Annotated in this window: 91 protein-coding genes and 1 tRNA gene (1 of these 92 running past the window's edge); 38 read left to right on the top strand and 54 right to left on the bottom strand. The window is 61.5% G+C overall.

The window, feature by feature from the left end:
- The 3 genes in view from ACM3N8_RS17110 to ACM3N8_RS17120 are tightly spaced (at most 53 nt apart) and all read right to left on the bottom strand, a layout consistent with a single transcriptional unit that may run on beyond the window.
- Window positions 1-731 carry the 5' portion of a transporter substrate-binding domain-containing protein gene (locus ACM3N8_RS17110; RefSeq protein WP_416016409.1) on the bottom strand. 40 nt of this gene lie to the left of the window's left edge, so the window shows 731 of its 771 coding nt (coding positions 1-731); it begins with the start codon at window positions 729-731; its stop codon lies beyond the left edge, outside the window.
- Between the two features lie 53 nt (window positions 732-784).
- Window positions 785-1,600 carry a carbon-nitrogen hydrolase family protein gene (locus ACM3N8_RS17115; RefSeq protein WP_416016410.1) on the bottom strand — a complete coding sequence of 272 codons (816 nt, stop codon included), beginning with the start codon at window positions 1,598-1,600 and terminating at the stop codon, window positions 785-787.
- A gap of 8 nt (window positions 1,601-1,608) precedes the next feature.
- Window positions 1,609-2,760 carry a methionine aminotransferase gene (locus tag ACM3N8_RS17120; RefSeq protein ID WP_416016411.1) on the bottom strand — a complete coding sequence of 384 codons (1,152 nt, stop codon included), beginning with the start codon at window positions 2,758-2,760 and terminating at the stop codon, window positions 1,609-1,611.
- Window positions 2,761-2,876: 116 nt separating this feature from the next.
- Here ACM3N8_RS17120 and ACM3N8_RS17125 point away from each other — a divergent pair, with 116 nt between their 5' ends.
- Entirely contained in the window at window positions 2,877-3,767 is an 891-nt protein-coding gene (locus tag ACM3N8_RS17125; protein ID WP_416016412.1) for a LysR family transcriptional regulator, read from the top strand.
- 123 nt (window positions 3,768-3,890) lie between these two features.
- Here ACM3N8_RS17125 and araA read toward each other — a convergent pair whose 3' ends face one another.
- The 3 genes from araA to ACM3N8_RS17140 are packed head-to-tail and all read right to left on the bottom strand — an operon-like array spanning window position 3,891 to window position 7,792.
- The gene (gene araA / locus ACM3N8_RS17130; protein WP_416016413.1) at window positions 3,891-5,390 is read right to left on the bottom strand and encodes an L-arabinose isomerase; all 1,500 of its coding nucleotides are present in this window, start codon (window positions 5,388-5,390) and stop codon (window positions 3,891-3,893) included.
- Window positions 5,391-5,405: 15 nt separating this feature from the next.
- Window positions 5,406-6,104: an L-ribulose-5-phosphate 4-epimerase gene (locus tag ACM3N8_RS17135; RefSeq protein ID WP_416016414.1), complete on the bottom strand. Its 699-nt coding sequence runs from the start codon at window positions 6,102-6,104 to the stop codon at window positions 5,406-5,408.
- Window positions 6,101-7,792, bottom strand: coding sequence for a ribulokinase (locus ACM3N8_RS17140; RefSeq protein ID WP_416016415.1), 1,692 nt, complete (start codon window positions 7,790-7,792; stop codon window positions 6,101-6,103). Before ACM3N8_RS17140 ends, ACM3N8_RS17135 begins: the two co-directional genes overlap by 4 nt.
- A gap of 361 nt (window positions 7,793-8,153) precedes the next feature.
- Between ACM3N8_RS17140 and ACM3N8_RS17145 the strand changes: the two genes are divergently transcribed.
- The 4 genes from ACM3N8_RS17145 (at window position 8,154) to araC (ending at window position 12,836) form a co-directional block, all read left to right on the top strand.
- On the top strand, window positions 8,154-9,137 hold the full coding sequence (locus ACM3N8_RS17145) for an arabinose ABC transporter substrate-binding protein (protein ID WP_416016416.1): 984 nt from the start codon (window positions 8,154-8,156) through the stop codon (window positions 9,135-9,137).
- A 74-nt stretch (window positions 9,138-9,211) separates the two neighbouring features.
- Window positions 9,212-10,708 carry an L-arabinose ABC transporter ATP-binding protein AraG gene (gene araG, locus ACM3N8_RS17150; RefSeq protein ID WP_416016417.1) on the top strand — a complete coding sequence of 499 codons (1,497 nt, stop codon included), beginning with the start codon at window positions 9,212-9,214 and terminating at the stop codon, window positions 10,706-10,708.
- Window positions 10,709-10,758: 50 nt separating this feature from the next.
- Window positions 10,759-11,760 carry an L-arabinose ABC transporter permease AraH gene (araH, locus tag ACM3N8_RS17155; RefSeq protein ID WP_416016418.1) on the top strand — a complete coding sequence of 334 codons (1,002 nt, stop codon included), beginning with the start codon at window positions 10,759-10,761 and terminating at the stop codon, window positions 11,758-11,760.
- 215 nt (window positions 11,761-11,975) lie between these two features.
- Window positions 11,976-12,836 (top strand): arabinose operon transcriptional regulator AraC, encoded by an 861-nt coding sequence (gene araC / locus ACM3N8_RS17160; RefSeq protein WP_416016446.1) that lies wholly within the window; start codon window positions 11,976-11,978, stop codon window positions 12,834-12,836.
- Between the two features lie 96 nt (window positions 12,837-12,932).
- On the opposite strand, the gene ACM3N8_RS17165 is transcribed toward araC, so the two are convergent.
- Window positions 12,933-13,838 (bottom strand): LysR family transcriptional regulator, encoded by a 906-nt coding sequence (locus ACM3N8_RS17165; protein ID WP_416016419.1) that lies wholly within the window; start codon window positions 13,836-13,838, stop codon window positions 12,933-12,935.
- A gap of 123 nt (window positions 13,839-13,961) precedes the next feature.
- Here ACM3N8_RS17165 and ACM3N8_RS17170 point away from each other — a divergent pair, with 123 nt between their 5' ends.
- On the top strand, window positions 13,962-14,828 hold the full coding sequence (locus tag ACM3N8_RS17170) for a pirin family protein (protein ID WP_416016420.1): 867 nt from the start codon (window positions 13,962-13,964) through the stop codon (window positions 14,826-14,828).
- Window positions 14,829-14,891: 63 nt separating this feature from the next.
- Here ACM3N8_RS17170 and ykgO read toward each other — a convergent pair whose 3' ends face one another.
- Together ykgO and ACM3N8_RS17180 are read right to left on the bottom strand one after the other, a co-directional pair.
- Entirely contained in the window at window positions 14,892-15,017 is a 126-nt protein-coding gene (gene ykgO, locus ACM3N8_RS17175; RefSeq protein ID WP_005300174.1) for a type B 50S ribosomal protein L36, read from the bottom strand.
- A complete protein-coding gene (locus tag ACM3N8_RS17180) occupies window positions 15,014-15,283 on the bottom strand; it encodes a type B 50S ribosomal protein L31 (protein WP_323995103.1) in 270 nt (89 codons plus the stop codon). Before ACM3N8_RS17180 ends, ykgO begins: the two co-directional genes overlap by 4 nt.
- Window positions 15,284-15,561: 278 nt before the next feature.
- On the opposite strand from ACM3N8_RS17180, the gene ACM3N8_RS17185 reads away from it, so the two are divergent.
- On the top strand, window positions 15,562-15,810 hold the full coding sequence (locus ACM3N8_RS17185; protein ID WP_021140432.1) for a DinI family protein: 249 nt from the start codon (window positions 15,562-15,564) through the stop codon (window positions 15,808-15,810).
- 151 nt (window positions 15,811-15,961) lie between these two features.
- Here the strand turns inward: ACM3N8_RS17185 and ACM3N8_RS17190 are convergent, their stop codons facing one another.
- The 5 genes from ACM3N8_RS17190 to dcuC all read right to left on the bottom strand — a co-directional run bounded on the left by ACM3N8_RS17190 (window position 15,962) and on the right by dcuC (window position 22,449).
- A complete protein-coding gene (locus ACM3N8_RS17190) occupies window positions 15,962-16,786 on the bottom strand; it encodes a DUF2927 domain-containing protein (RefSeq protein ID WP_416016421.1) in 825 nt (274 codons plus the stop codon).
- Between the two features lie 25 nt (window positions 16,787-16,811).
- Window positions 16,812-17,315 carry a M48 family metallopeptidase gene (locus tag ACM3N8_RS17195; RefSeq protein ID WP_416016422.1) on the bottom strand — a complete coding sequence of 168 codons (504 nt, stop codon included), beginning with the start codon at window positions 17,313-17,315 and terminating at the stop codon, window positions 16,812-16,814.
- 150 nt (window positions 17,316-17,465) lie between these two features.
- Window positions 17,466-19,109 carry a hypothetical protein gene (locus ACM3N8_RS17200; protein ID WP_416016423.1) on the bottom strand — a complete coding sequence of 548 codons (1,644 nt, stop codon included), beginning with the start codon at window positions 19,107-19,109 and terminating at the stop codon, window positions 17,466-17,468.
- Window positions 19,110-19,289: 180 nt separating this feature from the next.
- Window positions 19,290-20,951 (bottom strand): bifunctional metallophosphatase/5'-nucleotidase, encoded by a 1,662-nt coding sequence (locus ACM3N8_RS17205; protein WP_416016424.1) that lies wholly within the window; start codon window positions 20,949-20,951, stop codon window positions 19,290-19,292.
- Between the two features lie 145 nt (window positions 20,952-21,096).
- Window positions 21,097-22,449 carry an anaerobic C4-dicarboxylate transporter DcuC gene (gene dcuC, locus ACM3N8_RS17210; protein ID WP_416016425.1) on the bottom strand — a complete coding sequence of 451 codons (1,353 nt, stop codon included), beginning with the start codon at window positions 22,447-22,449 and terminating at the stop codon, window positions 21,097-21,099.
- A 336-nt stretch (window positions 22,450-22,785) separates the two neighbouring features.
- Here dcuC and ACM3N8_RS17215 point away from each other — a divergent pair, with 336 nt between their 5' ends.
- Entirely contained in the window at window positions 22,786-23,385 is a 600-nt protein-coding gene (locus ACM3N8_RS17215) for a DUF922 domain-containing Zn-dependent protease (protein WP_416016426.1), read from the top strand.
- Window positions 23,386-23,474: 89 nt separating this feature from the next.
- Here ACM3N8_RS17215 and mnmC read toward each other — a convergent pair whose 3' ends face one another.
- Entirely contained in the window at window positions 23,475-25,493 is a 2,019-nt protein-coding gene (mnmC, locus tag ACM3N8_RS17220; RefSeq protein WP_416016427.1) for a bifunctional tRNA (5-methylaminomethyl-2-thiouridine)(34)-methyltransferase MnmD/FAD-dependent 5-carboxymethylaminomethyl-2-thiouridine(34) oxidoreductase MnmC, read from the bottom strand.
- A gap of 90 nt (window positions 25,494-25,583) precedes the next feature.
- Here mnmC and fabB point away from each other — a divergent pair, with 90 nt between their 5' ends.
- Window positions 25,584-26,795: a beta-ketoacyl-ACP synthase I gene (fabB, locus tag ACM3N8_RS17225; RefSeq protein WP_043136178.1), complete on the top strand. Its 1,212-nt coding sequence runs from the start codon at window positions 25,584-25,586 to the stop codon at window positions 26,793-26,795.
- Window positions 26,796-26,857: 62 nt separating this feature from the next.
- Here the strand turns inward: fabB and ACM3N8_RS17230 are convergent, their stop codons facing one another.
- From ACM3N8_RS17230 to ACM3N8_RS17240, 3 genes are all read right to left on the bottom strand, one after another.
- Window positions 26,858-27,352, bottom strand: coding sequence for a GNAT family N-acetyltransferase (locus ACM3N8_RS17230; RefSeq protein WP_290065754.1), 495 nt, complete (start codon window positions 27,350-27,352; stop codon window positions 26,858-26,860).
- A gap of 119 nt (window positions 27,353-27,471) precedes the next feature.
- Window positions 27,472-27,792 carry a DUF4377 domain-containing protein gene (locus tag ACM3N8_RS17235; protein WP_290065681.1) on the bottom strand — a complete coding sequence of 107 codons (321 nt, stop codon included), beginning with the start codon at window positions 27,790-27,792 and terminating at the stop codon, window positions 27,472-27,474.
- Between the two features lie 94 nt (window positions 27,793-27,886).
- On the bottom strand, window positions 27,887-29,173 hold the full coding sequence (locus ACM3N8_RS17240; protein WP_042872295.1) for a citrate synthase: 1,287 nt from the start codon (window positions 29,171-29,173) through the stop codon (window positions 27,887-27,889).
- 424 nt (window positions 29,174-29,597) lie between these two features.
- On the opposite strand from ACM3N8_RS17240, the gene sdhC reads away from it, so the two are divergent.
- The 10 genes from sdhC (at window position 29,598) to ACM3N8_RS17290 (ending at window position 41,482) form a co-directional block, all read left to right on the top strand.
- Window positions 29,598-29,987 carry a succinate dehydrogenase cytochrome b556 subunit gene (sdhC, locus tag ACM3N8_RS17245; protein WP_011705795.1) on the top strand — a complete coding sequence of 130 codons (390 nt, stop codon included), beginning with the start codon at window positions 29,598-29,600 and terminating at the stop codon, window positions 29,985-29,987.
- Window positions 29,981-30,325, top strand: coding sequence for a succinate dehydrogenase, hydrophobic membrane anchor protein (sdhD, locus tag ACM3N8_RS17250; RefSeq protein WP_005310895.1), 345 nt, complete (start codon window positions 29,981-29,983; stop codon window positions 30,323-30,325). Before sdhC ends, sdhD begins: the two co-directional genes overlap by 7 nt.
- Window position 30,326: 1 nt before the next feature.
- Complete coding sequence (gene sdhA / locus ACM3N8_RS17255) at window positions 30,327-32,093, top strand: succinate dehydrogenase flavoprotein subunit (protein WP_043136186.1); 1,767 nt, start codon at window positions 30,327-30,329, stop codon at window positions 32,091-32,093.
- Window positions 32,094-32,227: 134 nt separating this feature from the next.
- Window positions 32,228-32,944: a succinate dehydrogenase iron-sulfur subunit gene (locus ACM3N8_RS17260; RefSeq protein ID WP_043136189.1), complete on the top strand. Its 717-nt coding sequence runs from the start codon at window positions 32,228-32,230 to the stop codon at window positions 32,942-32,944.
- Window positions 32,945-33,066: 122 nt separating this feature from the next.
- Window positions 33,067-35,877 carry a 2-oxoglutarate dehydrogenase E1 component gene (sucA, locus tag ACM3N8_RS17265; protein ID WP_416016428.1) on the top strand — a complete coding sequence of 937 codons (2,811 nt, stop codon included), beginning with the start codon at window positions 33,067-33,069 and terminating at the stop codon, window positions 35,875-35,877.
- A gap of 33 nt (window positions 35,878-35,910) precedes the next feature.
- Complete coding sequence (odhB, locus tag ACM3N8_RS17270) at window positions 35,911-37,095, top strand: 2-oxoglutarate dehydrogenase complex dihydrolipoyllysine-residue succinyltransferase (protein WP_416016429.1); 1,185 nt, start codon at window positions 35,911-35,913, stop codon at window positions 37,093-37,095.
- A 121-nt stretch (window positions 37,096-37,216) separates the two neighbouring features.
- Window positions 37,217-38,383, top strand: coding sequence for an ADP-forming succinate--CoA ligase subunit beta (gene sucC, locus ACM3N8_RS17275; protein ID WP_042872307.1), 1,167 nt, complete (start codon window positions 37,217-37,219; stop codon window positions 38,381-38,383).
- Window positions 38,383-39,255 (top strand): succinate--CoA ligase subunit alpha, encoded by an 873-nt coding sequence (sucD, locus tag ACM3N8_RS17280; RefSeq protein ID WP_139435410.1) that lies wholly within the window; start codon window positions 38,383-38,385, stop codon window positions 39,253-39,255. The genes sucC and sucD overlap by 1 nt, the downstream gene beginning before the upstream one ends.
- A gap of 265 nt (window positions 39,256-39,520) precedes the next feature.
- Window positions 39,521-40,546 carry a hypothetical protein gene (locus ACM3N8_RS17285; RefSeq protein WP_416016430.1) on the top strand — a complete coding sequence of 342 codons (1,026 nt, stop codon included), beginning with the start codon at window positions 39,521-39,523 and terminating at the stop codon, window positions 40,544-40,546.
- A gap of 498 nt (window positions 40,547-41,044) precedes the next feature.
- On the top strand, window positions 41,045-41,482 hold the full coding sequence (locus ACM3N8_RS17290; protein ID WP_043556903.1) for a YcgN family cysteine cluster protein: 438 nt from the start codon (window positions 41,045-41,047) through the stop codon (window positions 41,480-41,482).
- 400 nt (window positions 41,483-41,882) lie between these two features.
- On the opposite strand, the gene pflB is transcribed toward ACM3N8_RS17290, so the two are convergent.
- From pflB to sugE, 4 genes are all read right to left on the bottom strand, one after another.
- Window positions 41,883-44,165, bottom strand: a complete 2,283-nt coding sequence (pflB, locus tag ACM3N8_RS17295; protein ID WP_043136205.1) for a formate C-acetyltransferase — start codon at window positions 44,163-44,165, stop codon at window positions 41,883-41,885.
- Window positions 44,166-44,210: 45 nt separating this feature from the next.
- Entirely contained in the window at window positions 44,211-45,059 is an 849-nt protein-coding gene (gene focA, locus ACM3N8_RS17300) for a formate transporter FocA (RefSeq protein ID WP_043136208.1), read from the bottom strand.
- A gap of 380 nt (window positions 45,060-45,439) precedes the next feature.
- Window positions 45,440-47,200 (bottom strand): 30S ribosomal protein S12 methylthiotransferase accessory factor YcaO, encoded by a 1,761-nt coding sequence (ycaO, locus tag ACM3N8_RS17305; protein ID WP_416016431.1) that lies wholly within the window; start codon window positions 47,198-47,200, stop codon window positions 45,440-45,442.
- 128 nt (window positions 47,201-47,328) lie between these two features.
- Entirely contained in the window at window positions 47,329-47,643 is a 315-nt protein-coding gene (gene sugE / locus ACM3N8_RS17310; RefSeq protein WP_103470632.1) for a quaternary ammonium compound efflux SMR transporter SugE, read from the bottom strand.
- A gap of 337 nt (window positions 47,644-47,980) precedes the next feature.
- On the opposite strand from sugE, the gene asd reads away from it, so the two are divergent.
- Window positions 47,981-49,096 (top strand): aspartate-semialdehyde dehydrogenase, encoded by a 1,116-nt coding sequence (gene asd, locus ACM3N8_RS17315; protein ID WP_043136217.1) that lies wholly within the window; start codon window positions 47,981-47,983, stop codon window positions 49,094-49,096.
- Between the two features lie 614 nt (window positions 49,097-49,710).
- Entirely contained in the window at window positions 49,711-52,491 is a 2,781-nt protein-coding gene (locus ACM3N8_RS17320) for a M16 family metallopeptidase (protein ID WP_416016432.1), read from the top strand.
- An 88-nt stretch (window positions 52,492-52,579) separates the two neighbouring features.
- Here ACM3N8_RS17320 and ACM3N8_RS17325 read toward each other — a convergent pair whose 3' ends face one another.
- The 3 genes from ACM3N8_RS17325 to ACM3N8_RS17335 all read right to left on the bottom strand — a co-directional run bounded on the left by ACM3N8_RS17325 (window position 52,580) and on the right by ACM3N8_RS17335 (window position 55,994).
- Entirely contained in the window at window positions 52,580-53,743 is a 1,164-nt protein-coding gene (locus tag ACM3N8_RS17325) for a trans-sulfuration enzyme family protein (protein ID WP_103470634.1), read from the bottom strand.
- 96 nt (window positions 53,744-53,839) lie between these two features.
- On the bottom strand, window positions 53,840-54,910 hold the full coding sequence (locus ACM3N8_RS17330) for an isopenicillin N synthase family dioxygenase (protein ID WP_098983904.1): 1,071 nt from the start codon (window positions 54,908-54,910) through the stop codon (window positions 53,840-53,842).
- A 445-nt stretch (window positions 54,911-55,355) separates the two neighbouring features.
- A complete protein-coding gene (locus ACM3N8_RS17335) occupies window positions 55,356-55,994 on the bottom strand; it encodes an NAD(P)-dependent oxidoreductase (protein ID WP_043138908.1) in 639 nt (212 codons plus the stop codon).
- A 101-nt stretch (window positions 55,995-56,095) separates the two neighbouring features.
- Between ACM3N8_RS17335 and ACM3N8_RS17340 the strand changes: the two genes are divergently transcribed.
- Complete coding sequence (locus ACM3N8_RS17340) at window positions 56,096-57,001, top strand: LysR family transcriptional regulator (RefSeq protein WP_241325901.1); 906 nt, start codon at window positions 56,096-56,098, stop codon at window positions 56,999-57,001.
- Between the two features lie 98 nt (window positions 57,002-57,099).
- Here the strand turns inward: ACM3N8_RS17340 and ACM3N8_RS17345 are convergent, their stop codons facing one another.
- Window positions 57,100-57,840 carry an SDR family oxidoreductase gene (locus tag ACM3N8_RS17345; RefSeq protein ID WP_043557713.1) on the bottom strand — a complete coding sequence of 247 codons (741 nt, stop codon included), beginning with the start codon at window positions 57,838-57,840 and terminating at the stop codon, window positions 57,100-57,102.
- Window positions 57,841-58,129: 289 nt separating this feature from the next.
- Here ACM3N8_RS17345 and ACM3N8_RS17350 point away from each other — a divergent pair, with 289 nt between their 5' ends.
- From ACM3N8_RS17350 to ACM3N8_RS17360, 3 genes are all read left to right on the top strand, one after another.
- The gene (locus tag ACM3N8_RS17350) at window positions 58,130-59,041 is read left to right on the top strand and encodes an AraC family transcriptional regulator (RefSeq protein ID WP_241325902.1); all 912 of its coding nucleotides are present in this window, start codon (window positions 58,130-58,132) and stop codon (window positions 59,039-59,041) included.
- Between the two features lie 289 nt (window positions 59,042-59,330).
- A complete protein-coding gene (locus ACM3N8_RS17355) occupies window positions 59,331-61,475 on the top strand; it encodes a TonB-dependent siderophore receptor (RefSeq protein ID WP_290019148.1) in 2,145 nt (714 codons plus the stop codon).
- Window positions 61,476-61,543: 68 nt separating this feature from the next.
- Window positions 61,544-62,335 carry a siderophore ferric iron reductase gene (locus ACM3N8_RS17360; RefSeq protein ID WP_416016433.1) on the top strand — a complete coding sequence of 264 codons (792 nt, stop codon included), beginning with the start codon at window positions 61,544-61,546 and terminating at the stop codon, window positions 62,333-62,335.
- Window positions 62,336-62,392: 57 nt separating this feature from the next.
- On the opposite strand, the gene ACM3N8_RS17365 is transcribed toward ACM3N8_RS17360, so the two are convergent.
- Window positions 62,393-63,313, bottom strand: coding sequence for a LysR substrate-binding domain-containing protein (locus ACM3N8_RS17365; protein ID WP_290019149.1), 921 nt, complete (start codon window positions 63,311-63,313; stop codon window positions 62,393-62,395).
- Window positions 63,314-63,474: 161 nt separating this feature from the next.
- Between ACM3N8_RS17365 and metE the strand changes: the two genes are divergently transcribed.
- Window positions 63,475-65,739, top strand: coding sequence for a 5-methyltetrahydropteroyltriglutamate--homocysteine S-methyltransferase (gene metE, locus ACM3N8_RS17370; RefSeq protein WP_172955334.1), 2,265 nt, complete (start codon window positions 63,475-63,477; stop codon window positions 65,737-65,739).
- 161 nt (window positions 65,740-65,900) lie between these two features.
- Window positions 65,901-66,650, top strand: coding sequence for a substrate-binding periplasmic protein (locus tag ACM3N8_RS17375; RefSeq protein WP_416016434.1), 750 nt, complete (start codon window positions 65,901-65,903; stop codon window positions 66,648-66,650).
- Window positions 66,651-66,727: 77 nt separating this feature from the next.
- Here the strand turns inward: ACM3N8_RS17375 and ACM3N8_RS17380 are convergent, their stop codons facing one another.
- Window positions 66,728-67,849, bottom strand: coding sequence for a glycosyltransferase family 9 protein (locus tag ACM3N8_RS17380; RefSeq protein ID WP_290019150.1), 1,122 nt, complete (start codon window positions 67,847-67,849; stop codon window positions 66,728-66,730).
- 300 nt (window positions 67,850-68,149) lie between these two features.
- On the opposite strand from ACM3N8_RS17380, the gene ACM3N8_RS17385 reads away from it, so the two are divergent.
- The gene (locus tag ACM3N8_RS17385; RefSeq protein WP_416016435.1) at window positions 68,150-69,277 is read left to right on the top strand and encodes an HPP family protein; all 1,128 of its coding nucleotides are present in this window, start codon (window positions 68,150-68,152) and stop codon (window positions 69,275-69,277) included.
- Between the two features lie 48 nt (window positions 69,278-69,325).
- Here ACM3N8_RS17385 and ACM3N8_RS17390 read toward each other — a convergent pair whose 3' ends face one another.
- On the bottom strand, window positions 69,326-71,266 hold the full coding sequence (locus ACM3N8_RS17390; protein WP_416016436.1) for an amidohydrolase: 1,941 nt from the start codon (window positions 71,264-71,266) through the stop codon (window positions 69,326-69,328).
- A 177-nt stretch (window positions 71,267-71,443) separates the two neighbouring features.
- On the opposite strand from ACM3N8_RS17390, the gene ACM3N8_RS17395 reads away from it, so the two are divergent.
- Window positions 71,444-72,124: a TetR/AcrR family transcriptional regulator gene (locus ACM3N8_RS17395; RefSeq protein ID WP_290019153.1), complete on the top strand. Its 681-nt coding sequence runs from the start codon at window positions 71,444-71,446 to the stop codon at window positions 72,122-72,124.
- 85 nt (window positions 72,125-72,209) lie between these two features.
- On the opposite strand, the gene ACM3N8_RS17400 is transcribed toward ACM3N8_RS17395, so the two are convergent.
- Window positions 72,210-73,463: a D-amino acid dehydrogenase gene (locus ACM3N8_RS17400; RefSeq protein WP_043138937.1), complete on the bottom strand. Its 1,254-nt coding sequence runs from the start codon at window positions 73,461-73,463 to the stop codon at window positions 72,210-72,212.
- Between the two features lie 664 nt (window positions 73,464-74,127).
- Here ACM3N8_RS17400 and ACM3N8_RS17405 point away from each other — a divergent pair.
- On the top strand, window positions 74,128-75,513 hold the full coding sequence (locus ACM3N8_RS17405; RefSeq protein ID WP_416016437.1) for a tryptophanase: 1,386 nt from the start codon (window positions 74,128-74,130) through the stop codon (window positions 75,511-75,513).
- Between the two features lie 110 nt (window positions 75,514-75,623).
- On the opposite strand, the gene pbpG is transcribed toward ACM3N8_RS17405, so the two are convergent.
- The 13 genes from pbpG to ACM3N8_RS17470 all read right to left on the bottom strand — a co-directional run bounded on the left by pbpG (window position 75,624) and on the right by ACM3N8_RS17470 (window position 90,764).
- The gene (pbpG, locus tag ACM3N8_RS17410; protein ID WP_043138942.1) at window positions 75,624-76,544 is read right to left on the bottom strand and encodes a D-alanyl-D-alanine endopeptidase; all 921 of its coding nucleotides are present in this window, start codon (window positions 76,542-76,544) and stop codon (window positions 75,624-75,626) included.
- Window positions 76,545-76,887: 343 nt separating this feature from the next.
- Window positions 76,888-77,343, bottom strand: a complete 456-nt coding sequence (locus tag ACM3N8_RS17415; RefSeq protein ID WP_241279110.1) for an NUDIX hydrolase — start codon at window positions 77,341-77,343, stop codon at window positions 76,888-76,890.
- A 176-nt stretch (window positions 77,344-77,519) separates the two neighbouring features.
- On the bottom strand, window positions 77,520-78,647 hold the full coding sequence (gene nrfF, locus ACM3N8_RS17420; RefSeq protein WP_416016447.1) for a heme lyase NrfEFG subunit NrfF: 1,128 nt from the start codon (window positions 78,645-78,647) through the stop codon (window positions 77,520-77,522).
- Between the two features lie 56 nt (window positions 78,648-78,703).
- Window positions 78,704-79,267, bottom strand: coding sequence for a DsbE family thiol:disulfide interchange protein (locus ACM3N8_RS17425; protein WP_416016438.1), 564 nt, complete (start codon window positions 79,265-79,267; stop codon window positions 78,704-78,706).
- A complete protein-coding gene (gene nrfE, locus ACM3N8_RS17430; RefSeq protein ID WP_290065717.1) occupies window positions 79,264-81,222 on the bottom strand; it encodes a heme lyase NrfEFG subunit NrfE in 1,959 nt (652 codons plus the stop codon). The genes ACM3N8_RS17425 and nrfE overlap by 4 nt, the downstream gene beginning before the upstream one ends.
- Before the next feature lie 173 nt (window positions 81,223-81,395).
- Window positions 81,396-82,349 carry a cytochrome c nitrite reductase subunit NrfD gene (gene nrfD, locus ACM3N8_RS17435; protein WP_416016439.1) on the bottom strand — a complete coding sequence of 318 codons (954 nt, stop codon included), beginning with the start codon at window positions 82,347-82,349 and terminating at the stop codon, window positions 81,396-81,398.
- Between the two features lie 90 nt (window positions 82,350-82,439).
- Window positions 82,440-83,120, bottom strand: a complete 681-nt coding sequence (locus ACM3N8_RS17440) for a 4Fe-4S dicluster domain-containing protein (protein WP_290017975.1) — start codon at window positions 83,118-83,120, stop codon at window positions 82,440-82,442.
- Entirely contained in the window at window positions 83,117-83,737 is a 621-nt protein-coding gene (gene nrfB / locus ACM3N8_RS17445; RefSeq protein WP_290017976.1) for a cytochrome c nitrite reductase pentaheme subunit, read from the bottom strand. Before nrfB ends, ACM3N8_RS17440 begins: the two co-directional genes overlap by 4 nt.
- 51 nt (window positions 83,738-83,788) lie before the next feature.
- Complete coding sequence (gene nrfA / locus ACM3N8_RS17450; protein WP_290017977.1) at window positions 83,789-85,234, bottom strand: ammonia-forming nitrite reductase cytochrome c552 subunit; 1,446 nt, start codon at window positions 85,232-85,234, stop codon at window positions 83,789-83,791.
- A gap of 656 nt (window positions 85,235-85,890) precedes the next feature.
- Window positions 85,891-87,093, bottom strand: coding sequence for an anaerobic glycerol-3-phosphate dehydrogenase subunit GlpC (gene glpC, locus ACM3N8_RS17455; RefSeq protein ID WP_043557733.1), 1,203 nt, complete (start codon window positions 87,091-87,093; stop codon window positions 85,891-85,893).
- 51 nt (window positions 87,094-87,144) lie between these two features.
- Window positions 87,145-88,425 (bottom strand): glycerol-3-phosphate dehydrogenase subunit GlpB, encoded by a 1,281-nt coding sequence (glpB, locus tag ACM3N8_RS17460; protein ID WP_416016440.1) that lies wholly within the window; start codon window positions 88,423-88,425, stop codon window positions 87,145-87,147.
- A complete protein-coding gene (gene glpA / locus ACM3N8_RS17465; protein ID WP_416016441.1) occupies window positions 88,422-90,116 on the bottom strand; it encodes an anaerobic glycerol-3-phosphate dehydrogenase subunit A in 1,695 nt (564 codons plus the stop codon). The genes glpB and glpA overlap by 4 nt, the downstream gene beginning before the upstream one ends.
- 192 nt (window positions 90,117-90,308) lie before the next feature.
- Window positions 90,309-90,764: a YchJ family protein gene (locus ACM3N8_RS17470; protein WP_416016442.1), complete on the bottom strand. Its 456-nt coding sequence runs from the start codon at window positions 90,762-90,764 to the stop codon at window positions 90,309-90,311.
- Between the two features lie 130 nt (window positions 90,765-90,894).
- On the opposite strand from ACM3N8_RS17470, the gene ACM3N8_RS17475 reads away from it, so the two are divergent.
- From ACM3N8_RS17475 to ACM3N8_RS17490, 4 genes are all read left to right on the top strand, one after another.
- Window positions 90,895-92,562, top strand: coding sequence for a methyl-accepting chemotaxis protein (locus tag ACM3N8_RS17475; protein ID WP_378082089.1), 1,668 nt, complete (start codon window positions 90,895-90,897; stop codon window positions 92,560-92,562).
- Between the two features lie 105 nt (window positions 92,563-92,667).
- Window positions 92,668-93,879: an ROK family transcriptional regulator gene (locus tag ACM3N8_RS17480; protein ID WP_043138976.1), complete on the top strand. Its 1,212-nt coding sequence runs from the start codon at window positions 92,668-92,670 to the stop codon at window positions 93,877-93,879.
- A complete protein-coding gene (locus ACM3N8_RS17485; RefSeq protein ID WP_098983929.1) occupies window positions 93,876-95,459 on the top strand; it encodes a sensor histidine kinase in 1,584 nt (527 codons plus the stop codon). Before ACM3N8_RS17480 ends, ACM3N8_RS17485 begins: the two co-directional genes overlap by 4 nt.
- The gene (locus tag ACM3N8_RS17490) at window positions 95,460-96,125 is read left to right on the top strand and encodes a response regulator (RefSeq protein ID WP_290017982.1); all 666 of its coding nucleotides are present in this window, start codon (window positions 95,460-95,462) and stop codon (window positions 96,123-96,125) included.
- 77 nt (window positions 96,126-96,202) lie between these two features.
- Here ACM3N8_RS17490 and ACM3N8_RS17495 read toward each other — a convergent pair whose 3' ends face one another.
- The 6 genes from ACM3N8_RS17495 to ACM3N8_RS17520 all read right to left on the bottom strand — a co-directional run bounded on the left by ACM3N8_RS17495 (window position 96,203) and on the right by ACM3N8_RS17520 (window position 103,724).
- Window positions 96,203-97,735, bottom strand: coding sequence for a tripartite tricarboxylate transporter permease (locus ACM3N8_RS17495; RefSeq protein ID WP_378082095.1), 1,533 nt, complete (start codon window positions 97,733-97,735; stop codon window positions 96,203-96,205).
- A 9-nt stretch (window positions 97,736-97,744) separates the two neighbouring features.
- Window positions 97,745-98,206: a tripartite tricarboxylate transporter TctB family protein gene (locus ACM3N8_RS17500; RefSeq protein ID WP_042869974.1), complete on the bottom strand. Its 462-nt coding sequence runs from the start codon at window positions 98,204-98,206 to the stop codon at window positions 97,745-97,747.
- A 46-nt stretch (window positions 98,207-98,252) separates the two neighbouring features.
- Window positions 98,253-99,218, bottom strand: coding sequence for a tripartite tricarboxylate transporter substrate binding protein (locus ACM3N8_RS17505; protein ID WP_043557741.1), 966 nt, complete (start codon window positions 99,216-99,218; stop codon window positions 98,253-98,255).
- A 224-nt stretch (window positions 99,219-99,442) separates the two neighbouring features.
- Window positions 99,443-100,972: a lytic transglycosylase F gene (locus ACM3N8_RS17510; protein WP_290017989.1), complete on the bottom strand. Its 1,530-nt coding sequence runs from the start codon at window positions 100,970-100,972 to the stop codon at window positions 99,443-99,445.
- A 216-nt stretch (window positions 100,973-101,188) separates the two neighbouring features.
- Window positions 101,189-102,874: an aspartate:alanine antiporter gene (locus tag ACM3N8_RS17515; protein WP_042869981.1), complete on the bottom strand. Its 1,686-nt coding sequence runs from the start codon at window positions 102,872-102,874 to the stop codon at window positions 101,189-101,191.
- A 774-nt stretch (window positions 102,875-103,648) separates the two neighbouring features.
- Window positions 103,649-103,724: transfer RNA gene (locus ACM3N8_RS17520), tRNA-Asn, on the bottom strand.
- A 133-nt stretch (window positions 103,725-103,857) separates the two neighbouring features.
- On the opposite strand from ACM3N8_RS17520, the gene uvrB reads away from it, so the two are divergent.
- The 3 genes from uvrB (at window position 103,858) to ACM3N8_RS17535 (ending at window position 106,953) form a co-directional block, all read left to right on the top strand.
- Window positions 103,858-105,870 carry an excinuclease ABC subunit UvrB gene (gene uvrB, locus ACM3N8_RS17525; protein ID WP_290017992.1) on the top strand — a complete coding sequence of 671 codons (2,013 nt, stop codon included), beginning with the start codon at window positions 103,858-103,860 and terminating at the stop codon, window positions 105,868-105,870.
- Window positions 105,867-106,124, top strand: a complete 258-nt coding sequence (locus tag ACM3N8_RS17530) for a YkvA family protein (protein WP_172955337.1) — start codon at window positions 105,867-105,869, stop codon at window positions 106,122-106,124. Before uvrB ends, ACM3N8_RS17530 begins: the two co-directional genes overlap by 4 nt.
- A 175-nt stretch (window positions 106,125-106,299) precedes the next feature.
- Window positions 106,300-106,953, top strand: coding sequence for a DedA family protein (locus ACM3N8_RS17535; RefSeq protein WP_290017995.1), 654 nt, complete (start codon window positions 106,300-106,302; stop codon window positions 106,951-106,953).
- Between the two features lie 267 nt (window positions 106,954-107,220).
- Here ACM3N8_RS17535 and dsbB read toward each other — a convergent pair whose 3' ends face one another.
- Complete coding sequence (gene dsbB, locus ACM3N8_RS17540; RefSeq protein WP_241279130.1) at window positions 107,221-107,742, bottom strand: disulfide bond formation protein DsbB; 522 nt, start codon at window positions 107,740-107,742, stop codon at window positions 107,221-107,223.
- Window positions 107,743-107,827: 85 nt separating this feature from the next.
- Window positions 107,828-109,408 (bottom strand): sodium/proton antiporter NhaB, encoded by a 1,581-nt coding sequence (nhaB, locus tag ACM3N8_RS17545; protein ID WP_290017997.1) that lies wholly within the window; start codon window positions 109,406-109,408, stop codon window positions 107,828-107,830.
- Window positions 109,409-109,741: 333 nt separating this feature from the next.
- Here nhaB and fadR point away from each other — a divergent pair, with 333 nt between their 5' ends.
- Window positions 109,742-110,455 carry a fatty acid metabolism transcriptional regulator FadR gene (gene fadR / locus ACM3N8_RS17550; protein WP_042869993.1) on the top strand — a complete coding sequence of 238 codons (714 nt, stop codon included), beginning with the start codon at window positions 109,742-109,744 and terminating at the stop codon, window positions 110,453-110,455.
- A gap of 58 nt (window positions 110,456-110,513) precedes the next feature.
- Here fadR and ACM3N8_RS17555 read toward each other — a convergent pair whose 3' ends face one another.
- The 3 genes from ACM3N8_RS17555 to ACM3N8_RS17565 are packed head-to-tail and all read right to left on the bottom strand — an operon-like array spanning window position 110,514 to window position 115,261.
- Window positions 110,514-112,031: a SpoVR family protein gene (locus ACM3N8_RS17555; RefSeq protein WP_290017999.1), complete on the bottom strand. Its 1,518-nt coding sequence runs from the start codon at window positions 112,029-112,031 to the stop codon at window positions 110,514-110,516.
- Window positions 112,032-112,041: 10 nt separating this feature from the next.
- Entirely contained in the window at window positions 112,042-113,313 is a 1,272-nt protein-coding gene (locus ACM3N8_RS17560) for a YeaH/YhbH family protein (protein ID WP_043139099.1), read from the bottom strand.
- Window positions 113,314-113,338: 25 nt separating this feature from the next.
- A complete protein-coding gene (locus ACM3N8_RS17565) occupies window positions 113,339-115,261 on the bottom strand; it encodes a PrkA family serine protein kinase (RefSeq protein ID WP_042868375.1) in 1,923 nt (640 codons plus the stop codon).
- Between the last annotated feature and the right edge of the window lie 82 nt (window positions 115,262-115,343).

The following is a 115,343-nucleotide window of genomic DNA, read 5'->3' on the forward strand; positions in this document are numbered from 1 at the left end:
TCGAAGGTGCCATCGGCCTTGACGCTGTCGATGGCGGCATCGAATTGGCCCTTGAGCTTGGCGTCATTTTTGCGCAGCGCCACCGCCACCCCTTCACCCAGGCTCTTGTCCTGGGTGCCGTTGAACTGGGGGCCGACGAAGGCGAACTGCTTGCCCATCTCCTTGTCGAGGAAGCCGACTTTCAGCTGCACCATGTTGCCGAAGGTGTAATCGGCGCGGCCGGATTGCAGATCCAGCATGGGGGACTGGGCGTTGACGTAGCGCTTGATCTTGGCCACCTCACCGTAACGGGCTGTGATGAAGTTGTCCTGGGGCGTCCCCTCCTGCACCGCTATCACCTTGCCCTTGAAGTGCACCTGGTCGTCGGCGAAGGTGGCGGCCTTGTCGCTGCGACCCACGAAGCGGTTTTGCATCATGTAATAGACCTGGCTGAAGTCCACCTTCTGGCGCCGCTCGTCTGTGATGTTCATGGAGGACATGATGGCGTCGTACTTGCGCACCTGCAGACCCGGCAGCAGGGCATCCCAGGGCTGGTTGATCACCTCGCATTCGGTCTTCATGGCCGCGCACAGGGCATAGGCCAGCTCGACTTCGAAGCCGCCGAGCTTGCCGCTGCTATCGACCATCTCGAAAGGGGGATAGGTGGCGTCGGTGGCGATCACCAGGGGTTTGGCGGCGGCCTGGCCGGCGGTGGCCAGGGCCACCAGCATCATGGCGGTGTTGAGTTTCATGGTCAGTCCCTTGAAGTGTGGTGTCATACCTATGGTTCTAAATGGTGCCGGCCTCAAGGGCCGACGGCTATCTTGCGATGGGTGAGGGCCGGCAGCTGGCTGCGCACCCTGCGCTGGGCCGCCAGATCCAGGGTAGCGATGGCCAGTCCCTGACCCTCCTCTACCTGGGCCAGCACCCGGCCCCAGGGATCGATGATCATGCTGTGGCCGAAGGTGCGGCGCCCGCCGGGGTGATGGCCCCCCTGGGCGGAGGCCAGCACGAATGCCAGGTTCTCCACCGCCCGGGCCCGCAGCAGCAACTCCCAATGGGCCAAGCCCGTGGTATGGGTGAAGGCGGCGGGCAGGGCGATAAAATCGGGGGCGGGATCGAGTCGAAACAGCTCGGGGAAGCGCAGGTCGTAACAGATCCCCAAACGCAGCAGGCCCCAGGGCAGGGGATGGCTCACCACCTGCCGGCCCGGACTCATGGTCGCGGCCTCGTCATATTGCTCGCTGTCGGTGCAAAAGCCGAACAGGTGCAGCTTGTCATAACGGCTGGCGAGCTCACCCTGAGGGTCGAACAGCAGGCTGCTGTTGTGCATCTTGCCGGGCTCTTCGCTCGAAAGCGGCAGGGTCCCCGCCAGGATCCAGAGTCCAAGCTCCCGGGCCAAGCCTTGCGCCCATGCCAGCAGGGGATGCGCCTCCACGGGGGCGGCAAGGGCGACCCGCGCCCGCTCATCGACCGGCATCAGGTAGAAATATTCGGGCAGCAAGGCGAACTCGGCCCCCTCGGCCGCGGCCTGGCGCAGCAGCCCCTCGGCCTGGGTCAGGTTGCTGGCAAGATCATCGCCGGACACCATCTGCAAGACGGCAACACGCACTGAATCCATGTTGCCTCCTAGACGCCGCACAGGCGCTCTGCGCCCGCCAGCAGGGTATCGTCATCCTTGGAGAAGGAGAGGCGAATGACCCGCTGATCCGTGCCGTCGTGATAGAAGGCGGAGACGGGAATAGTGGCGACCCCGTGCTCGCGAATGAGCCGCTGCACGAACAGGCTGTCCGCCTCGTCGCTGATCCGCTCGTAGCTGGCCAGCATGAAGAAGCTGCCGGCGGAGGGTAACAGAGTGAAGCGCGAATCCCCCAGGGCCGAGACCAGCAGATCCCGCTTGCGCTGATAGAAGGCCGCCAGCCCCTGATAGTGGGCCGGTTGTTGCAACAGGTGGGCGAAGCCGTACTGCATGGGGGTATCGGCGGCGAACATGGCGAACTGGTGCACCTTGCGGATCTCCTCCATCAGGGGGCGGGGGGCCACGCAGTAACCCACCCGCCAGCCGGTGACATGGAAGGTCTTGCCGAAGGAGAAGACGGCGACGGAGCGCTCCACCAGCTCCGGATAGCGGATGACGCTCTGGTGCAGGGCGCCGTCGAACACCACGTGCTCGTACACCTCGTCCGAGAGGATGACGATGTCGGTGCCACGCACCAGACGGGCGAGGCGCTCCTGATCCCCCGCCTGCCAGACGGTGCCGGTGGGATTGTGGGGGGTGTTGAGCACTATCATGCGGGTGCGGGGCGTGATGCGGGCCGCGACCTCGTCCCAGGGGATGGCGAAGCTCGGCGCCTTGAGGGCGATCACCACGGGGGTGGCCCCTTGCAGCTGGATCATGGGGCGGTAGCTGTCAAACGCCGGCTCGAACATGATCACCTCGTCCCCTGGGTGCACCAGGGCGGTGATGGCGCAGAACAGGGCCTCGCTGGCGCTGGCGGTGATGGTGATCTCTTCGCCGGCATCATAGTGGTGGCTATAGCTGGTCGCTATCTTGGCCGCCAGCTGCTCGCGCAAGGCGGGCAGCCCCGTCATGGGGGCATACTGGTTTTCGCCGGCCAGCATGGCCTCATGGGTGACCCGGATGAGTTCGGGGTCACAGGGGAAGCTCGGAGCTCCCTGGGAGAGGTTGATGCTGGGGTGGCGGTCGGCCAGATCCCCGATGACGCTGAAGATGGTGGTACCCACCTGGGGCAGTTTGCTGACAATGCGGGGGGAGGACATGGCGCCATCACCGATGTGTGTGTGAAAGATGTCCCTTTTTAGCCTCGCGGACCCTTGCCGGACAACGGATTATTCGGCATGTTATGCATGAGTTTTTCTCAAGCATGGAGGCTTGTATGTTGTCCAGCCAACCCCGTAGCCACTTGCCTCTCTATGGCCTGCTGGTGTTCGAGTGTGCCGCCCGCCATCTGAGTTTCACCCTGGCGGCCGACGAGCTATGCGTGAGTCAGGGGGCGGTGAGCAAGCAAATAGCCCAGCTGGAGGCCCGCCTCGGTCATCTGCTGTTCGTGCGTGGCACCCGCTGCCTGAGCCTGACCCCGGCCGCCGAGCGGCTGCTGCCCTTCATCGGGGAGGGGCTGGCTCGCATGGGAGAGGGGGTCAGCGCCCTGCAAACCCTGCCCCATGAGCAGGCCATCAGCATCAAGGTGCCCTCCTGCGCCAGCCGCTGGTTGCTGCGACGGTTGCAGGACTTCGAGGGGGAGGCGGTGGAGGTGCGTGGCAGCCACAGCCACGGCATCGATTTTTCCCGCGAGCCCTTCGATCTCGCCATCGTCTATCAATCCACTCAGGCCAGATACCCCCACAGCCAGCCGCTGTTTCGGGAGCGCTTGACCCCCATCTGTGCCCCCGCCTTCGCGGCCAAGCATCGCTTGTTCGAACGCTCCCTCAAGGAGCTGCCCCTGTTGCCGCTGCTCCATGCCAGTGCGGATCGGCGGGATTGGCGCAACTGGTTCGCCGCCTTCCTCGATACTCCCTGGCAGCCTCAGGGCGGCCAGCTGTTCGATACCCTGGACTTGGCGATGAATGCGGCCCTGCAGGGCTTTGGCCTCTCCCTCGGCGATCCCACCATAGTGGCCGAGGAGCTCGGCAGCGGCGCATTGGTGGCCCCCTTTGCCCCCGTGCTCAGCACGGATCATGAGTACGCCCTGCTTGCTCGCCCCGACAGCCAGCGCCAGGGGGTGGCCTGCACCTGTCACTGGTTGCTGGAGAGCCGCGACCATCCCTGATCGCCGTCAGCGCCTCGTATGACGGGGTGAGAATCCTTGCCAGCGCATTGCTATGCCCCCTCAAAGAAACAGCCCCGCTGGCGGGGCTGTTGTCATGCTGGTGGCCGCTGGCCTAAGAAGGCGTTAGCGGCAAATCTTGTAGTAGACCTCGTTCCACTGCAGTGTCTGTTTGAGCTCGGGGATCCGGGTGTGCTCATCGATCACCACTAACTCTATGCCCATGATGTCGGCGAAGGTACGCAACTGCTCTATGTCGACCGATTGGGTGAACACAGAGTGGTGGGCGGCCCCCGCCAGGATCCAGGCCTCGGCGCTGGTTTGCAGGTCCGGCATGGGTTGCCACAGGGCGCTGGCCACCGGCAGCTTGGGCATGGCCTCTGGCAGGTCCACCACCTCCAGCTGATTGACCACCAGCCGGAAGCGGTTGCCCAGATCGATGAGGCTGGCGTTGACCGCCTTGCCGGCGGGGGCCGCGAACAGCAGGCGGGCCGGGTCGGCCTTCTTGCCTATCCCTAAATGCTGGGCATCCAGCACGGGTTTATCGGCCGCGATGGAGGGGCAGACCTCCAGCATGTGGGCGCCCAGCACCAGGTTGTTGCCCGCCTCCAGGTGGTAGGTGTAGTCCTCCATGAAGGAGGTGCCGCCCGCAAGGCCGGTTCCCATCACCTTGATGGTGCGCAGCAGGGCCGCGGTCTTCCAGTCCCCCTCCGCGCCAAAGCCGAAGCCTTGCTGCATCAGGCGCTGACAGGCGAGCCCCGGCAGCTGGTGCAGGCCGTGAAGGTCTTCAAAGGTGGTGGTGAAGGCGCCAAAGCCGCCGTCGGTGAGGAATTTCTTCATCCCCAGCTCCTGGCGCGCCGCCTCATACAAAGAGGCGCGAAGCACCCCGCCCTCCTGCACCGCCTCGGTCAGGGTGTAGGTCGCCTCAAATTCGGCCAGCAGTGCCTCGATGTCGCTTGCAGGCACGGCGTCGATGACCTTCACCAGATCGCCGACCGGGTGGTAGTTCACCTGATAGCCAAACTGGATCTGGGCCTCAATCTTGTCGCCCTCGGTGACCGCCACGTTGCGCATGTTGTCGCCAAAGCGGGCGATCTTCAGGTGGCGGCTGTCGTGAATGGCGGCGGCGACCCGCATCCAGTTGCCCAGCTTGCGGTGGGCCTCCTCATCCTGCCAATGACCGACCACCACGGTGCGCGGCAGCCGCAGGCGGGCACCCATGAAACCGAACTCACGGCCGCCGTGGGCGGTCTGGTTCAGGTTCATGAAGTCCATGTCGATCTCGCTCCACGGCAGATCCCGGTTGAACTGGGTGTGGAATTGCAACAGGGGTTTTTGCAACTGGCTGAGGGCCGGGATCCACATCTTGGCGGGGGAGAAGGTGTGCATCCACACCATGAGCCCTATGCAGCGCTCGTCGTGGTTGGCATCCCGGGCCACTGCGCTTATCTCGTCGAGGGTGGTGCCGGTGGGCTTGAGCACTATCTTGACCGGCAGGCCGGCGCGCTCGTTGAGCTGGCTGGTGATGGTGTGGGCGTGATCGGCCACCTGCTTCAGGGTGGCGGCGCCATACAGGTGCTGGCTGCCGACCAGGAACCACACTTCCAGCTGTTTCATCAATTCCATCTTGGTGTCCTCTGTTTATGCTTTTGTCTGGCCGTAATAGGCGTGTTTGCCATGTTTGCGCTGGTAGTGCTTCTCCAGCAGGTAATCGGGCAGGAGGCGGGCCGCAGGGTTGATCTGGCCGGTGAGCCAGGCCATGCGCGCCACCTCTTCCAGCACCACTGCGTTGTGCACAGCATCCTCGGCGCTCTTGCCCCAGCTGAAGGGGCCATGGTTGGCCACCAGCACCCCCGGCATGGTGAGAATGGGGGTCTGCTTGAGGGTCTCGACGATGAGGTGACCGGTCAGCCCCTCGTAGTCCTCCTCCACTTCACCCAGGGTGAGCAGGCGCGAGCAGGGGATCTCGCCATGGAAGTAGTCGGCCTGGGTGGTGCCGAAAATGGGAATGGCGCGCCCCGCCTGGGCCCAGGCGGTGGCGTGGGTGGAGTGGGTGTGCACCACGCCGCCAAGCTCCGGATAGGCGCGATAGAGCACCAGGTGGGTGGCGGTGTCGGAGGAGGGGCGCAAGGCGCCCTCCACCTGCTTGCCCGCGAGATCCAGCACCACCATGTCCTCGGCCTGCATCCGCTCGTAGCTGACGCCGCTCGGCTTTATCACCACCAGACCTTGTTCCCGGTCTATGCCGCTCACGTTGCCCCAGGTGAAAGTCACCAGCGCATGGCGCGGCAGATCCAGGTTGGCGACGAGCACCTGCTCCTTGAGCATCTTGAGGCTCATGCCGGCACCCCCCGGTTGTAGAGGGGCTCGGCGGCGGCGCCCCAGGCGAGGTAGCGCTGGTAGAGACGCTCGTACTCGGCGACCCGCTCAGGGTCAGGCTGGTGGGTGCGCTCCACGGCGCTCGCCATGTGGCGCTGGGCCTTGGCCACATCGGCGTGGATCCCGGCCGCCACGGCGGCAAAGATGGCCGCCCCCAGAGCGCAGCACTGATCCGAGGCCACCACCTGGATGGGCCTGTTCATCACGTCGGCGCAGGTCTGCATCACGGTGGCCGACTTGCGGGCGATGCCGCCAAGGGCGATCACCTGCTCCACCGGCACCTGCTGGTGGGTCAAACACTCCATGATGCTGCGGGCCCCGAAGGCGGTGGAGGCCACCAGGGCACCGAACAGGTCGGGCGCATCGGTGCCGAGGTTGAGCCCGGTGACTGTGCCCTGCAGGCGCTGGTTGGCGTAAGGGGTGCGCCGGCCGTTGAACCAGTCGAGCACCACCGGCAGGTGGGCCAGATCGCGCTGCTGCTCCCAGGCGGCGGCGAGGCTTGGCAGCAGCTCCCGCTTGTGGGCCTCGATGGCGGTGCGCAGCTCCGGATACTGGGCGGCGAGGCTCTCCAGCGGCCAGCCGAGCTGGCGCTGATACCAGGCATAGATGTCGCCGAATGCCGATTGCCCTGCCTCCAGCCCCACCATGCCCGGCACCACGCTGCCGTCCACCTGGCCGCAGATCCCGGCAATGGCCCGATCACCTATGGTGGCTTCGTCGGCGATCAGGATGTCGCAGGTGGAGGTGCCTATCACCTTGACCAGGGCATTGTTGCCGGCCCCGGCCCCCACAGCCCCCATGTGGCAGTCAAAGGCGCCGCCGGCGATCACCACCTCGCAGGAGAGATGCAGCCGCTCCGCCCACTCGGGGGTCAGGGTGCCGACCGGCAGATCGGCGGTCCAGCTGTCGGTAAAGAGCGGGTAGTCGAGATCCTCGGTCAACAGCGGATCCAGTGCGTTGAGAAACTCGACGGGGGGCAGGCCGCCCCAGCTCGGGTGCCAGAGAGACTTGTGGCCGGCGGAGCAGCGCCCGCGTCGGACGTCGGCCGGGGCCTGGGTGCCGCTCAGGATGGCGGGCACCCAGTCGCACAGCTCGACCCAGTTGCAGGCGGCGGCGCGCACCGCCGCATCACTGCGGGAAACGTGCAGTATCTTTGCCCAGAACCACTCGGAGGAGTAGACCCCGCCTATGTAGCGGCTGTAGTCGGGGAACTGGCCGCTGTGGCAAAGGGCGGTGATGGCCTCTGCCTCCTCGATGGCGGTGTGATCCTTCCACAGCACGAACATGGCGTTGGGGTTGTCGGCAAACTCCGGACGCAGGGCCAGCACACGCCCCTCCTTGTCGATGGGGGCTGGCGTCGAGCCTGTGCTGTCCACCCCGATACCGCGCACGGCGGCGCGCTGGGCCGGGGTGAGCTGGCTCACCACAGCCACCACCGCCTGCTCCATGGATTCCAGATAGTCGAGGGGGTGGTGGCGGAACTGGTTGGTGACCGGTTGGCAGTAACGACCGGCCTGCCAGCGCGGGTAATAGACGACCTGGGTTGCCAGCTCGGCGCCGTCGTGGCAGCGCACGGCGAGTGCCCTGACCGAATCGCTGCCGAAATCGAGTCCGATGGTGATCTGCTCGGACCTGGGGTGCTCAGACATAAGTGCTCCTGACCATCAATGAGGGGTGACTGGTGAGGAACCATAGGAGATGGACCGCACGGGCGGTTAGCCATTGGCTGCTGGAAATATGGATTTAAACGCTATGCCGGCAAGAGGGTGACGGCCATCTAAGATCCGCTATGTGATTATTTTGCTGAAAACATAGACAAAACGGCTGCAATTTCATGGCGTGATCCTGCTCTCCATTTTTCCATGTGAAAACGATTACAACTTGGTTCGCTCAACTAGCAACAACAATAACGTCCTGTTTAAGCATGTTTTTATATGGCTGTGACTTGATTGACTCAAGGAGCAGCACTGCGTGGATACATGGATTGATAGAACACCTGGAGACACTCGCATGAACAAAATCGTTAACAGCATGATCGCAATGGGGTTTGCCCTTGGTATGGCAAATTCTGCTTTCTCGGCCGAGGCGCTGAAGCTGGGCTATCTGGTCAAGCAGCCGGAGGAGCCCTGGTTCCAGACCGAATGGAACTTCGCCGACAAGGCGGGCAAGGATCTCGGGTTCGAGGTGATAAAGATCGCCGTCCCCGATGGCGAGAAGACCCTCAATGCCATCGACAGCCTGGCGGCCAATGGCGCCAAGGGCTTCGTCATCTGTACCCCTGACCCTAAGCTCGGGGCCGCCATCATGGCCAAGGCCAACAGCATGGATCTGAAGGTCATCACTGTGGATGACCAGTTCGTCAACGCCAAGGGCCAGCCCATGGAGCAGGTGCCGCTGGTGATGATGGCCGCCACCAAGATTGGTGAACGGCAGGGCCAGGAGCTCTACAAGGAGATGCAAAAACGTCAGTGGGACCTGAAGGCGACCGGGGTGCTGGCCATCACCGCCGACGAGCTCGATACCGCCCGTCGCCGGGTTGAAGGCTCCTTGAGCGCGCTCAAGACCGCCGGTTTCCCCGAGGGGCAGATCTACCGCTCACCCACCAAGGCCAACGACATTCCGGGGGCGCTGGATGCCGCCAACTCCATGCTGGTGCAACACCCCGAGGTGAAGAACTGGCTCATCGTCGGTATGAATGACAATACGGTGCTCGGCGGCGTGCGCGCCACCGAAGGGCAGGGCTTCAAGGCCGAGAACGTCATCGGCATCGGCATCAATGGGGTGGATGCGGTGAACGAGCTCTCCAAGTCCAGCGCCACCGGCTTCCTCGGCTCCCTGCTGCCAAGCCCGGACGTGCACGGCTACAAGAGCATCCAGATGCTCCATGACTGGGTGGTCAACGGAGCAGAGCCAGCCAAGTTCACCGAGGTGACCGATGTTGTGCTCATCACCCGCGACAACTTCAAGGTCGAGCTGCAGAAGAAAGGTCTGTGATTGACGCCATTTAAACCCTGACACCGAGACCGGCATGACGCAGTGGCGTCATGCCGGTTGGCTGGAGTGAACACATGAATCAGGTTCCTTATCTGGAGTTTTGCGGCATCAGCAAGGAGTTTCCCGGCGTCAAGGCGCTGCAGAACGTCTCCTTCTCCTGCCAGCAGGGCTCGGTGCACGCGCTGATGGGGGAGAACGGCGCGGGCAAATCCACCCTGCTCAAGATCCTTAGCGGCTTTCAGGCCCCCACCACCGGGGTGGTGAAGCTGGCCGGCCAGGAGCGGGTCTTTCAAAACACGGTCGATGCGCTGGAGAGCGGGATCGCCATCATCTATCAGGAGCTGCATCTGGTCCCCGAGATGACCATCGCCGAGAACATCTACCTTGGTCAGTTGCCGACCCGGCGCGGGGTCATCGATCGGGAGAAGCTTTATCAGGATGCGGCCAGGCAGCTGGCGCGCCTCGGCATGGATGTCTCCCCCGAGACGCCGCTCAAGTACCTGTCCCTCGGGCAATGGCAGATGGTGGAGATCGCCAAGGCGCTGACCCGGGATGCCAGCGTCATCGCCTTCGACGAGCCGACCAGCAGCCTTTCGTCCCGCGAGATAGATCAGCTGTTTAGAGTCATCCGTCAGCTGCGCGACGAGGGCAAGGTCATTCTCTACGTCTCCCACCGGATGGACGAGATCTTCGCCCTGTGCGACGCCATCACAGTCTTCAAGGACGGTCAGTTCGTGCGCACCTTCGCCTCCATGGCCGAGGTCAGCCGGGATCTGCTGGTCAAGACCATGGTGGGGCGCGAGCTGACCGACATCTATGGCTACAGCCCAAGGTCGCTTGGCGAGGCGGGCCTCAAGGTGGAGAACCTGATGGGACCTGGCCTCAAGGCGCCCATCTCGTTTGAGGTGAAACGGGGGGAGATCCTCGGCATCTTCGGGCTGGTGGGAGCCGGTCGCAGCGAGCTGATGAAGCTCATCTTCGGCGCCGAGAAGGCGCGTGGGGGCGAGATTGCCGTGTTCGGCAAGCTGGTGCCCATCCGCAACCCCATCGATGCCATTCACAGCGGCATCATGCTCTGTACCGAAGACCGCAAGGCCCTCGGCATCATCCCCATCCACTCGGTGCAGGAGAACATCAACATCAGCGCCCGCCGCCACAAGGCGTGGGGGGGCTTCTGGATCAACCAGAAATGGGAGGATGAGAACGCGAGGCTCAGGATCCGCGACATGCGGGTCAAGACCCCGTCTCCCCAGCAGGCCATCATGAACCTCTCCGGTGGCAACCAGCAGAAGGCCATTCTGGGGCGCTGGCTCTCCGAAGACATGAAGGTCATCTTGCTCGACGAGCCGACCCGCGGCATAGACGTCGGGGCAAAAAACGAGATTTACAACGTGATTTACGATCTGGCCAAGGTGGGTATCGCCGTGGTGGTGGTCTCGAGCGAGCTGCCTGAGGTGCTGGGCATCGCGGACCGGATCATGGTCATGCGGGAGGGGGAGATCGCAGGCGAGCTCTCCCACGATGAGGCCGACGAGGTCAAGGCGCTCAATCTGGCCATGCCGGCCCGTTAATCCCTCGCGACTGCAACGCGATAGCACCCGGAAACTTCAGGAGAAATACCATGACAACAACTACCTCAGTCGGTCAGGCCGCGACCGTCTCTGCGACGAGCGGCTCCCGCCTGCAACTGGCCCGGATCTGGGATCAATACGGCATGCTGGTGATCTTCGCCATCCTGTTCCTGCTGGCCTGCGTGCTGGTACCCAACTTCGCCAGCCTGATCAACATGCGCGGGCTCGGGCTCGCCGTCTCCATGTCGGGCATGGTGGCCTGCGGCATGCTGTTCTGCCTCGCCTCCGGCGAGTTCGACATGTCGGTGGGCTCTGTGGTGGCTTGCTCCGGCGTCGCCTGCGCGGTGGGCATCAACGCCACCGAGAGCATCACGGTCGGCATACTGGCCGGCATGTCGGTGGGAGTGCTGTTTGGCCTCATCAACGGCATAGTGGTGGCTAAATTCAAGATCAACGCCCTCATCACCACACTCGCCACCATGCAGATGGCGCGCGGGGTGGGCTACATCATCTCGGACGGCAAGGCGGTCGGCATAGTGGAAGAGGGCTTCTTCGAACTCGGCAACTCAGCCCTGCTCGGCATCCCGACCCCGGTCTGGCTGACGGCGCTCTGCTTCGTGCTGTTCGGCCTGCTGCTCAACAAGACCACCTTCGGCCGCAACACCCTGGCCATGGGGGGCAACGAGGAGGCGGCGCGCCTCGCCGGGGTCAACGTGGTGCGCACCAAGATCATCATCTTCACCATGACGGGGCTGATTGCCTCCATCGCGGGCATCATACTCGCGTCGCGCATGACCTCGGGCCAGCCCATGACCTCCATCGGCTTCGAGCTGGTGGTGATCTCCGCCTGCGTGCTGGGCGGGGTCTCCATGAAGGGGGGGATTGGCAAGATCTCCTACATCATCGCCGGTGTACTGATCCTGGGGCTGATGGAGAACGCCATGAACCTGCTCAACATATCCCCGTTCGCCCAGTACGTGGTGCGTGGTCTCATCCTGCTCGCCGCCGTGCTGTTCGACCGCTACAAGCAGGTACGCAAGGCGCGCATCTGATCTCCCTTCAACCGGCCCGGGCCCGCATTCTGCGGGCCTGATTGCCGATTGCCCCATGATGACCGGTGACACCATGGCGCACGGCCCATGCCATTGTGAGCCAGTTCAACAATTTCACACGGCGCCGAGCGCCGGATGGCGCGTTCCCAAGGTGAGTCTTTACAATGGCCCAAGCCGATTTTTTTACCCAAGCGCTGTTTTCCGCCATGTCCTCGATGCAAAAAGAGAAACCGAAACAACTCAACCCCCTGTTGCCGGGGTACGCCTTCGATGTTTTCCTGGTCTCGGGCATGACCCCCATAGAGCAGGGGAGTGCGCTCGACTTCATCATCGACCGCCCCCTGGGCATGAAGGGCTTCATCGTCAACCTGACCATCAGGGGCAAGGGGCAGATCTTTCAGGGGGAGCAGGCCTTCACGGTGGAGCCCGGCGACTTGCTGCTGTTCCCGCCGGCGGCCGTGCACCATTACGGCCGGGCGCCGGATGCGCGGGAGTGGTATCACCGCTGGGTCTATTTCCGGCCGAGGGCCTATTGGGCAGACTGGCTCAAGTGGCCCCAGGTCACTGAGCGGGTGGGGCGCCTGCAACTGGCGGACAGCCAGTTGCTCGCCGAGTTCGATGCCCTGTTCCTCGACATCGAAGAGACCCACCAGCAGCTGCGACCCATGTCGGAGCAGCTGGCCATGAACCTGCTGGAGCGGCTGCTCATCCGCTGCTACGAAGCCTCCTCCCTGGATGCCTATCCCGCCATCGACCACCGGGTTCACCAGGCGTGCCAGGTCCTGAGCGAGTCGCTCTGTGCCGAGATCTCGGTGGAGGCGCTGGCGGAGCAGGTGTTTTTGTCCCCCTCACGCCTCGCGCACCTGTTTCGCGAGCAGGTGGGGGTGAGCATAGTGCGTTGGCGCGAGGATCAGCGCATCATGCGGGCCAAGCTGCTGCTGCAGACCACCCCCATGTCGGTGGCCACCATAGGCCAGCAGGTGGGCTATGACGATCAGCTCTACTTCTCGCGGGTGTTTAGGAAACGGGTTGGCGTCAGCCCGACCGAATACCGCAAATGCGCCACCCCGCTATGACGGCCTTTGCTTGATGGTGCTGATCGTTTCGCCTCATGAACCACAGCCGCATAACGGTGCGGCCGTCGGGGGAATGAGGCGGTGCTTCCCGTTCCGTCACTCCTCATCGATGGCGGCGAAGCGCTCGACCAGATAGTCGATCAGCGCCCGCACCGAGGGGAGCAGGCCGCGGCGGGAGGGGAAGACGGCGTGGATGATCTCGGGCCTTGGCTCCCATTCGGGCACCACTTGCACCAGATCACCGGTGGCCAGCTGTTCCCGCACCATCAATAGCGGCAACTGGGCCACGCCGACCCCGGCCAGGGCGGCGCTGCGCAGTGCCACCATGTCTGTGGTCACGAAACGGGGCTGGTGGACGATGCTGGCATGGGCATCATCCGGCCCGAACAGCGACCAGTGATGGCTCTGCTGCAAGGTGCCCAACCCCATGCTGGGCCAGCCGTTCAGCTCGGAAGGGGCGGCGGGAAACCCATGTTGTGCCATGAGTGCCGGGCTCGCCACCAGGCATTGCCTGCGATCCGCCAGCACCCGTATCACCAGTTCGCTGTCTTGCAGCGGCGGCGGCCTGACCCGGATCGCCACATCCACTCCTTCTGCGATGAGATCCACCCGCCGGTTTGTTCCCTCCAGCTGCACGCTGACCTGCGGATGGTGCGCCATGAAATCCGCCAGCATGGGGCCGACATGGGTGTGCAGCAGGGCGATGGGGCAGCTCAGGCGGATCAGGCCGCAGGGCTCGGCGCGGGTCACCTCGATGGCGGCCTGCGCCGCCTCGGCTTCCACCAGCATCGCCTTGCAGTGCTCGTAATAGGTGCGGCCCAGCTCGGTCACCACAAACTGGCGGGTCGAGCGCTGGATCAGGCGCACGCCGAGCCGCTCTTCGAGCAGTGCGATGCGGCGGCTGAGCCGGGATTTCGGCATGCCGATGGCCCGTCCGGCGGGGGCAAAGCCGCCGTGATCCACCGCCTGGACGAAGTAGTAGAGGTCGTTCAGATCCTGCATAGGGTGCTCTCATCGTTCCAAAAATAGGACGCTGATGCTCAATTTAGCAGTCTACTCATGGATTAGTCTCGAAACTAAGCTATCTCCAACGATGAAATCCACCGGATAATTCAGGAGCTACAGATGAAAAAGATCCTCGGCGTCTACAGCGCACCCCGCCCTCACTGGGTTGGCGACGGCTTCCCCGTTCGTTCCCTCTTCTCATACAGCAGCCACGGCAAGCAGCTGAGCCCCTTTCTGCTGCTCGACTATGCCGGCCCTGCCAATTTTACGCCGACCAGCCAGCCGCGCGGCGTGGGTCAGCATCCCCATCGCGGCTTCGAGACGGTGACCATCGTCTACAAGGGGGAGGTGGCGCACCGGGATTCGACCGGCCAGGGCGGCGTGATAGGCCCGGGTGACGTGCAGTGGATGACCGCCGGTGCCGGCATCCTGCACGAGGAGTTTCACGCACCGGCCTTCAGCGAGTCGGGCGGCGAGCTCGAGATGGTGCAGCTGTGGGTGAACCTGCCCAGCCGGCACAAGATGACGCCGCCCGGCTATCAGGCCATCTTCGATCGGGATATTCCAACGGTGGCGCTGGCCAAGGGCGAAGGCACAGTGCGGGTCATCGCCGGGGAGTTTGAGGGGCACCGCGGCCCGGCCCGTACCTTCAGCCCGCTGCATGTCTGGGATCTGCGGCTGGTGCAGGGCGGCATCAGCACACTCGAGTTGCCCGAAGGCTGGACCGGCGCGCTCATCGTGCTCAAGGGAACCGTACAGGTCAACGGCAGTGCCATCGCCCGGGAGGCGCAGATGGTGGTGCTGGACAGGGCGGGGCGCCAGGTCATGATCGAGGCAAACAGCGAGGCTGTGGTGCTGCTGCTCAGCGGTGAGCCCATCGAGGAGCCCATAGTGGGTCACGGCCCCTTCGTGATGAACAGCCAGGAGGAGATAGTGCAGGCCATCGATGACTTCAACAGCGGCAGATTTGGCCTGATGCCGGAGTGATGAAGGTTAAAAAAGACCCGGGTCCTCGTGAGAGGGCCCGGGTTGTCTATGGTGCGGCAGCCTTCAGCGCTGGCGAGCCTTGAACCTGGGGTTGCTCTTGCAGATCACGAACAGCTTGCCGCGGCGGCGGACAATCTGGCAATCGGGGTGGCGCGACTTGGCCGATTTCAGGGAGGAGAGGACTTTCATGACTGCGCTTTTCCTTTGTTGAAGAACTGACCAAAACGCTGGCCGAAGCGGGCAACCTGACCTTCCTTGCTGACCTGCTTCTGCTTGCCGGTGTAGAAGGGGTGTGACGCGCTGGAGACATCCAGGGTCACATAGGGATAGGTCTTGCCGTCTTCCCACAATTTGGTGCGATCTGTCTTGAGGGTGGAACCCACCAGAAAATAGGTGTTGGCGGTCAGGTCGTGGAACAGAACCTGACGGTATTCGGGGTGTATGTCGGGACGCATGATACTCGCTCAATGAATTGGTATGTTATACTATAACAATCAAATCATGCTCCTGTTGAGAATGAATATCAACAAATTTTTGGAATGACACCTGGGGGCCGGGCCGGCATAGAGGAAAAACCGGCTGGCGTGCACCGCCAGGGAGCGGGGAAGTCCGGTTATCTGCCGCGTCGCTGCGACTTTGATTGAAGGCCTCTCTGGGGAAGCAGATAATGTCCCCCTTTACTTTTGATTTTTACTGTATAAAAATACAGGTATAAATCATGGAGACTTATCCTATGCGTCTGGAAATCATCATCGACAAGAAACATCAGATCCCTACCACCACCATGGAGGCGCTGCGTCAGGAGTTGCTCAAGCAGTTGGGCGAGAAATTCCCCGACCTGCATGTGCGGGTCGCGCCGGGCGGCGCCATGGCGATGACGGTCAGCCGTGCCAGCAAGGAAGACAAGGAGCTGGCAGAGGCAATGGTGCAGGAGGTGTGGGAGAATGCCGACAGCTGGATGCCGGAAAACGCCGCCTCCTGAGGCTCGCTGGCGGCCGAGTGAGTCGTGTATGGCGGGCGCCAGCCTGACTCAATCCGGATCAGAGAAAACGCAGCCCTGGGCTGCGTTTTTCGTTTCTGATCACTCGGGGGATTGGCCTGTTCACTGCGTGCAGGAAGGGGGAGCCCGTGCCTTACAACCCGGCCCAGCGCTTGAGGCTGTTGACCTGCACCCGCTGATCGGCCTGGGCTATCTCGCCATGGGTGCGTAGCGCCTTGATGGCGTCGGGCAGGGCGGCGCGTATCTCGGCGGCCGTCATGCCGGCCTGCAGGGCGGGGTGATAGGCGAGCTTGAGCAGCACATAGTCGAGTCCGGTCGGGAAGCTGTCGATGCTGTTGTCGTTGAAGATGGAGGGAAACACCTTGTCCGAGTCATTGGGCAGCCCCATCACCTGGGTGAGTTCCTCCACCACGCAATCGAGAAAACGCCCCTTGGCCCGGCTGTAATCCACCGGAATGATGATGGTGGCGCGGGCTATCTCATGGCGGGCATTGGTGGCGAAATTGGCCATGCACAGCCCCTCCTTGAGCGCCGTCTTGATGGAGGCATCCTGGCCCATGGTGCGGCTGGCCCAGCTCGCCATCTGCGAGCGCTGGGTCATGATCAGGGTGATGTTGGCTTTGTCGTTCACCAGCGTGATGGGACGGCCTATGATGCTGGCCAGATGCTGGCTCTGGATCTTGACCACCTCGGCCTGCAGCGGCTTGTCGCCAAATTCGTTGATGAGCCTGAGACGGATGGGTTGCTGCCAGCGGGAGAAGCGTACCCCCTGCTCGTGGCCATATTCCCGTTTCATGGCGACTTCGAAGAAGCTCTGAGTCAGATAGGCATCGCTCTGCCAGCGTTCGGCGGCGTGCAGGGGAAGCGACGGGAGCAGCATCACCAGGCTCCACACGCCCATCAAGCAGCCCTTGAGTGTGCGGGCACGGGGCAGCAGCGGATGGCGCAACGGGATCATGTTTCCTCCTTGAAACGGCAGTTGGTCAGCGTGCGGCACGCTCGAGATCGCGCCAGGTGAGCCAGAGCCTGAGATCAAACTCCAGTTGATGATAGTCCGGCTCCATGTGCTGACAGAGCTGGTAGAAGGCCTTGTTGTGATCCTTCTCCTTCAGGTGGGCCAGCTCGTGCACCACTATCATCTTCAGGAAGGCGGGGTGAGCCTCCTTGAACAGGGCGGCGATGCGGATCTCGTTCTTGGCCTTGAGCTTGCTGCCCTGCACCCGGCTGACATAGGTATGCAGGCCGAGGGCATCCTTGATCACGTTGATCTTGCCATCGAAGATCACTTTGGAGAGCGGCGCCGAGCTTTTCAGATAGCGGTTCTTCAACTCCATGGTGTAACCCAGCAGCGCCTTGTCACTCTGGATCAGGTGGCTGTCCGGGTAGCGTTTCTCCAGCATGTCGCCCAGCTTGCCGGCCGCGATCAGCTGTTGTACCTGGGCCTTGAGCGGGTCCGGGTAGCCCCCGAGATAGGTCAGTTCCACCATGGTTTGTCACTCGTCACATCAAAAAAGAGCGCCATTGTAGTCATCCTGTCTCGGCTTGGGTAGGGCTTGCTCCTTTCCCTGCGTGTGTTCGTCCAAACAAAAGGGCCGTCACTGTGATCAATGACGGCCCTGGCTGGCGATGGTGCGGGATCAGCGCCTGCGATAGAGACCCGGGTCCACCTCTTCATACTGGCTCACCAGATATTGATAGAAGGCGAGGCTGGAAGGGGAGCTCGGTTTTTTCAGCTCGTCGGCAATCCGTTCCGGCTTGGCGATGATGAACTTGGGACTCTGGCGCTTGATGTCGGCCAGCACACGTTCACGCACGTCGTAGGGCGGATTGACGTTGGCAAAGAAGAGATAGGCGGAGGCCGGCTGGCGATCGGTCCACAGATAATATTGCGGCTGTATGCCATCGACCCAGATCTTGTCGGTCGGGCCGGTTTCGGCCTTGATCCGATCGACCCGTACCTGGGCCGGCGGGTTGAACGGCCTGCCCTTCAGGCTGCCTTCCCAGGCGTTGTTGAGCAGCAGGGCCAGCATGGCCAGCGAGGCGAGCCAGGGGGTGGCACTGCGCACATCCCAGGCGCGCCACAGGGGCACCAGGATCAGCACGGGCAGGGCCCACAGCAGGCTGTTGCCGAGCACTTCCCGCACCCGTTCCAGCGACCACTCCTTGGTGCTCCAGCCGTAACCGAGCTGCTGGGCCAGCAGCCAGCTGGCGGTCAGTACCACCAGCGAGATGCAGAGCAGGCCGAGGCCATCGGCCTGCTGTTCGCTGCGATCCAGCAGGCAGGCGAGCGGCAGCAGGGCCAGCGGCAGATAGAGCACGTCGTAGTGATCGAACACATGGCCGGAGACGGAGTTGGCGACCAAGGTAAACACCACGCCGAACAGGGTGGCGCACAGAGCGGGCAGATACCACTCCTGCCGCCGGCCCATCATGAGTGCGATGAAGGCGGGCAGCAGCATGATGAGGCCGGTACGCAGCAGGCCGACGCTGCCCACATCCGGCGAGAAGCCGTTGCCGTAGCTGCCCTCGAAGAAGATGTCGAAGGCGTAATATTTGAATTCGGCCAGCAGGCTGTGGTGCTGGAAGTAGGCGAGCAGGGGGCCGCCTATCAGGGCCAGACCCAGCAGGCTGGAGAAGAGCAGGGCGAAGGCGCAGCGCCACTGCTCGCGCAGGCACCAGTGGCAGAACAGCACCAGATACCAGGCGCCCCAGAAAGCGCCGTTGTTGGTGCGCATCCAGGCCACGATGGCGAAGGTCAGCGCCGCCACCAGAGCCGGTCCCCAGCTGAAGCGCTTGTCCAGCAGCATGGTGATGAAGGCCCACTGGGCGAGGAGGGCCAGATGGAAGGTCCAGTCCTCGGTCATGTTGCCGTAGTAATAACGGGTGCTGTAGAGCGCCAGCACCGCCAGCATGGTGCCGAGGCGGGTGCGCAGGGAGAGGCCGAGCTGGCCGAATGCCTGCCAGCTGGCCAGCAGACCGAGCCAGCAGAGCGCCCACTCCAGCAGCCAGATCCCGAAGAAGCCAGCCAGGTTGTAGCCGAGTGCATCGAGGGCGAAGATCATGGGGCCCTTGATGTCGATCATGTCCCGATAGAGCACGCCCCCCTCACTCCACATCTTGCCCATCACAGCGAACAAGGACGCATCGAAGCCGGGAGCCATGCCATGAAACAGCGGGTTGCGCAGGCAGAACAGCAAGGCCAGCAGGCCGGTGAGCAGGATCACCAAGGGCCGCAGGCCCGGATTGACACGAGGAGGGGTAAAACGGATGGCATGATTCATGGGTGACCTGTTCCTGCTGGGAAGTCTCGAAAGCGGGCCTATCTTGCCGAGCCTGACTGCGCTATGCAATGGGCGAGGGAGATGTGCTTGAAATAATTTGCAAAAGTGCCGCCTTCTGGCAAGAAAGCGGCACTTTTTCATGACTAACGTGGCAGACGCTGTGGCCTGAGTCCCCAGGGGTCAAGACACGACGCCAGGGCCCTGATACGCCAGCAGCGGCGGCATGACACTCAGCTCGGGCAGAGAGCGGGCCCAGCGGATGAAGGCATCCGCCAGCGTGATGCCGAGCTCCTGATTGTGCTGGGTCAGGGTGCGGGCCAGCGCCGTGTAGCCCTCCTTGCCGGAGGCGGTATAGGCGCTTGAGACGCCACGATAGATGGCATCTGCCTCGACCGGCTGCCACTGACCTGGGCTCGCCTCCCACTCCAGCCGGGTGATCCTGGCCCCCTTGGGCTTGTCTGCCTGGTAGCTGAAACGGACCCCGGCAGTATAAGGAAAGCTGCCGCTGCCGTTGCCCGTCACGCCGTTGTTGGTGGCGTTGTCGATGGCCCCCTCCAGCGCCTCGGCCAGTTCATGGCCATGCACCCGATAGAGGGTGAGCGGAATGGCAAAGGGCAGCAGGCGACCGGCGATGTCCGCCTCGCTCAAGGGGCCGGGTTCGAGGGAGCAGCGCACGCCCCCGGCGTTGTGCAGGGCGAAATCCACCTGACCGACCTGCTCGCGAGCGCCGGTCAGCATGGCGTGGGCCACCAGGGGGGCAACCTGGCTGCCGGCGGGCAAATTGGCATCGGGCAGGCGCTGATGGTGCAGCGGCCCGGCGAGCCGGGTCACGATGCGCTGGGTCATGGTCTCGAGCTCGGGCCGGTAGCGCTTGGCCAGATGCAGCTCCAGTGCGGGAGCCGGTTCGCAGAAGTGCAGTCCGGCCGGCGGCACAGAGGCAAACGGCCAGGGTTGCCAGGGCAACCACTCCAGCCGGCCCTGACTGCGTCGCACCCGGCCACGGGCGTCAAATTCTAGCTCGCACACCCCGAGGCAGAGCGCGCTGTGGGCCGCGTGCAATATCGCCACCTCGTTCACCATCAGCGGATAGCTGCCGTCGCTCTCGAGCCCGAGCGGCGCCAGATCCCCCAGCTGACTGTGGGTGTGGCCGCCTATGATGAGGCTGAGTTCGGGAAAGCGGGCCGCCAGACGCTTGTCCTGCTCCAGCCCCAGGTGGCTCAGCAAGATGATGTGGTGAATGCCTTCGGCCTTGATCTCCGCCAGCGCAGCAACCAGGGTCTCCTCTATGCCGTGAAAATGGGTATAGGCATCCGGGTTGGCGATGGCGGCCATCTGCGGCAGCGTGATGCCGAGCAGGGCGAAGGGTACGCCGTCTATGATGCGCTTGTGCCAGGGGCGGCTGGCATCATGCAGCATGGGCAGACCCCTCAGCCGCAACGGGGCATCGGCCGGTTCCTGACTGCTGTCCAGGTTGGCTGCCAGCACAGGGAAGTCGAGCTGGCGCAAAAACTCCACCAGAGGACCGTTGCCCAGATCGAACTCGTGATTGCCGATCACCATGGCATCCGGTCGCAGCAGGCTCAGCAGATCTGCGTTGGCGCGTCCCTTGAATCGGTTGAAATAGAGCGAACCCTGGAAGGTGTCACCGCCGTGCAGGAACAGGCAGGTCTGACCCGCCGCGTCTGCCTGCTGGCGCAGGGCGGTGAGCCGGGAAAGGATGCGGGCATAGCCGCCACACTGAGTGCGCCACTCGGACTCGCCAACGGGGGAGAAGCGCATGGGGGCGCCATCGAAATGGGAGTGGCAGTCACTGAAATGGGCAAGTTGAACCGTAATACTCATCTCGGTCCTCCTTAGAGAAAAAAGAGCACAGAGTCTACTCCAAGCTCGGGGGAAGATACCAGCCCGGCAGGACGCCGGGCTGGTGAGACAATCGCCAAATCAGGTGGGGCCCTGGGTCAGGTCCCGCGCTGGTGCAGGCCGAATGTCAGGCGGGGACCATGATCTGGGTGGCGAGGATCACCACCACCAGGCCGACGGCGACCGGCACCGAGGTGCGCTTTACCACCTCGAACGGGGAGAGGTTGCCCATGCCCGCACAGGCGACCACCACGCCGGAGACAGGGGATATAGTGCGACCCAGGTTGGAGGCCTGCAGCATGGGGATGACCAGGTAGGCGGGATTGACGCCCAGACTGGTGGCAAGATGGGGAATAAGCTCCACGAAGGCGTAGAAGGGGGCGTTGCCGGAACCCGTGGTAAAGGCCGCCAGTGTGGTGATGACCACCAGTACCAGCATGATGACGATGCCGCCTGTGCCAAAGCTCTGGGCCAGATCCAGGAGGTTTGCGATGAAGCCGAGCCCCATCAAACCCTGGGCAAACACACCAGCACCCACCAGCAGCATGACCACGCCGGCGAAGGCGTCAGCCATGCTGCGCCAGCACACCTGCAGACCGTCGAGCAGCTCTTTGCCATTGCGTTTGCGCACCAGTTCCAGCAGGGCGGCCAGCACCAGACAGATGACGATGATGGTCACTATGTCGAGCTTGGGACCCAGTTTTCCGTCAAACAGCAGCACGCCTATGATGGGGGTGAACGGCAGTATGGCGTAGAAGCCGGGGGCATCGGTGATGAGATCGCTCGGGGCGACAGGCTCGTTGTGCTCGCCCGATTTCTGATCCAGATAGCGCTGCCAGAAGAAGTGGGTCACCGCCATGGCGGCGATGGCCACCAGCGAGATGGGCAGGGTCAGCTTGAAGGCAAAGTCGAGCAGCTCCATGTTGGCGGCTTGGGCGGCCATCACCACATCCCCGGAGGTGGGCGCTAGTATGATGGCGGCCGGAGAGGCGCACACCGCCGCCGCCGCGCCACGGGAGATCCCCATGTTGACCATCAGCGGGAACAGGGTGGCCATCAGCAGGACGCCGAGGCCGGTGGCGGAGCTCACCGCCAGCGACATAGCGCAGGCCACCAGATAGGCGGCGACCAGCAGTATGTAGGGGGACTTGATGATGCCGAGCGGTTTGCTGGCCAGCTTCACCAAGATGGTGTTGGCGCCTATGTGGCTCATGTAGCCGGCGAAGCCGCACAACACCATGATCAGCATGCCAAGGCCACCGCCACGATCCACCAGCAGGAAGCGCACATATTCAAAGACGTCGGTGGCCACATGACCGGTGGAGATGACGCTGGCAGGCAGTACCGCCTTGCCCATCAGGGCGGTAATGGTCAGCAGCAGCAGACCGCCGCTGAGCAGCACCCCGGTGGCCGAGTAGCCCTTGAAGATGTAGCGACCCACGGCCAGGGTGACCAGGGTGCCAATAAGGAGTTCCATCATAGAGTGAGTTCCTGAGTACGAAATGAAGGTGGATACATTTTTGGCGTCAACTTGGAGGTTAATCTGGCCAATCCCGAACTGTATCGACATAAAACTCGGTGATTATTATCCAATAAGGGGTAAGCCACCATGATGTCCATCATCACTTGTGATCTTGCTTGCAAATCAATGAAGGCGCGGGGTTGCGACTTGTCAACCTGACACTTAGGCTTTGTGACGGGAGTAGGTGACAGTCGCGGGGATCGCGGTTAATCTCCTGCTTCGAGTATTAATACGTTGATTATTAATTAAAATAACACCCCGGTCATCAACGAGGTCAAGGCAGCAGAAATGGGAATGGTCAGCAAAGTTTTCATGGTGGCAGCCTTGTTGTATGCCGCCGCGGCAGGGGCCGAAAGTTCCCGTTATGCCGGCATCAAGGTCGCGCCTGACATCAAGGTTGATTTCCAGTTTTACCGGGTTTTTGGACCGGATGTGGTCAGCGTGGCCCGCCAGATAGCAAAGCAGGGACAAACCCAGGCCAGAGGCCATATCGGCATGGCCAGCTACCAACTTTCCTGGCAGTTGCAGACCCGCCCCGAGGCCGACCGCTGTGCGCTGGAGCAGGTGAGGGTCACCACCCGGATCAAGGTGATGGTGCCGAACTGGATGGACAAGGCCAGGGCCTCCGCCGCCGAGCGCCAGAAGTGGGACAAGCTGGTGGCCGCCATGTTCGACTATGAGAGCCGTCACAAGGACATCTTGCTGGAAAGCGTCAGCCAGCTTGGCATCCAGCTGGCACAATTGCCGGTGGAGCGCGATTGCGCCGCCCTGCAATATCAGGCCTGGCAACAGGGGCAGGGGGTGCTGGCCAGCTCGCGCGAGCGTTTCACCCGGTTGCAGCAGCAGACGGATCACGGCCGCAAATTGGGGCTGATCTGGCCCAAGGGCATCTAGCGCATCGGTCGCTGTTGACTGAGATAAAAACGGGCTCCCATCAGGGAGCCCGTTTTTATTGGACTGGATCTGCCAACCGGGGCTGGCGGTCAGTTGAGGGGTTTGCCCTTGAGCAGCTTGCGCACCCAGTAGCGCGCCGGATGGAGCGCCTCCAGCAGATCGGCAGATAGCGGTAGTGGATCGCCACAGATCTCGCTGGCTAGCAGCTCACCACATAGCGGTGCCGAGCAGAGGCCCCGTGAGCCGAGCGCCCCCAGCACATAGAGGCCGGGGTGCAGCGGCAGTGGTGCTGCGTTTTGCTGATCACGCTGAAGCTGGGCGTAGTGATCCGCCAGGTTTGTCAATCTGGCGATTGGCCCCACCACCGGCAGGTGATCCCGACTGGCGCAACGCACACCCACCCGCGCCTCATTGCCACTGATATCCACTTCGGCTGGCCAGCTCTGATCCGGCAGGCAGGCTTGCAGCCTGGCCTGGTTCTGCTGCTGTTCTTCTGCGCGAAACTCGAGGCTGTTCTGGTTGCGGCCGTAGCTGGCGCCGATGCAGTGTTGGTGGTTGTGCGCGGGCGTGAGGTAGCCGTCGTAACAGAGCACCGTCTTGAGCCGGCTCAAACTGGCCGTGGTCGGCACATGGCTCACCTGGCCGCGCACCGGATAGAGCGGCAGTTCGGCAAAGGGCAGCAGGGCGGGCAGCTGGTGACCGGCTGCCACCACCAGAATGGGAGCCTGCCAGTGGCGGCCGGTGTCGCTCTCCACCCGCCAGCCATCCGCTCGCTCATCGATCGTCGTGATGGGGGCGTCATATTCCACCTGCAGCAGGCCGCTGGCCTGCGCCTCCCTGATGGCCGCGCGGGTGAGATCGGCCGGACAGAGCCAGCCCCCCAGCGGATAGCTGACGCCGCCATGGCCGCTGGGCAGGCCCGCGATCCGTTCGGCCTCTGTGGCCGAAAGGGAGTGCATCAGCTCGGGGGGGAAGGGGCCCTGACCCATCTTGGCCAGCTTGGCGCTGGATTTATCGTCATAGCCCAGCTGCACCACGCCGCACAGATCGAAGGCGATGGGGTGGCGCTCGGCCAGGGCCAGCAGCCGCTGGCGTGCATAGCCAAAGGCCAGCGAATAGAAGCGCGACAGCGCATCGTGCTCGCCATTGAGCAAGGGATAGAGGGCGCCCTGCCGGTTGCCGGAGGCACCGGTGGCGGGCTCGTGGCCTTCGCACAGGAGCGTCACCCTGCGGCCCCGCTCCACCAGCGAGAGCGCCGTCATGGCCGAGGCGATGCCGCCACCTATGATCAGCACCTCGCCGTCCGGGCTTGCGGGGCGGGCATACCAGGGGGCTATGGTCTGCACCGGTTGCTTGTCGGTGCGATCCCCTATCAGCATCTCCCGCTTGCTGCCGTGGCCCTTGACCTTTTTCATGGCAAAGCCGGCGGCAATCAGGCCCCGGCGCACGAAGCCGGCGCAGGTAAAGGTGGCAATAGAGGCGTCGGGGCGAGCGAGACGGGCCAGGCCATCGAACAAGTCTTGCGTCCACATCTCGGGGTTCTTGGCGGGGGAGAAGCCATCCAGATACCAGGCATCCACCAGCCCGCCCTCCCGATGGGGGACTTGCGGCAACATCTCCTTGATGTCGCCAAACCAGAGATCGAGCCGGATGCGGCCCTTGGCAAACTGCAGGCGATGGCAGCCCTGGACCGGCAGCGGCCACTGGGCGATGAGATCCTGGCTCAAGGGAGCAAGCTCGGGCCAGGCCGCCAGCGCCTTGCTCAGATCGCGCTGGGTGAGGGGGTATTTCTCGAAGCTGATGAAGTGCAGGCGGGCACCGTTGCCGGTTTGGGGCGCCTGTTCCAGGAAGGCGGCCATTGTCGCCAGAAAGTTAAGGCCTGTGCCGAAACCTGTTTCACCTATCACGAAACTGTCACTATCGTGGTGCGAAAATCGCGCTGGCAACCGATTTTGCTGCAAAAAGACGTAGCGGGTTTCACTTAGACCGTTATCATTGGAAAAGTACACATCCCCAAAGTCACTGGAGACTGGAGTTCCCGCTTCATTCCAGTCCAATCGGGCATGATGTAAGGATGTTTGACTCACGTTTTCCTCTGCTCGCGTCATAAGAACGCGGGCATTCTACGTGAAAGCAGACCAGTTTGGCAGCCAAAAGCGGGTAGACTTGGCGCCAGTTTTTCCAGACGAGATGAATTAATGAGAAGAGCAGTGATCACCGGTATCGGCGTCATCTCCAGTATCGGCAACAACAAGGAAGAAGTGCTGGCCTCCCTGAAAGCAGGTAAATCCGGCATCACCTATTCCGAGCAGTTCGAGCAGCACAACCTGCGCAGCCGTGTCTGGGGTAACATCAAACTCGAGCCGTCTGAACTGATCGACCGTAAAGTCATGCGTTTCATGGGTGACGCTGCGGCCTATGCCTATCTCTCCATGCAACAGGCCATCGAAGATGCCGGTCTGCCGGAAGATCAGGTCTCCAACGAGCGTACCGGCCTGGTGGTCGGTTCCGGTGGTGCCTCCGGCAAGAACACCTCCGAGTCTTGCGACATTGCCCGCGAGAAAGGCGTCAAGCGGGTTGGCCCTTACATGGTGCCGCGCACCATGTCTTCCACCACCTCCGCTTGCCTGGCCACGCCGTTCAAGATCAAGGGTGTGAACTACTCCATCAGTTCCGCTTGCGCCACCTCTGCTCACTGCATCGGTCACGCCATGGAACTGATCCAGCTGGGCAAGCAGGACGTGGTCTTCGCCGGCGGCGGTGAAGAGCTGGACTGGTCCTCCACCATACAGTTCGACGCCATGGGCGCCCTATCCACCAAGTACAACGACACCCCGGAAAAAGCGTCCCGTACCTATGACGCCGACCGCGATGGTTTCGTCATCTCAGGTGGCGGCGGCATCCTGGTGGTCGAGGAGCTGGAACATGCTCTGGCCCGTGGTGCTCACATCTATGCCGAGCTGACCGGTTACGGTGCCACCTCCGATGGCTACGACATGGTCGCCCCGAGCGGTGAAGGCGCCGTGCGTTGCATGAAGATGGCGATGCAGGGTGTTGGCAAGGTGGATTACATCAACACCCACGGCACCTCTACCCCGGTCGGTGACACCAAGGAGCTGGAAGCCATCCAGACTCTGTTTGGCACCAAGGGTCCCAAGATCTCTGCCACCAAGGCGATGACGGGTCATGCCCTGGGCGCTGCCGGCGTGCATGAAGCTGTCTACTCCCTGCTGATGATGGAGCATGGCTTTATCGCTCCCAGCATCAACATCGAGACCCTGGACGAGAAGGCTGAAGGTCTGCCCATAGTACGCGAGTACGAAGCGGCCGATCTCAATACCATCATGTCCAACAGCTTCGGCTTTGGCGGTACCAACGCCTCCCTGGTATTCAGCAAGTTCAAAGCTTGATGAGTCGATGATGTGAAAAACGGCGCCGCAAGGCGCCTTTTTTATTGGCAATCGGGCGACCCTCAGGCGGGGCCGGTCAAGGGCAACCGCATATAGACGGCGCCCTCACCGTACTCGTCCAACGATTTTGGGGTCCTGGCGGGTACAAAGCCCTGCTTGCGCCAGAAGGCCGGGGCATCCTGCACCGCCACCAGTCCGGCATGCTCGTAACCCTCATCACTGGCAAAGGCGAGGGCTGTCTCCAGCAACCGCTGGCCAATACCCTTGCCGCGCGCCTGCGCTGACACGGCCAGATCGTGCAGATAGAACTCGTCGTTCCCCGCCAGTGTCTGCATGGGTACCGAGAGGGAGGGGGGCTGGTGGGCACGCCAGGGATGGCATAGCAGGTAACCCAGTACCTTGCCCTGATATTCGGCCACCCAACAGCAGTCGGGGGCCAGTTCGGCCTTGTTGCTCATGACCTCGAGGGGTTCAGGATCCAGCTGGTGATAACACTCATCCTGAATGGCCATGATGGTGGGCCAGTCATTGGCCCGGGTAGTGCGGATCTGGATCATAGTCATGGGCATCGCTGCCTGGGTACGCTGATTAAATAATGTGTGCGTCAGCCAGCGTACCAGAATGCGGCCATGAACTGAACAATCATTTCCAAACGATGCCCGTTATGGCGGGCGTCTTAACGAGCAGCCTGCTTGCTGACCAGCTTGATCAGGCGATAACGCAGGGAAGGGGCATCCGCCGGCACGTCGGTGAGTTGCTCCTTGCTGACGGTCAGCTGGTACTGGTAGCCGGGTTCAAACTGAAAGCCTTCTATCTGCTGATAAAAGAGAGTCCAGGCTTGCTGCTCGTCGCTGCGAACCTGCATGCACTGCATGGGGCCGACACCGACGCAGTGTACCAGCTGGCTGTTGATGTAGAGGGTCTCGCCTGTGGTTGGCGTGGGGGCGCTCTGACAGGCGCTGAGCAGCAGGGCGGCGCTGATGAACAATGGTCTCATGATGGACTCCTTCTGATCGAAAGGGGGCATTAGAGCGGCAAATAAAAAGGCGGTCAATGACCGCCTTGGTAACAAACCATGTCGACTCAGCGCATCAACGCTGATCGAGCGGGGTGAATTCCCGTTGGGCCAGGCCGGTGTAGAGCTGACGCGGACGGCCGATCTTCTGATCCGGGTCCGAGTGCATCTCGTTCCAGTGGGCAATCCAGCCGATGGTGCGGGAGATGGCGAAGATCACGGTGAACATGGACATGGGGATGCCGATGGCCTTCATGATGATGCCGGAGTAGAAGTCCACGTTCGGGTAGAGCTTCTTCTCGATGAAGTAGGGGTCCGACAGCGCGATGCGCTCCAGCTCCATGGCCACGTCCAGCAGCGGATCCTTGATCTGCAACTCGGTCAGTACCTCGTGGCAGGTTTCGCGCATCACGGTGGCACGGGGATCGTGGTTCTTGTAGACCCGGTGACCGAAGCCCATCAGACGGAAGGGATCGTTCTTGTCCTTGGCGCGGCCGATGAACTCGGGGATACGCTCCACTGAGCCTATCTCTTCGAGCATCTTGAGGCAGGCTTCGTTGGCACCGCCATGAGCCGGTCCCCACAGGGAGGCGATCCCGGCGGCGATGCAGGCAAACGGGTTGGCACCGGAGGAGCCGGCCAGACGCACTGTGGAGGTGGAGGCGTTCTGCTCGTGATCCGCATGCAGGGTGAAGATGCGGTCCATGGCGCGTTCGACTATGGGGTTGACCTTGTACTCTTCGGTCGGCACGCCAAACATCATGTGCAGGAAGTTGCCGGCATAGGAGAGGGCGTTGCGCGGCTGCATGAACGGCTGACCGATGGAGTACTTGTAGCACATGGCGGCCAGGGTCGGCATCTTGGAGAGCAGACGGAAGGCACAGATCTCGCGGTGCTCTTCGTTGTTGATGTCGAGCGCATCGTGATAGAAGGCGGACAGCGCACTGACCACGCCACACATGATTGCCATGGGGTGGGAGTCACGACGGAAGCCGCGGAAGAAGAAGGCGATCTGCTCGTGCACCATGGTATGGCGGGTGACCAGACGTTCAAACTCTGTGTACTGCGCCTTGGTGGGCGCCTCGCCGTACAGCAGGATATAGCAGACTTCGAGGTAGCTGGCCTGGGTGGCCAACTGGGCGATGGGGTAACCACGGTGCAGCAAGACACCCTGATCGCCATCGATATAGGTAATGGATGATTTACAAGCACCGGTGGCCATAAAACCGGGGTCAAAGGTGAAGTACCCTTGCGCGCCCAATTTTCTGACGTCGATCACGTCGGGTCCGACAGTCCCTGACAGGATCGGTAGTTCTACCGGGTCTTTACCGGGCAGATGTAGGGTGGCTATCTTATCAGCCATAGCACGTCTCCTTTGCTCTTTTATAATTTGATTCCAGCTCTACTTTATTACGAGTTTGATGACGCTGGCAAAGGTTCTGACCCGTACCAGGGCGGCTGGAGCGCCTTATTTGAAACAGAGTTCAGGGGCGCTGTCAATTTTTCTGGATGATCATTAATGAGTTGTTAAATGAGTTGTGAGATCTGGTTTACGGTTTTGGGTTTTCTTTGTAGCTAATTGATTGTCATTGGTTAAGCCCGCCGATATACTGCGCCTCGTGGGTGATGGCTGTCGGTGTTTGAAACGCTTGCGCAAAGTCGGATGCGATATTGAAAATGTTGTTTTTGGCTTTTTTGAGTTGTTTTGGTAACAAAAACCTAACAAATGCCACTCCGTGCCCTCATAAGCGTGTAAAAACAATAACTAACGTGCTCAATGGAGCTGAGTGGGCAAAGCCGTGAAAAATAAACAGAGACCTGTAAACCTCGACCTACAGACGATCAGCTTTCCTGTCACCGCCATTGCTTCCATCTTGCATCGTGTCTCAGGGGTGATCACCTTTGTGGCGCTCTCTATCTTGCTGTGGATGCTTGGTACTTCACTCGCCTCTCCCGAAGGATTTGAAACCGTGGTGTCCATCATGGACAACTTCCTGGTCAAATTCGTGTTGTGGGGGATCCTGACTGCGCTGGCTTACCACATTGTGGGCGGTCTGCGTCATCTGGTCATGGACATGGGCTATTGGGAAGAGCTGGAATCCGGTAATCAGAGTGCCCGTGTGGCCTTCGTGATCACCGCGGTTTTGGCGGTATTGGCGGGAGTACTGGTATGGTAACCAATTCTGCAACATTCGGGCGCAGCGGTGTTCATGATTACATCCTGATCCGCGCCACCGCCCTCATCATGACGGCTTACGTCCTCTATCTGGTTGGCTTTGTCGCGTTCAATGACATCAGCTACGAGGTGTGGACCGGCTTCTTCGCCAAAACCTTCACCAAGGTATTCACCCTGCTGACCCTGCTGTGCGTCTTGATCCACGCCTGGATCGGTCTGTGGCAGGTGCTGACCGACTATATCAAGCCGGTGGGGCTGCGCGGTGCGCTGCAATTTGCCTTGGTAGTGGTGCTGTTTGTCTACCTGATGACCGGCTTCGTTGTGCTGTGGGGGGTGTAAGGTGACTATTCCAACTCGTGAATTTGATGCGGTCGTGATCGGTGCCGGTGGTGCCGGCATGCGCGCCGCGCTGCAGATTGCCCAGTCCGGCAAGAGCTGCGCTCTGTTATCCAAGGTCTTCCCGACCCGTTCTCACACGGTTTCTGCCCAGGGCGGGATCACGGTTGCGCTGGGCAATGCCCACGACGACAACTGGCAATGGCACATGTATGACACCGTCAAGGGCTCCGATTATATCGGTGACCAGGAAGCGATCGAATACATGTGCAAAACGGGCCCCGAGGCCGTCTATGAGCTGGAGAACATGGGCTTGCCCTTCTCCCGCTTCGACAACGGCTCCGTTTACCAGCGTCCGTTTGGCGGCCAGTCCAAGAATTTTGGTGGCGAGCAGGCGGCTCGTACCGCAGCCGCAGCGGACCGTACCGGTCACGCTTTGCTGCACACCCTCTATCAGCAGAACGTCAAGAACAAGACCACAGTCTTCTCCGAGTGGTATGCGCTGGATCTGGTGAAAAACCAGGACGGCCACATCGTTGGCTGTACCGCCATCGACATGGAGAGCGGTGAAGTCGTCTACTTCAAGGCCAAGGCAACCGTGCTGGCCACCGGCGGCGCTGGTCGCATCTATCAGTCCACCACCAACGCCCACATCAACACGGGTGACGGCGTCGGCATGGCGCTGCGCGCCGGCGTCGGCGTGCAGGACATGGAGTTCTGGCAGTTCCACCCGACCGGCATCGCCGGGGCAGGGGTGCTGGTGACTGAAGGCTGTCGTGGTGAAGGCGGTTATCTGCTCAACAAAGACGGCGAACGCTTCATGGAGCGTTACGCGCCGAACGCCAAGGATCTGGCCGGTCGCGACGTGGTGGCCCGTTCCATCATGATCGAGATCCGCGAAGGCCGTGGCTGTGACGGTCCCTGGGGCCCGCACATCAAGCTCAAGCTGGATCACCTCGGCAAAGAGGTACTGGAATCCCGTCTGCCTGGCATCTGCGAGCTCTCTCGCACCTTCGCCCACGTGGATCCGGTCAAGGAACCCATTCCCATCATACCTACCTGCCACTACATGATGGGCGGCGTGCCGACCAACGTGAATGGCCAGTGCCTGACCCAGGACAAGGACGGCAATGACGTCCCCGTGGTCGGTCTGTTCGCGGTGGGCGAGATAGCCTGTGTCTCGGTGCACGGCGCCAACCGTCTGGGCGGCAACTCACTGCTGGATCTGATCGTGTTTGGCCGCGCTGCGGGCATGCATCTGGTCAACACCCTGGGCGAGATGGAACATGGTCGCGAGGCTTCCGAGTCTGATCTGGCCGCCGCGCTGGCCCGTTTCAATCGCTGGGAAAACAACCGTGACGGGGAAGACCCGGTCCAGATCCGCAAGGATCTGCAGACCTGCATGCAGAACAACTTCTCCGTGTTCCGTGAAGGTGACGCCATGGCCGAAGGGCTGGCCGAGCTGAAACGCATCCGCGAGCGGCTGAAGAATGCCCGTCTGGACGACACCTCCAAGGAGTTCAACACCCAGCGCATCGAGTGCCTGGAGCTGGACAACCTGATGGAGACGGCGTTTGCCACCGCGGTGGCGGCCAACTTCCGTACCGAGAGTCGGGGTGCCCACAGCCGCTTCGATTTCCCGGATCGCGACGATGAGGGCTGGCTGTGCCATAGCCTCTATCATCCGGACACAGAGTCCATGACCCGTCGCGCTGTCAACATGTCTCCGAAAACCCGTGAGGCATTCCCACCCAAGGTCCGGACTTACTGACCGATGGCGGAGACAAGCACCATGAAGAGCAGACAGTCGGCTTATCGCAGCATGTGCCGGTCTGTGAAGAGGTGGGAGGCATTCCCATCTCTCTTCCCCAAGGTGCGGACTTAACGATTGCGGAGCCAAACAACATGAACGTCACATTCTCTGTCTACAGATACAATCCGGATGTTGATAACGTCCCCTATATGAAGGAATATCGTCTTGATATTCCTGAAGGTTCCGACATGATGGTGCTCGATGCACTGATCCAGCTGAAAGAGCTGGATCCCACGCTCGCCTTCCGCCGCTCCTGCCGCGAAGGGGTCTGTGGATCAGACGGTCTCAACATGAATGGCAAGAACGGTCTTGCCTGCATCACCCCGCTCTCCGATCTGCTGAAGAAGGGCAATAACGTCGTTATCCGCCCCTTGCCCGGCCTGCCGGTGATCCGCGATCTGGTGATCGACATGACCCAGTTCTACACCCAGTGGGAGAAGGTCAAACCCTTCCTCATCAACGATGAGAAATTGCCGCCCGTGCGTGAGCACCTGCAATCCCCCGAAGAGCGCGCCAAGCTGGATGGCCTGTACGAGTGTATTCTCTGTGCCTGCTGCTCCACCTCTTGCCCCTCCTTCTGGTGGAACCCGGACAAGTTCATCGGCCCGGCCGGGCTGCTCGCCGCCTATCGCTGGTTGGCCGACAGCCGCGACACCGCCGCCAGCGAACGACTGGGTAACCTGGATGACGCCTTCAGCGTGTTCCGTTGCCACGGCATCATGAACTGCGTGAACGTCTGTCCCAAGGGCTTGAACCCGACCAAGGCCATCGGTCAGATCAAGTCGATGCTGCTCAATCGGGCTGTTTAGTATCAGGGCCAGGGCGTCACGCGCCAGGCCCGACCTCTGGATAGCCATCCGACCCCATGGCTGGATGGCTATTTAAACCCTACAAGCTGCGCTGCAGTGAACAAGATGTACAAGGGATAGAAATGCATAACGGCGTGATGAAGGCCTGGTTGGAGTCATCTCACCTGGCTGGTGCGAATGCAAGCTATATTGAGGATTTGTACGAATCCTTCCTGGAAGACCCCGAATCCGTAGCCGACGAGTGGCGCAGCCTGTTTAGCTCGCTGCCCCAGGTCAATGGCCATGCGGTTGAACAACCTCACTCCCAAGTCCGCGATTATTTCCGTCGTCTGGCCAAGGATCCCTCCCGTTACAGTGCCCCCGTGTCCGATCCGCAAGTGGATGCGAAACAGGTGCGCGTGCTGCAACTGATCAACGCCTTCCGCTTCCGTGGTCACCAGAATGCCAATCTGGATCCCCTTGGACTCTGGACCCGTGAAACCGTTGCCGAACTGGATCCTGCCTTCCACAATCTGCAGGGCGCCGACATGGAGGCCACCTTCAACGTGGGCTCCTACGCCATAGGTCGCGAGACCATGGTGCTCTCCGATCTCTATGCCTCGCTGAAGAAAACCTATTGCGGCAGCATAGGTGCAGACTACATGCACATCACCTCCACCGAGGAGAAGCGCTGGCTGCAAGACCGTCTTGAATCCATCGAAGCCACGGGCAACTACAGCACAGAGGAGAAGACCCGCTTCCTCGAGAGCCTGACCGCGGCCGAAGGGCTGGAAAAATACCTGGGCGCCAAGTTCCCGGGGGCCAAGCGTTTCTCCCTGGAAGGGGGCGATGCCATGGTGCCCATGCTCAAGGAGCTTATTCGCCGTGCCGGTGAGCAGGGCTGCAAAGAGGCCGTCATCGGCATGGCCCACCGTGGTCGCCTGAACGTGCTGATCAACGTGCTCGGCAAGCGTGCCCAGGAGCTGTTCGACGAGTTCGCCGGCAAGCACGGTGAATCCTGGGGCACAGGGGATGTGAAGTACCACATGGGCTTCTCCTCCGACTTCGCCACCCCGGGCGGCAACGTCCACCTGGCGCTGGCCTTCAACCCGTCTCACCTCGAGATCGTCAACCCTGTGGTCATCGGCTCGGTCCGTGCCCGCATGGACAGACGCGGTGACAAGGATGGCTCCAGCGTCCTGCCCATCACCATCCACGGTGACTCCGCCATCGCGGGGCAGGGCGTCGTAGCAGAAACCTTCAACATGTCCCTGACCCGTGCCTACGGCGTCGGTGGCACTGTGCGCATCGTCATCAACAACCAGGTAGGCTTCACCACCTCTTATCAACGTGACCTGCGCTCCACCGAATACTGTACCGACATCGCCAAGGCGGTGCAGGCCCCCGTGCTGCACGTCAACGGGGATGACCCGGAAGCCGTGGTGCTGGTGACCCAGATTGCGCTGGATTATCGCAACACCTTCAAGCGCGACGTGGTGATCGAGCTGGTCTGCTACCGTCGTCACGGTCACAACGAGGCGGACGAGCCCAGTGCGACCCAGCCCTTGATGTACCAGAAGATCAAACAGCACCCGACCCCGCGCAAGATCTACGCCGACCAGCTGGTGGCGGAAGGCAGCATCAGTCAGGAGCTGGCCACTACCCTGGTCAATGACTATCGCGATACCCTGGATCGGGGCGAGCGGGTGAGCAAGGAGTGGCGTCCGATGGAGCTGCACTCCGTCGACTGGACCCCTTATCTCGGTCACGACTGGGCCATGAGCTATGACAGCACTGTGCCCATGGATCACCTGAAGTCCCTGGGCGAGCGCATCAGCCAGTATCCGGCCACCCACGTGCTGCAGCGCCAGGTCGAGAAGATCTACGAAGACAGACGCCTGATGGCCGCCGGTGACAAGCTGCTGGACTGGGGCTTTGCCGAGACCCTGGCCTACGCCACCCTGGTGGACAAGGGCTCCCGCATCCGCTTCACCGGGGAAGACTCCGGCCGTGGCACCTTCTTCCACCGCCACGCCGTGCTGCACAACCAGAGCGATGCCAGTACCTACACTCCGCTGTGCAACTTGCACGACGAGCAAGGTCCCTTTGAAATTTACGACTCAGTGCTGACCGAAAACGCGGTACTGGCGTTCGAATACGGTTACGCCAGTGCGGAGCCGGCCGGTCTCACCATCTGGGAAGCCCAGTTCGGCGACTTCGCCAACTGCGCCCAGGTGGTGGTGGATCAGTTCCTCTCCTCCGGTGAGCAGAAGTGGGGCCGGATGTGCGGTCTGACCATGCTGCTGCCCCACGGTTATGAGGGGCAGGGCCCGGAGCACTCCTCCGCCCGTCTCGAGCGCTATCTGCAGATGTGTGCCCAGCACAACATGCAGGTGTGCGTGCCGTCCACCCCGGCGCAAGTGTTCCACATGCTGCGCCGTCAGGTGGTGCGCCCGATGCGCCGTCCGCTCATTGTCATGACGCCCAAATCCCTGCTGCGCCACCCGCTGGCGGTGAGCAAGCTCGAAGAGCTGGCGACCGGCACCTTCCAGAACGCCATTGGCGAAATCGACGCCCTGGATCCCAACGGGGTCAAGCGGGTGGTGTTCTGCTCCGGCAAGGTCTACTACGACCTGCTCGATGCCCGTCGCAAGGCCGAGCAGCACGATGTGGCCCTGGTGCGGATCGAGCAGCTCTACCCCTTCCCGGAGGAGGAAGTGCGCGCCATTCTGGCCGACTATGCCCATGTCACCGACTTCGTCTGGTGTCAGGAGGAGCCGCAGAACCAGGGCGCCTGGTACAGCACCCGTCATCACTATGACAGCGTGCTGCCAAGCCATGCCCGTCTGCGTTATGCCGGTCGCCCGGCCTCGGCCTCGCCGGCCGTCGGTTACATGTCGGTCCACGCCAAACAGCAAAAAGCCCTGGTGGAAGACGCCCTTACTCTGGCCTAAGCCCTGAACAAGAAGTAACAAGGAACTGATTACATGACTATCGAGATCAAGGTACCGGACCTGCCGGAATCAGTGGCGGACGCCACCATCGCCACCTGGCACAAGAAACCGGGTGATCTGGTTGCCCGTGACGAAGTACTGGTCGACATCGAGACCGACAAGGTCGTGCTGGAAGTGCCCGCGCCGGAAGCCGGCGTCCTCGGTGACATCCTGCAAGCGGAAGGGGCGACCGTGTTGTCCCGCCAGCTGATCGCCATGCTCAAGCCGGCTCCCGTGGCCGGTGAAGAGACCAGGGAGAAGCCGGTGGAAGCCGTGGCCGATGACGGCGCCGATGGCCTGAGCCCCTCGGTGCGCCGCCTGGTGGCCGAGCACGCCATCGACGTGACCAAGCTGACCGGTACCGGCAAGGGCGGTCGCATCAGCAAGGAAGACGTGGAAGCCTTCATCAAGGGTGGCAACAAGCCTGCCGCCGCGCCGGTCGCGGCTGTCCCTGTAGCTGCGGTAGCGCCGCTGGTCGGTCGCACCGAGAAGCGTGTGCCCATGACCCGTCTGCGCAAGCGCATCGCCGAGCGTCTGCTGGAAGCCAAAAACACCACCGCCATGCTGACCACGTTCAACGAGATCAACATGGCGCCCATCATGAAGCTGCGCAAGCAGTACGGCGAGATCTTCGAGAAGAAGCACGGCATCAAGCTCGGCTTCATGTCCTTCTACGTGAAGGCGGTCGTTGAATCCCTCAAGCGCTACCCGGAAGTGAACGCGGCGCTGGACGGTGACGACATCGTCTACCACAACTACTTCGACGTCAGCATCGCCGTCTCCACCCCGCGCGGGCTGGTGACACCTGTGCTGCGCGATTGCGACAACATGAGCCTGGCGGACATCGAGAAGGCCATCAAGGATCTGGCAGGCAAGGGCCGTGACGGCAAGCTGACCGTGGACGAACTGACCGGCGGCAACTTCACCATCACCAACGGTGGCGTGTTCGGCTCCCTGATGTCCACCCCCATCATCAACCCGCCGCAGAGCGCCATCCTGGGGATGCACAAGATCCAGGACAGACCCATGGCGGTCGATGGCAAGGTCGAGATCCTGCCGATGATGTACCTGGCCCTCTCTTACGATCACCGCATCGTCGATGGTCGCGAGTCGGTGGGCTTCCTGGTCTCCATCAAGGAGCTGCTGGAAGATCCGACCCGTCTGTTGCTGGATGTCTAGGCAACCAGCGACATTCTGAGCGAATTAGAAAGATAACGAGGGGCCGCCCAGGCCCCCATTCACAGGGGATTGAGAAACACGAGCCCCGGACGGAAATACCTACAACACGGATAGAGCATCTATGAATCTGCATGAATATCAGGCAAAAAAGCTGTTTGCCGAGTATGGCCTGCCGGTCTCCGAAGGTTATGCCTGTGCTACCCCGCAGGAAGCGGCTGAAGCGGCCGACAAGATTGGCGGCAATACCTGGGTCGTCAAGTGCCAGGTCCACGCCGGTGGCCGCGGTAAAGCGGGCGGCGTCAAGCTGGCCAAGAGCAAGGACGAGATCCGCGCCTTTGCCCAGAACTGGCTCGGCAAGAACCTGGTGACCTATCAGACTGACGCCAACGGTCAGCCGGTTACCAAGATCCTGGTGGAATCCTGCACCGACATCGCCAAGGAGCTCTATCTGGGCGCCGTGGTCGATCGTGGCAGCCGTCGCGTGGTCTTCATGGCCTCTACCGAAGGTGGCGTGGAGATTGAGAAAGTCGCCCACGAAACCCCGGAACTGATTCACAAGGCCGCCATCGATCCGCTGGTGGGCCCGCAGGCCTATCAGGCGCGCGAGCTGGCCTTCAAGCTGGGCCTGGTCGGCGATCAGATCAAGCAGTTCACCAAGATCTTCATGGGTCTGGGCCAGATGTTCCTGGATTGCGACTTCGCCCTGCTGGAAATCAACCCGCTGGTGATCACCGCTCAGGGCAACCTGCATTGCCTCGACGGCAAGATCAACATCGACGCCAACGCCCTCTATCGTCAGCCCAAGCTGCGCGAGATGCATGACCCCTCCCAGGATGACCCCCGCGAAGCGCACGCCGCCCAGTGGGAGCTGAACTATGTGGCGCTCGATGGCAACATCGGCTGCATGGTCAACGGCGCCGGTCTGGCAATGGGCACCATGGATATCGTCAACCTGCACGGCGGCTCACCGGCCAACTTCCTGGACGTCGGCGGCGGCGCCACCAAGGAGCGCGTGACCGAGGCCTTCAAGATCATCCTCTCCGACACCAAGGTGCAGGCCGTGCTGGTCAACATCTTCGGCGGCATAGTGCGCTGCGACATGATCGCGGAAGGCATTATCGGTGCGGTCAAGGAAGTGGGGGTCAAGGTGCCCGTGGTAGTGCGTCTGGAAGGCAACAATGCCGAACTGGGTGCTCGTAAACTGGCCGACAGCGGCCTCAATATCATCGCCGCAACGAGTCTGACTGACGCAGCTCAGCAAGTGGTTAAAGCAGCGGAGGCCAAATAATGAGCGTTCTGATCAACAAAGACACCAAGGTGATCTGCCAGGGCTTTACCGGCGGTCAGGGTACCTTCCACTCCGAACAGGCCATTGCCTACGGTACTCAGATGGTCGGCGGCGTGTCACCGGGCAAGGGTGGCACCACCCACCTGGGCCTGCCGGTGTTCAATACCGTCCGTGACGCGGTCGAGGCCACCGGCGCCACCGCCTCCGTCATCTATGTGCCTGCGCCCTTCTGCAAGGACGCCATCCTGGAAGCCATCGATGCCGGCATCAAGCTCATCGTTACCATTACCGAAGGCATCCCGACCCTGGACATGCTGCAGGTCAAGGTGAAGCTGCAGGAAACCGGCGTGCGCATGATTGGTCCGAACTGCCCGGGCGTCATCACCCCGGGTGAGTGCAAGATCGGCATCATGCCGGGCCACATCCACAAGCCGGGCAAGGTGGGCATAGTCTCCCGTTCCGGCACCCTGACCTACGAAGCGGTCAAGCAGACCACGGACGAGGGCTTCGGCCAGTCCACCTGCGTCGGCATCGGTGGCGACCCCATCCCTGGCTCCAACTTCATCGACATCCTGGAGATGTTCCAGAACGATCCCAAGACCGAAGCCATCGTGATGATCGGCGAGATCGGCGGCAGCGCCGAGGAAGAAGCGGCGGCCTACATCAAGGCCAACGTCACCAAGCCGGTGGTCTCCTATATCGCGGGCGTTACCGCCCCGGCTGGCAAGCGCATGGGTCATGCGGGCGCCATCATCGCCGGTGGCAAGGGCACGGCAGCAGAGAAATTTGCCGCCCTGGAAGATGCCGGCGTGAAAACCGTGCGCTCCCTTGCCGATATCGGCAAAGCCCTGCGTGAAGTGACCGGCTGGTAATTCCTTTCAGCCCGTTATCTCTGATAGAAAAATGCCGCCCTAGGGCGGCATTTTTTATGGAGTTAATGTTATGCGTAACTTCATTCAGTACAACTCTTAGCCCAAAGGGACGAGATGGAGATACTCGGATCTTCAAGCGATGAATCGAAGTACATGATGTAATCGATACAGTCATAATAATAAAGTTTGCACATGCTGAATGGCTGGCTATATTTTTATGGCTCGCAATTGATTTTTGTGTCAGTACTGTTGGGGAGGTAATGTGATGACTTCGAAATGTATGTTTTTCTTTTGTTTTTCATCTGCACTTATTACTGGCTGCTCTAGTAATCTAAGTGCGGTAGATAAACTGACTAGCTCGACTCAAAATGATGGCGGTATTTCATCTTATTTTAATGACATTCCATTTCAAAGTCGCTTTCTTGCAATTAATGGCCAACTTCCTATTGATACCGTAGGAATGCCTTGCGTTGCGAGTAGTTATCGAGTGCCATATTCAATGATATGTCTAAGTACCGATAAGTCGAAAGTCATCGAATATGACTACCCCGTGACTGGAAATCCTGGTGAAAAAATAAAAAATCTTAAAAATAGCCTCACTAAGTTAGAAAAAAAGTCACAAGATTTAGTTACCAAGTTGCTTGTTAAGGCTACTTGCCAAAATACAGAAAAAGAAGATTGTACAGCGGGAATTGAGAGTGCTTCTATTGCTCAGTCAGAATTTCAATCTTTACAGGCGGAAGTATTATCAAAGTTGTCAGATGGTAATACGTTTATATTCCAGTGGAGTAGTACAGCCGGTGGTGGATTCGATGTAGAAGCTGAACCCTATGGAAAAGTTGATGGGCAGGGTGGCTATCAGAACAGTGGAATTACCATAGTGTCCGGTTTACGCATATCCCAGCTTTTAGTGGGAAATGATATCAGTAGTATTTATAAAAATCTGCCCAAAGATACCAAGTTAGCAACATTTGTCATGCAGGCTCAAGGAATAGCTTATATAAGTACCCGAAGCATTAGTGCTACGGTGCAAGCTCGCTTAGGGCTAACACCAACTCAATTCAGTGACATCATAAGCACTTTGTCTGGAACTCAGAAAATACAACTGGCGGCAGCTTTCAATTATGTAAGCAGCCTGAGTAATGAAGGTCAGTTTCACACTGTAGATAAAAAAATTAAAGATGTACCGACGTGGGGAGCGCCGGGTAAGATAGAAGATCATGGATATCAAACGTTCTATGCAACCATGACAAAGTTAGATGAGCTTAATAAAATGATTGAGAGGAAATAGTTTTTATTTCAGATAAGCACAGACAGTTTATATGAGTTTTCTGTACGTATAGACTCTTTAGGAAATAAGTTTGCGGGGGTAATTCTCAAGTCATTTTCAGTAACTGTTTCGGATAGAAGAGTACAGATCTACAGGTTCGATTAACGTGGCGTAATCGGGCGTTCGAGAAGGTAGTATTTATGCTTTTTCATTTTCTCGGGTGAGGTGCCAGCCTTGATTACACATCTTTTTTGATGTGGTAACTGACAAGGTTGATCCCTGGCGCGGAGAGTCTACTGTGAATACTCAATAGAGTCATTCAATCCAATCAATCTGAGAGCATGGCGATTTCAGATTTTATGGTCTGGCTCCTATTTATCCCCTTGTCTTTTGCTGATAGCACTCAGAGTGAACGGGCAGGGTTTTGCCATCAACCTTGAAAAATCGGGCCATAAGGCGTATAACCACGCGCTTTACTGGTCTATTTAGCGAGCCCCTTCCATGCAGCAAGTCGAGAAAATGCAGCCAACTCCTTTTTGGCAGGAAAAGCCCCTGCAGCAGATGACGGATGCGGAGTGGGAATCCCTGTGCGACGGCTGCGGCAAGTGCTGCCTGAACAAGCTCATTGACGAGGACACCGATGAGCTGGTGTTCACCAATGTCGCCTGCGATCTGCTCAACACCAAGACCTGCCAGTGCTCCGATTACGGCAACCGATTCAAGAAGGAGCCGGACTGCCTGCAGATCACCCATGACAAGATTGCCGAGTATGACTGGCTGCCCTCGACCTGTGCCTACCGGTTGCTGGCCGAGGGGCAGACCCTGCCCGAATGGCATCCGCTGATCACCGGCAGTCGCTCCGCCATGCATCAGGCGGGTCAGTCGGTGCGCGGCAAGGTGATACACGAAGCCCATGCCGGTGAGTGGATCGATCACATCATCACCTGGGCGAGTTAAATCAGACTAGCCAAGCCGTTATCCGGTCCACAGTGCCGTTGATATGCCGCAGGGGCAGGGGAGTTCATACTCTTCTGCCCCTGTTGCTATCTGGCGGCCTGCTGCGAGCGATAGACGGGCTTCTGTGTCCCCTTCCTGCGGGAGAGTGCACCAAGCGCGTAGTACGGGGACTATGGGGCCTGTCGAGGGATCCCGTTGCTGCTTTCCGTTTCATTGAAAAGAGGGAAGAGACGGGGAACAAAAGGGTGAGGGGCGAATCCACCCCAGTTCCTTTTGGATGAAGGGGAAGGAGGGCCGTCATCACTCTTTCGAGTCGATGCCTGCTGGCAATCAGACATAAAAAAACCGGCGCCTGGGCGCCGGTTTTTAGTCACTGCGACTCTTGCTTAGCAATAAGCGATTACAGAGAAGCGGTGAAGGTACGGGTGATGACGTCTTGCTGTTGCTCTTTGGTCAAAGAGTTGAAGCGAACGGCATAACCGGATACGCGGATGGTCAACTGCGGATATTTCTCCGGGTTTTCCATGGCGTCCAGCAGCATTTCACGGTTCATCACGTTCACGTTCAGGTGCTGACCACCTTCCAGGTTGGTCTCGTGATGGAAGTAACCGTCCATCAGACCCGCCAGGTTGGATTTCTGCGCTTCCATGTCTTTGCCCAGGGCGTTCGGCACGATGGAGAAGGTATAGGAGATACCATCTTTGGCGTAAGCGAACGGCAGCTTGGCGACGGAAGTCAGGGAAGCAACGGCACCCTTCTGGTCACGACCGTGCATCGGGTTGGCACCCGGGCCGAACGGTGCACCGGAACGACGGCCATCCGGGGTGTTACCAGTTTTCTTGCCATACACCACGTTGGAGGTGATGGTCAGTACGGACTGGGTAGCCACGGCGCCACGGTAGGTGTTCAGCTTCTGAATCTTCTTCATGAAGCGTTCTACCAGGTCACAGGCGATGTCATCGACGCGAGCGTCGTTGTTACCGAACTGCGGGTACTCACCGTCGATTTCGAAGTCGATGGCAACGCCATCTTCGTCACGAACCGGCTTGACCTTGGCGTACTTGATGGCAGACAGGGAGTCAGCCGCAACGGACAGACCGGCGATGCCGCAAGCCATGGTGCGGTACACGTCACGGTCGTGCAGCGCCATCAGGGAGGCTTCGTAGCTGTACTTGTCGTGCATGTAGTGGATGATGTTCAGGGCAGCCACGTACTGCTTGGCCAGCCAGTCCATGAAGTGATCCAGACGATCCATCACGTCGTTGTAGTCGAGGTACTCGGAGGTCACCATCTCGGTCTTGGGACCGACCTGGATCTTGAGTTTCTCGTCCATACCGCCGTTGATTGCATACAGCATGGTCTTGGCCAGGTTGGCACGGGCACCGAAGAACTGCATCTGTTTGCCGACGATCATCGGGGACACACAGCAAGCGATGGCATAGTCATCGTTGTTGAAGTCCGGACGCATCAGGTCGTCGTTCTCGTACTGAACGGAAGAGGTCTCGATAGATACCTTGGCGCAGTACTTCTTGAAACCGACCGGCAGCTTCTCGGACCACAGAATGGTCAGGTTCGGCTCAGGGGACGGGCCCATGGTGTACAGGGTGTTCAGCATACGGAAGCTGTTCTTGGTGACCAGGGTACGGCCATCAACGCCCATACCGGCCAGGGTCTCGGTAGCCCACATGGGGTCGCCGGAGAACAGTGAATCGTATTCAGGAGTACGCAGGAAGCGAACCATGCGCAGCTTCATGACCATGTGGTCCATCAGCTCCTGGGCTTCTTGCTCGGTGATCACGCCTTTCTTCAGGTCACGCTCGATGTACACGTCCAGGAAGCTGGAGGTACGACCGAAGGACATGGCGGCACCGTTCTGGGACTTGACTGCCGCCAGGTAGGCGAAGTAGGTCCACTGCACGGCTTCTTTAGCGTTCTTGGCAGGTACAGAGATATCGCAGCCATATTTGGCGGCCATCTCTTTGATCTGGGCCAGGGCACGGTACTGCTCGGAGATCTCTTCGCGCAGACGGATGGTGGCTTCCAGGTTGACGCCGTTTTCCAGGTCAGCTTGCAGAGATTTGAACTGGGACAGCTTGTCAGCCATCAGGAAGTCGATGCCGTACAGGGCGACACGACGGTAGTCACCTATGATGCGGCCACGGCCGTAGGCATCCGGCAGACCGGTGATGACGCCAGACTTGCGGCAGTTCAGGATGTCTTTGGTGTAAACGTCAAACACGCCCTGGTTGTGAGTCTTGCGGTACTCGCTGAAGATCTTCTTGACCATGGGGTCCAGCTCGCGGCCGTACACCTTGCAAGAAGTCTCAACCATCTTGATACCGCCGTTGGCGATGATGGCGCGCTTGAGCGGTTTGTCGGTCTGCAGACCTACAATTTGCTCCAGGCCCTGATCGATATAGCCGGCATCGTGAGCGGTAATGGTGGAGGGCAGGTCGGTATCAAAATCGACCGGCGCATGAGTGCGGTTCTCGATTTTGATGCCTTCCATGACCTTGTCCCACAGCTTGGTGGTAGCTTCGGTCGCGCCAGCCAGGAAGGACTCGTCACCTTCATACGGGGTGTAGTTCTTCTGGATGAAGTCACGGGTGTTGACAGAGGACTGCCATTCACCGGCCGCGAAGCCTTCCCATGCTTTTTGGAACTGTTCGTTAAGTTCTGCCATTTTCATTACCTCACACGGTATTGATGTAGTATCCCGCAATCATCCTTAATGATGACGACGGAAGATAAACCAGTAAGTCAGACCAACCATGACGCCACCACCAATGATATTACCAATGGTGACGGGAATGAGGTTGTGTAGGACGAAGTTGGATACGGTCAAGTCGGCGAAGGTCGCCGGATCCTGGCCGATGGCCTGCCAAAATTCCGGGCCTGCTACCGCATGGATAGCGATACCGACCGGGATCATAAACATGTTTGCGATGCTGTGCTCGAAACCGGAGGCCACGAACATGGCGACGGGGAGCAGCATGACCATCACCTTGTCGGTCGCACTGCGGGCGCCGAACGCCATCCACACGGCGAGACACACCATGAGGTTGCAGAGGATACCGAGGGCGAGGGCCTCGAAGAAGGTGTGATGGATCTTGTGCTGGGCCACTTTCAGGGCGTTCAGGCCCCACTGACCATCCGCCGCCATGTACTCGGCCGACATGATGATGAGCGCGACTATGATGAGACCGCCGATGAGGTTGCCGAAGTAGACCAGACCCCAGTTCTTGAGCAGTTGACCCCAGGTGATGCGATTGGCCGCCTTGGCCACCAGCGTCAGGGTGGTGGAGGTGAACAGCTCGGCACCGAGCAGCACGCACAGAATGAGACCGAGGGAGAAACAGAGACCGCCGACCAGCTTGCTGAGGCCCCAGGCCACATTGCCGGCACCCGTGGTGACTGTGATGAAAAAGACAAAAGCGATGGCGATGAAAGCGCCTGCTGTGATGGCCAGGGGGATGACCTTGTATGCCGGCTTGGTGGCCTTGGCATAGGTTATATCTTCTGCCAGTGCAGCGATGGCTTCTGGCTTGAGACAATCAAAGGGAGATTCTGCTTTCAATTCTCATGTACCTGCTGTTTTGCCTGTGGAAATCATAACAAAGGGCCAGATCGTCAAAATTGACTCCGATCAAGAATTGCAGATTGTGAATGTAATTTTACTACAAAAATTTGAGTCCCCTGGAAGCCTCTCTTTACACCAGGTTTCAGCTGAAACAGAAATGCTGGTTTTTTAATGTAATGATTTTAAAGAATTTATTTGTCAAGTCTGAAAAAAGGTACTGGCAAGGCATCTTTGCATCCCCCCCGCATCATGGACTCGGCGTTGGCAACCCCCTAAGGGGTATTTTTTGTTTTTTATTTCATCCTTGAATAACAAATGTCCAGCCGGGGTGCCATAAAACAGAAGGGGCCATCAAGGCCCCCCCAAATACTACCACATCAGGCCCAATGATGGGCTCGCTTGGCCTTTTGCAGCTTTTCATAGGCTGCCAGCAGCTTCTGGTGCTGCGGGAACTGGACGAGGGACAGATCGGCCGCCGTCAACCCATGGAAACGTGCTTCGCCGCTGGCGTTGGCCCAGGCATCGGCCAGGGTCTGCTCGCCATACATGCGGGTAAACACGGCGCGGTACTGCTCCGGATCCCGCTCCAGGTCGATGAACAGCTCGACGCAGGCGCGCAGGGCACGGTAGTAGTTGGCGCGATCCGCCGGGAACACCGACTGGTTGAACTCCATGGTCCAGTCGATGAGATCGAGCGCCGTCTCCAGCTCACCGGCGGCCAGCGCCAGCATGGCTTTCAGCTCGCCGACGCGCAGGGTGTGCAGGGCTGTGCCCTTGGCTGCGGCGATACCGAGCAGCTCACGCACCCGGGTGCGCTCGTCGTGCCCCTCTTCGTCCAGCTGGTCGAACAGCGCCATGTATTGCTCGGCATCCCACGCCAGCGACGGTAGCGCCAGGATAACTTCCCGCAGGTTGGCGCCCATGTTGTTGTTGGCCAGCAGCAGGTCTTCGGCCGGATAGATGTCGGACATGCCCGGCACCAGGATGCGGCAGGCGTAGACACCCAGATGCTCGTAGTCGGCGATGTAGACCGGCTGCTCCAGCTCGTGGAAGATGCCGATCAGGTGGTCGAACTCCTCCTGCGAGGTGCCGCGAAAATCCCAGTCGGCGAACTCGAAGTCCGCATCCTGCTTGAACAGATCCCAGCTGATGAGGCCGGAGGAGTCGATGAAGTGGGTCTCCAGGTTGTGGTGATCCGCTACCTGCTCGTTGTCGAACGAGGGCGGCACGAACACGTCCAGGTCTTTGAGACCACGGCCCTGCAGCAGCTCGGTGACGGTGCGCTCGAAGGCCACTTCGAAGCGCGGGTGGGCACCGAAGGAGGCAAAGCAGGTGCCGTTGTCCGGGTTGAGCAGCACCACGCAGATGACCGGATAACGGCCGCCCAGGGAGGCATCGAAGCTGTAGATGGGGAAGCCTTCGCCTTCCAGCGCATCGATGGAGGCCTTGATGCCGGGATAACGGGCAATCACCTCATTCGGGATCAGCGGCAGGCTCAGGGCTTCGGCGATGATCTTGTTCTTCACGTGGCGCTCGAACACCTCGGACAGTGCCTGGGTGCGGGCCTCGGTGCGGGTGTTGCCGGCGCTCATGCCGTTGGATACATAGAGGTTGCCGATGATGTTCATCGGGATGTAGACGGTCTGGTGATCGGACTGGCGCTCGAACGGCAGCGCGACTATGCCGCGCTCCTCGTTGTTCGATTGCAGATCCACCAGCATATCGGCGGTCACTTCGCCGTCCGGGTTGTAGAACTTGCGGGTGAAGCTGTCGAGCAGACCGGCCGGGAACTGATCACCCTCGATGGGGAACCACTTCTCGTTGGGGTAGTGCACGAAGTCGCCGTTGGCGACCTGCTCGCCAAGATAGAAGTCGGCGAAGAAATAGTTGGTGGAGAGACGCTCGAAATATTCGCCAAGGGCCGAGGCCAGCGCCGCCTTCTTGCTGGCACCCTTGCCATTGGTGAAACAGAGGGCGCACTCCTTGTCCCGGATGTGCACGGACCAGACGTTGGGCACGGGATTGAGCCAGGAGGCCTCTTCGATATCAAACCCCAGGGCTTGCAGCTTGGTCTGGAAGCGGTCGATGGAGTCTTCCAGTGCCGCGTCCTTGCCGGGAATAAAAGTGTGGTCGGTCATCACAATATCCTGATTTTTATTGGCTCATGTTTGGCCGCAGATAATAGCAGGGGTCGGCGCGTTTGGCAGGCAAAAAACGGGGCAAGAGCCCCGTTTAGCTATCCACAGATCCGGGATCTGCCGTCGGTTCAGCCGATAAACTTCAGACCCAGGATCCCGCCGATGATCAGCAGCAGACAGAGCACCCGGGCCAGGGTGGCGGGCTCGTTGAACAGCCAGATCCCCATCAGCACTGTGCCGACCGCACCTATGCCGGTCCAGACCGCGTAGGCGGTGCCAAGCGGCAACTGTTTGACCGCCATGGCGAGCAGCACAACGCTCACACCCATGGCACTCAGGGTCAGCAGGGTAGGGAGGGGGCGGCTGAAACCGTCGGTGTATTTGAGGCCAATGGCCCAGGCGACCTCGAACAGGCCGGCCAGCAACAGGAGTAACCAGGACATAAGGATATTCCGCAGGAAGCAGGGTCGTCCCTGCACATCATGAGGCCCCGGGGTCGTCCCCAGGGGGCAGTGGCTGCCAGTCGGTTTCAATCATGCCCCAAGCTGACGCCGGGTGCCAAGAGATCGCATCAGCCGGGAGCTGGCTGGCGGATATTGCAGCGAACGGCACAGAATATTGCGCAATTCGACTTGCACCCGTCGTCACAATCCGTAATGTGGATAGACGCATTTTTCGCAACACGTATTTTGTAATCTGTTTGTGAACGGCCCGCGCCGGACAAGGGGTTACGGGTTTCAATACACAATTTTCTATAGCAGCTATCCAGGGTAGGACATTATGAAAAAAGTAGGTTTGGTCGGTTGGCGTGGCATGGTGGGTTCGGTACTGATGAGCCGGATGCAGGAAGAGAAGGATTTTGCCCGCATTCAACCCACCTTCTTCACCACCTCCCAGGCCGGTGAGGCCGCCCCCAACTTCGGCGTCGATGCCGGTACCCTGCAGGACGCCTTCGATATCGAGGCGCTGGCCAAGCAGGATATCATCATCACGGCGCAGGGCGGCGACTACACCAAGGATGTCTATCCACGCCTGAAAGCCGCCGGCTGGCAGGGTTACTGGATTGACGCCGCCTCCTCCCTGCGGATGGAGAAGGACGCCGTCATCATTCTGGATCCGGTCAACGGCGACGTCATAGCACAGGCGCTGGACAAGGGGCTCAAGACCTTCGTCGGCGGCAACTGCACCGTCAGCCTGATGCTGCTGGCCCTTGGCGGTCTGTTCAAGGCCGATCTGGTGGAGTGGGTGAGCGTGGCCACCTATCAGGCCGCATCGGGCGGCGGCGCGCGTCACATGCGCGAGCTGGTCACCCAGATGGGCCTGCTGCACGACGAAGTGGCGGTGGAGCTGGCGGATCCCGCCTCTGCCATCCTCGACATAGAGCGCAAGATCACCGAGAAGACCCGCTCCGGCACCCTGCCGGTGGACAACTTCGGTGTACCGCTGGCTGGTGGTCTCATCCCCTGGATCGACACCAAGCTCGACAACGGTCAGAGCCGCGAAGAGTGGAAGGGCCAGGCCGAGACCAACAAGATCTTAGGGGTAGAAGATGCCGCCATCCCGGTGGATGGTCTGTGCGTGCGGATCGGTGCCCTGCGCTGCCACAGTCAGGCCTTCACCATCAAGTTGAAGAAGGATGTGCCGCTCCCCGAGATCGAAGCCCTGCTGGCCGCTCACAACGACTGGGTGAAAGTGATCCCCAACGATCGCGACATCACGGCACGCGAGCTGACCCCGGCTGCCGTCACCGGCACCCTCAGCATACCGGTGGGTCGTCTGCGCAAGCTCAACATGGGTCCGGAATACCTGGCCGCCTTCACCGTGGGGGATCAGCTGCTGTGGGGCGCCGCCGAGCCGCTGCGCCGCATGCTCAACATACTGCTGGCTCGTGGTTGATCCAACTTGGGTGAGTGTGAAGCAGGGGGCCTAGGCCCCCTGTTTTTTTGCCCGTTTGGGCGTGCAGAGCGCGGGCGTTCCGGCGCAATAGCATATTCACTTGGACTGTGCGCATGGAGAGGCCGAGTCTCGTTATTAATTGAATTGATATTATTCATCTCCGATCGCGTATTTTCTCCTGACTCAATGGTAAATAGTCATCCCGGTGAGAAATGCATCCGTGTGCGCCTTTTGACACATTGAAAAATGGCGATGAATCCGGCTCGGAAATAAGGGTTGTGATGGCCATGATTAACGCTTATCTCTGGTCATCTCATGGCTTGTTACAAATGACGGTGCCCGCGAGATATCCCTGAAGGCCCCGATTGATTACACTGGTGGCCTTGGCCCCGGGTGCTACCCGTGCGCAGGCATGGCACCCATGGCGTGCAAATATTGATACAAGGGTCAGTCATCTGACGATATGTCGCCAGCACGCTGATCTGCCAGCATGATTCATATCACCACACAAATAGAGATGAATAATGGGGCCGCTGGCGAATTTGCGTGAATATGGCGTGAGTGCAACAACAGATAACAATAATAATGTTCAGACTTGAGAATTGGGAAACGAAATGAGAGTCGCGTGGAGTTTATTGTATTTATTCAGTGCCTTGGCCCTGGCCGGCCCCGTGTTGGTCAAGGAGCAAAAGAAAGGCACCAATCCGCTGATCGTGCCTTACCAGCAATATCGGCTGGATAACGGCCTGACGGTGATCCTGACCCAGGATCACTCGGATCCTCTGGTGCATGTGGAAGTGAATTATCGGGTCGGGCTGGCCGAAGAGGCGCCGGGCCAGTCCGGCATGGCGCATTTGTTCGAACACATGATGTTTCAGGGCTCGGCCCATGTGGGGGAGGAGGGGCATATCCGCCTGCTGCAGCAGGTGGGGGGGCGTGACATCAACGGGTTGACGACACGGGATCAGACCCGCTACTACCAGACTGTGCCGGCCAATCAACTGGAGAAAGTGCTCTGGCTGGAGGCGGATCGGATGGGCTTCCTGCTCGATACCCTGTATCAGCAAAAGTTTGATGCCAAGCGTGACGTGGTCAGGAACGAGCGAGCCGACCTGGTCGACACGCCTGCCTATGGCCGGGTGCTGGAAGTGCTCAACCGCACTCTCTATCCTCCCAATCACCCCTATTTCAACACGCCGTTTGGCAGGATGGCGGATCTGGAGCGCCTCACCCTGGAGGATGTGCGCCAGTTTTTCCTGCGCTGGTATGGCCCCAACAATGCCACCCTGGTGATCGGCGGTGATATCCAGCCGGCGCAAACCCTGGCCTGGGTCGAGCGCTACTTCGGCGCCTTGTCGCCAGCCCCCGGCCAGGCTCGCTCAGTGCCCCGGCCTGTGGCGCTGAAAAAGAGTCGATATCGTACCCTGACGGCCCCGGTACAGGACCCCATGCTGGTGCTGGCCTATCCGACCGTTTCGGCCCGGGACCCGGGTTTCGAAGCCCTCGATCTGCTGGCCGATCAACTGGGGGGCTCCGCCAGTGGCCTGCTGCAACAACAGTTGCAACAGAGCGGCAAGCTGGTGTTCGTCTCTGCCCGCCATGAGTGTGGTGTGCTCGCCTGCATGCTGGTGATCCAGGCCATTCCGAATCTGGAGCAGGGCGCCGAGCTCGAACCCATCAAGCGCGAGATAGACGGTGTCATCGCCAGACTGGCCCGGGAGGGCATCCCCGGAGCCCGGCTCGAGCACTCTGCCAATGCCTTGCGTGCCAACCTGGTCTGGTCGCTGGACAGCGTGGCCGGCAAGGCGGAATTATTGGGCACGGGCCACAGCCTGTTTCAGGAGCCCAACTACCTGCACCGTTATCTCGACCGGATGGCGCGGGTGACGCCCGCCGAGGTAAAGCGGGTACTGGACCACTATGTACTGCACAAACCCAGGGTGGTGCTGAGCGTGGTGCCCGAGGCGCATCAAGGGTGGCAGGCCGGCCAGGCCAATTTTGTCGAGCCGCCCCCCTTGCCGCGCACCCTGGCTGAGCCTCTCTTGCGCTCACGTCCGGTCAGGGAGACCCTGGACAGGCGCCAGGAACCCGCCAGTGGCGGGGCGCTGCCCGTGCCACTGCCCACCCTGTGGCAGGCCAGTCTGGGGGATAGGGTCTCCCTGCTCGGTCACTACAGCGACGAGGTGCCAGCCTTTGTCATGCGCATCAACTGGCCCGGCGGGTACCGGGCCGAGCCAGAGGGCAAGGCCGGACTGGCTGAACTGACCGCCAGCATGCTGTCCCAGGGCAGTGAGCGGTGGCAGGCTGCCGCCATTGAGGAGCGGGCGCGTCAGCTGGGCGCCAGCCTGAGTTTTGGCTATGAGGAAGGCTACAGCCAGATCACTGTGCAGGGGGTGACCTCTCACTTCGATGAGACGCTGGCGCTGGTACGGGAGCTGTTGCTGCAGCCGGCCTTGCGACCGGCGGATTTCCAGCGCCTCAAGCTCCAGACCCAGCAATGGTTGAAGCAGCAAGTGCGAGAGCCCCAGTGGCAGGCCGATCAGCAGTTTCATGCGTTGATCGACGGCCTGGCCAGGGTGCCGGATCCGCAGACACAGTGGCAATCCCTGACCCTGGACGATGTGCGCGCCTTCTATCGGGCTGTTTATCGCAGCGGGGAGGCTCGGGTGGTGGTGAGCGGGGATCTGGCGCAGGAGAAGGTGGTGAGTGCACTCTCTTTTCTGGTTGAGCCAGAGGGGCAATCGCCCATCCTGAGGCCCCTCGGCTTTGCCGGCCAGCAGGCCAAGCGGGCCATCTATCTGCTGGATAATCCCGGCGCCAGCCAGAGCCTTGTTCGCATGGGGCGCCGTGCCATGGCGAGCGACGGGTTTGGTGAGCAGTTCCTGGCCGGGTTGATGAATGCCTCCCTGGCGGATCGGCTGCATATCCGCCTGCGTGAGGAGCTGGGATACACCTACTTCATCGATACCGCCTTCAACGGCAACAGTCAGGCGGGCTATTTTCTGCTGCAGAGCAGCGTGCGCACCGAGGTGACCCGGGCCGCCCTGCAGCAGATCCTGCAGGAGCTCGACAAATACCAGCGGCAGGGCCCGACCCGACTGGAGGTGCGTACCCTGCGTGAAGGTGTGCTCAACCGCCAGGCGCTGGATTACGAGACGCTGCCGCAGGAGGTGGAGTACATGCTGCCCATCTTGCTGGCGCAGTGGCCGCAGGATTATGTGGAGCAGCGGGTACGGACGGTCAGCCAGTTGTCGACATTCACCTTGCGAGACTTGGCTCGTCGCTGGCTCGACCCCGACGACATGGTGATCCTGGTGGTGGGGGATGCCAAGGTGCTGGCCCCCGAGCTCGCCGCGCTGGGCTGGCCGGTGCAGCGGATCTCTTCTGTCCCCTGACAAGCGGCTCTCCACTCCTTGATGCAAACAGCCCGCCCCATTCACATGGGGCGGGCTGTTTTTTGAGCCGTGAAAGGTGGCTAGGGCATCAGGCGACGGCCAGCGCCGCCGCCAGATCGGCGATCAGATCGTCGGCATCTTCCACCCCTATGCTGAAGCGGATGAGATCGTCATTGACCCCGGCGGCGAGGCGGCTCGCCTCGTCCATGGCGGCGTGGGTGGTACTGGCCGGATGGCAGGCCAGGCTCTCGAGATCCCCCAGGCTCACCGCCTGCACGAACAGCTGCAGGTTGTCGAGCAGGGTGGCGCAGCGCGCAAAGCCGCCTTCCAGCTCTATGCTCACCATGCCGCCAAAGCCGCTGGCGAAGGCGCCGAGGGCGTCGTGACCCGGATGGCTGGCAAGGCCCGGGTAGATCACCTTCTTCACCGCCGGGTGATCGGCCAGGAACTCGGCCACCTTCTGGGCGTTGTGCAGGTGGGCATCCATGCGCAGTGGCAGGGTCTTGACCCCACGCTGCAGCAGGTAGGCCTCCTGCGGGCCTATGGGGGAGCCTATGTGCTTGAGGGCCACGGTGCGCACTGATTTCATCAGCGCGTGAGAGCCCGCCACCACACCGGCGATGATGTCGCCGTGGCCGCCCAGGTACTTGGTGCCGCTGTGCATCACTATGTCGATGCCAAGTTCCAGCGGGCGCAGCAGATAGGGGGTGAGGAAGGTGTTGTCACACACGCTGATGGCGCCCACCTTGCGGGCCGCTTCCACTACCACCCGCGGATCCACCACCTTGAGGGTGGGGTTGGTCAGGGTTTCGAACAGTACCACTTTGGTGGCGGGACGGATGTTGGCCAGCAGATCCTGATCGCTCTCGTAGGCGGTCACCTTGATGCCGGCGCGGCTGAAGGTCTGCTTGAGAAACGCATCTGTGCCGCCGTAGAGCGGGCCTATGTAGGCCACCTCGTCGCCGCTGTCGGCCAGGGCATACATGATGGCGCTCACCGCCGCCATGCCGCTCGCTACCACCAGTGCCTCGTCGGCACCCTCAAGGGCTGCCAGTTTTTGTTCCAGTTCGGCTGTGGTGGGGTTGCCAAAGCGGCTGTAGATGAAGCCGGGGGCCTGACCCGCGAAACGCTCCTTGCCCGCCTGGGCGTTGAAGTAGCTGAAGGTGCTGCTCTGGTAGAGGGGGGTGGTGAGGGCGCCGGTCTGGGGATCGATCCGTTGGCCGCTGTGCACGCTCATGGTTTTGAATTTCATTCTATTACTCCGTCATTGCCAGGCTGTGGCTTAACTGCTTGTGTCATCCGGGTGGCGGGACGCCGCGGCGTCCCCCGTCTAATAGGTATGGCAGAGTCAGGCTGGCTGCGGTTCGCGCCGCTCGCTGTTTGTCGTCTGCCCACTTGTTGTCTGCTGATTGGCCGACGCCGGGGCGGCGGTATAGTGGCGCGCCGCCACGTCCGGGTGGGAGCGCAGCCTCCCTTTCAGCACGTTTTCACCCACCTGATAGAAGAGCGGGTTGGTCGGGTCGCTCTCGGGCCCTTGTGCCTGCGCCGCCAGCTCGGGGGAGAGCTGCAACAAAGGCACGTTAGCATCGAGTCTCGCCGCCATAAAGAAGGCGCAGGAGAGGCGCGATACCCCCGGCGGCGGGCTCACCACCCGGTGCAGGGTGGCCTTGAGGTAGCCGTTGGAAGCCAGCTCCAGCAGTTCGCCGATATTGACCACCAGGGCGCCCGGCAGGGGCGGCGCCGGGATCCAGCCTGCCGCCGTCTCCACCTCTAGTCCGGAGTGATCGTCCTGCATCACCAGGGTCAGGTAGCCGGGATCCTTGTGGGCGCCCACTCCCTGGCTGCTGCTGCCCGCTTCCCGGCCCGGATAGTGGATGAGCTTCATGTGCTGATAGGGGGCGCCCTGGATGCTGGCATCGAACACCCCCTGCGGCTGCGCCAGCACCTCGGCGAAGGCGGCGAGCAGGGTGAGGGTGATGTCGCTCAGCCGTTCCTGCCAGGCCAGCAGCTGCGTTTTCATCTCGGGCAGGGTGGCGGGCCACTGGTTGGGGCCTATCAGCCGCTGCCAGGGGGTATGGATCTCGTCCTCTGCCAGCGCAGGCGCCTCATTCATGATGTCGAACTGCTCGCGCCGGTCCGGCTGCTGGCGGGTGAGCTCGGCACCCACCTGGTTGTAACCGCGAAAATGGGGGGAGTGCACCATCTGCACCGCGCGTTTTTCTTGCTCCGGCAGGGCGAAGAAGCGGGCCGCCAGCGCCAGGGTCTCCTGCTGCTGCACCTCGCTCAGGCCATGGCCTGTCAGATAGAAAAAGCCGATGTCGCGGGCCGCCCGGCCAAGCTTGGCAAGCATCTGGCGACGAGTGTCAGGGGCGCCTTCGAGCGCGGCGAGATCGATGATCGGCAGTGGTGAATGTTCCATGTGCACCTCCTCATTTTCTGAGCGCCGGGACGTTTCCCGGCCACTCAGTGCAAAAACGACAGCGCGCCGATCGGTGGTGAGCCACCTGGCCGATCGGTAAAGATGGCGCCATTTGGATTGAGGGTGATGCTACTGTTCGGCGTTATAAGACGGAAACAACAAATTATTCTTAGTTATATACAAAAATCGAAATAGAATTCGACACCCATTCGGCTGGGTGTTTATTGAGCGGCTCACGGGGTCGTGTACCGGCTGTCCCATAGGGCTGCGGGCACCCAGTTAGTGCGAAAACAAGTGGCTGGCTGGCACGAGCGTTCACGGGCGGGAGCGGGCCCGGCTATCGGAGACGCGAAACAGGAAGGGAGGCTGAGGCCTCCCTTCCTGTTTCGCGCGTTGAGCGGGGATCAGGCTGAGACCTGATCGGTGAGCCTGCTCAGTTGCCCACTCAGTAGCCCAGGGTAAAGCGCTGGCGCAGGTGAGCCGGTTTTTCCACCTCGTTCAGCACGCCATCGGCCAGATCGCCGACCGTGATCCCGGCAGGCTTGTCACCGCTGAACAGCACCTGATCGCCACCGAGGTGATAGCCACCGCGCTTGTCGCCGGGTTCGAGGAACACGGGCGGGGAGACGAAACGCCAGTCGAGGGTGGTTTCACGGCGCAGGGCGGTGAGACCGTCGCGGGCTGCCAGGGCGCCCTGCTTCCACTCGGCCGGGAAGTCCGGGGTATCCACCAGCTGTACGCCGGGGGCGATTTCCAGACTGCCGGCACCACCGACCACCAGCAACCAGCTGTGGGCGGTCACGGCCGCCGCGACTATGGCTTTGGCCCCTTTGAGGTACTGGTCGTAGATGTCCGGTGCGGTCCAGCCCGGGTTGTAGGCGCTGATCACCCGGTCGTGCCCCTTGAGTACCTCGGCCAGCGCCTGTGGGTGCTGGGCATCCACGGCGACGGCGGTGACCTGCGGGTGGGCGGCCACCTTGCTTGTGTCACGGACGATGGCGGTGACGTGATGGCCGCGACTGACGGCTTCATTGAGGATGGCTGTACCGACAAAACCGCTGGCACCGATCAGGGCAATTTTCATGGGGAATTCTCCTTCACTGTTGGAATGAGGCTATCCTACGCCGCCGAATGTGATTTAATAATCGGCTATAAAATTGATTCACTTGTAAGCTGGATTTAATAATGGAACAGCTCAGACGTTACGCCATCTTCGCCGCCGTGGTGGAGGCGGGCAGCATGACGGGCGCCGCCAAGGCCCTTGGCATGACCCCCTCCGCCGTCAGTCAGCATATCAGCCAGCTGGAGAGTCTGCTCGGCCTCACCCTGTTGCATCGCTCCACCCGCCGCCTCAACCTGACCGAGGCGGGGGAGGTGGTGTGGCAGGGGTGCCAGTCGTTGCAACAGACCCTCAATCAGACCGAACTGCGCCTCTCGGAGGTGCGCGACAGCCTGCTCGGTGAAGTGCGGATCACGGCGCCCGTGGGGATGGCGGGCCAGCCGCTGGCGCGGGCCTTGTCGCCCCTGTTGCAGGCCCATCCCGGCCTGTGTATCCAGATCATCGCGGACGACGAGAAGCGGGATCTCATCGCCGAGCGCATCGACGTGGCACTGAGGGTCGGCACCCTCTCCGACTCCAGCCTGGTGGCGCGCAAGCTAGGTCAGACCCGGATGCTGTTGTGTGCCTCACCCGCCTATCTGGCGCGCAAGGGCACCCCACGCAGCCCGGCAGATCTGCTGGAACACGACTGGCTGGCGGCGGACATGCTGAGCGGAGGCCTGACCTTCTTCGACGACAAGGGGCAGGGCCACAAGGTCAAACCCAAACCCAGGGTGGTGTGCAACAACGTGCTGCCGCTGCGCCAGTTCACCCTGGCGGGGCAGGGGGTCTCGCTGCAACCCGAGGGGGAGATCGCCGAGGATCTCGCCCAAGGGCGGCTGCTGGAGCTGCTGCCGGGCTATCGGGTGCCGCCCATGGAGATCCATGCCATCACTCCCCAGCGGGAGATCCCGGAGAAGGTGCGGCGGGTGATCACGGCCCTGCGCAGCCACTTCGCCGAGCCGGTGGGGGCCGCGGCGGCGCGCCCCTGAGCCGGGTGGCAGGCAGGGGCTGCGCCATTTTGTCTCAACTTGCCAAAAGCAGAGGGCAGCCGGTTGGCTGCCCTCTGTCGATGAGATAACTCCCGGCATTACTTCATGTAGAGGCCGCCGTTGATGGCCAGGGTTTCCCCCGTGATATAGGCGCCCGCCTCACTGGCGAGAAAGGCCACGGCGGCGGCTATCTCCTCCGGCTTGGCGAGGCGGCGCATGGGAATGTCGGCCTTGATGCTGTCGAGGATATCGCTGCGGATCGCCTCCACCATGGGGGTGGCTGTGTAACCGGGGGCGATGGCGTTGACCGTGACCCCGAAGCGGGCCCCTTCCGCCGCCAGCGCCTTGGTGAAGCCCAGCATGCCCGCCTTGGCCGCCGAGTAGTTGACCTGACCGAACTGCCCCTTCTGGCCGTTGACCGAGGAGATGTTGATGATGCGGGCATCGCGCTGCTCGCACATGGCGTCGAACAGCGGCTGGGTCACGTTGTAGAGGCTGCACAGATTGGTGTGGATCACCTCGAACCACTGCTCCGGCGCCATGCGCTTGAAGGCGCCATCCCGGGTGATGCCGGCGTTGTTGACCAGCACGTCCACCCGGCCCTCGTCCTGCAACAGGCGACCCAGGGTCTCGCGGCACATGGCGGTGTCGGCCACGTCCAGCGGCAGCAGCCGCACCTGCTCCGGCCGATAACCCTGCTCCCCGTACCAGTCATGGGCCGCCGCACTGTTGCCGCTGGAGTGAGTGGCTATGATGCGATACTCCTGGGCCAGCAAGGCGGTGGTGATGGCGGATCCTATGCCGCCACGGGCTCCGGTGATCAAGGCAATTTTTTTCATCTTGGCTCTCCCTGCAAAAGATTCGAACGAGGACTTTATTGGCTTTTCAGGCTAATTGATATATTTGTTTTCAAACAATCTGACAGGGAAATGCGTCATTTTTGTGACAGCCTGCCAAGCTGGCGTGACGGCCTTGTTGAAGGCCCAGGTGACGGCATGGCGTCGAGTGACAAGCGGCGTGCGCTGCCTGCCGGTGGCCGCAGGCCACTTGCCGCCGGGGCGACGGCCATGTTTAATGTGGCCACTTGGGCGAGCGTGCCCCTCTGCCGGCAGCGATCCCGACCACCCAATGACACCTACCTTCCCTCTCGCATCCCCGGGCCCCGCGCCACAGGCTAGCGCCCATTTCACCCGCATCGAGCGGGTGCTCGACTACATCCATGGGCATCTGGATCAGCCGTTGTCGTTGGAGCAGCTGGCCGAGCAGAGCTGCTGGTCGCGCTGGCAGTTGCAGCGGGTCTTCCTGCACGAGACAGGGCAGACGGTGGCCCACTATGTGCGCGAGCTCAAGCTGAGCCTGGCGGCGGAGGCGCTGCTCACGAGCCGCCAGCGGGTGCTGGATCTGGCGCTCTGCTACGGCTTTGGTTCCGAGGTGAGTTTCAGCCGCGCCTTCAAGCAGCAGTTCGGCTGCTCGCCGCTGGCCTATCGCAAGCGGGGGATGCGGCTGGGGTTGCGCACCCCGCTGGTGCGAGCCCATACGCCGCTCGCCAGCGCCCCCAGACTGGTGCAGGTACGGGTCGAGAGTCAGCCGGGCTTCATATTGCAGGGGGTCAAGGGGCTGATCCGCGGGCTCTTCGCCAGCGAGCCCGATTTCCAGCAGACGGTGCCCGCCATCTGGCATGCCTTGCGCAGTGCCGGCGGTCTGGACAGGGCCCGCGATCTGATCGGCGTGGTGGATGTGTCAGGCGCGGGAGAGCAGCTGGTCTACTGGGCGGGCGTGGCGGCAGAGGAGGGGAGCGAGCCGCCGAGCGGGCTGGCTCGTCTGGCCATCCCGCCCCAGGAGTACGCCGTGCTCAGCCATGTGGGCCCCATCAGCCAGCTGGGGCAGACTCTCAACTGGTTCATCCTGCACTGGCTGCCCGCCTCGGGTTATCGGGGGCTGGATGGTTTCGAGCTGGAGCGTTACACCCCCGACTTCGATGGCCAACAGCCTTATGCCCGCATGGAGTACTGGTTGCCCATAGCGCCCCGCCAGGGCTGAACCCTGTGAGCGGTTTGGCGGCAGGGCGCCCATCCCCCGGTCTGCATAAAGCACTGTGGCGCCTTGCCATTGACCGCCATCTCATTACAGCCTTCCCTCAGAGAAAATAGCCATTTGAATTCAATCCCTTTTTTCCATCGACATGGAAGGTCGTCGGATGGGGCTTGTCTTGCCCCTTTTTTGCCGTTTTTCCTGCCAACATGCCCCAAATTGTTAATTCAAGGGCAAATTGACCCAATAAAATGCAAATGAGATTTGTTACTATTCAATCATTGCATTCGAGGATCAGATGTACGCCACTCACCCCCCTTTGACCCTGGTCGCCGCGACCCTCTCCGCCCTGTTGGCAGGCCCAGTGCTGGCCGCACCCACGTCCAATGCGCAAAACGCGGCGGTCGATGAAACCCTGACGGTACTGGGTCAGACCTATCGCAACACGGCGACCAAGACCCGGCTCGACCCCATGGAGACGCCCCAGGCCATCTCTGTGGTGGACGGCGAGACCCTGGAGCAGCGCGGGGTGAGCTCGGTGAGTGAGGCGCTGCGCTACGTGCCCGGCGTCAATACCGAGCTGCGCGGCGGGGCGGTCAACCGGCTGGATCTGTTCAATATTCGCGGCTTTGACAACTACCAGAACTTCTACGACGGCCTGCTGCTGCAATACAACGACTGGAACCTGCAACCCCAGATAGATCCGGTGGCCATAGAGCAGCTGGAGGTGTTCAAGGGGCCGACCTCTGTGCTCTACGGCAGCATGCCGCCGGGGGGCATGGTCAACCTGATCGCCAAGCGGCCGCAGCGGGAAGCCAGGCACAGCGTCGGTGTGGCGACGGGCACAGGCACCCTCAAGGAGCTGACCCTCGACAGCACGGGTGCCATCAATGATCAGCTTGCCTATCGGCTGGTGGGACTGGCCCGTCAGAAAGACGGCCAGGCGGTGACCTCAGAGGAGGAGCGCTACGTGTTCGCGCCGTCCCTCGACTGGCAGTTGAGTGACCGTACCCTGCTGAACCTCAACCTCTATTACCAGAAAGATCCGCAAGCCGGTATCTACACCACAGTACCGGCCAGCGGCTCGGTCAAATCCAATCCTCTGGGCCAGCTTGGCAGCGACACCTTCCTTGGCGATGAAAACTGGAACCACTACAGCCGGGAGGTGACCCTGCTCGGCTACAAGCTGAGCCACGACTTCAACGCCAACTGGCAGCTGCTGCAAAACGCCCGCTACATGGATGCCTCGGCCAACCAGCAGAACACCTACAATGCGGCCCTGGCGGCGGACAACCGCACCCTGGCCCGCAACGCCTATCTGACCGATGAAGACTCTCGCGGCTTTGTCATCGACAACCAGCTGGCGGGCAAGGTGATGACCGGCAGCGCCCAGCACAACCTGCTGCTCGGGGTCGATTACCAGTATCTGGATGCCCGTATTCTCTACCGGGACACCCTCGACTATTCGGCGCCCGGCATCGACATCTTCAACCCGAACCACAGCCAGATAGTGCCGGCGGCCCTCACCTTCAACTATCAGGACAGCAAGACCATCCGCCAGTCCCAGACCGGCGTCTATCTGCAGGATCAGGTGCGTCTGGACCGGCTGGTGGCCATAGGCGGTGCCCGCTATGACAGCTACCGGATGGACACCGACAGCCAGACCCTCTATCAGGGGGCGGCGAGCAACACCCTGGCCCAGATAGATCAGGACAACCTCTCGTTGCGCCTCGGCGCTTTGTACGAGCTGGATCACGGCCTCTCGCCCTACGTGAGCTATGCCGAGAGCTTCGAGCCGGTGGCGGGGGCGGACAAGAATGGCCAGGCGTTCAAACCGGCCACAGGCCATCAGTGGGAGGGGGGACTCAAGTTTCTCGCCGAGGACATGAGCAAGACCTTTACCGCTTCGGTCTTCCACATCACCAAGCAAAATGCCCTGGTGACGGATCCGGACAACGTCTACGGGCCCAAGCTGCAGACCGGCGAGATGGTCTCCAAGGGGGTTGAGCTGGAGGGGCGCGTCGATCTCACCAGCCGGCTGGATCTGGCGCTGAGCTATACCCGCCAGGACATGGAGATCACTCGCGATACCACCAGCCTGCAGGGCAAGACCCCGGTCTGGGTGCCCAAGCAGATGGCTTCGCTCTGGAGCAACTACCTGCCGGGTGGCCAGCTGGAGGGGATGCGGGTTGGCGCCGGCCTGCGTTACGTGGGGGAGGCCCAGCTCGATGCCGCCAACACGGATACGGTACCGGATTATCTGCTGATGGACGTGTCCGCCTCCTACGATCTGGCCCAACTCAGCCAGCGCCTGCAAGGGGTGGAGGCCTCGCTGAGCGCCAGCAACCTGTTCAACAAGACCTACTACTCCTGCTACGACCAGAACAACTGCTGGTTCGGGGCAGAGCGCAACGTGGAGGCGCGACTCAAATACGTATTCTGACCCTGCGCCCCGGGCCGCGTCCGGGGCATGCTCATCATCTAGCCGCCGCAGATGATCGTCCGCGCACCTTGCCCCGCGGACTCGGCGCGCTGGCCGTGCACACGGAGATCCGTGCGCTGGCGGATCATGGCGCCCTGTTTGCGGCAGCCAGCGGGCTTATTCCTTCGCTCAAGGGGCGGTTGGCGCAGGCGGGGGACTCGCCCCCTTTGCTGACAGCTTCCCCTCATTCAACCCCGGCCGAGGTAGCGGCGGCGCTGCATGACCACTGGCGGCTGGCGCACCCGGAGGCGGGGCCCGCCTACTGGCTGACCCGCAGCTGGGGCATGCTGTGCTGGCAGTCCCTCTATCTCGCCATGGTGGCCATCTATCGACTGGGGGCCGTGCCAGCGCTGGACAAGCTGGGGCAGGGTTATCAGGATGGGCTGGTATCCGGTTTCATCCTGCCGGCCGAGCCCATGATCAAGGGGGAGCTGGATGCCTTGATCAAGGCCGCGGGCGAACGGCTGCAGGCCCACTGGCAGGCGCTGTTCACGCTGCTGGGCGGGGTGCAGCGGCTCAGACCCGGTTTCGTGCGCCCGCTCTTGGCGGACGATCTGCTGGCGGCCCTGGTGCGGGTACCCGACTTCTTCACCCATGTGAGCCGTGAACAGGTGAGCGAACACGCGCCGCGCTGGCTCGCCGCCTGCGGTCTGCCGGCCGAGCATCTGGCGGGGTGGCGTCCGGCGTCATGGCCGCAAGATGGCGCTTTTCCTGGCTATGTGCGCCAGCGTTGCTGCCTGCACTACAAGCGCCGTGATGGGGAGCTTTGCGCCAACTGCCCGAGGCGGCAGGGGGCTGCAAGTTGCGGCGAGGGATCCTGAGGCGCCTAGGCGCCGGCGTGTCGAGAGGCGTGAGCGCCGCCCCCAGGGGCGGCTTTTTTACGCCTCTTTCTGCTCGCCCATCTTGCTGCGAATGCGCTCGAACAGGCTCTGCAGGCAGGGCTGGTCCTTGTCGGCGGCGCGCACGGCCCCATACATATGGCGGCGCACACCGTTGCCGAGTGCCCTGGCCTCAAGCAGCCCCTGACGCACAAACTCCTCGCTGGCCCAGCGCGGCAGGGCGGCGACCCCGAGCCCGGCGGCGGCCATCTGCAGCATGACAGAGGTGTTGTCCACCAGCTTGCAGCGGGCGGGCTCCACCCCGGCGGGTTGCAAAAAGCGGCTGAACACGTCCATGCGGGCCCGCTCCACCGGGTAGACCAGCAGCACCTCCTGCTTGAGATCGTCCGGGGTGATCCGGGTCCGGTGACAGAGGGGGTGATCGGGCGCCATCACCAGGGTGAGATCGAAGGCGAACAGCGGCTCGAAGTGCAGATCGCCGCGTGCCTGCACATCCGAGGTGAGCAGCAGGTCGAGCTGGCCGCCGAGCAGGGCGCTGATGGCATCGAAGCCGGGCACAGACTCCACCTCCAGATCCACCCCGGGCCACTGGCGGCGAAAATCGGGCAAGAGCGGCAGCAACCACTGGATGCAGCTGTGGCAATCCAGCGCCAGGTGCAGCCGGCCCGCGTCGCCGCTGTGCAGGGCCTGCAGCTGTTTCTCGGTCTGGGCCAGCGCCGGCAGCACCTGGCGGGCCAGACTCAGCAACTGCTGGCCCGCCGCCGTCAGCACCAGGGGGCGGCTCTTGCGCAGGTAGAGCTCCAGGTTGAGGCGGGTCTCCAGCTCCTTGAGCTGATGGGAGAGGGCTGACTGGGTGAGGTTGAGAGTCAGCGCCGCGCCGGCCAGCGAACCCTGCTCGGCCAGCGCGGTCAGGGTTCTCAAGTGCTTGATTTCCAGGCCTGAATTGCTTGGCACTGCCATAACATGGCTCCTTGTTGCATCAATCGCGGATTTCTTGAGAGGCTGTTGAAAAGGATTCAATAGCCAACGCCACCTTATCTTGTCATTTTGGATGTGTAAACATCTGGATGGCTAAATCATCCAGTTTCCCATCAGATGAACGAGCATAAGGAATTGGACCTATGACACGAGCACACACCCTGGGCTTTCCCCGTATCGGCGCCAAGCGCGAGCTGAAATTTGCCCTCGAATCTTACTGGCGTGGCGAGACAACTCAGGCGGAACTCATCGCCACCGGCAAGAGCCTGCGTGAACGTCACTGGCAGGCCCAGCGTACCGCCGGGGTCAACCTGCTGCCGGTTGGCGACTTCGCCTGGTACGACCAAGTGCTCGGCACCAGCCTGCTGGTGGATGCCATCCCCGAGCGTCACCGCCATGGCGACACCGATCTCGATACCCTGTTCCGGGTGGCCCGTGGCCGTGCGCCGACCGGCCCGGCGGCGGCCGCCGCCGAGATGACCAAGTGGTTCAACACCAACTACCACTACCTGGTGCCCGAGTTCAGCCGTGACCAGCGCTTCAAGCTGGGTTGGAGTCAGCTGTTTGACGAGGTGGAAGAGGCCAAGGCGCTGGGGCTGCCGGTCAAGGCGGTGTTGCTGGGGCCCATCTCCTACCTGTGGCTCGGCAAGGAGAAAGAGAGCGGATTCTCTCGTCTGGAATTGCTCGAGCGCCTGCTCATCGTCTATCAGGAGATCCTGGGGAGGCTCTCGGCCCAGGGAGTGGAGTGGGTACAGATCGACGAGCCGGCGCTGGCGCTGGACCTGCCGGATGAGTGGCGTCTGGCCTATCTGAATGCCTATGAGCGCCTGAGCGGCCCCTGCAAGCTGCTGCTCACCACCTATTTCGGTTCCGTGGCCCATCAGCGCGACATCATCACCAGCCTGAAGGTGGATGGCCTGCACCTGGATCTGGTGGCGGCGCCCGAGCAGCTGGAGACGCTGGTTCCTCATCTGCCGGCCCAGTGGGTCATCTCCGCCGGGGTGATCAATGGTCGCAACGTCTGGCGTGCCAATCTGGCCAAGCTGGCACCGACGCTCAACGCATTGAAAGCCAAGCTCGGCGAGCGGCTATGGGTGGCTTCTTCCTGTTCCCTGCTGCACAGCCCGGTGGATCTCACCCTGGAGCACGAGCTGGACGGCCAGACCCGCAGCTGGTTCGCCTTCGCCCTGCAAAAGTGCTACGAGCTGGGGTTGCTGGCCGACTACCTGGACTGTGGTGACATCGACAAGATCACCGCCTACAGCCAGCCCATCGTGGATCGGGAGTCCGACAGCCGGGTCCACAAGAAAGTGGTGCAGTCACGGCTCGCCAGCCTGACCAACAGCGATTTCGACCGCCAGAGCGCCTATCCGGTGCGGGCGCAGGCGCAGCGCAATGATCTCAAGCTGCCGCTGCTGCCCACCACCACCATAGGCTCCTTCCCGCAGACCTCGGAAATTCGGGTACTGCGCCAGGATTGGCGGGCTGGTCGCATCGACGACAGTGCTTACGAGGCGGGCATTCAGGCCCAGATCAAGGATGCGATTGAGCGCCAGGAAGCCATAGGGCTGGACGTGCTGGTGCACGGCGAGGCCGAGCGCAACGACATGGTGGAGTACTTCGGTGAGCTGCTGGATGGCTTTGCCATCACCCGCTTCGGCTGGGTGCAGAGCTATGGCTCCCGCTGCGTCAAGCCGCCGGTGATCACCCGGGATATCGACCGCCCGACCCCGATGACGCTCGAATGGACCAAGTTTGCCCAGAGCCTGACCGACAAGCCGGTCAAGGGCATGCTGACCGGGCCCGTGACCATACTCTGCTGGTCCTTCCCGCGGGAAGATGTGAGCCGCGAGCAGTCCGCCCTGCAGATTGGCCTGGCCATTCGCGACGAGGTGGCTGACTTGGAAGCCGCCGGCATCAAGATCATCCAGATCGACGAGCCGGCGATCCGTGAAGGCTTGCCCCTGCGCAAGCAGGATCATCAGACGTATCTCGACTGGGCGGTGCGCGCCTTCCGCCTGAGCGCCAGCCCTGTGGTGGACAGTACCCAGATCCACACCCACATGTGTTACAGCGACTTCAACCTCATCATAGAGGCGGTGGCGGCGCTGGATGCGGACGTGATCACCATAGAGACCAGCCGCAGCCAGATGCAGCTGCTCGAAGCGTTCGAGCGCTTCAACTACCCCAACGAAATCGGCCCGGGCGTCTACGACATCCACTCGCCGAACGTGCCGAGCCAGAGCTGGATTGAAGGCCTGCTGCGCAAGGCGGCCAAGCAGATCCCGGCCGAGCGGCTCTGGGTCAACCCGGACTGCGGCCTCAAGACCCGCGGCTGGGAAGAGACCACAGCCGCCCTCACAGTGATGGTGGAGGCAACCCGGGCACTGCGGGCAGAACTGGCCTAGTTAGGCAGCCAGGCCGGCCAAAAATCAGCAAATAACAACAGAGTTCGGGTATAACGAAAGAGGGAAGGCGCACGCCTTCCCTCTGTTTTTGTGCGGGCAGGCCCGCGCCAACCCTGTGTGCGCTAGGCTCAGGACAGGGTGATGTGGGCGGGGCAGGAAAAATGAACGCAGGTGTCTGGATCGGGAGTCTATGGGCACTGTTATTGGCCACTTGCCCTCTGGCGGCTCCTGCCCCCTCGCTCAACATGGTCTATTTCAATGATTTTGCTCCCTACTCCTGGCGTGACGAGCAGGGCAAGATGCGGGGCATCATGGTGGATGTGATGGACAGGGTCGCGGCCGAGCTCGGTATCCGCGTCACTCATCAGGGGTATCCCTGGCTGCGGGCCCAGAAACTGGTGCGCTCCGGCCAGGCCGATGGCTTTGTCACAGTGCCGACCCAGGAGCGGCGGGGCTATACCCAGGTGGTGGAGGAGCCGGTCGCCGTATCTACCCTGACCCTGTTCACCCAGGCGGGCCACCCCCAGCTGGCGCGACTCAATCAGGCTCGCGCCCTGGCGGATCTCAAGGCGTTCACCATCCTCGACTACATAGGCAATGGTTGGGGCAAGGAGAATCTGGTGGGATTCAAGGTCCATCTGACCATGAATGTGGACAACGTCTTCAGGATGCTCTCGGCCGGCCGGGGGGACTTGATGATCACGGATCCCATCGTGGCCAACTTCAAGCTCCGCCAGCTGGGGCTGACGGGACACATCATAGAGGTGCCGCTTCAGCTGGGGTTGACCCCGCTCACCCTCTGCCTCGCCCATACCTCTCCCTTTCACCGCCGGGCGGCCGAGTTCTCCCGCGTCCTGATCAGGCTGCGCCAGAGCGGTGAGCTGGCCCGCATCGAGGCGCACTATCGGTGAGGCGGTTGCGCCATGGCACCGGATAACGGCTTGTTAAAACAAGGAGGGCGGCCAGGGCCGCCCTCCTTGTATCTGCGTCAGCGCGCCATCAGCAAGGGCGCCGGGGACGGGTTCAGGTAGTGCACATGGGAGAGGGCGGGTTGCAGCTCCCGAGGTGCTTGCTCCCGCGCCAGCGTCTCGGCCAGCCAGTGGGCATCGAGGGGAATGGCGTTGCGATCGTCGACCACCTGGTTGAGGTGCTGGGCCCCGAGGCAGCCGTAGCGCGCGGGATCTGTCTGGGTAAAGAGACCCAGGCAAGGTACGCCGCTGGCGGCGGCCAGATGAAGCGGGCCCGTGTCGCAGCTGACGAAGAGGGCGAGGCCGCTGGCGAAGCGGGCCAATTCGCTCAAGTTGCCCAGGGAGACCTGCATGTCGCCCAGCAGGGGCAGGGGATCGGCCGGATCATTGAACTGGATCTGCAGGGCATCCGGGCACTGGCGGCGCAGCTCCCCGAGCAGCTGCTGCCATTGGGTAAGGGAGAGCCCCTTGCCCTTGCGGGCGCCGGTGAAAAAGCCGATGAGGGGCCGGCCGGGATGGCTTTGTGCCAACGCCGTCAGGTGTGGGCAGGCGGTGCGCAACACGCTGCCCAGTTCAATCTGATCGGCCAGGCTGGCGTGCATGCCGAGCAGTTGCAGCGGCTGGTGGGCATAGTGGCAGTGGTCGTTGGCGGCGAGCGGCCGATCGAACAGCGCATCGCCTTTTGCCTCTGCAAAGCCCAGCTTCTCGCAGGCCTTCACCCAGGCGGCGATCAGGTGATCCGTACTGGAGGCGAACGGCACATAGACCTTGTCATACTGCCGGCGACGCAGGCGCCACAGCACGGGCAGGGCTGCGAGCAGGCGCTTGCCCTGCAATCTGACCTGATGAAGCTGGTGCAGTTGCAGATCGGCCAGAAAGGGGAGCAGCTGGCCGCCGCTGCACACCAGCTCTATCTCGGCGTTGGGGTGGGCGCTGCGTACCTTTTGCAAAAAGGGCAGCAGGAACAGATTGTTGCCGATGCGGTTGGTGCTGCGGATGATGAGGATCCGTCGGGCTGGCTGGCTTGAGGCCGGCAGCCTGCTTCGTCTGGCAAGCCAGGCGAGGGCCGCCCGCTCCAGCCCGGCCGTCCAGCAACGGCGCTGGCCGTCGAAGCGACGCAGGGCATCTCTGATGGTGCTCATGATGAGTGGCTCTGTTGATGACAATGACATCAAGGTGACACGGCAAGTCTTAAGAAAGCGTTAAGAGGAGAGAAAAAAGTGGTCGTCACCCCTTTTTTTGTAAGAATTTTTTGCGGCGTCACAGTTTGGAGGCGGCTGGGCGGATCCGGGAGGCCATTTTTGATGAAAAACGCCTGCATGACGGCGGTCGACGGGCCGGATGGGATTTCTGCGTGATCCGCTTGCCTGCGTGCTGGCATTGAGTGAGGGTGACTCGCTAGAATTACGCATTTGAAATAAACCTTATCCGTTGGAAACCGCATGCAGTTCAGGGATTTCTTTCCGGTATCGACCAATACCAGTGTCAAAGAGAGTTGTTATGGCGCCCTCGGTGCCTTCGTCGGGCTGTTCGGCACCGCCTTCGTGTGCCAGTGGGGGCTGGGGCTCAATGTTCACTGGCTGATCGCGCCCATGGGGGCGTCCGCCGTGCTGCTGTTTGCCGCGCCCGCCAGCCCGCTTGCCCAGCCCTGGTCCATCCTGGTGGGCAACGGGGTATCGGCGTTGATGGGGGTGCTCAGTGCCCAGCTGATCCCGGAGATGGCGTTGGCCTCTGCCGCAGCCGTGATGCTGGCCATCGCGGCCATGTTCCTCACCCGCAGCCTGCATCCGCCCGGGGGCGCCGTGGCCTTGACCGCCGTCATCGGCGGCGAGGGGATCCGCCAGCTGGGGGTGGGCTACGTCTTGCTGCCGGTGCTGCTCAATTCGTTGTTGTTGCTGATGCTGGCCCTGCTCTACAACCGGCTGCTGGGGCGCCGTTACCCCAATAGCGGCAAGGCTCAGCCCAATCGTCACCAGACCGCCGATCCCCAGCCGAGCGAGCGCATCGCGACCCAGGCCACGGCGATCGATCTTGCGCTGGAGCAGCACGGTGAGCTGCTCGACATCAGTCGCCAGGATCTGCAGGCCTTGCTGCAGGAGGCCCAGCTGCACGCCCTGCGTGCCAGGGTGGGTACGGTGCGAGTGCAGGATGTGATGTCGCGGGATCTGATCCTGATCGGGCCGGATCAGCCGGCCATGGCGGCGTGGCGGCTGCTCTCCCACCATCAGATCAAGGCGCTGCCGGTGGCGGATGAGGCGGGGTGCCTCGCCGGCATCATCACGCTGCACGACTTGATGATCGATCGGGTGTTGCAACAACCGCGGGGCGCCGCGGCTCTGGCAGCACTGCGGGTCGCGGATCTGATGACCCGCGACGTGTCGACGGCCCGCCGCTACCAGCCCCTCTACGATCTGGTGGCCGCCTTCTCCGATGGCGGCTTGCACCACATGCCGGTGGTGGACGGGGAGCAGCTGGTCGGCATGCTGACCCAGTCGGACATGGTGGCTGCCCTGTTCACCCTGGCCCTGCAGCCCGCGCTGGCCGAGGCTGATCAGGGAGCCGGCGGCTAACGAAGAAGGCCCCTCGCGGGGCCTTTTGATGGGGGCTGATGCGTGGGCTCAGGGCGCCAGATAGACGGTCTCGCCCTGAAACACCGTCTGCTCGATTCGGGTATCGGCGATCTGCTCCGGGGTGCCAGTCTCGACCAGGGCGAACAGATCCCTGTCCAGCACAATGAAGTCGGCCGACTTGCCCGCCTCGATGGAGCCGGTGATCTCCCCCTGACGTACCGCCCTGGCGCCATTGATGGTGTAGGCGGCCACTATTTCGACGAGCGAGGTACGCTGGTTGGCGCGAAAATCCTCACCGCTTCCCGCCGCTTTGGCGATGCCGGCCGCCATGTTGACGAAGGGGCGGGGATCCCGGCTGTCCACGGGGGCATCGCTGCCCGCCACCAGGATGGCCCCCGCCTTGCGTGCACTTTCCACCGGATAGAGCGCATTGTGCAGATAGCCCAGGGGGTCATACAGCGCCTCGCGCAAGGGTTGTCCCGCGCGGGTGGGCTGGATGAAGGGGGTCACCAGCATGTCGTAGGCGAGCTGGGGCGTGGTCCAGGCGTAGGTGAAGGTGAGGTAGAGACCGAGCTCTCCCAGCCTTTTCTGATCGTCGGGGTGCACCACCTGCAGGTGAGCCAGGGTATGGGGGATCCCCTTGTCACCGTTGCTGGCGCGGGCGGCTTGCAGTGCATCCAGCGCCATCCGGGTGCTGCGATCGCCGATGCTGTGCATGTGAATGCTGAAACCGGCCCTATCGAGGGCGGTGACATAGTTTTTCAGGTCGGCGTCCCGGTAGTTGACGATGCCATTGCTGCCCGCATCCTCGCTATCGGCCGTGATGCTCACCTGCTCGGTGGCGAGATCCATGGCCAGGTGCGGGTTCTGGTAGTTTTCCAGCATGCCCGCATTGGGCAGGAAAGGCGGGGTGGTAAAGGGATCCCCTTCCAGTACGCCATCGAGGAAGATCTTGACCGCATCGGCCTTGATCAGGGGATTGCCGGCAAAGGCGCTTCTGACCTGGCTGGCCTTGGCCAGGTGACCGGCTATGTCCAGTTTGCCGCTGTAGTCATCCTGGTGAAAGCAGGTGGCTGCCGTGATGCGCATGTGCAGCAGCCCAAGCGACTGCATCTTGAGCAGCCGCTGACGGATGAAGTCGGTGGCGCAGGCATCCTGGATCCCCGTGATGCCACGGGAGGCCATCAGGGTAGAGATGGCGGGCAGGATCTTGTCGTACTGGCTGGCGGCCTGCTCATCGCTGGCGCTGAGCACCCCGGTGTCGGGTACCGGTATGGCGCTGCGGGCACCCTCCCGGATCACCCCGCTGGTCAGATCCACGTAGGGAATAAAGGCCTCGAACACCCCGCCCGGTGCCAGGGTCACACTGTTGAAACCCACGGTATTGCCATCTTCATCCTGCGCGCTGGCCAGCGCCTGCGAGTTGTAGGCGCTGGCGTGTCCATCGGCCCCGAGCAGCACCACAGGGTTGTCCGGCGCCACGGCATCCAGGGTGGCCAGCAGGGTAGCGTAGTTTGCAGTCGGGGTATTGCCATCGTAGGGGGACCACTGATTGACCGCCAGCCACTCCCCCTTGGTGGGGGCGTAGCGAGGCAGACAGGTGCGGATCTTGTCGGCCAGCTGATCCAGCGTGACGCTCTGACCGTCCAGATCGCACATATCCAGCGCCACAGTGCCGAGCAGGTGAATGTGGTTGTCGTGCAGGCCGGGCAGCACCATGCGACCCTTCAGATCCACGACCTTGCCATCCTTGCCCTGATAGGCCTCGGCCCCCTGGCGTGAGCCCACGTAGAGGAATTTGCCATCGGCGACCACCATGGCGTCGGCAACCCTGCGTTGCCCGTCCTGAGTGTGAATTGTGCCGTTGAGGTAGAGGGTTCGCTGCGCCTCTGTCCCCGTGCTCTCCTGATTGCAGCCGGTCAGCACGCCGGCCACCAGCAGCAGTGCAGCGCTTGTTGTCAACCTAAAACCTGATTGCTTGCCATCCATATGCCATTGCTCTCCCTGGTTATAATGCAGTCTTTACTGCAAATATGAGCACTCTTGTTTATTGCAGCTGTTGGGATAAAAGCCAGCAATTACTGAAAATATTCTTTTTGACTTATATTTTCCTTGTTTCATCATGTAGTTATAAAACCATGCCGCGACCAAGGTGAGGGAGAACCCATGTCAGAACAGCCGTTGCCCGCCGATCTCTGCATGCGGCGTCAACCCAGACAGCAGCGCAGCCAGGAGACGGTCGCCCGGATCGAGCAGGCCACCCTGGCCCTGTTGCAGGAGCAGGGCTTTCCGGCGCTCAACACCAACGCCATCGCCACCCGGGCCGGGGTCGGCATCAAGTCGCTCTATCACCTGTTTCCCAACAAGGAAGCCATCATCTGCCGGCTGGCCATGGACTGGTTGGCGGCGGTGTGCGCGGCGCAGGAGGCGATCCGCACCCAGGAGTGCGGCTTGCAGGAGACGCTGTTGCTGCTGGATCAGGCGCTGGACGCGCTGGATGCCCGTTTCGTCGGTTATGGGGCGCTGTGGCAGGCGATGGATCTCATTCCGGCACTGCACGAGGTGGAGCGGGTGCACGAGCGAGGCCAGATTGCCTTCTGGTCGGAGCGACTGCGTCATTTCGGCTGCCGTTGGCCCGAGCCCGCGTTGACGGCGCTGGTGCGTTATTTCTACCGGACGGCGGATGTGGTCAAGCAGAGTGCCAAGGAGCAGGGGTCAGAAGGCCAGCGGATGTGGCAGTTGCATCAGCAGTGGCTGGGGCAACTGCTGGCGGCGGCCATTGCCGAGCCCGACCCCGAGCGGGTGTGGCAGGCGGTGCCCAGGCCGCTGACGGATACCGCGAGCTGAGAGGGGGTCGAGAGACGGATGTGAAGAGGGAGTGCCTGGCACTCCCTCTGTCATTTGCGACCTTGTAGCAGCCCCAGCCCCAGCCTCAGCCGTAGCGGGCCAGGGTTAGCCCCTCATCGCTGATGGTGGGCGTGTTGCCGCTGATGAGATCCGCCAGCAGCTGGCCCGAGCCTGCCGCCATGGTCCAGCCCAGTGTGCCGTGGCCTGTGTTGAGCCAGAGCCCAGGCACAGGGCTTGGGCCCACCAGCGGGGTGCCGTCCGGCGTCATGGGCCGCAGCCCGGTCCAGAACTCGGCCTGCTGTATGTCGCCCCCCTCGGGGAAGAGATCCCCCACCACCATGGCCAGGGTGTCGTAGCGTTTCGGGTTGAGCGCCAGGTTGAAACCCGACAGCTCCGCCATGCCGCCGACCCGGATCCGCTCATCGAAGCGGGTGATGGCCACCTTGTAGGTTTCATCCAGTACAGTACTGCGGGGCGCTGCATCACGGTTGGTCATCGGCAGGGTGAGGGAGTAGCCCTTGACCGGGTAGACAGGCAGATCGAGCCCAAGCGGGCGCAGCAAGCCGGTGGCATAGCTGCCCAGCGCACAGACGATGGCATCGGCCTTGAAACGCTGCTCACCGGCCCGCACCGCGACGGCGCGTCCCTGAGCCAGTTCAATCTCGTCGATGGCGCAGTTGAAGACAAATTCCACCCCGAGTTTTTGTGCCTCGGCGGCCAGTGCCTTGGTAAAGCGGAAGCAGTCGCCGGTTTCATCACCCGGCAGGCGCAGGCCACCGACTATCTTGCCACGTACCCGTGCCAGCGCCGGCTCCACCCCCTCGCAACCGCTGGCATCCAGCGACTGGTAGGGCACGCCGTACTCTTCCAGCACCTCGATATCCCGTTTGCTGGCATCGAGCTGGATCTCGCTGCGAAACAGCTGCAGGGTGCCGAGCTGGCGTCCCTCGTAATCCAGCGCCAGCTCATCGCGCAGCCCCTTCATGCAGTCGCGGCTGTATTCGGCAAGGCGCACCATGCGCCCCTTGTTGATGGCATAGGCAGCCGGGGTGCAGTTGGCGAACATCTTCAGCATCCAGCGCAGCTGGAACGGATCCGAGGTCGGGCGCACCGTGAAGGGGGCATGTTTTTGCAGCAGCCACTTGGCGGCCTTGAGGGGAATGCCGGGCGCCGCCCAGGGGGAGGCATAACCGGGGGAGATCTGACCGGCGTTGGCATGGCTGGTCTCCAGCGCCACCCCATCCCGTCGTTCCAGCAGGGTCACCTGATGACCCGCCTTGGCCAGATACCAGGCGCTGGCTACGCCAATCACGCCACCACCCAACACCACTATCTTCATCACTCCATCCTTGTCGTCATGCAGGCGCCACCGGCAGATCCTGCTGTTGTTATGAGGGCCTGCCAGCTCCCGTCGCTGCGATTGTTGCTCGCGGACAAGGAGGGGGCCCAGCGCACAGGCCACACGTTATCACCGGCAGCGTGATCGGCAAATCCACCCGTTTGAAAATGTGATTTATCACTACATTAACATTTATAGCCGGATGATAATGACGATTAATCACAATAATGTGATGTTTATGACTGCAGCGAGATGCGTTGATGGGCGCCTGGGGCTGGCTGGCGCCGCATTCACCCCATGATCGTCTGCACGGCCAAGGTAAGGGGATTGTTAAATTTGTGCGCCCGATCGCAACGGCGATGCATGCCGCTTGTCGCCCCCAGCCGCCCCTGCCTAGAGTGGACTGCGCATCGCATGGTGCATGCGCGTTTCACAGGCTCGCTCGTGTTAGACCACCACAGGAAAGGATGTGATGACCCGAACTGCTGACGCCCCATCCGGCTGGCCCACCGCCAGTCACCACACACTGCCCTGGTATCTGCAAGATATAGTGCTGGTGTGCGACTTCCCTCGCCGCTGATCTCCCTGCGTTAACCCCACTTGTTTTCATTTCATATTGGTGACTGTCGCCAGGCGTTCGCGCGGCTGGTGCAAGGAGAAGATCATGCGTCGTATACCCGAACCGTTTCGTATCAAGATGGTCGAGCCCATCAAGCAGACCACAGGCGCCGAGCGCCGCACCGCCCTCGAGGCCGCAGGCTGGAACCCCTTCCTGCTGCTGGCCGAGGATGTCTATATCGACCTGCTGACCGACAGCGGCACGGGTGCCATGTCGGATCGCCAGTGGGCCGGCATCATGATGGGGGACGAAGCCTATGCGGGCAGCCGCAACTTCGTCGAACTGGAGCGCACAGTGCGCGAGTTGTTTGGCTACCAGCATGTGATGCCGACCCACCAGGGGCGCGGGGCCGAGCAGATCCTCTTCCCCGAGCTGGTCAAGCGCTGCCAGGGCAAGGCGCCTGTGTTCATCTCCAACTACCACTTCGATACCACCAAGGCCCATGTGGAGTTGGCCGGGGCGCGGGCCATCAACCTGCTCACCCCCAGGGCCCTCGATACCACGGCTCCTTATGCCTGGAAGGGGGACTTCGATCTGGGCCGTTTGGCTGACACCATAGAGACAGTGGGGGCCGACAACGTGGCCGCTGTCATCATCACTGTCACCTGCAACAGCGCCGGCGGCCAGCCGGTCTCCATGGCCAACATGCAGGCGGTCTCGGCACTGGCCCACCGCCACCATATTCCTGTGGTGATAGATGCCGCCCGTTTCGCCGAAAACGCCTGGTTTATCAAGGAGCGGGATCCCGCTTATGCCAACAGCAGCATCCAGGAGATAGTGCGCCAGATGTTTGCCCTGGGGGACATGTTCACCATGTCGGCCAAGAAGGACGGGCTGGTCAATATCGGGGGGCTGTGCTGCTTCAAGGAGGATCTCGACCTGTTCCGCGCCGTGCAGGTGCGCTGCGTGGCGATGGAGGGGTTCGTCACCTATGGCGGCCTCGCCGGTCGCGACATGGCGGCGCTGGCCATAGGCCTGCGCGAGGGGATGGACGAGGAGTATCTGACCTATCGCATCGGTCAGGTGGCCTATCTGGGCGAGCGGTTGGCCGAGGCGGGCATCCCCATCCAGACGCCGACCGGTGGTCATGCGGTCTTTGTGGATGCGAAGAAGCTGCTGCCCCACATTCCGGGGGAGCAGTTCCCGGCCCATGCCCTGGCCTGCGCGCTCTATCTGGAAGGGGGCGTGCGCGGGGTGGAGATAGGTTCCTTGTTGCTGGGGCGCGATCCCGCCACCGGCAGGCAGGAGGCGGCGGACTTTGAGCTCCTGCGCCTCACCATTCCGCGCCGGGTCTACACCCGGGATCACATGGACTATGTGGCCGACTGCCTCATCGCGGTCAAGGCGCGGGCCGGCGAGATCCGTGGTCTCACCTTCGACTACGAGCCGCCGCTGCTGCGCCACTTCACCGCGCGGCTCAAACCGGTCTGACCGGCTACCGGACTGCCGCTGCAGCCAAGTGGCCTGGCCACAACAAGACCCAATGAAAAAGCCCCCGCACCTTGGTGCGGGGGCTTTTTAACGTGAGCGTCTGAAGCGGATTACTGGCTGCTGAACAGCTTGGTCTGGGGGCTGGACTGGGCGGTCAGGCTCATGCGGCCCGAGGTCTCCAGCCAGGACTTGATCCGCTTGGCATCCGCCACCCGTGAATTGGGGGTATCGGCATTGAGCAGCACCAGGATCACAGGCTCGCGGTTGATCTGGGTTGCCATCACCAGGCAGCGACCCGCCTCGCGAATGTAGCCTGTCTTGGAGAGGGTGACAGGCCAGCTGCCTTCACGCACCAGGCGGTTGGAGTTGAGGTAGTGCAACTGGCGCTTGCCGTTGCGCACCATGCGCTCCTCGGTGGACGAGTACTGGCGAATGAGTGGGTAGGCAGAAGCCGCCGCCACCAGCTTGGCCAGATCATGGGCGCTGGAGACATTGCGCGGGGTGAGGCCAGTGCTGTCTGCGAACTGGGTGCTCCACATGCCGAGCATGCGGGCCTTGGCATTCATCGCCTCGACAAAGGCGCGCTGGCCGCCCGGGTAATTTCTGGCCAGGGCGGAGGCGGCGCGGTTTTCCGACGACATCAGGGCTATGTGCAGCATGTCGGCCCGGCTCAGACGCGATCCTACCGCCAGCCGCGAGCCCGTGCCCTTGAGGCGATCCACGTCGGCCATGGTGACGGTCAGCGTCTCGGAGAGGCGCTGATTGGCATCGAGCACCACCAGCGCCGTCATCAGCTTGGTGATGGAGGCGATGGGCATCACCCGGTTGGCGTTGCGCTCGGACAACACCTCACCGGTGCGCGGATTGGCCACCACGAAGGCGGCCGAACTCAGGGCCAGATCGTTGCGTTGTTCCAGAAAGCTGTTGGGGGAGTGGGACTGGGCTGAAAACGGATTGGCCTGGGCGCTCTCCATGCTGACGGGAACGAGGAAGGCACCGAGCAACAGGGTAAGAAAAGGGCGAATAATCATGATTTGACGCTACCGTACGACTGACAGGGACATTTGGGTAAGTTATATGACGGTAATTGACGCTTCACAACGTCTAATGGCCTGATATTTCAATTTTATGGGATCTTGCGCCTTGAAATGCCCATGTTGACGGCCAAATGGCGACCCGATCCGGGAAATACCCAGCCATGAGCGAGTCTGATGGTCGTCAGCGTCACCCGTCATGGTGGCGCACTATATGCCTGTTATGGCCATGGGTTACCACTCTTTTTACGTCTTATTGCGCCTCCGGGGGCCTAACGGCCCGTTAATCCCCCTTGCCGTGGTGCAGGCGGCGCCCTCTGCGTTGAGAGATCCTGCATTTTCAGGCCTCTGTCGCCACTCGCATCAGCGCCGAGGGAGTGCGCTCGACAAAATAGTGCCAGACATGGTCATAGAGCGCCTGCTGGCCGGGGAAACTCACCACTCCCTTGGCCTCGGCCAGGGTGCACCAGCGATATTCGGTGTGCTCATCATTGAGGGTGACCACCTGATTGGGTGGGCAATAGACCACAAAGACGGGCACCATCATCACGGTATTGGTGGCCGCCTCGTAAAACTGTTCCAGATATTGGCCGTTATAGAGCTCGGTGACGGCGATGCCTGTCTCTTCGCCAAACTCGCGCATTATGGTCTGCCAGCCGGTTTCCCCCGCCTCGACCGTCCCCGCCACATGGCACCAGAAGCCGCCTTTGACCCGCTTCATCAGCAGTATTTTTATCTGGCCGTCGATTTCCGATAACGCCACACCGGAGACGGCGTGACAGCGAATGGGGATCATGTGTGCACCTTGTCGTTGCTGGCTAAGGGTCTGCATTATGGCGCAGAGAATAGACCATGAATATCCGTTATCGCCTGCCATTGGGCAGCGTGGATCGGCCGCCGGTATGGGCGGCCTCTGGATAGAAGATGGCGATCCGTCCGGCGAGGGGCCGCCGGGCCATCTGCCATGGCTCGTTATCCCCCCATGATGCGGGCGGTCTGAATGGCCTGGATCAGGGCGGCGCGGTTGATGCGGGGGCGCTCCTCGTCCAGCAGCCGTTGCCACAGCGCGATGGCCCGGGGGTAGCGTCCGTGCAGGAAGTGATCGGCGGCGAGCAGCATCAGGGCGCTCACTTCCCCCTTGTCCAGTGCCAGGGCTGCGTCGAGCAGGCGGCGCGCCTCCGGGGTGAGTTGCTGGCCCGCTTGGTAGTAGCGCACCGTAGCCTGGGCGGCCAGGGTGGCGGCGCTGGCGCCCCCTTCCAGCAGGGCCAGGCGCTGATAGGCGAGCCAGGCATCCTCGTATTCGTCCCGATACAGATACAACTGGCCGAGCTCGGCCCAGCCATCGAGATCCTGAGCGTTGCTTTGCAGCCGCTGATGCAGGGCGCCCAGCTCCTTGTCCTGCAGATCCCGGGGGCTCAATCCCGCCAGGGGATCGGGTCTATCCTGATACGCCTGCCATGCCTGATAGCGGCCTGTGCCGGCATAGACGCCGACGATCAGCGCCAGCAGCAGGGCGCCGAGCAGCAGCCAGGGCAGGGGGCGGCTTGCGGTATGCGAGCTGGCCACCCGGGCGTGCAAGGCCTGCTCGGTGGCCGGGGTGGCATTGGCGAGCCGGGCCAGTGCCAGCTCTCGGTAGAGGCGGCTGTGGGGGGCGAGTCCGGCCTGCTGCTCGGCCATGATGCGCCGGTTCAGCTCGGTCCTGGGATCCTGGGTGAGCGCCCCCTCGGCTCTGTCGCCGATAAGTGGCACCCGCGCCGGTTGCCGGCGCTGCAGACTGGCGCGCAGGCGAGCAAGCGCCAGCAACAAGAGCAGGGCTGGCCCTCCCCACAGCAGCGCCGTGCTGGCCTTGAGGGGGGGATCGTAGCGCACGAAGTCGCCAAAGCGGCTGGTCATGCGGGCGATCACCTGTTCGTCGCTCTGCCCCTCATCCACCCAGCGGTAGACCTCGAGCCGCAGATCCCGGGCTATGGGGGAGTTGGACTCCACCAGGTTCTGGTTCTGGCACTGGGGGCAGCGCAGGGCGCGGGCGAGATCCTGGGCGCGGCTCTGCAACTCGGGGTGCTGGAACTGATAGGTATCGACGCCGCTTGCAAGGGCCATGGGGCTGATGAAGAGCACCAACCCAAACAGCAGGGAAGAGATCAGCGTAAAACCCTTCATTGTTTACCCTCCTGCACTTGGGCCTGACCTGCTGTGCTGATGCGGGTCTCGGCAAGCAGGGGCACAAACTGGCGCTGCCAGATATCCGTGGTCAAGAGACCCGTATGGCGGGTGAGCAGGGTGCCATCGGCGGCAAACAGATAGGTCTCGGGCGTGCCGTAGACGCCGAGCTCCAGCGCCAACTTGCCGTCTGGATCTGCCAGCACGGCGCGATAAGGGTTGCCTGCCACCTCAAGCCAGGCGCGGGCAGCATCGCCCTTGTCTCTGTAGTTGAGGCCGTAGAGGGGCACTGTCTTGGCCAGCTCGGCGAGCAGCGGGTGCTCGGCGCGGCAGTTGGGGCACCAGCTGGCCCAGACGTTGAGCACGAAGGGCTCCCCCTGGAGCGCCTCGGTATGGATGGGGTCGCCGCCAAACAAACTCTCGCTTTGCCAGGCCGGCAAACTGCGCCCCTGGGTCGCCTCGTCCCGGCGGTAAGGGTCGTTGCCAAGGCCGAGCCAGAGCAGGACGCCGAGGCACAGTGTCAGCAGCAGCGGCATGAAGAGGCGCAGGCGGGCTCTCATGGTGCCTCCTTGGGGAGCAAGCCCGCGACTTGATGTGCAGAGGTCTGCGGTTGGGCTGCCAGCAACGGCTTGCGCCCCAGCAAACGCAGGGCACTGCCCGCCATCATCAACAGTCCACCTAGCCAGATCCAGCGCACCAGCGGCTTGTAGTGCAGGCGCATGGCATAGGCGTTCGGCCCCATCTTTTCGCCGAGCACCACGTAGAGATCGCCAAACAGTCCCCCCTGGATGCCGGGTTCGTTCATGTTCATGGTGCGCACGCTATAGTGGCGCCGCTCCGGGGTGAGCCTGGCCACCTCCTGGCCATCTTTGTGCACGCTGACAGTGATGCGCTCGGCCGTGTAGTTGGGGCCGATCAGCGGCTCGCTCCCCTCATAGCGAAATTCATGGGCGCCGAGCCGGTAGGGCGTATCCGGACTGAGCACAGTGCCCCCCTCCTGGCTATGGTGGCTCACCTGCGCTATGCCGAGGGCGCACACCGCCACCCCGAGGTGGGCCAGCAGGCTGCCGAGCCGGCTGGCACTCAGGTCGCGAGTCTTGAATGAGACATTGAGCAGCAGGCTCGCGATGAGCCAGAGGCTCACCATGTTGGCGATCAGGCTGCTCCAGCCTAGGGTTCCCTGCTCGCGATAACTGAGGCTGAGCAGGCCCCCCCCCAGCAGGCCGAGCAGGGGCGGCAGCAGCATCTTGAGGCGGGAAGATGTCATCAGCCCCTGCCAGCGCAGGCGCGGGATCTGGGTCATGAGTACCATCAGCACCAGCGCTAGCGGCACGAAAACAGCGTTGAAATAGGGGGCACCGACCGAGAGCGAGCCCAGGTGCAGCGACTGGAACACCATGGGGTAGAAGGTGCCGAGCAGCACGCAGGCGCAGGCCACCGACAGCAGCAGTATGGCGGCGCCCAGCAGCCCCTCTTTTGACAGTAAGCCGAAGCGGGCGTAGGGGGCGCGGGTATCGGCCCGCAGCGCGAACAGGGTCAATGCCGTGGTCAGCAGCAGGCCGAGCAACAGCAGCAGGGTGAGCCCGCGATTGGGGTCCACCGCGAAGGCGTGCACCGAGGTGAGCACCCCGGAGCGCACCACAAAGGTGCCGAGCAGGCTCAGCGAGAAGGTGAAGATGGAGAGCAGCAAGACGCCGTGGCCGTAGGCCCCACGCTTCTCGCAGACCACGAGGGCATGCAGCAGGGCAGTGCCGAGCAGCCAGGGCAGCAGGGAGGCATTTTCCACCGGATCCCAGAACCACCAGCCGCCCCAGCCGAGCTCGTAATAGGCCCACCAGGAGCCGAGTACGATACCGGCGGTGAGAAACACCCAGGAGCCGAGCGCCCAGGGGCGGCTCCAGTGGGCCACGGCGCCATCGAGCCGACCCGAGTGCAGCGCCGCCATGGCGAAGGCGAAGTTGACCGCAAAGCCGACGTAACCGAGATAGAGCAGAGGGGGGTGAATGATGAGGCCGATATCCTGCAGCATGGGATTGAGATCGCGCCCCTCCAGCGGTCCCGGGAACTGGCGGTCAAACGGGCTGGAGAAGATCAGGGTATAGAGGCCGAACAGCCCGACGATCAGCCCCATGATGGCCAATACCCGGGTGCGGATCAATGGATCGACTCGCTTCGAACAGAGCGCCACCAGGGCGCCCCACAGCCCCAGCGCAAACACGAAGAACAGCATGGAGCCCTCGTGGCCGCCCCACACGGCCGCCAGCTTGAAACCCATGGGCAGGGCGCTGTTGGCGTGCTGGGCCACATAGACCAAAGTGAAGTCATCGAGCCCAAAACAGCTGGCGAGCAGCCCCAGCGCAGCCCCGAGCAGGGCGGCATTGAGCAGTGCCAGCGGCTTGGCACAGCCGAGCAGAGCCGGGGAGGCGAGCCGCAGCCCCAGCCAGGGCAGAGTGCCTTGCAGCAGGGAGAGCGCCGTTGCCAGCAACAGTGAGAGATAGCCGAGCTCAGCCAGCACACAACCTCCAGGATCAATCTTCGATGTCATTCATGTCATGGCACACACGCCGCGTCGTCCCCCGTTTCGGGGTGACTCGGCAGGCAGCGGGTGTGGCATCACCAGAAATTCATTGGGCCAGCAACAAACAAACGCCAGTCGCCCGAGGGCGGCTGGCGCTTGTGACCTGTTTCTTATACCACCGTCATTTGGCCGGCATAGAGCACGAAGTAGCGCAGCAGCAGTATCCCCACCAGGGTCAGGCTGCAGACCAGCACCAGATAGCCGCTCTTTGCCCGCAGGGGCGCCGGGGCCAACAGGCCGACCAGCTGGGGCAGCAGCATGCCGATGCCCACTACCCCGACCCAGAACACCTGGGCCCAGAAGCCGCCGCCGATGGCAGCCCACATGGCCACCTCCTTCTGGCCGCCACCGAAGTAGAGACCGGTAAAGAAGCAGACCAGCAGCAGCACCTCCACCGCCAGCACCGGCCGCTCGAAGCGATGCACGAAGCTCACCCCCTGGCTGTGATGGTTCTCCTTGAACAGGGTCACCGCCAGCAAGATGGTGGAGGCGATGCCGGAGCTGATGCCGGAGACCAGAAACAGCACTGGCAGCACAGGGTTGTTCAACAGCGGATAGGTCTTGAGCGCCGAGAGCAGAAAGCCGGTGTAGGCCCCCAGCAGCACGGCGAGCAGCAACAGCAGCGGCGCCAGTATCCGCTCAAAGCGTGCCAGCAGGGCGATCAGCCCATCCACAAAGGCGAACTTCTCTTTCAGCAACCGGTTGCGAAGGGTCTCGATCTCGGTGCGAAATACCACCGCCAGCCAGGCAAACAGCACCGCCATATAGACCTGGAACAGCATGACCCCCATCGACATCACTGAGTCGAACTGGTAGTGGAACATCAGCTTCCAGAAGGTCCAGGGGCGGGCCAGATGGAAGATAAGGATCAGTAACCCCAGAACCACGCTCACCGGCGCCAGAATCGCGGTCGCCTTGATGATGCCGCTCTCGCTGCCGGCCCCTTTGCGGCGCAGCAGCACAGAGAGGCTGGTGGCCCCGGCGGAGATGCCGAGCAGGAACAGATAGATGGCGATGGGCCAGTCCCAGACAAGGGAAGGGAAGTGAAATGCGTCATGCCACATGGTCATTCCCTCCATCTGTTACGGCCGGGGTAGATGGTGATGGGGCAAACCCCCACACCAGCGAGGGGAAGTGAAACGCCGCTTGCATCGTCATGACTTTATCTCCCCTTTGGGCACGCGGTACATCTTGGGCGAGGTGCCGAGCGCCTGCTTGTAGCGATAGGTGGTCTCCTTCACCAACCGTTTGGCGATGGGGCTGTCTGGGTCATCCAGATTGCCGAACACCAGCGCCTTGGTGGGGCAGGAGGCCACGCAGGCCGGCTCCTTGCCCGCCGCCAGGTTGGTCTTGCGGCAAAAATCGCACTTATCGGCAACCTTGGTCACAGGGTTGATAAAGCGCACCTGATAGGGGCAGGCGGCCAGACAGTACATGCAGCCGACGCACAAGTCCGGGTCCACGTCGACTATGCCATCCTCCTTGCGGATATGGGAGGCACCGGTCGGGCAGACGTGCACGCAGGGGGCGTTGTCGCAGTGCTGGCAGGACTTGCGAAAGAAGTGGTACTCGGCATCGGGGAAGGTGCCTATGGGGCCGGAGCGGATGATCTCGAGCCGCGAGACCCCTTCCGGCACCTGATTCACCTCCCGGCAGGCATCCATGCAGGCGGCACAGCCGATGCAGGCCGCCTCGTCGTGGATCATGCCATAGCGGACCCCGTCTATGGTCTGGCTGTGAGCGAGGGTAGTGGCAAGGGAGCGGGTCGGCCCCGTCATCATGATGAGGGCCCCCGCGCTCATCCCCGCCATGAAGTGACGGCGAGAGCAGCTCATTGTGCCTCCTTGCCCGGGGTGGTGTTCGCCTTGGCCGCCTTGACGGCTTCATGCTGCTTGCTGTGGCAGTCGACGCAGAGCTTGATACGGGACTTCTCCGGGATTTCCACCATGGGCTCCCTGGCCGGGTGCAGCTGGTGGCAGCTGGTGCAGGTGAGCTTGGTGGCGTGCACGTCGTGGGCCCAGAGCGCCTCGCGCAGGGGTTTGGGCTCGTGACAGCTCATGCAGACCCCGTTCTGCTCGGCGATGGGGTAGCTCTCGGTGCTCTGCTTCTCTGCCAAGCCGCTTTGCTTGTCATTGAAGCTGTCGCTAAAGCGCATCACATCCTTGACCCCTTCCCTGTGTTGGGGGGAGGGCTGACCGTGGCAGTTGGTGCAGGTGACCGGCGCCAGGTTGTTGGGGTTGGTTGCCTGGCCATGCTTGCCGTGCATGCCGTACGCCTGCTCCTTGTGGCAGTCTGTACAGGCCGTATCGGGATTGCGCAAAAACTCCACCTCGTGCGTGGCGGGGAGGGCCGCAGGCGCGCTCGCCGCATCGGCGGCCTGGCCCTGCAGGCTGGTTAGCAGCATGGCTGCCATCAGCATCAGTCGTAAGAAATCCATCGTTAAATCACCCATAGGAAGCCTCCATCCGATTGCGGGCCCGACTCGGCGGGCCCGCAAATCTCGTTACTGTGCGAGCCGTCCGGCCGCTTTGGCCTCGGCATCCCAGGCGGGGACTGTGGTCTTGAGGAACTGGGCCTTGTCGCTGTTCATCTGTTTCATGTCCATGCCAAGGGCGGCTTGGGCCTTCTCCTTGCTGGAGATGTCAGGAATGGCGATCTCGTGGCTGATCCCTTTGGCCGCCAGCAGGCGAGCCAGCTTGGTGCGGGCGTCTGCTGCCTTGTCCAGGGCGGTACCCAGCATGCGCAGCGCCACTTCCGGTGCGTGCATCTGCACCCCGTGGGAGGCGATGGAGAAGTCCCAGCGCCATTGGGCGTGACGGATGTCCTGCTGAATGTCCTTCATCTCGGCTTCGGTGGCGCCGGCATCCCAGGCCGCCTTGGCCTCGAAGTGGGCGTGCACCAGCTGTTTCTCGACTTTGAGCTTGATCTCGGTGACCGCATCCTTGCGCTGCTGGACTATGCCTTGCAGCATCTCCTTGCTCTGGGTGTGGCAGTTGCGGCAGGTCTGGTCGAAGCGATCGAAGGGGTTGCCGACCTTGTGATCCGTGTAGACCTTGCCCTGCTCGTTCTGCACCTTGGGCATGTGGCAGTCGACGCAGGCGACGTTGTTCTGGCCGTGGATGCCGGCGCGCCAGGTCTCATATTCCGGATGCTGGGCTTTGAGCATGGGGGTCTTGGAGAGGGCATGTGTCCAGTCGGCGAAACCGATCTCGTCGTAGTACTCTTCCATCTGCTCAACAGTCGTGCCCTTGTCCCAGGGGAATTTCACCGCCTTGGTGGGGCCGCTGAAGTAGTACTCCACGTGGCACTGGCCGCACACCTGGGACTGCTGATCGAAACGCCCCTGCTCCTTGAACGGCTTGCCGATGGCGGTCATGGCGCGGTCGGCATAGGGACGGGAGAGGTGCAGGGCAGGTTTGCCCTCCTTGAACTCTTTCGAGGCGGTGTCGTGGCAGTCGGCGCAACCTATGGTGTTGACTATCTCGGGTCCGCCTTTTGCCCACATGCCCTTGAAGTAGCCATCTTCGCCTTTTTCATTGATGACGCGGGCCACGTCCGGGCCCTTGCAGCTCCAGCAGGCCATGGGCAGGGGGCCATCCTCGGCGGTCTTGGGAGCGCCGGTGCGCAGGGTTTCCCGCACGTCGGTCAGGGCGTAGAAGTGGCCGCGCGGCTTGTTGTAATCCTTGGAGAAGGGGTAGCCGGCCCAGAGCACCACCATCTGCGGATCGTCCGCCAGGGCGTCGGTGCGCTCCTTGCTCTCGCTGGTGCTTTTCCAGCTGCTGAACTGATCGGCGTGATCCTTGGCGAACAGCTCGCTGCGCGCCTCTATCTTGCCCTTGAGCGGAGCCTCGTCGGCCGCCCGTGCCAAGCCGCTGGCGCCAAGGCAGGTGGTAAGCAGCAGGGCGGCGAGGCCCAGTCTGGTCTGTCTGTTGTGTGAACTCACGATCATCACTCCCAAATCGATCTCATTGCCAGACCTGACCGTTCCATCCTGGATGTGGGCATCAGCCCCCGCACTAGGCAGGAGCAGGCAGGCCGATTAATTGTTATTAGTGAATAAAACCCATGTAATTATGCGATTGCTCGGGCTGGATATTACCAAATGGGTAAAATGAATGATGATTTATCGAGGCGGGGCTTGCGCTAGATCAATTGCCGGGGGAGGCAAGTGCCGGAAATGAGATCCCGGTTAAATTATGAGGAAACTCAACTTATTGGACCACAGTTAACCGACACTATTGTCATTTGCCGGTGAGTGGGGTCGGCAAGCCTTGTCCTGCAAGGAATGTGCTGCGGGGTAGGGGGTGGTCTATCCATTTCGGGATATAAAAGTAAATTTGCATAAATACTCAATCTTGATGGCGCCAAAGAGAGGCAAAACAAGGGCTGAACCAGCGGATTCAATCATGTTGAGCGCCCTTGTCATCACCCGTTTCCATGCAGGGTGATCCGCGCCTGATCACCCAGCCCCTCGATGGATACGGGGAATAAAGAGAGCCGGCGATTGCCGGCTCTCTTTATCTATTTGTGGGTGATGGCGTTATCGGATCAGCGCTTTTGCCAGCAGGTGTGCTCATCTCTATATCCATCTGCTGCTGTGATCTCTTATGCCAGCGCCTGGGCCAGCAGGTGGATGGGGTGTTCACAGCGAAACGGCGTACTCATCTCTATCTGCCACTTGCAGGTCTCGCAGTCCGTAATGACCAGATCAGGCTTGAGGCGGTTTATCTGATCAAACAGCCCCTCGCCTATGGCCTGGCTGGTCTCGTAGTTCTCCGACTTGAAGCCGTAGGTGCCGGCGATGCCGCAGCACTGGGACTCCAGTACCGTCACCTTGACCCCGGGAATGGCGCGCAGCAATTCGAGGGTGTAGATGACGCCGCCCATCTTCTCCATGTGGCAGGGGGTGTGATAGGCGATGTGCAGATTGAGCGGCTTCATGGCCGGCTTGTTGCCCCGGTAGAACTCGTTCCACAGGAAGCGGGTCACCAGCGAGATGCGATCCCGCACCTTGTGGTTGTCCTGCTCCAGCAGGTGGGGGTATTCATCCCGCAGGGTGAAGCCGCAGGTGGAGGAGGTGGCCAGGAGCGGCATCTCGTTGCCGAGCAGGGTGTTCTCCAGCTGCTTGATGTTGAAGGCCGCCTGCTGTTTGGCCTTGTCCATGAAGCCGTTGGCAATCAGCGGCACGCCGCAGCACTTCTCCCGCTCCAGCAGTTGCATGCCTATGTTCATGGCGTTGAGCACCTGCATCAGCTCCTTGCCAAGCTGCGGGTGGTTGTAGTTGACGTAACAGCCGTGGAAATAGGCGATCTGGCGCTCATATTGGGCCTGGCTGGCTTTCTGCTTCTTGTACCAGCCGCGGAAGGTGCCTTGCGAATACTTGGGCAGGTCGCGGTGGGAGGAGACCCCCAGCGCCTTGTCCAGCACCAGCTTCATCGGTTTGAGCCCCGTGGTGAAGTTGACCACGGGCGCCATCAGGGTGGACATGCCGCCCATGAGGTCTGTATGGGAGAGCACGAATTCGCGGATCCCGGGCTTGAAGTCGCTGTATTTGTGCTTGGCCTTGGCGATGATGTCGCCGATGCGCACCCCGCTCGGGCAGGCCACTTCACAGCGCTTGCAGTTGGTACAGTATTTGAGGGCGCTGTCGAACAGCTCCGGGCTCTTGATGCGCAGCCGCTCGCCATCCGGGCCCGCCTGTTTGGGGCCTGGGTAGGCGGGGTTGGCCTTTGCCACAGGGCAGTAGGCGGTGCAGACGGTGCATTTGATGCACTGATCGAAAGTTTGGTTGGCGTGATCCAGTAGCATGTCAGTTCTCCTCCCGGCGATGATGAAGACACGGGATATGGGACGAAGTAATCATTGGGCCGCGCCCAGAATATGGCCGGCGACTTGCCAGCCGGTGGCAACCGCCACCCCGGAGCCTGAGCCCTCTTTGATGGGGTCATAGTGCGCCAGCACACTGCCTGCCCCATAGAGGTTGGTGAGCGGTTTGCCGCCGCGCATCACTCTGAGCTTGTCGTCGGTCTTGACCCCGAAGCCCATGAAGGGGTGGTGGTCGAACAGGCGGCGACCGGCCCAGGCATCGCGCTCCTCCAGACTCAGTACATCGGCGTCAAAGATGGGCTCGCGAATGCCGCGCAGACGGGATTCGAGGCCGCGGCTGAAGAAGCTGCCGGAGGCGAGCACGAAATGATCGGCTTCAAACAGCTGATCGTCGCCGTTCTGGCTGTGCACACCGAGCACCTTGTCCCCTTCGTAACGGGCGCCAAGCACCCGCTCGCTGGTGAGGAAGGTACCGCCCAGGGCCTGGAAGCGACGCTTGAGCGCCTCTTGCATCCGCATGCCGATGAGTGACGGCGGCATGGTCGCCACCTCCTTAATGGTGCAGCCGGTGCGTTTTTCCAGCTCCGCCAGACGGGGGCCGACCAGCCCGAGCGACAGGCAGGCGGGCAACACCACATGGCGGCAACCGGGATCGCTGCTCTCGTGCACCATACGGCAGATCTCGCGGGCCAGATCGGCCAGCAGATCGGGCTGGTCGCCCTTTTGCTTGTCAAACAGGCGGGCTATGTCGGCGGAGCGAAACTCGTGGGGATTGCGGCTGAATTCGGCGAGCTGGGGCAGGCGAATTTCACCCGTCATGATGCGGCAGTGGGCGAAGCGCGGATGGGTCGCCAGGTTGGCGGCCGCGAGTGCCGGGTGAAAGTCGCGAAACCCTTCCAGGGTAGCCAGCAGGATGGCATCGGGGGCTGGTGTATCTGTCTGGCAGGCGCAGGTATGGGGCGACAGCCAGGTGGATTTCAGGGTGCCTATGGGGGTCAGCCGCTGGTGGTTGGTCTCCAGGCGAAACAGGGGCAGCCCCTGCTCATGGCAGTGGCGCTGCAGATCGGCGAGGCTCGCCTCTATGTTGGTCAGGCCCACCTTGCTGTAAGGGTGATCCGGGTGCTCGGCCATGAAGGCGGGCAGGGCGGCGCGGGGATCGCCGTCGCTCTCCAGCAGATCGATGGAGCCGGAGGAGAAGTGCAAGGCACTCTGGCCAGAGGCCATCAGCAGCGTCTTCTGACCCGCTTCGGCGAGGCGCAGCGCCGCCGAGAGGCCCGCCATGCCGCCACCTATCACGATACTGTCAAATTTCATGACTGCACTCCTTGAGTCAATGGGGCCTGGCTGTGGTCTTCTGTCCTGGTGACGGGGTCGAGGGGGAAGGGGGGCTCGGCCACCAGGTGGGGCGCCGTCCACTCTCCCAGACCAAACAGCCCTTCGTAGATCCAGTAGGTAAACTCCGCCTCGCGCAGGGCATCGCCCCACAGCACGGGACGGGTGCCCTTGTAACGCTCCTCCAGGAACTGGCGCAGCATGACGCAGGCCTGGCGGCCATCGGCCTTGCCGTACTCCTGCATCAGGCCGGCGGCCCGGTAGGCGCAGAGCTCACCCTGACAGGGGCCCATGCCCAGGCGGGTGCGGCGGCGCAGATCCACCAGGTTGTCTACGTCCAGCTCGCGCAGGGCGTACTCGATTTCGCCGGCCGTCACCATCTCGCATTCGCAGATGAGGGCGTTGGCCTTGGGGTTGTCACGAAAGAAGGCGATGACCCGCTCGCCGTGGCGATACTGGGCCGAGCCTTCTGCCGGGGCCGACAGACCGGGGGCGGAGACCTTCTCCGGATCCCGCGAGCCGGGCAGACTCAGCTCGGCGGTGCGGCACGGTTTGGTGTTGCCTATCTTCCTGGCGATGAGGTCGGTGGCCCACTCGGCCATCAGCCGATAGGTCATCAGCTTGCCGCCTGTGATGGTGTTGAAGCCCTGCAGGCCGTCACGCTCGCTGTGATCGAGCAGGACTATGCCGCGGCTGATGTTGCGGCCGGTTTCGTCGCCATCCACCGCCACCAGGGGTCTAACCCCGGCGTAGGCGCGCAGCAGACGGGTGCGCGCCATGATGGGGGCGAGCTTGATCCCCTCGCGCAGCAGCACTTCCACCTCGTCCGGATCCACGGTGAGCTGGTCAATCTTTTGGTAGTCGATGCGGCTCGAGGTGGTGCCTATGAGGGAGATGGTATCGCCCGGTACCAGAATGTCCGCGTCCGCCGGTTTGCGAGCGCGGTTGAGCACCATCTGGTTGATGCGGTAATCCATGATGAGCAGGGAGCCCTTGGCCGGGAACATGCGGATGCCGAGATCGGCGTACTCGCAGATCTGCTGGCCCCAGATGCCGGCGGCATTGATCACCTCCTGACACTCCACCTCGAACGCCTCGCCGGTGCGGGTGTTGATGGCCTTGACGCCATGGACTCTGTCCTGATTGCGCAGCAGTCCCAGCACCTTGCTGTGGGTGAAGATGCGCGCGCCATGTTCTTTCGCATCCAGCACGTTGGCGGCGGCGAGGCGGAAGGGATCGACAGTGCCGTCCGGCACTTGAATGGCGCCGATCAGCGCCGGGTTGACGTTGGGCTCGAGGCGCAGCGCATCGGCCGGATCCAGCTGGCGGGCGTCGATACCCGCCAGGGCACAGGCGTCCATGAAGGTGCTTTGAAAATTGATGTCATCTTCCGGCAGGGTGACGAAGAGGCCGCCCGTGTCCTCGACGCAGTGGCTGGCGATCCGCTTGAGGATGCGGTTCTCCTGAATGCACTCGCGGGCGGACTCCGGATCCGTCACCGCATAGCGGGCGCCCGAGTGGAGCAGGCCGTGGTTGCGGCCCGTGGTGCCGGCGGCGATGTCATCCCGCTCCAGCAGGATGCAGTCGATGCCGCGCAGTGCGCAATCGCGCATGATGCCGGCTCCGGTGGCGCCACCCCCTATGATGACGACTTGTGTGGTTATTCTTTTCATTCTTGCCCGTCTCATCTCTTCCAGATGACGCCAGTGTGGCGCCTCTCTGGCCGAAAATGTTTGATATGGGCCAAATTAATGCTCGTAAACGCTCACGTGTGCGCTGGCTAATGAGCAAATCGTGACTCTGGTCACACTCCCATAACAGAGAAGGGGCCACCAGGGCCCCCTCTCTTGGCATGAGACGGGTGTTCAGCCACAGCATTTCTTGAACTTCTTGCCGCTGCCACAGGGGCAGGGGTCGTTGCGCCCTGCCTGCAGCGGTGCCGGGTCCTGCTCGCCATCTGTGTAGACCCAGCGTCCCTGATAACGCACGAAGCGGGAGCGCTCATGCAGGCAGTGGCGCTCATCCCCCTCCTTGAACCAGGCCTTGAACTCCACCATGCCGGTTTCGTCCGAGGGGCCGCCTTGGGCGGCGAGGACCTCCAGCCCATCCCAGCGGGTGTCGGTTTGAGATAGCTGATCCGCCGTCAATCCCCCCAGGTGATCAGGGTGCCAGCTGTGCACCAGATAGTCGCCCAGCCCCAGCACGAAGGCGCTGTAACGGGAGCGCATCAGCTGCTCCGGGGTCTGCGCCTCGGCCCCCTGGTGCAGTGATCCACAGCACAGTTCGAGAGAAAGAGTTGAACCGCAAGGACATTTGTTCATGTGTCAGCCCATCAGGGTCGATAGATAAAGGTGCGGGGATTGTAGCGAAAGCGGGTCCCCGCCGACCAGCGCCCTATACTGGTTGGGTAGGAACGGAACACCAATAAAAACAGCTGCAAGGATGTGAATGATGACGCTAAAGCAGAAAATTCTGTTGCTGGGAGCCATCCCCGTGCTCCTGATGGCCCTGGTGGTCAACCTCAGCAACTACATGATTTCCAAGAGCGATTTGGAAGCCGATCTGGTGGCGGCGCGGGAGAATGCGATCAAGGAGCGCAAGGCGTTGCTCAGCAGCTACCTGATGCTCGCCAAGACGGCCGTCGACACGGCCTACAACCAGCCAGACACCCCGGAAGCGCGCAAGCAGGTCACCGAGATCCTGCGGCCATTGCGCTACAGCAGCGACGGCTACTTCTTCGTCTATGACTTCCAGGGCAATACGGTATTGCTGCCGACCCGCCCCGAGATGGAGGGCAAGAACCGTTGGCAGGACAAGGATGCCAAGGGCAAGCTGCTGATCCAGGAGATCGTCAAGGCGGCGCGCCAGGGGGATGGTTTCTCCGAGTACTGGACCGCCAAGCCCTCCATCGGGCGGGATGCGCCCAAGCTCTCCTTCAACCTGGTGCTCGACAAGTATCAGTGGGTCATAGGCACGGGTTTTTACATCGATGACATCGACAACGAACTGGCGGCGCTGCGCACCGAGCGTGAGAGCAACATGCACGACTCCCTGCAGAGCAGCGTGCTGCTCATTCTGGTGATCCTGGGGATCACCCTGGCGGTGACTGTGGTGATCGGCAATCGGGTCACCCGGCCGCTGGCGGATGCGGTGTCGGCCCTCAACGACATAGCCGACGGGGAGGGGGATCTGACCCAGCGCCTCAAGGTGCAGAGTCATGACGAGATTGGCCAGCTGGCCACCGCCTTCAACCGCTTCGTCGAGCGGATCCAGTCGGTGGTGAGTCAGGTGGGAGAGACCAGCAATCACCTCTTCAGTGCGGTGGAGAAGCTGCACCACCTGAGCGAGCACTATGACCATCAGATGCACGGCCACAGCCGGGAGACGGATCAGGTGGTCACCGCCGTGACCGAAATGAGCTCCACCGCCCAGGAAGTGGCGGCCAGCGCCTCCAACGCGGCCACCGCCACCAGCGACGCGGCGCGCGAGTCCGATGCCGCCCGTGGCGTGGTGGGCAGCGCCATCAACAGCATCAACAGGTTGGTGGGCGAGGTGCATACCGCCTCCGGCGTCATCGAGCAGCTGGCGCAGGAGACCGGCAAGATAGGATCCGTGGTCGAGGTCATTCGCGGCATTGCCGAACAGACCAACTTGCTGGCGCTCAACGCCGCCATCGAGGCGGCCCGGGCCGGGGAGCAGGGGCGCGGCTTTGCTGTGGTGGCTGACGAGGTGCGCTCCCTGGCGGGTCGCACCCAGCAGAGCACCAAGGAGATCAACGAGATGCTGCAGCGGCTGCAAAGCGGCGTCAAACAGGCGGTGGACGTGATGCAGGCCAGCGAGGAGCGCAGCCAGGAGACGGTACAGGAGGCGAGCCACATCGCCACCTCCCTCGACAGCATGGTGATGGCGGTCAGCACCATCAACGACATGAACATCCAGATAGCGACGGCGGCCGAGGAGCAGCATGCGGTCTCCGAGGAGATCAACAAGAACCTGGTGGCCATCCAGCAGATCGTCAGCGAGCTGACCGACGCTGCTGTGGAGTCCAACAGCACCACCCGCGATCTGGCCAGCACGGGTGACAAATTGCGCAAACTCGTCTCCCAATTCCGCTACTGATCGCATTTTTGCCGTCTGGACGTGATTTCCAGACGGCAAATTTGGGGATTGGCGGAGAATGTGGGAAAATTGTCACCATCCGCTCTTTTCGTTAACCCATATCCTATGAATGAGATCGTGAAAGGCAGTATCGATTTGATCCGTCAGCTCAACTATGGCCTGGTCTACGCCAGCCTGGAGGAGCACAAGGAGCTGTCCCGTACCGATCTGTCACGTTTGACCGGCCTCTCTCCGGCCAGCATCACCAAGATCACCCGTGAACTGCTCGATGGCGGTCTGGTGGTGACCTGTGGCGAGAGCTCGGTGGGCCGTGGTCGCCGTCAGACCCTGCTGCGCATCAACGAGCGCCGCTTCCAGTTTCTCTCCATGCGTCTGGGCCGTGGCTATGTGGACATGGCCCTGTTCGATCTGGCCGGTCGCTCCCTCGCCCGTCATCGTCACACTTTCAGCGAGGCCGAGCGTGCCGACCTGCTGGCCAGCCTGGTGCGCGCCATCGAGGGCTTTTTGCCCAAGAAGGCGCTGCGCCTTGCCTGCATCGCCCTCTGTCTGCCGGGGCAGGTGGAGCGCCACTCCGGCATGGTCAAGCACTTCCCCTTCTATGATCTGCGCAACTGGCCGCTTGGCCCCACCCTGCAGGAGGCGTTCGCGGTGCCCGTGCTGGTCAGTGGCGACGTGCGTACCTGGATCCAGGCCGAGCGGGAATGGGGCGCGGCCAAAAACTGCGCCGATGCTGTGCTGGTATTTGTGCACAACGACATAGGGGTCGGCATGGTGGTCAATGGCCAGCTCATCGAGAGCGAGTCGGCCCTGCTCGGCGATCTCAGCCACCTGCAGCTCGAGCCCTATGGCCAGCGCTGCTACTGCGGCGGCTTTGGTTGCGCCTGCACGTTAGTGACCAACCAGGCGCTGGAGGCGCAATACCGGGATCTGCGCGAGCGGATGCAGGAGCATGATCTGCCCGAGAGCGTCACCATCCGCGAGTTGTGCGAGCTGGCGCTGGCGGGCAACAGCCTGTGCCAGGACATTCTCCATCAGGCGGCCGGTCGTCTCTCCCGGGTGCTCTCCAACCTCATCTGCCTGCTCAATCCGGGCAAGCTGCTGCTGGGGGGGGAAATAACCCGCGCCGATCGGCTGCTGTTCCCCATGCTGCACCAGTCCCTGGCCAGCCAGCTGCCGGCCGAATACCTGGTGCGGCTGCAAATCGAATCCACCCACTTCTACGAAGATCCCACCAAGCCCACCTCGGTGCAGGTGCACAAGGCCCTGCGCGACGGCAGCCTGCTGCTCGACCTGTTGCGAGGTGACAAGGAGGCATGAGACTCGGGTTGCAAGGACGCTTCCTGCTCATGCTCTGTCTGGTCAGTCTGCTGCAACTGGTGTTGCTGAGCGGGGCCAGCTACTACTACGTCTCCGAGCAACGCTACCGCGAGGTGGGGGATCAGGCCCTCGACGTGGCGCGGCTGGTGGCCCGTGAACCCGGTGTCATCGCCGGGGTGAAGCGCGGCGATACCGCCAGGCTCAACCTGCTGGTGGAGCGGATCCGCGCCGAGGTCGGCGCCAGTTACATCGTCATCGGTGACAGCGAGGCGCGGCGGCTGGTGCACCCCAATGCGGATCGCATCGGCCAGCCCATGGTGGGGGACGATCCCAGGCGTGCCCTGCAAGGAGAAGCCTATATTTCCCGTGCCCAGGGATCGCTCGGGGTCTCGGTACGCGGCAAGGGGCCGATCCGCAACGAGATGGGACAGGTGATTGGCGTGGTGTCGGTCGGTTATCTGGTACGCGACATAGATGCGGATCTGCAGGGTTTCCTGCGTTTTGGCCTTGCGATGACTCTGCTCATCGTCTTGCTCAACAGCGGTGCGGCGGCCTGGCTGGCACGGCGCTACAAGCGCGCCCTGCTGGGGTTCGAGCCCGAGCAGATCGGGCGTCTCTATGCGGAGCTGGATTGCACCCTGCGCACCGTGCGTGAGGGGATCCTCACCATAGATGAACAGGGGCGGCTCACCTCTCTCAACCCCAACGGTATCCGCCTGCTGCGTCTTGACGAGCAGGCGGCGAGGGCGGCCATAGGTCAGCCCGTCACCCGCTTGCTGCCGGAGAGCCGCATGCTCTCCCTCATTCAGGATCCCCGTCCCCAGTTTGATGAAGAGATAGTGCTCAACGGCCAGCAGCTCATCGTCAACCGGCTGCCGCTGGTGCGAGACGGCAAGCTGATCGGCGCCGTGTCGAGCTTTCGCCGCAAGGACGAGCTGGCCGAGCTCAGCGCCCAGCTCTCCCAGGTGCAGGCTTACAGCGACCTGCTGCGGGTACAGACCCATGAACACAACAACCAGCTCGGCACCATAGCCGGCCTGATCGAACTCGGTGCCACCCGGGAGGCGCTCGCCTTCATCGGACGGGAGGCCGCCACCGAGCAGACCCTGCTCAGCTTCCTGATGGGGGCCATCGCCAAGCCCAAGGTGGCGGGCCTGCTGCTTGGCAAGTATCACAGGGCCCACGAGCTGGGGCTGGTACTGGTGGTGGACCCAGACTCTCATCTGCACGACATCCCCCTTCGCGTCAGCGGTTCCCAGCTGGTGACAGTGCTGGGCAATCTCATCGACAATGCCTTCGAGGCCACCCGTCGTCACGGCGCGCCCTACCAGCCGGTGCGGGTGGCCCTGAGCGATCTCGGCCAGGATCTCATCCTGGAGGTGGAAGACGGGGCGGGCGGCATAGATCCCGCCCTGGCGGACAGGTTGTTCGAGCGCGGGGTCAGCAGCAAGACGGAGCCGGATCACGGCATCGGCCTCTCCCTGGTGCGCAAGACCCTGGATGCCTTGCAGGGGACCATCACCATCGAAGCCACGGCGCAGGGCAGTTGCGTCGTCTGTTACATTCCCAAGGAGGTGTGAGTGATCAAGATCCTGATCGTCGAAGATGATCCGGCCATCGCCGAGATCCACCGTCGCTTCGTGCAGCGGCTGGCGGGGTTCGAGGTGCTGGGAGTGGCGCTCACCCTGTTCGATGCCAGAGAGCAGATAGACATCCTCAGACCCGATCTGGTGCTGCTGGATGTGTGGCTGCCGGATGGCGAAGGGTTTTCCCTCTTGCGTGAATTGCGCCAGGCCGGGGCCAGCCTGGATGTGATCCTGCTCACTGCCGCGCGGGAGGCGAGTGCCCTGCAGGAGGCGATGCGGCTCGGGGTGGTGGATTTCATCCTCAAACCCGTGGTGTTCGAGCGACTGCGCGATACCCTGGGCAACTATGCCGAGAGCCGCGCCGCCCTGGCGGCCCTTGCCGACATCGATCAGCAGGCGGTGGATACCCTGCTCGGTACACCGTTGCAGCAGGTGGCGGCCGCTGGTCTGCCCAAGGGGATAGACGCGCTCACCCTGCAACGGGTGCTGGCGGCATTGACCGGCATCGGGGCCAGCGCCGAGGAGATAGGCAACCGGGTGGGGGTGAGCCGCACCACGGCGCGCCGCTATCTGGAGTTTCTGGTGGGGCAGCAGCTGGCGAGCCCGGAGCTGGAATATGGCACTGTCGGGCGGCCGGAGCGGCGCTATCGCCAGCCCTGAATGGGATAGCCACCTATCTTGTTTGCAAATAAAAAGAGCGCCTGTTGGCGCTCTTTTGCTTTATGAGTTCCGCGAACTCAACTCGGATCGGATTGCAGCGTGGTGGCCGGTGTGCGGCGGGCCTGCCACCACTGCCAGACCGGCAACAGCAGCATCACCAGGGTCACCAGGGTGAAGCCGAGGGTGATGGGCCGCTCCCACAGGAAGCTCAGGGAGCCGTCGTTGATCACCAGGGCCCGGCGCAGGTTGTCCTCCAGCATGCCCCCCAGAATGAAACCGAGCAGCATGGGGGCCATGGGGAAGTCCAACAGGCGCAGCCCGATGGCGATCAGCGCCACCAGCGCCATCACATAGATGTCCATGGTGTTGAAGGAGACCAGATAGACCCCGATCAGCGAGAACAGCAATACCATGGGGATGAGCACGGGGCGCGGCACCTGCAGTATCTTGGCCAGATAGGGAATGAGCGGCAGGTTGAGGATCAGCAGCACCACGTTGCCCAGATACATGGAGATGATCACCGACCAGAATACATCCGGGTGCTCCATGAACAGGCGCGGGCCCGGCTGGATGCCGTAGGCGATGAGGGCCCCCAGCATCAGCGCCGTGGTGCCCGAGCCCGGGATCCCCAGGGTCAGCAGGGGCACGAAGGCACCGCTGGAGGCTGCGTTGTTGGCCGCCTCCGGTGCGGCTATGCCGGTCAGGCTGCCCTTGCCGAAGGCCTCCTGCCTGCGCTTGCTGGCGAAATTGCGCTCGGCGCCATAGGCCATGAAGGAGGCGATGGTGGCGCCGGCTCCCGGCAGTACCCCGATGAGAAAGCCCAGCACAGAGGAGCGCACTATGGGCGGCGCTATCTCTTTTACCTCGGCCTTGCTCAGTTTGAGGGAGCCGAGCTGCTGGATCTTGCTCGCCTCCTCCTTGCTGGTGTCCTTGCCCGGGCGCAGCACCGTCATCAGGATCTCCGCCAGGGCGAAGGTGGCCATGGCCAACAGCAGGAAGGAGAAGCCATCGCGCAAGTCCGGCAGGCCAAAGGTGAACCTGTCCACCCCGACGCTGCGGTCGATGCCGACGGTGGAGAGCATGATGCCAAACAGCGCCATGATCAGCGCCTTGAGCACCTGGCCCTTGCCGGCAAAGGCCGCCACCGCGGAGAGCCCCAGCACCATGAGGGCGAAGTAGTCCGCCGACTGGAACGAGAGGGAGACCTTGGCGAGCAGGGGCGCCGCCACCATCAGGAAGATGGCAGACAGGGTGCCGCCGGTGAAGGAGGCGTAGGCGGCGATGGCCAGCGCCTTGCCCGCCTGGCCCTTGCAGGCCAGCGGATAGCCGTCGATGGCGGTGATCATGCTGGCCGAGCAGCCCGGCGTGTTGATCAGGATGGAGGAGGTGGAGCCCCCAAACATGGATCCGTAATAGACCCCGGCCATCAGGATGATGCCGGAGGCCGGGTCCAGCCCGTAGGTGATGGGGATCATCAGGGCGATGGCTGTGACGGGCCCCAGGCCCGGCAGCATGCCGATGAAGGTGCCGACGAAGCAGCCGACGATCACCATGAAGATGTTGATGGGCAGCATGGCGGTGCCCAGTCCTTGCAAAATGCCGTCTAACATGAATTCTCCTTATCCCAGCAGTTGCGTGAATAGCCGGCCTGGCTCGAGGTAGACGTTGAGCCCCTTGGTGAGCAGGGCCCAGAAGATGAGGGTGAAGGGCAGGCTCACCTTGCAGGCGAAGGCGAGACTCTGCTCGCCCATCAAGCGGATCCCGCCGATGAGGAACAGGGTGGTGGCGATGACAAAGCCGAGCCAGCCGAGGGCCACTCCATAAACCAGCATCAACAGCAGCAGGGCAAAGACCAGTCGCCAGTTGCCCGTTTCACGCTGCAGCCGCTCCCCGCCCGGAAAGCAGATCAGCAGCAGGGAGAGCAGGGCGCCGACGCCAGCCAGGGCATAGGGCAGGGTGCTGGCGGTAAAGGGTTCATATTCGTCCCCGGGATAGCCGGGGATCAGGGTGGCGTGATAGCCGTAGGCGAGGGAGAGCAGCAAAAACAGCAGCCCCCCGAGTCGCTCCTTGGTCAGGTGCATGACGATGACTCCGTTGGGCGGGGCTGGCCCGCCACAGGTTGAGGGATCACTTGATGAAGCCAAGCTCGCGCATCAGGCCGCCAATCTGCTGCTCCTGCTGGTTGAGGAAGGCGGTGAACTCGGGGCCGGCCTGGTAGAGATTGGTCCAGCTGTTGCGGGCCCGGACCGTTTCCCACTCCGGCTTGTCATACATCTGCTTGAGCAGGGCGGCGAATTCGGCGGATTTTTCGGCGCTGACGGCGGGGGAGGCAAAATAGCCGCGCCAGTTGGCAAAGACAGTCGGGTTGCCCTGCTCGCTGAAGGTGGGGATCTCGCTGGCATCCGGCATGCGCGTCGGTGCCGTCATGCCGAGGATCCGCATCTGGCCGGATTTGACCGCCTCCATCGCCTCGCCAAAGCCGGTGGAGAGCACCTGGGTTTCCCCTGACAGCACAGCCGCCATGGCGCTGCCGCCGGCGTCATAGGCCACGTAACGCAGCTTGCCGGCATCCGCCCCGGCATTCTTGAAGGTCATGGCCGCTACCAGGTGATCCAGGCTGCCACGGGCTGAGCCGCCGGCTATCTTCACCTTGGCGGGGTTGGCCTCATAGGCGGCCAGCAGCTGGGGCCAGTTCTGGTAGGGGGAGTCCAGCGGCACGGCCAGCGCCTGATAATCGGCGATGATGGCTGCCACCGGGGTGAGATCCCGGAACGATTGGGGCAGCTCCTTGGAGAGGGATTTGACGATGATGGGGGTAGAGTTGACCATCAGCGTCTTGTCGGACTGGGCCGAGGTCTCGATCAGGTGGGCGATGGCCTTGGCGCCGCCGCCGGCCGAGATGTTCTGGTAGGAGGCGGTGGTGATGAGGCCGGACTTGGTCAGCGCCTCGCCGGTGCCGCGGGCCGTGTTGTCCCAGCCGCCGCCGGCACCGCCCGGAATGAGGAAGTGGATTTCGTCTATCTTGGCCTGGGCGCCGAGGCTGGCGCCCAGCAGGCAGCAGAGCAACGTGCGTTTGAGGGTTCCTTGCAACATGGTGTACTCCTTGTGATTGTTGCAAGAAGGTTAATTAATCATATCTGACGGGAAAACAATCTGGCCGTAATGGCTATTAAGGCTGTTGTGGTCATTGTGTTCATTCTGGTCATGGCGGTGTGAGGGGCTTGGCCATGGCGGGCATGTGTGAACCCTGCCGCAGGGTGAAAATGCGCTAGGCTCCCCGCCTGAAAGTGGTGAGCCCAGCGGATGCCGGGTGTGGCTCATCCCTTTGATGGCGTGGTGGACACCTTGTCGTCGCGGCTTCCCTGCTGCTTGATGGCCTCGGTTGCCTGCTGCTTGAGCTGCAATTGTTCCATCACCAGCTTGTAGGCAATGTAGTACTTGTAGATGTTGCCCACGTAGGTCACGGTTTCGGGGCCTATCTTCTCCGCCGCCACGTACTCGACGTTGTGAAACCAGACGTTGGGATCCAGCCCCCGCTTCTTCGCCTCGGTGCGCAGCCGCGCCACCCGGGCGGGGCCGGCGTTGTAAGAGGCGAACGAGAACAGCGCCTTGTCGAGGGCCGTCATGGGTTCGTCCGCATAGTAGTGATCTATCATCCAGCGCATGTATTTGGCGCCGCCGTGGATGTTGGGCTCGATCTGGCGGATATCGCCCACCTTCAACCCCTTGCCGGTGGCGGGCATGATCTGCATGATGCCGATGGCGCCGACGTGGCTGCGCGCCTTCTGGTTGAGCGCCGACTCCTGATAACCCTGGGCTGCCATCAGCAGCCAGTCCACATCATAGCGATCGCCATACTGGCGAAACAGCTCCACCACCTGCAGGAATTTCTTGCGCTCGGCCTCGGCGGCGGCGCTCTTGACGAACTTGTTCTGCTTGAGATAACGGGCCAGGATGGCCTCTCCCGTCGCCTTGCCGCGCAGGGCGGCTATCTGCTCGTTGAGCATGGCCAGCAACTGTGGGCTCTCCTTGCGCACCGCCCAGGCGATGATGCCTCCCTCCCGGAACACGGGGTCTTCATGGATGCGGATGGCGGGGAAGATCTTCTGCCAGAAACGGGCCTTGTGCTCGTCCATGACGATGAAGGGCAGCAGGCCGGCGTTGACCATCTCCACCAGATCTTCATCTTCCAGCGCTTCCGGGGCCGGCTGGATGTCGATGAGGGGTTCACCCGCCGCTTTGCGCGCCTGGTTGTAGGCGATCAGGCTCTCGAAGTAGCTCGAAGAGGGGCGCACATAGAGGGTCTGGCCCCCCAGATCGGCGGCGCTTTCCACCTTGGGGGAGGCCGGCCCCGAGATCAGCAGCTCCCGCACGTTTTCCAGCAGGGGCGCGGTAAATTCCACCCCCTGCTTCTTGCGTTGATCCGTGATGGTGAGGTTGGCGGCGGCTATGTCACCCTTGCCCTCGACAAGGGACTTGAGCAGGGACTCCCTGGCTACCGGGATGAAGACGATGTGCAGCTTGAGGTGGCGCTTGAGGTTTTTTCCCTTGCGCAGCTGTTCGTTGAGCCGTTTCTCCAATTGCATGAAGGCGTCGTAGGTAACGCCTCTTTGCACCCCCTTGTTGATGAAGTAGCCGGTCTTGTTGTAGGTGGTCAGCACCCGCAGGGTGCGCCGCGCCAGCATGTCATCGAGGTCGCCGAGCATGGGGGTGGCCAGCTCTTCGGTGCTGAATGCCAGCGAGGCTGGCTCGGGGTCGGCCTCCTTTGTGGGGGAGGCTTGCGGTGCAGTGGCGGCCTGAAGCGGGCCGCACAGCAGCCAGATCAGAAGGATCCATAACCGTATCATGACGATGCCCTCGTGTGTTTCATTGAGTGTAAGCGGCATGCAGCGGGCGCTTTAGCTCATTGGGTTTGATAAACGAGGGCGAATAGCACAATAGGCCCTATCGGATTGGCCGGGTCAGGAAGGGGGAGGCAGTGGTCTAGGCTGTGTGCGGGTGATGGGGATGAAATGAAGAAGGGAGCCATAATGGCTCCCTTCTTGTTGCGGTGCGATACGGCGCTAGAACCAGAAGCCGATGATGAAGGAGCCTGCCAGGGTCAGCATGACGTTGGCCACCGCATAGGTGCCCGCATAGCCGAGCGCCGGGATGGAGCTGTTGGCCGCCTCGTTCACCACGTCCATGGCCGGGGCACAGGTGCGGGCACCCGTGATGGCCCCCAGCAGCAGGGCCGGGTTCATCTTCAGCACCCAGACCCCGAACAGATAGCCCACCAGCACCGGCAAGGTGGTCACCAGCATGCCGGAGAAGAGTACCACGGCACCGACCTGGCTCAGGTGATCCAGAATGCCGCCGCCCGCCTTGAGGCCTGTGCTTACCATGAAGACGGCGAGACCCAGATCCTTGGCCAGACGCAGGGCGCCCGGCGGCACATAGCCGACCGTGGGGTGGTTGGCTCTCAGGTAGCCCATCAGGATCCCCGCCAGCAGCAGGCCGACGGCGTTGCCCAGACCAAATTCGAGCTGGCCGAACACCAGGGAGACGGAGCCTATCAGCAGGCCCAGCACGAAGAAGGTGGTGAAGGCCACCAGATCCGTGGTCTGGCTGTGGATGCTGATGAAGCCTATCTTGTTGGCCAGCAGCTTGACCCGCTGCTTCTCGCCGCTGATCTGCAGCACGTCGCCCTTTTGCAGCATGATGTTGCGATCGAACGGCATCTCTATCTGGGAGCGTACCACCCGGTTGAGGAAGCAGCCCTTCTCGGTGAGGTTGAGCTCCACCAGATGGCGGCCCACCACGGCATCGTTCTTCACCACTATCTCTTCGGTGACTATCTGCAGGTCAAGCAGGTTGCGGTCGAACACCTCCTTGCCGTTGCGATAGTTGACGTCGAGCTTCTCGTGGCTCTCGGGATAGCCCACCAAGGCGATCTCGTCCCCCTCCTGGATGACGGCGTCGCCATCCGGGCTCGCCAGTATGCCGTTGCGGCGGATCCGCTCCACATAGCAGCCGGTGTGGGGATAGATGCCGGTCTCGCGCAGGGTGCGTCCCCCGATCCAGGCTGCCAGCTCGGGGCCGACCCGGTAGGCGCGGATGATGGGCAGATAGGTCTTGCGGCTCTCGCTGTCGGACAGCCCCCGCTCGCGGGCTATCTTCTGGGCCTCGGTGTTGAGGTCCAGCCGTGCCAGGGAGGGGAGGTAGCGCACCACCAGCATCAGCCCCACCAGACCCACCAGATAGGTCAGGGCATAGCCGATCCCCATGTTGTCGAGCACGGGTTGCATGTCGGTGCCATGGGGCAGGTTGAGCAGGCCGCTGCGCAGGGCATCCTGTGCCCCCACCAAGGCCGGGGTCGAGGTCAGCGAACCGGCCAGTATGCCGGCGGCCATGCCTGGTCCCAGGTTGAAGAACTTGGCCAGCCCCACCGTCAACAGCAGCGCCGTCAGCAGGATCACCAGGGTGAGGGTGATGTAGTGGATGCCATCGCGCAGGAAGACGCTGAAGAAGTGCGGTCCCGCCTCTATGCCCACGCAGAAGATGAACAGCATGAAGCCGACGTTCTCCGTGGTGGCGGTGAACTCGAAGCCCATCTGGCCGAACAGCAGGGCGGTAAAGAGCACGCCTATGGTGTTGCCAATCTGGAAATTGCCGAGTTTGACTTTGCCCAGCAGCAGGCCGAAGGCCAGTACCACGAACAGCAGCAGGGAGTCGCTTTGATGTAGCAGTGTCACGAAATCTATGGTCATGCCCGGAAAAACCGAGGAAAAAAGTGGGGCCGATATTGTGCCGGATCCCTCACCAATAAAGAAGCGTCAAAGGAGGATTAATCGGCAGTAAAGCGTTCCGCTGCCGCCATGGTCGAGGGAAACCTCGGGGCTGGCAGGAAAATGACCTCTATTTCCCTCTGCCTGCCCCGCTGTCAATGAGTGATTCCTGCTATCTGTGATCCCGGCCCGCACACCCCGCTTGAAAATTTATTCCCTGCTGTTTGGCGGCCAGGTTTGGCGTTTTTTCAGCATATCTGACTGGGGGCGATGGACCGCAATGGAAACGAGTATTGGGGGGCAGGATGGGGGGTGACCCATGGCGTACGGGATGGCGAAAAGATATCTGGAAAAAGTATCTGATCGCTGGCCTTTTGACCCATTCGGGGGGGCGCTCAAAAACAGCAGAAAATGGGGGTGGCAAGGAAAATCGGCTCTCGCTGGCGGCGATGGCCTGCGAGGCTAGGCCGCGACTGGCTTTGGCTGACTTACCCACAGAATCTGTGGATAACCCTGTGCGTGAAACTTGGTGATCAGCCTGCAGGCCGCGCCAATACTGGGGCGCAAGGGCTGTTCAAAAAATACCGGCAAAAAAATGTTTCTATAAAAATCAAATGGTTAGGTGTGACAGAACAAAACGCTGTCGGGGCGGGAGAGGGAGCAATGAGAGGTTGTCACCGCAGGGCGCGGCTTGTGCATTAAAATTGGCAGAGGAAAGCACTAAAGTGGATAACTTGCACCGAGATGGTGAGGAATTGGCTCCCCCGACTGGACTTGAACCAGTGACATACGGATTAACAGTCCGCCGTTCTACCGACTGAACTACGGGGGAACATCAGGCAAGGAGGGGCACTATACAGAGCTCGCTTTTCGAGGTCAATAGCCGCTTGGGCAGGAGAGTGGATACCCAGGCCACCCCAACTCGGAGTACACTTCTGCCTTGCCGTTTTTTGCCGGGAGTCGTCATGAGCAAGTTATTCCAGTTGGCCAGCCAGTTTGAACCCGCGGGCGATCAGCCAGAGGCGATCGCCCGCCTGCTCGATGGCATAGAGTCCGGCCTCGCCCACCAGACCCTGCTCGGGGTGACTGGCTCGGGCAAGACCTTCACCATGGCCAACGTGATCGCGACCCTGAACCGTCCCACCATGATACTGGCCCCCAACAAGACGCTGGCGGCCCAGCTCTATGGCGAGATGAAGGAGTTCTTCCCCGACAACTCGGTGGAGTATTTCGTCTCCTACTACGACTACTATCAGCCCGAGGCCTATGTACCGACCACGGACACCTTCATCGAGAAGGATGCCTCCATCAACGATCACATAGAACAGATGCGGCTGTCGGCCACCAAGGCGTTGCTGGAGCGGCGGGACGTGATCATAGTCGCCTCTGTGTCGGCCATCTATGGTCTGGGGGATCCCCAGGCTTACCTCAGCATGATGCTGCACCTCAAAGTCGGGGACCTGATCAATCAGCGGGACATACTGCGCCGCCTTGCCGAGCTGCAATACACCCGCAACGACATGGCGTTTCAGCGCGGCACCTTCCGGGTGCGGGGGGAGGTGATCGACATCTATCCCGCCGAATCGGACAAGCTGGCGTTGCGGGTGGAGCTGTTTGACGAGGAGGTGGAGCGGCTCTCCCAGTTCGATCCCCTGACCGGTGCCATCGAGCAGACGGTGGTGCGCTACACCATCTACCCCAAGACCCACTACGCCACCCCGCGCGAGACCATACTGGGCGCCATCGAACACATCAAGGAGGAGTTGCGGAGCCGCCGGGAGCAGCTGTTGTCGCTCAACAAGCTGGTGGAAGAGCAGCGCATCAGCCAGCGCACCCAGTTCGACATGGAGATGATGCAGGAGCTCGGTTACTGCTCCGGCATCGAGAACTACAGCCGCTATCTCTCGGGCCGGGCGCCGGGGGAGCCGCCGCCCACCCTGTTTGACTACCTGCCGGGGGATGGCCTGCTCATCATCGACGAATCCCACGTTACCGTGCCCCAGATAGGCGCCATGTTCAAAGGGGACAGGTCCCGCAAGGAGACCCTGGTGGAGTACGGCTTCCGGCTGCCTTCGGCGCTCGACAACCGGCCGCTGAAGTTCGATGAATTCGAGGCCCTGATGCCGCAGACGGTGTTTGTCTCGGCGACCCCTGGCCCCTACGAGCTGGACAAGTCCGGTGGCGACGTGGTGCAGCAGGTGGTGCGTCCCACCGGCCTGCTCGATCCCGAGATAGAGGTGCGGCCTGTCACCACCCAGGTGGATGATCTGCTCTCCGAGATCCGGCTGCGGGTCGCGGTGGAGGAGCGGGTGCTGGTGACCACGCTCACCAAACGGATGTCGGAGGACTTGACCGAGTATCTGGCCGATCACGATGTGCGAGTGCGCTACCTGCACTCCGACATCGATACCGTCGAGCGGGTGGAGATCATCCGCGATCTGCGCCTCGGCAAGTTCGACGTGCTGGTGGGCATCAACCTGTTGCGCGAAGGGCTCGACATGCCGGAGGTCTCCCTGGTGGCTATTCTGGATGCGGACAAGGAGGGCTTCCTGCGCTCCACCCGGTCGCTGATCCAGACCATCGGCCGCGCCGCCCGCAACCTCAACGGCAAGGTCATTCTCTATGGGGATACCATCACCAATTCCATGAGGGTGGCCATCGAGGAGACGGAGCGCCGCCGCGCCCTGCAGCATGCCCACAACCTCGAACACGGCATCACTCCCAAGGGGCTCAACAAGTCGGTGGGGGACGTGATGGACATGGGGGGCAGCCGCAGCGCGGGCAAAGTGGGCAGGGGCGGTCGCAAGGCAGCCGAGCCGCAGGGGGAATACCATGCCCGCTCCGCCAGCGAGATCGCCAAAGAGATCAAGCGGATGGAAGAGCAGATGTTCCAGCATGCGCGGGATCTGGAGTTCGAACAGGCGGCCGCGTTGAGAGACCAGATCCAGCGGCTGCGCCACGAGTTGATCGAAAGTTGATGGGCAAACGCTGGCTCATCTGGCGGCGCGTGCGTCGCCTCTATCTGGGCTTTCGCCATCCGGCCACCCCCTGGTGGGCCAAGGGGCTGGTGATCCTCATTTTGCTCTATGGCATCAGCCCGGTGGATCTTATCCCCGATGTGGTGCCTCTGCTCGGCTGGCTCGATGATGTGACTCTGCTGCTGGTGTTGCTGTGGGGCTGGGAGAAATGCCTGCCTGAACACGTCAGGCTGACGCTGGATAAACAAAACTGAATCAGTTCCCCTCTTAATCAGGGGTGAACAGGCGCCGGTTTTTTATCTTTTTCAGGTAAAAAAGGGAACCGATTAGGTTTCGTTGTCCACTGATTAAAAAGAGCATAATAGGGAGATTGTGACCCTGAATGCATTGGCGTAGACTCCACGCCGTTCACTTTATGAGTATGAAAAAATGGATCTGATCCTGTTTGCAATCGACTTTATCCTGCACGTTGACGTGCATTTGAAAGAGCTGTTCGAAAACTATGGTGTCTGGGTTTACGCCATCCTGTTTCTGATCATCTTCTGTGAAACAGGGCTGGTAGTGACACCCTTCCTGCCGGGTGACTCTCTGCTGTTTGCGGCCGGAGCCCTCACCGTGGGCAGTGTGCTGGACGTGCATACTCTGGCTGGGCTGCTGATCATCGCCGCCGTGCTCGGCAACGTGGTCAACTACACCATTGGCCACTTCTTCGGCGAGCAGTTGTTCCGCAATCCGGACTCCAAGATCTTCCGTCGGGACTATCTGGACAAGACTCATGCCTTCTATGCGCGTCATGGCGGCAAGACCATCATCATCACCCGTTTCCTGCCGATCGTGCGTACCTTTGCCCCCTTCGTTGCGGGCATGGGCGCCATGACCTACCCGCGCTTCCTGGTGTTCAACCTGGTGGGCGGCCTGTTTTGGGTGCTCTCGTTCGTCTACGCCGGCCACTTCTTTGGCAATCTGCCTGTGGTGCGTCAGAACTTTACGCTGCTCATCTTCGGCATCATCGGCATCTCGCTGCTGCCCATGGTGATCGGCATGGTGAAGGCCAGGATGAACGCCAGCAAGGCGGCATCCTGATCCACATCGTGTATGGGGGATAGATCAGCATGAGAAAAAGGGGAGCCAGTGGCTCCCCTTTTTATATGGTATTGGCAGCCTCAGCTGCAGCAGCGACTCTTGACCAGATTGCCGATGGCCACTACCGCATAGATCCGCGTGCAGGCGGCTAAGCTGGCTACGGCATGGTGAGTACGTGTTGGAAGCGGATGAGCGCTGGGTCTGGTGATGGATAATGATTGAAAAAATGGGAGCCAATGGCTCCCATTTTTAATGACACAGTCTGGTTTAGCTGCAGCAGCGACCCTTGACCAGGTTGCCGATGATTACCACCACGAAGACCAGCAGGTAGGCGGCGAAGATGGCCACCAACCACTGAGGCATGGAGAAGCTCAGGAACTGCCAGCTGATCTCGCTGCAATCCCCATCCGGGAAGAACAGCCAGGGGACCCACTGATCGAGGGGGGCCCAGCTCGGGAAGTCGGCAAAGGGGCTGCAGACGTTGAATGGGGAGGGGTTCATCTGATAATCCACATGCTTGAGCGCCAGCTGGAGGCCGCGGAAGGCACTGTAGCCCCACAGCAGCAGGGCGCTCCAGCGCACATACCACTTCTGCGGTGCCACCATGCCGAGCAGGCCTGCCGATATGACCCCCAGCGTGGCGATCCGCTCATAGACACACATGACACAGGGATGCAGGCCCAGCACGTGCTGGAAGAAGAGGGCGCTCAACTCGAGGAACAGGGCGGAGGCGGCAAGCAGGCCCCATGCCAGCCGATGGGCGGCGATACGTCGCAGAAACTCAATCATCTGGTTGATCTCACAGAAAAAACAGTGGCTGAATTAGAGCAGAGCAGGGGCTAAAAAGAAAGGGCCCAGGCGGGCCCTTATGGGATCAGTGCAGCGCCGGCAGCACCGCAGGCGTGACCTTGTCGAGCACCAGCCAACCGGCCTGATAGAACCACTCGGTCACCGGGCCGAGCAGCATCTCCACCGAGACGAAACCCACCAGCCCCAGCACCAGGGTATAGGGCAGCGCCATCCATACCATGCGGCCATAGGAGAGGCGCAACAAGGGAGCCAGTGCCGAGGTCAGCATGAACAGGAAGGCGGCCTGGCCGTTGGGGGTGGCGACTGACGGCAGGTTGGTGCCGGTATTGATGGCGACGGCCAGCAGATCGAACTGTTCACGGCTGATGGCGTTGTTGAGCAGGGCCGTCTTCACCTCATTGATGTAGACGGTGCCGACGAAGACGTTGTCGCTGACCATGGAGAGCAGGCCGTTGGCCAGATAGAAGAGGGCGAGTTGATCGTCCGGCTCGGCGGCCAGCACCCACTGGATCACGGGTTTGAACAGCTGCTGATCTATGATGACGGCCACCACGCTGAAGAAGACGGCGAGCAGGGCGGTGAAGGGCAGGGCCTCTTGGAATGCCTTGCCGAGCGAATGCTCCTCCGTGATGCCGGTCAGTGAGGTCGCCAGTACTATGACAGACAACCCGATCAGCCCGACGGCCGCCAGGTGCATGGCCAGCCCCGAGATCAGCCAGAGGGCGATCAGCGCCTGTACGATCAGCTTGGCCTTGTCTTGTGGGGAGCGCTCGGCCTCTTCGTAGCGGTTGTAATCCTCCATGATGCGTCGCACCGCATCCGGCAACTGGGCGCCATAGCCAAACCAGCGGCACTTCTCGACCAGGATGCAGGTGAGCAGGCCGCAGAAAAACACGGGGACTGTGACCGGTGACATGCGGATGGCAAATTCACCAAAATGCCAGCCAGCCTGTTCACCAATAATCAGGTTTTGCGGCTCTCCCACCAGGGTACAGACACCGCCGAGGGCCGTCCCTATGGCGGCGTGCATCATCAGGCTGCGCAGGAAGGCACGGAAATCGTCCAGATGCTGGCGATTGAGTTCGTTGACGGAATTGTCGTTGGTGTAGTCGTGTGAATTACCGAAATCCTTGCCGGAGGAGACCTTGTGGTAGATGGCGTAGAAGCCCGTTGCGACGCTGATCACCACGGCGATCACGGTCAGGGCGTCGAGGAAGGCAGACAGGAAGGCCGATACCAGGCAAAACGCCAGGGAGAGCAGGGTCTTGGAGTGGATCCTGATCAGCAGCTTGGTAAACACGTAGAGCAGCAACTGCTTCATGAAGTAGATGCCGGCCACCATGAACACCAGCAGCAGCAGCACCTCTATGTTGGCCACCAGCTCATGCTTGACCTGCTCTGCCGAGGTCATGCCGATCAGCACGGCTTCGATGGCCAGCAAGCCACCGGGTTGCAGTGGATAGCACTTGAGCGCCATGGCCAGGGTGAAGATGAATTCAACCACCAGCAGCCAGCCGGCGGCGAAAGGGTCGAGATGGAAGGCGATCGGGTTGATCAGCAGAAATAGCAGAATGGCGGCCTTGTACCACTGGGGCGCATTGCCCAGGAAGTTCCTGGCAAAGGCTTGGCCTAAGCTGATTGGCATAATAATGGGTCTCTGTTTTGTTGTGGGTATCTGCGTCTATGCAGTCAAGACAGGCTCGACCAGAACATCCGGATGTTGTCCCTTATCAGATTGATTCCTCATGATTTTAATCAAAAATGGCCTTAACTATAAATAACATAGTGTCCCTTGCCCAAGAGAATGTCCGTTTTATCGCCAGATGGCGGGGTTGGCTGGCACCTATTGCGGAAATGCATACATTTATTTAACAAAATAGCCTGCTTATGTGAGCAGAGGACTGACCTTCTGCTTGCCAGCCCTCTCTGCTTTGCTATTATTCGTGGGCCTTTTTACGTACTACAACAGAGTCACTACATGGTCATAAAAGCGCAGAGCCCTGCAGGGTTTGCCGAGGAATACATCATCGAGTCCATCTGGAACAATCGCTTTCCTCCAGGATCCATATTGCCGGCCGAGCGCGAGCTGTCCGAGCTGATCGGGGTGACTCGTACTACCTTGCGCGAAGTGCTGCAGCGTCTGGCCCGCGATGGCTGGCTCACCATCCAGCATGGCAAACCGACCAAGGTGAACAATTTTTGGGAGACCTCGGGTCTCAACATCCTGGAAACCCTGGCCCGTCTGGATCAGGACAAGGTACCGGATCTGGTGGCCCAGCTGCTGTCGGCTCGCACCAATATCTGCACCATCTTCATCCGTGGCGCGATCCGCAACAACCCTGAGCAAGCCGCCGAGATACTGCGTGGTGCCAATGCGGTGGACAGCACTCCGGAAGCGTATGCGGAGTTTGATTACCGTCTGCATCACCAGCTCTCCTTTGCCTCCGGTAACCCCATCTACGCCCTGATCCTCAATGGCTTCAAGGGGCTCTATAGTCGGGTTGGACGTTACTACTTCTCTGACAAGCAGGCTCGTGAAACGGCGGATGCCTATTACAAGACCTTGCTGGGTCTGGCCGAGACCAAGAATCACGAAGCCGTGTTCATGACGGTACGCCAGTACGGCATAGAGTCCGGCAAGCTGTGGACCCGTCTGCGCCAGGACATGCCGAGCAATCTGTGCGATAACTGATTGCTGATGCAAAGAAAAACGCGCCTTCTGGCGCGTTTTTTTATGGCTGAAAGTGGCCTCAGGCCGGTTTCTTCTCCGGACAGCGGCCTATGATGTCGGCAGGCAGGTCGCCGTTATCCTGCTCCAGCACCACATCGAATCCCCATAGCTGATGCAGATGCCTGAGCACCTCGTGGCGGGAATCCCCCAGCGGGATCCGGTTGTGCGGCACATAGCGCAGGGTCAGCGAACGATCGCCCTTCACCGCCACGTTGTAGACCTGAATGTTGGGCTCCAGATTGCTCAAGTTGTACTGGGCCGACAAGGTATTGCGCACCAGTCGATAACCCTCCTCGTTGTGGATGGCGGAGACCTTGAGGTAGTTCTTCAGATCGTCATCATCGATGGCGAACAGCTTCATCTCCCGCATCACCTTGGGACTCAGGAACTGACTGATGAAACTCTCGTCCTTGAAGTTCTGCATGGCGAAATGCAGGGTATCTACCCAGCTGGTGCCGGCGTAATCGGGGAACCAGTATCTGTCCTCCTCGGTCGGGTTCTCGCAGATGCGGCGCAGATCGGTGAACATGGCGAAACCGAGGGCGTAGGGGTTGATCCCCGAGTAGTAGCGGCTGTTGTAAGGGGGCTGGTACACCACGTTGGTATGGCTGTGCAGCACCTCTATCATGAAGCGATCGCTGATCTTGCCCTCGTCATACAGGTGGTTGAGGATGGTGTAGTGCCAGAAGGTGGCCCAGCCTTCGTTCATCACCTGAGTCTGTTTTTGCGGGTAGAAGTACTGGCTGATCTTGCGCACTATGCGCACTATCTCGCGCTGCCAGGGCTCAAGCAGAGGGGCATTCTTCTCGATGAAGTAGAGGATGTTCTCCTGCGGCTCGGCCGGGTAGCGTCTGTCTTCAACCCCCAAGGCCTTGTGCTGCTTGGGCAAGGTGCGCCACAGTTCGTTGACCTGGGTCTGCAGGTAGTCTTCCCGCGCCTTCTGGCGACGCTTCTCCTCCGCCAGCGAGATCTTCTGCGGCCGCTTGTAACGGTCTACACCGAAGTTCATCAGCGCATGGCAGGAGTCGAGCAGCTTCTCCACCGCATCTATGCCGTGTTTCTCTTCGCATTCGGTGATGTAGTTCTTGGCGAACAGCAGGTAGTCGATGATGGAGGAGGCGTCGGTCCAGGTCTTGAACAGATAGTTGTTCTTGAAGAAGGAGTTGTGGCCATAGCAGGCGTGCGCCATCACCAGCGCCTGCATCGGCATTGTGTTCTCCTCCATCAGATAGGCGATGCAGGGATCCGAGTTGATGACGATCTCGTAGGCCAGTCCCATCTGGCCGCGCTTGTAGTTGCGCTCGGTGTGGATGAAGCGTTTGCCAAATGACCAGTGCTGGTAGCCGATGGGCATGCCGACACTGGAGTAGGCATCCATCATCTGTTCTGCCGTGATCACTTCGATCTGGTTGGGGTAGGTATCCAGTCGATAGAACCTGGCGACCCGGGCGATCTCCTGATGATAAGTTTCCAGCAGATCGAAGTTCCAGTCCGGGCCATCGTCCAGTGGCGGTACTTTTCTTGCGGTTTCTACCATATGGCCTCCCTCACGCCGCTTGCTTCTTGAACAGCTCCCGGAATACCGGATAAATATCCTCGACCTTGCGAATGTGCTCCATCGCGAAGTGGGGGAACTGGCTGGCCACCGACTCATACTCGTGCCACAGGGTCTGGTGGGCGCGGGTGGTGATCTCGATGTAGGAGTAGTACCGCACCCGCGGCATGATGTCCCGTGTCAGGATCTCCCGGCATTGCGGTGAATCATCGGCCCAGTTGTCACCATCCGAGGCTTGCGCCGCGTAGATGTTCCATTGATGGGCGGGGTAACGCTCGTTGATGATGTCGTTCATCATCTTGAGCGCGCTGGAGACTATGGTGCCGCCCGTTTCCTGGGAGTAGAAAAACTCGTGTTCGTCCACTTCCTTGGCCTGGGTGTGGTGGCGAATGTAGACCACTTCCACGTTCTTGTAGGTCCGGCTCAGGAACAGATAGAGCAGGATATAGAAGCGCTTGGCCATCTCCTTGGTGGCCTGATCCATGGAGCCCGACACGTCCATCAGGCAGAACATCACCGCCTGGCTGGAAGGCACGGGCCGTTTGACGAAGTTGTTGAATTTGAGATCGAAGGTGTCGATGAAGGGCACGGCTGCGATCCGCCGTTTCAGCTCTCTGATCTCCTTCTCAAGCAGGGCAATTTCGGCAAAGTGTTCGTTGGGATCGGCTGCCAGCAGGGTCAGCCGCTCTTCCAGCTCATGGAGCTGGCGTTTCTTGCCCGACTGCAGCGCCATGCGCCGGGCCAATGAGTTTTGCAGCGAGCGCACCACGTTGATATTGGCGGGCACCCCGTTGGAGGTGTAGCCCGCCCGGTAGGTTTTCACTTCCATCAGCTGGTTGAGCTGGGTTTTCTGCAGGCGTGGCAGCTCCAGATCTTCAAACAGCAGGTCCAGATACTCATCCTTGGAGATCTGGAACACGAAATCGTCAGCACCTTCTCCCTGATTGGATGCCTGACCTTCGCCCGATCCCTGGCCTGCTCCCCCTCCCTTGGGGCGGTCAATCTTGTCACCAGAGACGAATTGATCATTGCCGGGATGCACCATCTCCCGTTTACCGCCTTGCCCCTGATGGAAATGGGGTTCGCCGATATCCTTGGTCGGGATGCTGATGCTCTCGCCCTTGTCTACGTCCTGAATGCTGCGCTTGGAGACAGCATCCGAGACCGCTTGTTTGATCTGCTTCTTGTAGCGGCGGATGAAGCGCTGCCGATTGACAGCGCTTTTGTTTTTGCCGTTGAGCCTGCGGTCGATAAAATGCGCCATAACTCCCCCTTGAACCACGGCAGGGTCAGGATGACTTGCGTACCCTGAGATACCATTCGGAGAGCAGTCGCACCTGTTTGCGGGTGTAGCCTTTCTCCATCATCCGTTCGACAAAGTTATCGTGCTTCTTCTGCTCCTCGGCCGAGGTTTTGCTGTTGAAGGAGATAACCGGCAGCAGCTCTTCCGTGTTGGAGAACATCTTCTTCTCGATCACGGTGCGCAGCTTCTCGTAACTGGTCCAGTTGGGGTTACGGCCTGCATTGTTGGCTCGGGCCCGCAGCACGAAGTTGACGATTTCGTTGCGAAAATCCTTCGGATTGCTGATCCCGGCGGGTTTCTCAATCTTCTCCAGCTCGCTGTTGAGCGATGCCCTGTCAAACAGCTGACCGGTTTCCGGGTCACGGTACTCCTGATCCTGGATCCAGAAGTCGGCATAGGTGACGTAGCGATCGAAGATGTTCTGGCCGTACTCCGAATAGGATTCGAGGTAAGCGGTCTGGATCTCCTTGCCGATGAACTCCACATAGCGCGGGGTCAGATAGCCCTTGATGAACTCGAGATAGCGATCATGCAGCTCCTGCGGGAACTGCTCACGTTCAATCTGCTGCTCCAGTACGTAGAAGAGATGCACCGGGTTGGCCGCTACTTCCGCGTGGTCAAAGTTGAAGACGCGGGAGAGGATCTTGAACGCGAAGCGGGTCGACAGGCCATTCATGCCCTCGTCCACACCGGCATAGTCGCGATACTCCTGATAGCTCTTCGCCTTGGGATCCGTGTCTTTCAGGCTCTCGCCATCGTAGACCCGCATCTTGGAGTAGAGGCTGGAGTTTTCCGGCTCTTTCAGTCGTGAAAGGACGGAGAACTGACCCAGCAGCTCCAGAGTGCCGGGCGCGCACTTGGCGTCGGTCAACTCACTGTTGATCAGCAGTTTTTCGTAGATCTTTACCTCTTCCGAGACGCGCAGGCAGTAGGGCACCTTGACGATGTAGACACGGTCGAGGAAGGCCTCGTTGTTCTTGTTGTTGCGGAACTGCTGCCACTCGGATTCGTTGGAGTGAGCCAGCAGAATGCCGTCGAAGGGAAGGGCGGAAAGCCCCTCTGTGCCGTTGTAGTTCCCCTCCTGGGTCGCGGTCAGCAGCGGGTGCAGCACCTTGATCGGCGCCTTGAACATCTCCACGAACTCCATTATCCCCTGGTTCGCCTTGCACAGCGCCCCCGAGTAGGAGTAGGCATCGGCATCATCCTGGGCAAAATGCTCCAGCATGCGGATGTCGACCTTGCCGACCAGAGAGGAGATATCCTGGTTGTTGTCATCGCCCGGTTCTGTTTTGGCGATGGCAATCTGATCGAGGATTGAGGGATTGACCTTCTCTACCTTGAACTTGGAGATGTCGCCACCGAACTCGTGCAGTCGCTTGGCCACCCAGGGTGACATGATGGGGCGCAGGTAGCGGCGCGGGATACCGTACTCTTTTTCCAGCAGCTCACCATCCTCTTCGATGTCAAACAGACAGAAGGGGTGATCGTTGACCGGTGAGCCCTTGATGCGATAGACAGGCACTTTCTGCATCAGAGACTTGAGTTTTTCAGCCAGAGAGGATTTGCCGCCGCCAACCGGCCCCAGCAGATAGAGGATCTGCTTCTTCTCTTCCAGCCCTTGAGCCGAGTGCTTGAGGTAGGAGACAATCTGTTCGATGGCCTCTTCCATGCCGTAGAAATCTTTGAAGGCGGGATAGCGTGCGACGACGCGGTTGGAAAAAAGGCGACTGAGTCTGGGATTGACCGAGGTGTCGATCATTTCCGGCTCGCCGATGGCGACCAGCAAGCGTTCGGCAGCGGAGGCATAGCAGGCTTTGTCCTGCTTACACATATCCAGAAACTCCTGGATGCTGTACTCCTCTTCCCTGGCTTTCTCGTATCGCTGTTGATAATGCTCGAAGATGCCCATAACTTTGCCCTCGTTATAGTCGCTTACCCTGAAAAGAGTGGATCACTACTTTTGTTCTGTTTACCTCATTAAGCCTAGTCAA

Source organism: Aeromonas sp. A04 (assembly GCF_047780465.1).
GTDB lineage: Bacteria > Pseudomonadota > Gammaproteobacteria > Enterobacterales > Aeromonadaceae > Aeromonas > Aeromonas bestiarum.

Coding starts and splice junctions, on each gene's coding strand:
- ACM3N8_RS17115 (WP_416016410.1), bottom strand. CDS start 1,600: ATGGATTCAGTGCGTGTTGCCGTCTTGCAGATGGTGTCCGGCGATGAT.
- ACM3N8_RS17120 (WP_416016411.1), bottom strand. CDS start 2,760: ATGTCCTCCCCCCGCATTGTCAGCAAACTGCCCCAGGTGGGTACCACC.
- ACM3N8_RS17125 (WP_416016412.1), top strand. CDS start 2,877: ATGTTGTCCAGCCAACCCCGTAGCCACTTGCCTCTCTATGGCCTGCTG.
- araA (WP_416016413.1), bottom strand. CDS start 5,390: ATGGAATTGATGAAACAGCTGGAAGTGTGGTTCCTGGTCGGCAGCCAG.
- ACM3N8_RS17135 (WP_416016414.1), bottom strand. CDS start 6,104: ATGAGCCTCAAGATGCTCAAGGAGCAGGTGCTCGTCGCCAACCTGGAT.
- ACM3N8_RS17140 (WP_416016415.1), bottom strand. CDS start 7,792: ATGTCTGAGCACCCCAGGTCCGAGCAGATCACCATCGGACTCGATTTC.
- ACM3N8_RS17145 (WP_416016416.1), top strand. CDS start 8,154: ATGAACAAAATCGTTAACAGCATGATCGCAATGGGGTTTGCCCTTGGT.
- araG (WP_416016417.1), top strand. CDS start 9,212: ATGAATCAGGTTCCTTATCTGGAGTTTTGCGGCATCAGCAAGGAGTTT.
- araH (WP_416016418.1), top strand. CDS start 10,759: ATGACAACAACTACCTCAGTCGGTCAGGCCGCGACCGTCTCTGCGACG.
- araC (WP_416016446.1), top strand. CDS start 11,976: ATGCAAAAAGAGAAACCGAAACAACTCAACCCCCTGTTGCCGGGGTAC.
- ACM3N8_RS17165 (WP_416016419.1), bottom strand. CDS start 13,838: ATGCAGGATCTGAACGACCTCTACTACTTCGTCCAGGCGGTGGATCAC.
- ACM3N8_RS17170 (WP_416016420.1), top strand. CDS start 13,962: ATGAAAAAGATCCTCGGCGTCTACAGCGCACCCCGCCCTCACTGGGTT.
- ykgO (WP_005300174.1), bottom strand. CDS start 15,017: ATGAAAGTCCTCTCCTCCCTGAAATCGGCCAAGTCGCGCCACCCCGAT.
- ACM3N8_RS17180 (WP_323995103.1), bottom strand. CDS start 15,283: ATGCGTCCCGACATACACCCCGAATACCGTCAGGTTCTGTTCCACGAC.
- ACM3N8_RS17185 (WP_021140432.1), top strand. CDS start 15,562: ATGCGTCTGGAAATCATCATCGACAAGAAACATCAGATCCCTACCACC.
- ACM3N8_RS17190 (WP_416016421.1), bottom strand. CDS start 16,786: ATGATCCCGTTGCGCCATCCGCTGCTGCCCCGTGCCCGCACACTCAAG.
- ACM3N8_RS17195 (WP_416016422.1), bottom strand. CDS start 17,315: ATGGTGGAACTGACCTATCTCGGGGGCTACCCGGACCCGCTCAAGGCC.
- ACM3N8_RS17200 (WP_416016423.1), bottom strand. CDS start 19,109: ATGAATCATGCCATCCGTTTTACCCCTCCTCGTGTCAATCCGGGCCTG.
- ACM3N8_RS17205 (WP_416016424.1), bottom strand. CDS start 20,951: ATGAGTATTACGGTTCAACTTGCCCATTTCAGTGACTGCCACTCCCAT.
- dcuC (WP_416016425.1), bottom strand. CDS start 22,449: ATGATGGAACTCCTTATTGGCACCCTGGTCACCCTGGCCGTGGGTCGC.
- ACM3N8_RS17215 (WP_416016426.1), top strand. CDS start 22,786: ATGGTCAGCAAAGTTTTCATGGTGGCAGCCTTGTTGTATGCCGCCGCG.
- mnmC (WP_416016427.1), bottom strand. CDS start 25,493: ATGACGCGAGCAGAGGAAAACGTGAGTCAAACATCCTTACATCATGCC.
- fabB (WP_043136178.1), top strand. CDS start 25,584: ATGAGAAGAGCAGTGATCACCGGTATCGGCGTCATCTCCAGTATCGGC.
- ACM3N8_RS17230 (WP_290065754.1), bottom strand. CDS start 27,352: ATGATCCAGATCCGCACTACCCGGGCCAATGACTGGCCCACCATCATG.
- ACM3N8_RS17235 (WP_290065681.1), bottom strand. CDS start 27,792: ATGAGACCATTGTTCATCAGCGCCGCCCTGCTGCTCAGCGCCTGTCAG.
- ACM3N8_RS17240 (WP_042872295.1), bottom strand. CDS start 29,173: ATGGCTGATAAGATAGCCACCCTACATCTGCCCGGTAAAGACCCGGTA.
- sdhD (WP_005310895.1), top strand. CDS start 29,981: ATGGTAACCAATTCTGCAACATTCGGGCGCAGCGGTGTTCATGATTAC.
- ACM3N8_RS17260 (WP_043136189.1), top strand. CDS start 32,228: ATGAACGTCACATTCTCTGTCTACAGATACAATCCGGATGTTGATAAC.
- sucA (WP_416016428.1), top strand. CDS start 33,067: ATGCATAACGGCGTGATGAAGGCCTGGTTGGAGTCATCTCACCTGGCT.
- odhB (WP_416016429.1), top strand. CDS start 35,911: ATGACTATCGAGATCAAGGTACCGGACCTGCCGGAATCAGTGGCGGAC.
- sucC (WP_042872307.1), top strand. CDS start 37,217: ATGAATCTGCATGAATATCAGGCAAAAAAGCTGTTTGCCGAGTATGGC.
- sucD (WP_139435410.1), top strand. CDS start 38,383: ATGAGCGTTCTGATCAACAAAGACACCAAGGTGATCTGCCAGGGCTTT.
- ACM3N8_RS17285 (WP_416016430.1), top strand. CDS start 39,521: ATGACTTCGAAATGTATGTTTTTCTTTTGTTTTTCATCTGCACTTATT.
- ACM3N8_RS17290 (WP_043556903.1), top strand. CDS start 41,045: ATGCAGCCAACTCCTTTTTGGCAGGAAAAGCCCCTGCAGCAGATGACG.
- pflB (WP_043136205.1), bottom strand. CDS start 44,165: ATGGCAGAACTTAACGAACAGTTCCAAAAAGCATGGGAAGGCTTCGCG.
- ycaO (WP_416016431.1), bottom strand. CDS start 47,200: ATGACCGACCACACTTTTATTCCCGGCAAGGACGCGGCACTGGAAGAC.
- sugE (WP_103470632.1), bottom strand. CDS start 47,643: ATGTCCTGGTTACTCCTGTTGCTGGCCGGCCTGTTCGAGGTCGCCTGG.
- asd (WP_043136217.1), top strand. CDS start 47,981: ATGAAAAAAGTAGGTTTGGTCGGTTGGCGTGGCATGGTGGGTTCGGTA.
- ACM3N8_RS17320 (WP_416016432.1), top strand. CDS start 49,711: ATGAGAGTCGCGTGGAGTTTATTGTATTTATTCAGTGCCTTGGCCCTG.
- ACM3N8_RS17325 (WP_103470634.1), bottom strand. CDS start 53,743: ATGAAATTCAAAACCATGAGCGTGCACAGCGGCCAACGGATCGATCCC.
- ACM3N8_RS17330 (WP_098983904.1), bottom strand. CDS start 54,910: ATGGAACATTCACCACTGCCGATCATCGATCTCGCCGCGCTCGAAGGC.
- ACM3N8_RS17335 (WP_043138908.1), bottom strand. CDS start 55,994: ATGAAAATTGCCCTGATCGGTGCCAGCGGTTTTGTCGGTACAGCCATC.
- ACM3N8_RS17340 (WP_241325901.1), top strand. CDS start 56,096: ATGGAACAGCTCAGACGTTACGCCATCTTCGCCGCCGTGGTGGAGGCG.
- ACM3N8_RS17345 (WP_043557713.1), bottom strand. CDS start 57,840: ATGAAAAAAATTGCCTTGATCACCGGAGCCCGTGGCGGCATAGGATCC.
- ACM3N8_RS17350 (WP_241325902.1), top strand. CDS start 58,130: ATGACACCTACCTTCCCTCTCGCATCCCCGGGCCCCGCGCCACAGGCT.
- ACM3N8_RS17355 (WP_290019148.1), top strand. CDS start 59,331: ATGTACGCCACTCACCCCCCTTTGACCCTGGTCGCCGCGACCCTCTCC.
- ACM3N8_RS17365 (WP_290019149.1), bottom strand. CDS start 63,313: ATGGCAGTGCCAAGCAATTCAGGCCTGGAAATCAAGCACTTGAGAACC.
- metE (WP_172955334.1), top strand. CDS start 63,475: ATGACACGAGCACACACCCTGGGCTTTCCCCGTATCGGCGCCAAGCGC.
- ACM3N8_RS17375 (WP_416016434.1), top strand. CDS start 65,901: ATGAACGCAGGTGTCTGGATCGGGAGTCTATGGGCACTGTTATTGGCC.
- ACM3N8_RS17380 (WP_290019150.1), bottom strand. CDS start 67,849: ATGAGCACCATCAGAGATGCCCTGCGTCGCTTCGACGGCCAGCGCCGT.
- ACM3N8_RS17385 (WP_416016435.1), top strand. CDS start 68,150: ATGCAGTTCAGGGATTTCTTTCCGGTATCGACCAATACCAGTGTCAAA.
- ACM3N8_RS17390 (WP_416016436.1), bottom strand. CDS start 71,266: ATGGATGGCAAGCAATCAGGTTTTAGGTTGACAACAAGCGCTGCACTG.
- ACM3N8_RS17395 (WP_290019153.1), top strand. CDS start 71,444: ATGTCAGAACAGCCGTTGCCCGCCGATCTCTGCATGCGGCGTCAACCC.
- ACM3N8_RS17400 (WP_043138937.1), bottom strand. CDS start 73,463: ATGAAGATAGTGGTGTTGGGTGGTGGCGTGATTGGCGTAGCCAGCGCC.
- ACM3N8_RS17405 (WP_416016437.1), top strand. CDS start 74,128: ATGCGTCGTATACCCGAACCGTTTCGTATCAAGATGGTCGAGCCCATC.
- pbpG (WP_043138942.1), bottom strand. CDS start 76,544: ATGATTATTCGCCCTTTTCTTACCCTGTTGCTCGGTGCCTTCCTCGTT.
- ACM3N8_RS17415 (WP_241279110.1), bottom strand. CDS start 77,343: ATGATCCCCATTCGCTGTCACGCCGTCTCCGGTGTGGCGTTATCGGAA.
- nrfF (WP_416016447.1), bottom strand. CDS start 78,647: ATGGCCCTTGCAAGCGGCGTCGATACCTATCAGTTCCAGCACCCCGAG.
- ACM3N8_RS17425 (WP_416016438.1), bottom strand. CDS start 79,267: ATGAGAGCCCGCCTGCGCCTCTTCATGCCGCTGCTGCTGACACTGTGC.
- nrfD (WP_416016439.1), bottom strand. CDS start 82,349: ATGTGGCATGACGCATTTCACTTCCCTTCCCTTGTCTGGGACTGGCCC.
- ACM3N8_RS17440 (WP_290017975.1), bottom strand. CDS start 83,120: ATGAGCTGCTCTCGCCGTCACTTCATGGCGGGGATGAGCGCGGGGGCC.
- nrfB (WP_290017976.1), bottom strand. CDS start 83,737: ATGGGTGATTTAACGATGGATTTCTTACGACTGATGCTGATGGCAGCC.
- nrfA (WP_290017977.1), bottom strand. CDS start 85,234: ATGATCGTGAGTTCACACAACAGACAGACCAGACTGGGCCTCGCCGCC.
- glpC (WP_043557733.1), bottom strand. CDS start 87,093: ATGCTACTGGATCACGCCAACCAAACTTTCGATCAGTGCATCAAATGC.
- glpB (WP_416016440.1), bottom strand. CDS start 88,425: ATGAAATTTGACAGTATCGTGATAGGTGGCGGCATGGCGGGCCTCTCG.
- glpA (WP_416016441.1), bottom strand. CDS start 90,116: ATGAAAAGAATAACCACACAAGTCGTCATCATAGGGGGTGGCGCCACC.
- ACM3N8_RS17470 (WP_416016442.1), bottom strand. CDS start 90,764: ATGAACAAATGTCCTTGCGGTTCAACTCTTTCTCTCGAACTGTGCTGT.
- ACM3N8_RS17475 (WP_378082089.1), top strand. CDS start 90,895: ATGACGCTAAAGCAGAAAATTCTGTTGCTGGGAGCCATCCCCGTGCTC.
- ACM3N8_RS17480 (WP_043138976.1), top strand. CDS start 92,668: ATGAATGAGATCGTGAAAGGCAGTATCGATTTGATCCGTCAGCTCAAC.
- ACM3N8_RS17485 (WP_098983929.1), top strand. CDS start 93,876: ATGAGACTCGGGTTGCAAGGACGCTTCCTGCTCATGCTCTGTCTGGTC.
- ACM3N8_RS17495 (WP_378082095.1), bottom strand. CDS start 97,735: ATGTTAGACGGCATTTTGCAAGGACTGGGCACCGCCATGCTGCCCATC.
- ACM3N8_RS17500 (WP_042869974.1), bottom strand. CDS start 98,206: ATGCACCTGACCAAGGAGCGACTCGGGGGGCTGCTGTTTTTGCTGCTC.
- ACM3N8_RS17505 (WP_043557741.1), bottom strand. CDS start 99,218: ATGTTGCAAGGAACCCTCAAACGCACGTTGCTCTGCTGCCTGCTGGGC.
- ACM3N8_RS17510 (WP_290017989.1), bottom strand. CDS start 100,972: ATGATACGGTTATGGATCCTTCTGATCTGGCTGCTGTGCGGCCCGCTT.
- ACM3N8_RS17515 (WP_042869981.1), bottom strand. CDS start 102,874: ATGACCATAGATTTCGTGACACTGCTACATCAAAGCGACTCCCTGCTG.
- uvrB (WP_290017992.1), top strand. CDS start 103,858: ATGAGCAAGTTATTCCAGTTGGCCAGCCAGTTTGAACCCGCGGGCGAT.
- ACM3N8_RS17535 (WP_290017995.1), top strand. CDS start 106,300: ATGGATCTGATCCTGTTTGCAATCGACTTTATCCTGCACGTTGACGTG.
- dsbB (WP_241279130.1), bottom strand. CDS start 107,742: ATGATTGAGTTTCTGCGACGTATCGCCGCCCATCGGCTGGCATGGGGC.
- nhaB (WP_290017997.1), bottom strand. CDS start 109,408: ATGCCAATCAGCTTAGGCCAAGCCTTTGCCAGGAACTTCCTGGGCAAT.
- fadR (WP_042869993.1), top strand. CDS start 109,742: ATGGTCATAAAAGCGCAGAGCCCTGCAGGGTTTGCCGAGGAATACATC.
- ACM3N8_RS17555 (WP_290017999.1), bottom strand. CDS start 112,031: ATGGTAGAAACCGCAAGAAAAGTACCGCCACTGGACGATGGCCCGGAC.
- ACM3N8_RS17560 (WP_043139099.1), bottom strand. CDS start 113,313: ATGGCGCATTTTATCGACCGCAGGCTCAACGGCAAAAACAAAAGCGCT.
- ACM3N8_RS17565 (WP_042868375.1), bottom strand. CDS start 115,261: ATGGGCATCTTCGAGCATTATCAACAGCGATACGAGAAAGCCAGGGAA.